A 114,230-nucleotide genomic window follows, 5' to 3' on the forward strand; every position below is an offset into this window, starting at 1 on the left:
CGCGATCGGCGGACATCCACCCGCCCACCGCGTCAACAACCTCTGCGGCGGCGACATCTAGGGGCTCCGCTCGGTCTTCGCGGCCAGCCGCCACACCCGGTCGCGGGAGAAGGGCTGCTCGTAGGGGCGGACACCCAGGGCCCGGCGGATCGCGTTGCCGATCGCCGGGGCCACCGGGTTGTACGGCGACTCGCTCATCGACTTGGCGCCGTAGGGACCGAGGTCGTCGCTGGTCGCGGCGAAGTACACCTCGGTGTCCGGGATGTCGGCCAGCTGCGGGACGCGGTAGGTGCGGAACACCGGGTTCAGCACCTCCCCCTGCTCGCCGATCATGACCTCCTCGTAGAGCGCGCTCCCGATCCCCTGCGCCACACCGCCCTCCACCTGCCCGCGGCACTGCTCGGGGTTCAGCACGGTGCCGGCGTCCGCCGCGTGCACGGACTGCAGGATCCGTACCTCGCCGGTCTCGGTGTTCACCGCGACCCGGACGGCGTGGACGTTGGCGCACAACGACCTCGCCTCCCCGAACTCCGCCCCGGTGCCCGTCAGCGGGCCGATCTCGGCGAAGGGCACGAGGCGGTCCGCCGTCCGCACCCCGTCCCGCTCCAGGGCACCGCCGGGCACGCGCGCGAGGATCTGTGCCCGCAGGTCCAGCGCCGCGCCGTGCACGGCCTTGCCCGCCACCGTCGTCCCGGCGGAGGCGAAGGCCCCCGTGTCGTACTCGACGAGGTCGGTGTCCGAACCGGACAGCACGATCCGGTCCAGTGTGGTCTCCAGCGCGGTGGCCACGAGCTGCGCGTGCACCGTGTGGGTGCCGTTGCCGAACTCCACCGTGCCGACGGCGACGTGGTACCGCCCGTCCGGCGCCAGCGCCACCGAGGTCCGCGCCACGTGTCCGAAGGGCGCCATCGTGGCGATCAGCGCGAGCGCCATGCCCTCGCCGACCCGCCACTGCTCCCCGACGGGTGCCGCCACCCCGTTGCCCCGCGTCACCGCGGCGGCAGCCAGGTCGAGGCACTGGTCCAGCCCGTAGCTGCCCCAGACCAGGTCTGACTCCGGCTCCGCGTGCTGCGCGACGTAGAGCGGCTCCCCGTCCCGCACGACGTTGCGCCTGCGCAGCTCGAACGGGTCGAGCCCCAGCTCCACGGCGAGCTCGTCCATCGCCGACTCGACGCCGAGGATCACCTGCCCCAGCCCGTACCCGCGGAAGGCGCCGGACGGGACGTTGTTCGTGTAGACGACCTCGGCGTCGACGTGCTTGACCGGGCAGCGGTACACGCTGACCGACTCCGCGATGGCGTGGAACAGCACTCCGCGCGAGTGGTTGCCGTACGCGCCGGTGTCCGAGAGGACGTCGACCTTCATCGCGGTGAGCACGCCCTCCGCCGTCGCCCCCAGCGTCACCCCGACCCGCATCGGGTGGCGCACCGAGGTGCGCTGGAACTCGTCGGTCCGGGAGAGCTCGTAGGCGACCGGGCGGCCGGTGCGCAGCACCGCGAGCCCCACCAGGTCCTCCGCGAACATCTCCTGCTTGCCACCGAACCCGCCGCCCACCCGTCCGGCGTGGACGCGGACCCGCTCCTCGGGCAGCTCCAGCAGCCGGGCCAGCTCGGTGCGGGCGAGGAACGGGACCTGGGTGCTCGCCCGGACGACCAGCCGGTCGCCCTCCAGCCACCCGAGCGCGCCGTGCGTCTCCAGCTGCGCGTGGCTGACCCGCGCGGTGCGCCAGGTGCCGGAGACCGTCACCGCGGAGGCGGCCAGCGCCTCGTCCACGGACCCGCCGTGTCCACCATGGACGGCTAGCACGACGTTGCGGTCGGCCTCGTCCACCCGGTCCGCGGGCGTGCGGTCCGGGTGCACCAGCGGCGCCCCGGGCAGCCGGGCCTCCTCCGGGTCGAGCACCGCGGGCAGCACCTCGTAGTCCACGACGATCGCGCGGCACGCCTGCTCCGCCGCCGCGGCCGTCTCCGCGACGACCGCCGCCACCCGCTGCCCGACGTGCCGGACCACGTCGTCGAGCATCCTGGTGTCGTCCGGGTCGTCCTCGCGGTGCTCGTGGCGGCCGGTGGAGTAGCGGGTGTCCGGGGTGTTCTCGTGGGTCAGCACCAGTGCGACGCCCGGCACGGCGCGCGCCGCCGCGGTGTCGATCGAGCGGATGCGGGCGTGCGCGTGCGGCGCGGCCAGCACCTTCAGGTGCAGGCAGCCGGGCACGGCGACGTCGAAGGTGTAGGGCTCGGTGCCGGTCACCACCCGGCGACCCGCCGGCGGGCGCGGCGAGTCCCCGACCCGGCTGCCCGGCTCGGGCGCGCCGACCGTGCCCCGCACCCCCGCCTCGATCGCCTGGCGCACCGAGCGGTACCCGGTGCAGCGGCAGAGGTTGCCCTTCATCCGGCGGGGGAGGTCGGGAAGGTCCTCTTCGGACAGGGTCGAGGCCGTCACGATCATCCCCGCGGTGCAGAACCCGCACTGGAACCCGAAGTTCTCCACGAAGGCCTGCTGCATCGGGTGCAGGTCGTCCGGGGTGCCGAGACCGGAGACGGTGGTGATCGCCGCGTCCTCGGCGCGCTGTGCGGGGTAGAGGCAGGAGTGCACCGGCGTGCCGTCGACCAGCACCGAGCAGGCTCCGCAGTCGCCCGCGTCGCAGCCCTTCTTCACCTCGAAGTGCGCGGCCTCGCGCAGGAAGGTGCGCAGGCACTGCCCCGGGCGGGGCTCGCCCTCGCCTGCGGCGCCGTTGACCGTGTACCTCATGCCAGCTCCACCCTGATCTCCTCGAGCAGCACCGCGCTGACCTGCCGTCGCCAGTCCGCAGAGCCGAGCGGGTCGGTGTAGTAACCGGCGGCCGCGTCGACGTCCGCGCGCAGCTCGGCCGCGGTGGGCAACGCGGGATACCGCAGCACGGTGGGTGCCGCGGTGGCCGCGGTGATCCCGAAGACGGCCTCGCCGGAGGGATCCGCCCGCCCGGTGAGCACCGCCCCCGAGCGGCCGAGGTCGGCGAGCGCGATCTTGCGGAACGCGGTCCGCGCCCGCAGCGCGGGCGCGGGCAGCTCCAGGGCTCGCAGCACCTCGCCGCGGCGCAGCGCGTTCGTGCCGTTGCCGGTGACGAGCTCGGCGACCGGGGTCCGGAACTCGGTCCCGTCCGGCCGCCAGACCAGCGCCACGCCGTCGAGCGCCACGCACAGCGACACCATGCCCGCGGCCGCGAAGGACTGGCAGACGTTGCCGCCGACCGTCGCGACGTTCCAGATCTTGAAGCCGGCCAGCAGGGCGTTCGCGCACTCCGCGGCCAGCGGCGGGCGGTCCGGGTGGGCCAGCAGCTCGGCGATCGTGCAGGTGGCGGCGATGGTCAGACCGTCCGCCGTGCGTTCGACCGGCGTCCAGCCCATGGCGGTGAGGTCGACCAGACCGGTCGTGTCGATCTGCGGCTCCGAGTACAGCCACGTACCGCCGCCGAGAACCCGCTCACCGGGGGCCAACGCCAGGTCCGCGCGGGTGCGGGCCCGGCGGTAGCCGGTGACCGTGTTCAGGTCCATGCGCGCTCCGATCCGGGTGGGCAAAGGGAGTCGAGCAGACCCCGGGGACGGGTGCTCCGGCAATGGCCCGCCACGCCCCTTCATCGGAACGTAACGACGGGTCCTTGCCCGCGGTCGTCCCCACCCGGCATCCTGGGTGAACCACCCGGTTCAACAGGAGGCCCGCAGTGCAGACCCTCGACCTCGGCGCGTTCACCGATCTCGGCGTCCACACCCCCGAGGAGCTGCCCGCCGCGGCCGAGTTCTACCGGCGGTGGGGCTTCGTGGTCCTCCGCGACCTGATCCCGGCCCCCCTGCTGGAGACCATCGAGGCCGAGTGCGTGCTCGCCCAGCGCGGCGTGCTGTCCGGGGCGCTGGCCGGGCGCCACGGCTCCACCAAGTACCTCGACGACGCGGAGAAGGCCGAGGCGTTCGTCAACTACGTCGAGCACGTGGAGGAGCTGGCCCCCGCCGTCGAGACCGCGCTGACCCTGCCCGCCTTGCGCGCCCTCGTCGGGGACCTGCTCGGCGAGGGGTTCTGGCGCAACGTGAACGGCGTCGTCTACCAGGACGCGCGGCCCGGCCGGGAGTCCGGCTACAGCCGGATCGGCTGGCACGCGGACTGGCAGGCCGTGCCGCACCTCGACATCTGGCCCGGCACCGCGTTCACCATCCACGTCGACGGGACCAGCCCGGCCAACGGCTTCCTCCGCGTGGTCCCGGGCAGCCACCTCTGGGCGACCCCGAGCCCGTACGAGAACGTCAACGGCGCCGTGGTGCCCGAGGGCGCGCCCGCCGCGCGCGGCTACACCGACACCCCGGCCCCCTTCCCGATGCCGCTGGGCTTCGAGAAGGTCCGCGGCGAGGTCCCCGTCTACGCCGAGCGGGGGGACGTCATCCTGCACGACGCCTTCCTCTGGCACTCCGCCGCCCGCGCCACGGACGACGGCACGATCCGCCGTCACGTCCGCGGCGGCTGGCAGGGCGGCGACCCGGCCCTGCAGCACACCGAGACCGGGTTCGTGAAGAACGCCGCCCGCTGAAACGCCGGGGAGTGTCCGACGGATCCATGCCGGGGTCGCGGGGTGCCCGCCCGGGCCACGCGGGGACGGCGCGCGGGACGCCGTCGTCCCTGATGGGGGACACGGTCTTCTGCACGAGCCTGGCGGGGGACGAGATCGGCCGCGTCCGCACGTGGGGCACACACCCGGCGCGCCGGGCGGACTACACGCCGGCCAGCCCGTCGGACAACGGCGACCTGCCGCAGACCGATCCTGGTCGGGCACGCGGCCGAGCGCGGCAGCCGGATCCGGTTCGACACGGAGTACCTGGGCCTCGAGCAGGACGCGGACGGGTCCCCGGCACGGTGCGGGACAGGTGGACGACGCGATGGCCACCAAGATCGTCCACGACCTCGTCGGGGACGACACGGTTCCGGGGCTCGGCTCGAACACGTCCATCCAGGACTCCTACAACCTGGCGTGGAAGCCGGCCCTGGTGCCGTCCTCGTCCGGCCGGACGCGCACGTCGGCCGGCGCGCCGACGAGCTCCCCGAGGGCCCGGAGAAGGCGCTCACCACCGCCCTGGCCACCCTGCTGGCGCGGGCATGACGGGTTTCGTCCACACGCCGTCGGCGACGCGCGCCGTGGTCCGGCCGGGAGCCCTCGACGCGGTCGGGGAGGAGATCGCGCCACCGCACCTTCGCCTTCCGGCTCGGCGAGGCTCAGGAGCCGCGGTAGGTCGTGTACGAGTAGGGCGAGAGCAGCAGCGGGACGTGGTAGTGCCCGCGGTCGGGGTCCGCGGTGAAGGCGATCGTGATCTCCGGGTAGAAGGACTCCTGGCCGGTCGCGGCGTGGTAGGCGCCGATCGCGAAGATCGCCGTGTAGGTGCCCGCCGCGAGGGCGCCGGTGTAGAGGTCGCCGACGCGGCCGTCCGCGTCCGTGACACCCGTGTGCGCGGTCCCGTCCGGCGCGGTCAGGGTCACCTCGACGCCGGCGGCGGGCCTGCCGAGCGCGGCGTCGAGGACGTGCGTGCTGATGCCTGCCATGCCCGCACTCTGCCAGTCGAGCGCCGTGTCACACGCCCGTAACCTGCGAGATCGGGTTCACCGGGAGCCGGTAGCGTCGACGGAGTGCTCCTCACGGTGATCAACCCCAACACCACCGAGTCGATGACCGCGTCGATCGGGAAGGCCGCGGCGGCCGTCGCGGCGCCCGGCACCACGATCCGCGCGGTCACCCCCGCGATGGGGCCCGCCTCGATCGAGAGCCACTACGACGAGGCGCTCGCCGTGCCGGGGCTGCTCGCCGAGATCGCCGCCGGGGAGCGCGCTGGCTCCGCGGGGTACGTGATCGCCTGCTTCGGCGACCCCGGCCTGGAGGCGGCCCGCGAGCTGGCTCACGGCCCGGTCGTCGGGATCGCCGAGGCGGCCATGCGGACCGCCTCCTACCTGGGGCGGGGCTTCTCCGTGGTGACCACCCTCGGCCGCACCGCGGGCCGCGCGCACGACCTCGCCGAGCACTACGGCGCCGCCCGGTTCTGCCGCGGCATCCACGCCTGCGAGATCCCCGTGCTGGAGCTCGAGACCGACCCCGCCGCCCGGGAGCGGATCACCGAGGAGTGCAGGCGCGCGATCGCGCAGGACGGCTCCGACGCCGTCGTGCTGGGCTGCGCGGGTATGGCGGACCTCTGCGCGCACATCGCCGGGGCGATCGGGGTGCCCGTGGTGGACGGTGTGGCCGCGGCGACGAAGGCCGTGGAGTCACTCGTCTCGCTCGGCCTGCGGACCGGCGACCGGGGCGAGTTCGCCCGCCCTCCGGCGAAGACCTACACCGGAATACTGGCGGATTTCCAGATCCATTAGCCGCATATATGTCACGCTCGTCTTAACGCCGGGGACGAACTCGTGAAGTGTTCCGATCCCCCTCTGTACAGCTCCGACCAGGATTTACCGTCACCCCATCGGGTCGGAGACAGGCGGAGGGCTGAATGTCGGAATCAGTGGAGGCGGCCCCGGTCGCGACGAGCGGGACACCGGGTGAGATCAAGGCGTCCTACGACGATCGGCTCACGAACGAGGACCTGGCCCCGCTGAAGAAGCAGAGCTGGAAGTCCTACAACTTCTTCGCGTTCTGGATGTCCGACGTGCACAGCGTCGGCGGGTACGTCACCGCGGGCTCGCTGTTCGCACTCGGCCTCGCCGCCTGGCAGGTGCTCATCGCCCTGCTCGTCGGCATCGTCATCGTGTACTACCTGTGCAACCTCGTCGCGCGGCCCAGCCAGGCCACCGGCACCCCGTACCCGGTCATCTGCCGCTCGTCGTTCGGCGTGCTCGGGGCCAACGTGCCCGCGATCATCCGCGGCCTGATCGCGGTGGCCTGGTACGGCATCCAGACCTACCTGGCCTCGCAGTCCCTGGTCGTCGTCATCCTGAAGCTGTGGCCGGGCACGGCGTCGCTGGCGGACGACGCCACCGGGTTCGTCGGGCTCTCCGCCCTCGGCTGGATCGCCTTCCTCGGCATGTGGGTGCTGCAGGCCGTCGTGTTCTGGCGCGGCATGGAGGCGATCCGCAAGTTCATCGACTTCTGCGGCCCGGCCGTCTACGTCGTGATGTTCCTGCTGGCCGGCTACCTGATCATCGAGGCGGGCTGGTCGAACATCGACCTGAACCTGTCCGAGAACCTGGTCAGCGGCTGGGGGGTCGTCCCGATCATGCTCGGCGCCATCGCGCTGGTCGTGTCGTACTTCTCCGGCCCGATGCTGAACTACGGCGACTTCGCCCGCTACGGCCGCTCGTTCTCCGACGTGAAGAAGGGCAACTTCCTCGGCCTGCCGCTCAACTTCATCGTGTTCGCGCTGCTCGTCGTGGTCACCGCGGCGGCCACCGTGCCCGTCTTCGGTGAGCTGATCGACGACCCGGTGGAGACCGTCGCCCGCCTCGACTCGACCTTCGCCGTGGTCCTGGGCGCCCTGACCTTCATGGTCGCCACCATCGGCATCAACATCGTGGCGAACTTCGTCTCGCCCGCCTTCGACTTCTCCAACGTCAACCCGAAGAAGATCAGCTGGCGGATGGGCGGCATGATCGCCGCCGTCGGCTCGGTGCTGATCACGCCGTGGAACCTCTACTCGAGCCCCGAGGTCATCCACTACACGCTGGACACCCTGGGCGCCTTCATCGGCCCGTTGTACGGCGTGCTGATCGCCGACTACTACCTGATCAAGAAGCGGCAGGTGGACGTCGACGCGATGTACACGATGAGCCCGACCGGCCGGTACCACTTCACCAAGGGCTACAACCCGGTCGCGATCGGCGTGACGGCCGTCGGCGCCGTCGTCGCCATGCTCGTCGTGCTGCTCGGCTCGGCGGACGCCGCCGCCTACAGCTGGTTCATCGGTGCGATCATCGCCTTCGTCCTGCACTGGGCGATCTCGCGCAAGGTCACCCCGGCCACCCCGGCCGAGGAGACCGCCACCGCCTGACCCGCGCCACCCCCGTCGCCCCGTGGGCCGAGTTCACGTACTCGACCCACGGGGCGACAGTGATGTAACCCACAGTGGGAACCCCGTCAGCGCCCCACTCTCACCCGACCGGAGGACGAATGGGCATCTCACTCGGCTACAACCAGTACGGCAAGGCGGAGTGCCACATGGTGCACGTCGACCGCTCCACGCCGGTGCACCGGATCACCGACGTGACGGTCACGAGCCAGCTGATCGGCGACTTCGCCGAGACCCACCTGACCGGCTCGAACGCCAAGGTCATCGCCACCGACACGCAGAAGAACACCGTCTACGCACTGGCCCGGCAGCACGGCGTCGCCAACCCGGAGGCGTTCGGGCTCCTCATGGCGCGCTACTTCGTGGACGGGTTCGAGCAGGTCACGGGCTCGCGACAGGAGGTGAACCTGGACCACTGGGAGCGCATCAGCACGTCCGAGGGCGGTCCGCACGACCACGCCTTCACCAAGGCGGGCTCCGAGGTGCGCACCTGTGTCGTGACCAAGCTGGGCGCCGACGAGACGGTGATCTCCGGGCTGACCGGGCTGGTGGTGCTGAAGAGCACCGGAAGCGAGTTCCACGGCTTCCCGGACGTGCCCTACACCTCGCTGGTGGAGACGGACGACCGCATCCTCGCGACGGCGGTCAGCGCCCGCTGGCGCTATGTCGGCACGGACATCGACTGGGACAAGTCCTTCTCCTCCATCCGGCAGACCCTGCTGGACAAGTTCGCGCTCACGCATTCGCTCTCGCTGCAGCAGACGCTCTACACGATGGGCGAGGCCGCCCTGGAGGGCCATCCCGAGGTGGCCGAGATCCGCTTCTCGATGCCGAACAAGCACCACTTCCTCGTCGACCTCGACAAGTGGGGCCTCGATAACCCGAACGAGGTCTGGTATGCCGCCGACCGGCCCTACGGGCTGATCGAGGCGTCCATCGTCCGTGACGACGCGCCGCCCGCGGGCAGTGCCTGGGAAGGCGTGAAGGGCTTCATCTGATGACCGCCGAACCGCAGGAGGAGACCGAGGTCGCCGTCCGCCCGGAGGACGAGAGGGTCCCCGTCGGCAAGGCGTTCTTCTTCGGTCTGCAGCACATCCTGGCCATGTACGCGGGCGTCGTGTCGCCCCCGATCATCATCGCCTCCGCGGCCGGGCTGGCCCCGGCCGACCAGGCCCTGCTCGTGACCGCCGCGCTGTTCGTCTCCGGCCTCGGCACGCTGCTGCAGTCGCTCGGGGTGCCCTACGTCGGGTCGCAGCTGCCGCTGGTGCAGGGCGTGTCCTTCGCCGCCGTCGGCACGATGACGGCGGTGGCCACCGACGAGTCCATCGCGGACCCTGCGGCCCGGATGGCCACGATCTTCGGCGCCGTGATCGTGGCCGGCGTCATCGGTTTCGTCATCGCGCCGCTGTTCGCGAGCCTGGTGCGGTTCTTCCCGCCGATCGTGACCGGGTGCGTCATCACGATCATCGGCATCTCGCTCTTCCCGGTGGCGCTGCGCTGGATCCGCGGCAACCCGATGGTGGGCGGGCAGCCGAACCCGAACTACGGCTCGGGCACCAGCCTCCTGCTGGGCTTCCTCACCCTCGTCGTGACGCTGGCCATCGCCCGGTTCGGCAGGGGCCTGTTCTCCCGGCTCGCGGTCATGCTCGGCCTCGTGGTCGGCACCATCATCGCCACGCTCATGGGCCGGGTGAACTGGGGCGCCGTGGGCACCGGCCCGATCTTCTCGCTGCCGCAGCCCTTCCACTTCGGCGTGCCGCAGTTCGCGATCGGCGTGATCGTCTCCATGACGATCGTCATCCTGGTGATCATGGCGGAGACGACGGCCGACCTGCTCGCCGTCGGCGAGATCCTCGGCACGGACGTCGACCGGAAGCGGATCGCAGCCGGTCTGCGCGCGGACATGGGGGCCACCGCGATCTCGCCGGTGTTCAACGGCATGCCCATCTCGGCCTTCGCGCAGAACGTCGGGATGGTCGCGATCACGGGCATCAGGTCCCGGTTCGTGGTGGCGGCGGGCGGCGGGATCCTCGTGGTCCTCGGCCTGCTCCCGGTGCTCGGCCGGGTCATGAACGCCATCCCGCAGCCCGTGCTCGGTGGCGCCGGGATCGTGCTGTTCGGCTCGGTCGCCGCGGCGGGCATCCGGACGCTGTCCAAGGTGGAGTTCACGAACTCGAACATCCTGATCGTGGCCACGTCCATCGGCGTGGGGCTCATCCCGATCACCGTTCCCGAGGTCTACCTGCACCTCCCGGACTGGCTGGCCACGATCTTCGAGTCCGGCATCTCCGCCTGCGCGATCTTCGCGGTCCTGCTGAACCTGGTCTTCAACCACTTCACGAAGCAGGACGAGCCGGCCCCCGAGCCCCACTGACCGCCGAGATGAACCTCAGTGCTGTTCGATCATGGTCCGAACGACACTGAGGTTCATCTCGGCGCGGGGGTGGGGCGGCGGGCCACCGTGTTCAGCTCGGACAGGGGCGCGCCCGTGTGCTTCTCCACCCAGTCGCCGTCCAGGGCGCCGCAGTCCACACCGCGGAGCAGGAAGCCCGCCAGTGCGACGGCGGTGGCGGGCTCGTCCATGAAGCCCGAGTCGGCCCGCTCGCGATAGTTCCGCAGTCGGCGCGCCGCGGACTCGGCGGAGCCGCGGAAGAAGGTGAACACCGCGGCGAAGCGGCTCGGCAGCTGGGCCGGATGCAGGTCCCAGCCCTGGTAGAAGCCGCGTTCGAGGGAGCGGCGGACCAGCCTGCCGTGCAGCGCCCAGGCCGCCCGCACCTCGTCCGGCCCGCCGACGGGCATGACGTTCGTGGAGCCGTCGGACAGGCGTACGCCGGTACCCGCCGCCGCCACCTGCATCACCGCCTTGGCGTGGTCGGCGACCGGGTGCTCCATGCTCTGGTACTCCGCCGCGACGCCCAGCGAGGCCGAGTAGTCGTAGGTGCCGTAGTGCAGGCCGGTGCAGCGGCCCCCGCCTGCGGCGATCATGCCGGGCAGGGGCGAGGTGCCGTCCAGGGCGAGGACGGACTGCGGCGTCTCCACCTGGATCTCGAAACGCAGCGTCCCCGCGGGGATGCCGCACTCGGCCTCCAGCGACTCCAGCGCCGCGACCAGGCCGGTGACCTGCGCGGTGGCGGTGACCTTGGGCAAGGTGACCACGAACCCGGCGGGGATCCCGCCGAGCAGGCAGAGCTGCTCGATGAACCCGACGAGCGTCCGCACCCCCCGTGCCCGGGTCGCCGCCTCGAAGCTGCGGAAGCGGATCCCGGAGAACGGTGGCGCGGTCCCGGCCGCGATCGCCGCGTGCAGCTCCGCCGCCGCCCGGACCACCTCGGCGCGCTCCTCGGCCTCCGGGCGCAGGCCGTAGCCGTCCTCGAAGTCGATCCGCAGGTCCTCGATCGGCTCCGCGGCCAGCTTGTCCCGCACCCGGTCCCGCAGGTCGGCGGGGGCGCCCCAGATCGCGGTGAGGTCGGAGGCGTACGCGTCGAAGGTCTCCTGGGCCCGCTCCCCCCAGGCCGCTGCGGTGTGCCGGTCGAACCGGTCCGCGGGGACGTAGACCGTGTGCACGGGTTGCCGGCTGCCGGAATCCCCCGGGTACGCGGCGGCCACCTCCGCGTCGACGACGCCGAGCTCCGTGTCGAGGGCGTCGGCCAGGGCGTCGGCGAGGTCGGTCATGCGTCGATCCTCGCCTATGCGGGCTTATGCCGCCTGTGAGCCCGGCCGCTGGTGATAGCGGTCGACGTAGACCTGGCCGGACAGCTCAGCGATCGCGTCCATGATCTCGTCCGTGACGGCGCGGCGGATGGCGGCGGAGCCCTCCAGCCCGTCGTAGCGGGAGAAGTCCAGCGGCTCACCGAAGCGGACCTCGACGGGGGCGAGCCGCGGGAGCTTCTTGCCCACTGGCTGCACCCTGTCCGTGCCGAGCAGGGCCACCGGCACCACGGTCGCGCCGGTGGACAGCGCCAGGGAGGCGACGCCGGTGTGCCCGCGGTGCAACCGCCCGTCCAGCGAGCGGGTGCCCTCCGGGTAGATGCCGAACGCGCCGCCCGCGCGCAGCACGGTGCGGCCCGCGTCCAGCGCCGCGAGGCCCGCCTTGGCGTTGCCCCGGTCGACCGGCACGTACCCGAGCGCGGTGAGGAAGCGGGCCACCAACCGGCCCTTGAGGCTGCGCGCGGTGAAGTACTCGGCCTTGCCGAGGAACGCGACCGGCCGCGGGGTGACCAACGGGATGACCGCCGTGTCGACGGCGGCGCGGTGGTTGGCCGCGAAGATGACCGGACCGGTGGTGGGCACGCGCTGCGCCCCGACGACCCGGGGCCGCCAGATCACGCGGACGAGCGGCGCCAGCACCCACCTGATCAGGAACTGCATGACTGTTCTCATCCTCCCCGCGCGGCGCCCCACATGTGCACGCCCAGTGTCCCGCACCCCGTGTGACGTCGAGATCACCGATGGAGAACGTACTCGGGTCGGGCCGGGGGTGAATCCGCCACGTGAGGGAGTGACCGCGTGTGCAGGCTCGACCGGGACGCGGGCTTCCCGGCCGCCACCGGGCTGCTCGCCGTGAGGGGGAGGCTCCCGTGCACGCGCCGAGCCCGGCGGGCAGGCCGATGATCGACCGCTGGGGTCCGGTGCAGTCACCCTGGCGCTCACCGTCCCCGGGACGATCCACGTCTCCGCGTCGGTGGACCGGCGAGCGGCGCACGCTGGTCCACGATGGACCGAGGACCCCGGGAGAGCCGCACCTGGCCGCGTCGGGCAGCTGGACCGGACTGCCACCCACTCCGCCGGAGTGGGGCCCGTTCGGCCCGCCGCACCGCAGGCGGGCGAGCCTCTGGACCGGCGGGGAGTGGGTGCCGGAGCACCACCGGGCCCGCCCGGACGAGGTCGATCCCGCGCGGCTCTTCGGGAAATGGCTGGACACCTGTGGCAGGGTGGATCACGACATGAGGCACTGACACCACCCCCGCCCGGCCGCGGATCACCCGTCGGGCGTTCGGAGCTCCCTCCCGGTGGTGTCGCATGCCCGCTCCCCTGCTCGCCCATGACCTCGTCCGCACCCTCGGCGGCCGCCGCGTGCTCGACGGCGTGTCCCTCACCGCCGCCCCCGGCCGCCGGGTCGGCCTGATCGGCGAGAACGGCGTGGGCAAGTCGACCCTGCTGCGGCTGCTGGCCGGTGCGGACGAACCGGACGGCGGCACCGTCGTCCGGCCTCCCGACCTGGGGTTCCTGCACCAGGAGCTGCCGTTCGGGCCGACCGTGACCCTCGCCGAGGTGCTCGACGACGCCCTGCGCGAGGCCCGCGCCGACCTCGCCGAGCTGGACCGGCTGGGCGCCCTGATCGCGGACGATCCCGCGCTCCTGGACGCCTACGGTGAACGCCTCGAACGCGCCGAGGAGCACGGCGCGTGGGACGCAGACCGGCGGGCGTCGCTCGTGCTGGAGGGTCTGGGGCTCGGTGACGTCGCCCTCGACCGGACGGTCGGGTCGCTGTCCGGGGGCCAACGCGGGCGGCTGGCGCTCGCCGCGCTGCTGATCCGCCGCCCGGCGGCCCTGCTGCTCGACGAGCCGACCAACCACCTCGACGACGCCGCCGCGGCCTTCCTGGAGGAACAGCTGCGCGGCCTGCCGGGCGTGGTCGTGGTGGCCAGCCACGACCGGGCCTTCCTCGACGCCGTGTGCACGGACGTGATCGACCTCGACCCCGCGGTGGACGGGCCGACCCGCTACGGCGGCGGCTACTCGTCCTATCAGGACGCCAAGCGCGCCGAGCGGGAACGCTGGGAGGAGCGGTTCACCGCCGAGCAGGAGGAGCTGCGCGAGCTGCGGCACTCGGTGCGGGTCACCGCGCACCGCGTCGCGCACGGCCGGGACATGCCGGACCACGACAAGATGGGCTACGGGCGCCGCGGCCAGCGCATCGAGAAGCAGGTGTCCAGCCGGGTCCGCAACGCCGCGCGCCGGCTGGAGGAGCTGGAGCGCGACCAGGTCCGCAAGCCGCCCGCGCCGCTGCGGTTCCAGGCCTCCGCGCTGGCCACGGACGCGGCCGAGGGGCTGCTCGTGTCGCTGCGGTCGGCGCGGGTCCCGGGCCGGCTGGCCCTCGACCGGCTGGACGTCGTCGCCGACGACCGGCTGCTGGTCACCGGGCCCAACGGGGCGGGCAAGTCCACGCTGCTCGCGGTGCTGGCCGGGCGCCTGGAGGCCACCGGCGACGTCCGACGGCGGGGCGGGCTCACCGTGGGGGTGCTCACCCAGGACACCGAGTTCGACCGTCCTGATCGGACGGTGATGCAGACCTGGGAGGCCGCGCTCGGGCCGGACGCGGTGTCCCTCGCCTCGCTCGGCCTGCTCGCCCCGCGGGACCTGGGCACCCGGGTCGGGGACCTGTCCGTCGGGCAGCGGCGGCGGCTCGCACTGGCCCTGCTGATCGCGGATCCGCCCGAGCTCCTGCTGCTGGACGAGCCCACCAACCACCTCTCGCCGCGCCTGTCGGACGAGCTGGAGGAGGCCCTGGGGACCGGCCCCGGCGCCGTCGTGGTGGCCAGCCACGATCGCTGGCTGCGGCGGAGGTGGGCGGGTCGGGAGATGCGGCTGGGCGGCTCGTGACCGACCAGGGGCCGCGCAGCCCCCGGTGATCCACCACTCGGGAGTGGATCGGTCACTGAGCGACCGCTGGCCGCCCGAGGCGTGGATCATGCGGTCGGAGTCGGCACCGCGGCCCGTTCCGGGGCGGGCCCGGTGCGCTTCGCTGCCGCCCTCGCGCAGCCTCGGTGAATGCCGGCAGGGCGGATCCGTCGGTGGGGCTCGGTACGGTGGGTCCGATGTCGCGGCGCACGGACGAGTCGGCGAACCGTCGGGCCTGCGGGCCCGGCGCTCGCGGCCCCGGGGCAACCCCGGGGTGCACGATCTCTGCACCGCACGGCGTCCCGTGCGCGGCCTCCCGTTCCGTCGGGACCGAGGCGCACGGCGGACGAGAGCCCAGGTCGACCGGGCGCCGCGACATCACCCCGACGATCCACGGCCGGGGAGCGGGAGGGTCGGATCACGCTCTCCGTGGACGGACTGTGCGGTTCGGTGGTCGCCGCGGGCGGCCCGTCCGGCGGACGGACGATGATCCACCGACGGGGAGCGGAGCGGTCGAATCCCGACCGCCTTCCGCCCCAGGCGTGGATCATCGGCGCCGGGGGTGGTGTCCGCGGGGCGGCCGAGTCGGAACGCGACTCGTGATCCGCCGCCGAGGAGCGGGGCGGTCGTGCCCCGACCACCTTCCGCCCGACGGGTGGATCACGGCTCGGGGTGGGTGGTGACCGATCCCGAGGTGGTACTGCGGGCGCTCCTCGGGGTGCCGTGGAACGAGGCCGCCCTGGTCCGCGCGGTGGGTACGGTCGTGGGCGACCGCGCGGACGAGGTCGGGGCGCGGCTGCTCGAGCGCTGGCCGGAGGCGCCGCGCGGGACGTACGTCGAGCTGCTCGACGGGATCCGGAGCGTGCTGGCGCGGCGGATCGTGGTCCAGGAACCGCAGCCGGTGTGGCGCTGGCCCGTCCCGCGATGGTCCACCGTGGAGGAACTCGCGCAGGGTCTCGACCTGCGCGCCGGTGAGCCCGAGTGGTTCGCCGACCCCGGGGGGTGGCTGCGCCGCGCGCCCGAGGGCAGGCTGCACCACTACCGCGCGGTGTGGCGAGACGATCGGCTGATCGAGACGCCGGCGCCCCGGCTCGCCGAGCTGCAGCGCCGCATCGGCCGTCGGGTGCTCGACCGGATCCCGGTGCACCCCGCCGCGCACGGGTTCGTCCGTGGCCGGTCGCCGTTCACCCTCGCCGCCGTGCACTCCGGGCGGACGATGGTGGTGCGGGTGGACGTCGAGGGGTTCTTCACCCGGATCGGGCCGGCCCGCGTCGCCGGGCTGTTGCGGGCGGCGGGGTATCCGGCGGCGGTCGCGCAGGTGCTGGCCGGAATGCTCGTCACGAGCACGCCGCGGGCCGTGCTGCGCCGCGCGCCCGGTCCGCCCGGCGAGGCCCGGCGCAGGCTGCTGGACCGACTCGCCCTCCCCCATCTCCCGCAGGGCGCGCCCAGCTCGCCTGCCGTGGCGAACCTGCTCGCGCACACGTTGGACCGGCGGGTGGCGGGGCTCGCCGCGGCCGTCGGGGCGCGGTACGGGCGGTACGCGGACGACCTCGTGCTCTCCGGGGACGATCTCCCGGTGCACGGCCTGGTCCGGCGCGCCGCCGCGATCGCCGCCGACGAGGGCTTCACCCTTCGCCCGGACAAGACGCGGATCATGCCCGCGCACCACCGGCAGCGGGTGACCGGGCTGGTGGTGAACACCAGCCCCGCCGCCTCGCGCCGGGAGTACGACGACCTGCGTGCTCTCCTGCACAACTGTGCCCTGACCGGCCCGGACGCCCAGAACCACGAGACCCACCCGGCCTTCCGCGACCACCTCCTCGGCCGGATCGCGTGGGTGGGCGCGGGCCGACCGGCCCGACAGGCGCGGCTGCGGGAGCTGTTCGACCGCATCCCCTTCTGAGGCGGATGTCCGACCGCCGCGCGGGATCCGCCTCACTCGCGCGTCGGAAGTGTGGGACTCGCGGGCGGGGGTGTCCGACTCGCGGGCGGGGGAGTCGGACTCGCGGTCTCGCGGTGGCGTGGGGTCAGAGTTCGGCGCGGAAGGCGGCTACTGCTTCGCGGCGGGTGAGGCCGGTGGCTTGGAGGAGGTCGATGGCGATCGAACGGAGCTGGGCGATCATGACCTGTTCGGACATGCCGAGGTCGCCCGCGTCGTCGAGGATCGGGGCGTCCGACACCAGCTGCAGGATGGGGGCTCGGGCGGCCTCCCGGTCACCTCCGCGGACCTCCTCGGCCAGCTTGCGGACCGCGGTGGCGAGCAGCGCGACGGCGTCCGGCAGGGCCTCGACCGCGGGTTCGTCGTCCTGCAGAGCGGCGAGGGCGCGGCGGGCGAGCACGCGGGTGTTGCGGAAGGCGTAGTCGACCCGCTCGGCGAGCTCGGAGAAGCGGGTGAGCTCGGCGCGGTGCGGGCGGCGCAGCGGGGCGACGGTCGTGACCTCCCGCCCGGAGCGCAGGGCGGCGCGCAGCTCGTCGACCAGGGGTTGGCTGCGCCGGGCACGGGACAACGCGGCACTGGCGGCCGCCTCGTCCCGCGAGCGCAGCGCGTCCGCCACGCCGAAGAGGACCCCGGCCAGCTCGTCGAGCGCCTGGCGGGCCTGGCGCTGCACCGGCCCCAGGGGGTGCGACGGCAGCAGCGCCACCACCAGCACGCCCACGGTCCCGCCGATCAACGCGTCGACGCAGCGGTCGATCCCGCCGGTGTCCCCGGGCGGGAGCAGGGTCGCGACCAGCACGGCGGAGGCGCCCGCCTGCGCCACGATCAGGGTGCCGCCGTCCGCGAACACGGCCGCGGCGACCGCGAGGGCCACGACCAGCGCGATCTGCCAGACCCCGGTGCCGATCCAGGAGATCAGCAGGTCCCCCACCAGCACGCCGAGGCTCACCCCGACGACCAGCTCACCGGCCCGCCGCAGCCGCGAGCCCAGCGACACCCCGAGGCTGATCACCGCCGCGATCGGGGCGAAGAACGGCCGGGCGTGCCCCACCAGGTCCGCGGCGACGAACCAGGCGATCCCGGCGGCCAGCCCGCACTGCACGATCGGCAGGGCGGACAGGCGGAGCCGTCGCCCGCCCAGCTCCAGCCGGGCGCGGGCGCGCGCGGCGACCGTCACCGGATCAGGAGACCCCGAGCGCGGCCGCGGCGGCCGGGTCGGAGTCGGTGATGAAGCCGCGGAGCCGCTCGACCTCGTCCGTCTCGCCGATCGCGTCCGCCGCGCGGTAGAGCGCCCCGAGCGCGCGCAGCACGCCCTGGTTCGGCTCGTGCGCCCACGGGATCGGGCCGAAGCCCTTCCACCCGTTCTTGCGCAGCAGGTCCAGCCCGCGGTGGTAGCCGGTGCGGGCGTAGGCGTAGGCCGCGACCGTGTGCTTCTCCGCCAGCGCGTTCTCGGCGAGGGTGGCCCAGGCCAGGGACGACGTCGGGTTGGCCGCAGCGACGTCCGCAGGGTCCTCGCCCGCGGCCAGCGCGGCCACGGCGGGATCGACGGGGAGGCGGGTGGGCTCGGGACCCAGCAGGTTGCCGTGGACACTCATGCGGCCATCCTCCCCGTCGGCTCCCGGAGCACGTCAGCCGGCCAGCGACTTGCCCGCGGACTTGAGCGACTCGCAGGCCTCGATGACCCGCTCGGACATCGCGACCTCGGCCTTCTTCATGTAGACGCGCGGGTCGTAGGTCTTCTTGTTGCCGACCTCGCCGTCCACCTTCAGCACGCCGTCGTAGTTCTGGAACATGTGCGCGGCGATCGGCCGGGTGAAGGCGTACTGGGTGTCGGTGTCGACGTTCATCTTCACCACGCCGTAGGTCAGCGCCTCGTGGATCTCCGAGAGCAGCGAGCCCGAGCCGCCGTGGAAGACCAGGTCGAACGGCTTGGCGTCCGCCGCGAGGCCGAGCTTGGCGATCGCGACCTCCTGGCCCTGCTTCAGGATCTCCGGGCGGAGCTTGACGTTGCCCGGCTTGTAGACGCCGTGCACGTTGCCGAAGGTCGCGGCCAGCAGGTACCGGCCCTTCTCCCCGGCGCCGAGGGCCTCGACGGTGCGCTCGTAGTCGCCCGGAGCGGTGTAGAGCTTCTCGTTGATGTCGTGCGCGACGCCGTCCTCCTCGCCGCCGACGACGCCGATCTCCACCTCGAGGATGATCTTCGCCTTGGCCGCCTCGTCCAGCAGCTCGGCCGCGATCTTGAGGTTCTCCTCGAGGTCGACGGCGGACCCGTCCCACATGTGCGACTGGAACAGCGGGTTCCCGCCCTTGGCCACGCGCTCCCGGCTGATCGCGATCAGCGGGCGGACGAAGCCGTCCAGCTTGTCCTTGGGGCAGTGGTCGGTGTGCAGCGCGATGTTGACCGGGTAGGAGTCCGCGACGGCGTGGGCGAACTCGGCCAACGCGACGGACCCGGTGACCATGTTCTTGACCCGGGTGCCCGACAGGAACTCGGCGCCACCCGTCGAGACCTGGACGATGCCGTCGCTGCCCGCCTCCGCGAAACCGCGCAGGGCCGCGTGCAGCGTCTCCGAGCTGGTCACGTTGATGGCCGGGTAGGCGTACTCACCGCTCTTGGCCTTGTCGAGCATCTCGTTGTAGATCTCGGGGGAAGCGATCGGCATTGCGCGCTACTCCTCTTCGGTCCGCCGGGTGTCGCCCGCCAGTATCGCCCACCAGGCGCGACTCGTACGGGGACGTCAGTCACCCTTCACTATCCTGGGCCCGTGGGGGCAGCAGGGGACACCGGCGGGTACGACAGTCCGGCCGAACAGACGGTCGACCGGACGCTGAGCCGGCTGCGGCGGATCGACTCGCGGCCGGACCCCGCCGTCGAGGCCCCGCCCCCGGCGGGCGGCCCGCTCACGCTGGCCGATCTCTACCGGGACCACCGGATGCGGCTGGTCCGGCTGGCCGTGCTGCTGGTGGACGAGCCCGCCACCGCGGAGGACGTCGTCCAGGAGGCCTTCACCGGGCTGCACCGCCACTGGACGGGGCTGCGGGACGAGGCCGCCGCCGTCGGGTACCTGCGCACGGCCGTGGTGAACGGGTCGAGGTCGGTGTTGCGGCGGCGTCGGACCGCGCGCGAGTACGTCGCCCCGCACCAGGTCAACGCCCGGTCCGCCGAGTCGCTGGCGATGCTCTCGGCCGAGCACCAGGCCGTCGTCGACGCGCTGGGGACGCTGCCGCCGCGCCAGCGCGAGGTCCTGGTGCTGCGCTACTACGGCGGGCTCTCCGAGGCGGAGATCGCCGAGGCCGCGGGCATCACCCGCGGCACGGTGAAGTCGACGGCGAGCCGCGCGCTGGACACCGTCGCCCGGGTCATGGCCGAACGCTCCGGCGGCCGGTGAGACGATGACCCCGTGACCCCGGAGGACCAGCTGGCCCAGGCGCTGCGCGCGCAGGCGTCCGCCCGCGGGCGGGAGGCCGCCCTGCACCCCGCGCCGCGTCCCCCGCTCGGTGGTCCCCGCGCGGCGCTGCAGCGGCAGATCGCGCTCGCCCTGGCCGTCGCGCTGCTGGCGGGGGTGCTGTTGGGGGTGGGGATCGCGCTGGTGTCGTTGCTCGCCCCAGGGGTGTTACCCACGGTCGGCTGACGGGAGCCACAGGTCGGCCCGGTACCGTTGACCCCCGTGACGGTCCAGTTGGCTCTCGGTCCCGAATGGCTCAAGCCCGATGTGATCATCGAGTGGCTGGGCCCGTGGGCGCTGCTCGGGCTCGCCGCGATCATCTTCGCGGAGTGCGGGCTCCTGCTGGGCTTCTTCCTGCCCGGTGACTCGCTGCTGTTCACCGCGGGGCTGTTCGTCGCCTCCGGCGCGATCAAGACCCCGCTGTGGCTGGTCTGCCTGATCCTGGTGGCGGCGGCCTTCGTCGGGAACGTGGTGGGCTACTGGATCGGCCGCACCGCCGGACCCGCGATCTTCGACAAACCGAAGAGCAAGGTGTTCAAGCCGGAGCACGTGGCGAAGACACAGGGGTTCTTCGACAAGTACGGCAACCGCGCCATCGTGATGGCCCGCTTCGTGCCCATCGTGCGCACCTTCATCACGGTGATGGCCGGGGTCGGCCGGATGGAGCCGAAGCGGTACTTCACCTACTCGCTGATCGGCGGCGTGGCCTGGGCCGCGGGTGTCACGGTCCTCGGCTACTTCCTCGGCCAGTTCGACGTCGTGAAGAACAACATCGAGCTGATGCTGATCCTGATCGTGCTGATCTCGGTGCTGCCGATCGTCGTCGAGGTCCTCCGGGCACGGAAGCACAAGCCCGCCGCCGAGCACGCCGTCGACCCCGACGCCACCGTGCAGCTGCCGGTGATCCGTCCGGACCAGCGCCCGCCGCACCGGTACTAGTGCACGAGACGCTGCTCGCCTTCGACCCGCTCGGGTCGGCGGGGCCCGCCACGGTCTGGGTGGTGGTGTTGGCGTTCGTGTTCCTGGAGTGCGCCTTCGTGATCGGGCTGTTCCTGCCCGGGGACTCGCTCCTGCTCGCCGCGGGGGTCGTGCTGGCCGCGCACGACCACGAGCTGTCCGCGTGGCTGCTCTCCGGCGTCGCCGTCCTGCTCGCGGTGGCGGGCAACCAGGTCGGGTACCTCGTCGGCCGGTTCACCGGCGCCAGGCTGAAGCTGCGCAAGGGCGGGCGGATCCTCAGCAGGGAGAACCTGGACCGCGCCGGCGTCTTCCTGGACCGCTGGGGCTTCTGGTCGATCGTCGTGGCGCGCTGGGTGCCCTGGGTGCGCACGCTCGCCCCGCTGATCGCGGGCGCCGCACGCATGGACAACCGGAAGTTCGTGCTGGCCAACCTGGTCGGCGCCGTGATCTGGGTGCCCGCGCTCGTCCTGCTCGGCTTCTACGGCGCGGGGCTGCTGGACCGGATCCCGTGGGTGAAGGACGTCGCCGTCGTGGCCTCGGTCGGGTTCTTCGTGGTCGGCACGATCTACGGGGCCGTCCGCTACGTGCAGGAGATCCGCAAGCCGGTGGACGAGGTCGACGCGACGGGCACTAGCTCAGGCGAGCAGCCGCCTCCAGCAGCATCCACGCACTGAGCTGCACGGAGAGGTCGCCCTCCGGCGCCTCGGGGCCCGGCTCGCGGGCGGCCCTGCGCCAGTCGTGGGCGAAGAAGGGGCCGTGCGGGGTGTCCGCGCGGTGCGCCCACACCGCCTCCGCGCTGGCCAGGACCAGGTCGCGGGCATGGGGTAGGTCCGGCACGCGGGCGGCGGCGTCGGCGAGGTAGCGGGCGAGGATGCCGTTGAACAGGCCGCCGTCGCCACCGTCGTCGTAGCCGCCGACGACGCCGTCCGGCTCGGCGAGGTGCCGGGCCGTCGCGACGAGCACCGCCTCCGCACGCTCGCGCCAGCGGCCGTCTCCCGTCCGCTGCGCCAGCTCGACGCAGGCCCCCAGGTACACGCCCTGGCAGTACGTGTAAGTGGTGGTCGCGCGCTGCACGCCGTCCGCTGTCGGCCGGACCCCGTCGATGACCAGCCCGGTGTCGGGGTCGACCAGGGTGTCCGCCAGCCAGTCCGTGATCCCCGCGGCGAGCTCGACCGCCCCGGTGCGGGCCAGCAGGATCGCCGCCGGGCCGTTCGCGGGGGCGTTCTTGAAGTCGTCCCCCCGACGCCAGTGGATCCCGCCGCCGAGGTCTGACGTGTGCCCGGCGCGGAGTCTGGCGGTGATCGCGGCGACCGCGCGGGGACCCGACCGCGTGCGCGGCCCGGCCCGGTGCACGGCGAGCCCGAACCAGGCGATGTCGTCGTAGTAGTCGTTCGTCCAGCGGCCGAGGTTGCGCAGCCGCACGCCGCGGACCATCCCGGCGATGGCGGCGGCCCGGCGCGGGTCGGGGGCGCGGAGCTGGGCGTCGACCAGGCAGTCCAGCAGGTGCGCCTGCCACCAGTAGTGCCACGGGCCGATCAGGGCCCGCGCCCGGGCGCGCGGCGCGCCGGACCGGGGGCTGCGGATCCGGCCGATCCGGGTGGCAGGCACCGCTCCGCCGACGCGGTGCAGGTACCGGCTCCGAACGGCCTCCTCGGCCGCCGCCGCACGAGTTGCCCACAGACTGCTCATCGCGGCCGATGGTGTCAGATTCCTGTCGGTGGTCGCCCCTACCGTCCCCCTCATGAACCCCGACATCCCCTCCCTCCACCGGCGCGAGCAGTACGAGACCTGGCAGCGCGAGACCATCCGTCGGCACGGGTGGGCGCTGCAGGCCGTGCTGGGCGGCGAGGAGGGCCCGCCCTTCGTCCACACCATCGGGCTGACCGGCTTCGACCATCCGGAGCTGATCGTCTTCGCCGTGGGTCAGGCCACCGCGGCCCGGCTGCTCAACCGGCTCGGCGAGTACGTGCGGATCGGGGGGCGGCTCGGGCCGGGGGACACCGTCGGCGTGCCGGACGGGGTGGTCAGCGTGCTGGAGTTCCCCGATCCGGAGCCCTGGCTGCGACAGGCGGACCGGGTCTACCGGGTGCCCGGCGGCGCGCCCGTCGAGGCGCTGCTGGTCGTGCCGGAGGAGGGTTATCGGGCGGCGGAGGGACCGGACGCGGGCTGCGTGCTCTGCGACTGACCGGCCGCCGCCGACCGGATGCGCTGGTGGTCGGCGATGCGGGTGACCGATGCCACTTGCTGAGTTCACGAAAGCAACGCAGACTGGGTTGCGAAGCAGAACTCAGAGGAGAGTGCGATGCGGGACGCGGTGATCGTCGAGGCCGTCCGGACTCCGGTCGGCAAGGGCAAGCCCGGTGGGGCGTACTCCGAGGTGCACCCGGTGGAGCTGCACGCCCATGCCATCCGGAGCGTGGTCGAGCGGGTGCCGGGGCTGCGGCCCCACGAGATCGACGACGTGATCGGCGGCGTCGTCGGGCAGGTCGGGGAGCAGAGCGGCAACACCACCCGGTTCGCGGCGATCACCGCGGGCCTGCCGGAGTCCGTGCCCGGGGTGACCGTCGACCGGCAGTGCGGCAGCAGCCAGCAGGCGCTGTCCTTCGCCGCGCACGGCGTGGTCGCGGGCGAGTACGACATCGTGGTCGCCTCCGGCGTCGAGTCGATGAGCCACGTCCCGATCGGCAGCTCCGCGCTGGTCGACGGCGTGCGCCAGGACGTCGCGGGCCCGGCGATCCCGCGGATCTACCCCGGCGGGCTCATCCCGCAGGGCGTCAGCGCCGAGCTCATCGCGCGGAAGTGGGGGCTCTCCCGCGCACAGCTGGACGAGTTCTCGGCGACCAGCCACCAGCGCGCCGCCGCCGCGTGGGAGCAGGGCTTCTTCGCGGGCCAGGTGGCCCCGCTCAAGGTCACCCGCGCCGACGGCACCGTCGCCCAGCTGGAGCGGGACGAGACGATCCGGCCCGGCACCACCGTCGAGACCCTCGCCGGGCTCCGGCCCGCGTTCGCCGACGGGCGCTGGACCGACCGCTTCGGCGACATCGACTGGAAGATCACCGCGGGCAACTCCTCACCGATCAACGACGGCTCCGCGGCCCTGCTGGTCACCAGCAGCGAGACCGCGGCGCAGCACGGGTGGCGGCCGCGGGCGCGCATCCACACCACCACCGTGGTCGGCGACGACCCGATCCTCATGCTGACCGGCATCATCCCGGCCACGGCGAAGGTGCTGGCCAGGGCGGGCCTGAGCATCGACGACATCGACGCCTTCGAGGTCAACGAGGCGTTCGCACCCGTCGTGCTCGCCTGGATCGCGGAGACCGGCGCCGACCCGGCGAAGGTCAACGTCGACGGCGGCGCGATCGCGATCGGGCACCCGCTCGGCGCCAGCGGCGCCCGGCTGGCCACCACGCTGCTCGGTGTCCTCGAGCGGACCGGCGGCAGCTACGGCCTGCAGACCATGTGCGAGGCGGGCGGGACCGCCAACGCCACGATCATCGAGAGGCTCTGACATGCAGATCGCAGGCAGCGTCGCGCTGGTCACCGGGGCCAACCGCGGGCTGGGCCGCGAGCTCGCCGCACAGCTGCTGGAGCGCGGCGCCAAGACCGTCTACGCCGGCGTCCGGGATCCCGGCTCGGTCGCGGACGCGCGGCTCGTCCCCGTGGCGCTGGACGTCACCGATCCGGCGGTGCTCGCCGAGACCGCCGAGGACCTCCCGGACGTCGACCTGGTGATCAACAACGCCGGGCGGGCGGGGGCGGGCTCACTGCTCACCGCGGACCTCGACGCGGCCCGCGCCGAGTTCGAGACGAACGTGTTCGGGCCGGTCCACGTCCTGCGGGCGTTCGCCCCGGTGCTCGCCCGCAACGGCGGCGGGGCCGTGGTGAACATCCTGTCGGTGCTCTCCTGGCTGGCCGCACCGACCAGCGGGGCGTACGCGGCGTCGAAGGCGGCGGCGTGGTCGTTCACCAACACCGCCCGCGCGGAGCTGCGGGAGACCCAGGTCCTGGGCGTGCACGTGGGGTACATGGACACGGACATGACGGCGGGCATCACCGCACCGAAGCTGTCCGCGGCCGTGGTGGCCGGGCAGATCCTCGACGCGCTGGAGGCGGGCGAGGAGGAGCTGCTGGCGGACGACGTCAGCCGCGCGGTCAAGAGCGCCCTCTCCGGCCCCGTCGGCGGTCTCGTGCCCTGATCACCAGGCTCGTGTCAGGTCGGCGTGCTGCCGGATCCACGTGTGCATCGTGATCCCGGCCGCCACCCCGGCGTTGATCGAGCGGGTGGAGCCGAACTGGGCGATCGAGACGAGCAGGTCGGCGGCCGCGCGCGCCGCGGGCGTGAGGCCGGGGCCCTCCTGGCCGAACAGCAGCACGCAGTCCCGGGGGAGCTCGGCGGCCTCCAGCCGCCGAGAGCCCTCGGTGTTGTCCACGGCCACGATCGCGAGCCCCCGGTCGCGAGCGAACGCGAGCAGCCCGGAGACGGACTCGTGGTGGTGCAGGGACTGGTAGCGGTCGGTCACCATCGCCCCGCGCCGGTTCCACCGCCGCCTGCCCACGATGTGCACGGCCGCGGCGGCGAAGGCGTTGGCCGTGCGGACCACGGTGCCGATGTTGTGGTCGTGTCCGAAGTTCTCGATCGCGACGTGGAAGGGATGGGCCCGCGTCGCGAGGTCGGCGACCACCGCCTCGCGTCGCCAGTAGCGGTAGGCGTCGACGACGTTGCGCCGGTCCCCCTGGTCGAGCAGGTCCGGGTCGTAGCGCGGGTCCGACGGGCGCGGGCCTGCCCACGGCCCCACCCCCACCAGGCCGGGCACCGCCCACTCGGTCGCGCCGGCCTCGTCCTCGCTCACCGATCCAGCCTAGGACCCCGGTCCCAGCCGCCGGACGTCCAGCACCGCGAAGGTCCGGGCGATGTCCTCCAGTCGGCCCACCACGACCAGGCCACCGCGGCGTGACGAGCGCGACGGAGACCAGCCGCGTCGCAGCCCGGTGCCCGCAGCGCGGTCCGTCCCGCGCTGAGCGCACGCAGACGCTGATCATGCCGCGCTGCGAGCACGAAACGTGCGGTCCGGACCTACTCGGGACGGATCCCGTACTGGGTGATCTTGCGGTAGATCGTGGCCCGGCTCATCCCCAGGCTCTTCGCGGCCCGGGTGACCGTGATCCCGGGCTCGGCCAGGACGCGGGCGATCTCGTCCCGCTCCAGGGTCTCGATCCGGGTCAGGGTGCGGCTCGAGCCGCACAGGACCTCGGGGGCGAGGTGCTTGGCGTCGACCACGTCTCCCCTGGTCACCGCGTCGCGGACCACGCGTCGGAGCTGCTCGGCGTTCCCCGGCCAGGCGAAGGTGCGCAGGGCGCGGGCCGCGGCGGGTGTGAACCGCACCTCGCGCCCTCGCGCGGCGCGGCCGAAGTGCTCGGCGAGCGGGAGGACGTCGTCCGGGCGGCGGCGCAGCGGCGGGAGCTCCACCACGACGTCCAGCAGGGTGGCCAGCGGCCGCGGGATCCCCCCGGCGTCCGACGCCGTCACCGCCAGCGAGGCCCCCCGGGCGGCGGTGACGATCGTGGCCAGCTCCGACGCCGCCCACAACGGGAGCGTGTCCGCCCCGCCGACGATCACGCTGGTCCGGTCCTTGGCCAGCTCCGGGGTCCAGAGCGCGAGCCAGGACTCCGCGTCCCGCGGGTCCGGCGGGCGGGCGTTGAGGATCCGGTGGTCGCGGCGAACCAGGCGCAGAGCGGCGGCCAGCAGCGCGGTCTTCCCGACCCCGGCCTCCCCGACCACCCCGACCGTCCGGCCCGCGCGCAGCGCCGCGACGACCTCGGCGAGCGCGGCGCCCCAGGTCTCGCCGAGGTCCGGCGCCGGGGGCGCGTCCCGCGAGGCGGAGAAGACGCGGAAGACCTCACCCTTCGGCGTGGGTCGCGGCTCCGCCCCGCGGCTGCGGGCGAGCATCAGGGTGGACGTGTGGCCCGCGGCCGTCCGGGCCAGGGCGAGCAGCAGGCCGTCCGACTTGTCCGACCAGGTCGTGAGGTTGACGCTGCCGAGCAGCCGCCCGTGGACGGGGTCCATCACCGGCGCGGCGGCACAGGTGTAGCCCCAGAGTCCGGTGCAGTAGTGCTCCTCGCCGCGCACGAGCGAGGGCGCGCGGTCGGCGAGCGCGAGGCCCAGCCCGTTGGTGCCCGCCTCGCGCTCCGAGAACGCGAAACCCGGGGCGAGGTAGGTCTTGTCCAGCGCGCTGACCAGGGACTTCTCGTCGCAGACCCGGCTGAGGACGAGGCCAGCGGCGTCGGTCAGCATCATGCTGACCGGCTCGTTCGACAGGGTGTCCCGCAAGCCGCGGAGCACCTCCTGGCCGCAGTCGTAGAACAGCGAGCCGTCGTCCACGCCGCCGGAGAAGGCGGGGTTCACCGCGTCCAGCGGGATCCCGTAGTCCTCGCTGCGCCGCCAGGACGCGGACAGCCGCGGGGTCGCGGCGACGCTTCGCTGGACCTCCACCTGCGCACCTCCTCGAGCGCTTCACCGGAACCCACTCTGACACAGCGCGGCGTCGCGGCGACCTCGTGCACGTCTCACGATGAGACTCGTCCGGCCCCTTCCGGCGCCCCGCGCTGCCTACCGTCGCGGCTACCGACCGAGAAGGAGAACAACGGTGTACTCGAAGGACGGCCAGGACTACTTCATCGTCGACGCCCACATCGCGCTGTGGGACGCGCGGCCGGAGAACCAGCGCAACATCCACGGCAAGCAGTTCATCGACTGCTTCTACGACTACCACCGCAACCTCAGCCCGGAGTCCGAGGTCTGGCCCTACGAGGAGTACCTCTACCAGGGCGGCGAGCGGCTGATGCACGACCTGTTCGAGGTCGGCCACGTCGACCACGCGATCTTCCAGCCCGCCGCGCTGGGCGAGTTCTACGTCAACGGGTTCGGGCAGACCGAGGAGGCGTCCGCGCTCGCGAAGGCCCACCCGGACAAGCTGACCTACAACCACTGCTGGGACCCGCGCTTCGGCGAGCAGGGGCTGAAGCAGCTGCGCGAGGACGCGAAGCGCTTCGACCTCAAGGGCTGCAAGCTCTACACCGCCGAGTGGCACGGCGACTCCCGCGGCTGGAAGCTCGACGACCCCTGGTCCTACCGCTACCTCGAGGCGGCGCAGGAGCTGGGCATCAAGAACATCCACATCCACAAGGGCCCGACGATCCGCCCGCTGGACCGAGACGCGTTCGACGTCGCGGACGTCGACAAGGTCGCGACCGACTTCACCGAGCTCAACTTCGTGGTCGAGCACTGCGGTCTGCCGAGGCTCGAGGACTTCTGCTGGATCGCCACCCAGGAGCCGAACGTGCACGCCGGGCTCGCGGTCGCGATCCCGTTCATCCACACCCGGCCGAAGTACTTCGCCCAGATCATCGGCGAGCTCCTGTACTGGATCGGCGAGGACCGGATCCAGTTCTCCAGCGACTACGCCCTCTGGACCCCGCGCTGGCTGGTCGAGAGGTTCGTCGACTTCCAGATCCCGGAGGAGCTGGCCGAGTACGCGCCGCTCACCACCGCCCAGAAGCAGAAGATCCTCGGCCTCAACGCCGCCGCGATGTACGACATCCCGGTCCCGCCGCACCTGCAGCTGCCCCGCGAGGAGCCGCAGGCCGTGGCGGTGGCGTGATGACCGTGACCGACGACCGCCGCGCCGTCACCGCGCGCACCGACGAGGCCTGGGCCGCGCTCGACGCCGTCGTGGACCCGGAGCTGGACGAGCCGATCACCGACCTGAAGTTCGTCCGGTCGCTCGACGTCGTCGGGGCCGACGTCGTCGTGCACCTGCGGCTGCCGACCAGTTTCTGCGCGCCGAACTTCGCCTACCTGATGGCGAGCGACGCGAAGGACGTGCTGGTCGCGCTGCCGTGGACCCGGCGGGTCACCGTCGAGCTCGACGACCACCACGACTCGGACCTCATCAACCGCGGGCTGGCCGCGGACGCCGGGTACCGGGGGACCTTCGGCCACGAGGCCGAGGAGGACCTCTCCGCGCTGCGCCTGACCTTCCAGCGCAAGGCGCACACCGCCGCGATGGAACGGGTGCTGACCCGGCTCGTGCGTGCCGGCTCGTCGGTCGCGGACCTCGGTCGGGTCACGATCGGCGACCTGCCGGACGACGACGCCACCCGCGCCCTGTTGCGCAGGCGCGCCGCGATCGGGCTGCGCAACGCCGACGCGCTGCCCGTCTTCGTGAACCACACCGGCAGCTCCCACGCGACGGTGGACCTGCCGCTGCAGCTCCGGCTCGCCCGCTCCACCCGGATCTCGATCGAGGGCAACGCCCACTTCTGCCGTGGCCTGCTGGCCACCCGCTACGACTTGGAGGAACACGTCTCGTGAAGGCCGTGCAGGTGGTCGGGTACCACCGGAACCTGGAGATGACGGACGTCGCGCAGCCGACCGTCGTCGAGCCGTACGACGTGATCGTGAAGATCGGCGGCGCGGGGGTGTGCCGCACCGACCTGCACATCCTCGAGGGGCAGTGGGCGGAGAAGTCGCAGGTCACGCTGCCCTACACGATCGGCCACGAGAACGCGGGCCGGGTCGCGGCGGTCGGGTCCGCGGTCACGAACGTCCGTGAGGGCGACAAAGTCATCGTGCATCCGCTGGTCACGTGCGGGCTGTGCCGCGCCTGCCGCTCCGGTGACGACGTGCACTGCACGCAGTCGCAGTTCCCCGGCATCGACACGAACGGCGGGTACGCCGAGTACCTGCGCACCTCCGCCCGCAGCGTCGTCAAGCTGGACGACGCGCTGGAGCCCGCGGACGTCGCCGCCCTCGCCGACGCCGGACTCACCGCCTACCACGCGGCGGCCAAGGCGGCCCGGCGTCTCGGCCCGCGCGACACCTGCGTGGTGATCGGCGCGGGCGGCCTGGGACACATCGGGATCCAGGTGCTCAGGGCGTCCACGGCGGCGCGGATCGTCGTGCTGGACCGCAACCCGGAGGCGGTGAAGCTGGCCGAGTCCGTCGGCGCGGATCTGGGGATCGTCGCGGACGGCGGGCACGTGGACTCGGTGCTCGCCCTCGGCGGGGCCGAGGTCGTGCTCGACTTCGTGGGCGAGGGCGGCAGCACCGCCGAGGGCCTGGCCATGACGAAGCCTGCCGGGGACTACCACGTCGTCGGGTACGGGGAGAACATCGACGTCCCGACGATCGACCTGATCTCCGCCGAGAAGACCATCGTGGGCAACCTGGTCGGCAGCTACAACGACCTGTGCGACCTGATGGCGATGGCCGCCCGCGGCCTGGTCACCCTCCACACCCAGCGCTACGCCCTGGACGACTTCCAGCAGGCGATCGACGACCTGGACAACGGCCGGGTGCGAGGCAGAGCCATCCTCGTCCCCTGACGTCTGTCCGACTCGCGCGTCAGAAGTGAGGGACTCGCGGGACATGCGCGCGGGGCTCAGGGGAGGCGCTGCCCTGAAACGCACGAACGGCACTTTTGTGCGGTAGGTCCGCACAAAAGTGCCGTTCGTGAGGTTGGGGTCGGGATCAGACGACCGGCGGCGGGGTGGACGCCGCCGTGTGGCCCTCCTCGCGGTTGCCGATCGGGGGAAGCGCCAGCCGGACGGGCGAGTGCGCACGGTGCGCACCCGCCGCGGCCGCGTGGTACTCCTCGAGCTGGGAGAGGAAGTCCGGGTCGGCGTAGATGCGGCCGTCGATCGTGACGCCCTCGCGGCCGGTCAGCACCGCCTCGACGTCCTCACCGGTCAGCGTCTTGTGCGTCTCCAGCGCGTGCGCGATGGCGAGCACCGACGAGCGGTTCTCCTTCAGGATGTCCTCGGCCCGCTCCAGCAGCGTGCCGAGGTGGTCCTCGATGCGGTCGGCGAGCGCCCGCCGGACCACCTCCTCGGGCTTGCCGTCCTTGCCGTCCTTCCCGCGACCGCCGCCGGGCGAACCGACCTCCAGCCGTCGGGACGAGGAGTAGGACGAGACCGTCGAGCCCATGCCCCAGAAGCCCTCCATGAAGGAGGCCACGGTCGTGGCCGACTCCAGGTCGCCGGACACACCGGAGCTGGAGTCGCCGTCGAAGAACATCCGCTCACCTGCGAGCGAGGCCAGCGAGACGAGGATGTCCGCCTCGTACTCCGAGCGCCACCGGGTGAACTGGTCCTCCGGCGGGATGCTCGCGACCATGCCCAGGTAGTCGCTGCCCTTCTCGATCGTCGCGAGGTCGATCTCCATGTGCTCGCGCACCCGGAACGCGACCACGGCGTGGCAGCCCTCGTGCACGGCGACGGCGTGCCGCTCCCGCTCGATGTACTCGACGTCCTCGGGCGGGCCGAGCTCCTTGAGCTGCTTGGCCCGGACGAGGTCCTTGTAGGTGATGACCTCGCGCCCGTCCCGGATCGCGGTGATCAGGGCCTCGTTGACCAGGTCCTTGATCGTGGCGCCGGTGGCGTAGGGCGTGATCGTGGCGAGCTTCTCGAGGTTCTCGTCCGTGATCTCGTGGGGCACCTTGTCCAGGTAGCCCTTGTAGGTCATGATCCGCCCCGCCTTGGACGGGTAGCCGACCCGGTAGATCCGGTCGATGCGGCCCGGCCGCAGCAGCGCCTCGTCCAGCGACTCCGGCATGTTCGTGGCCATCATGACCAGGATCCGGTACTTGGGCGGCGCCTTCGGCCGCATGCCCAGCGCCCGACGGCCCCAGCGGTTCAGCAGGCCGCGGGGCTTCTTCAGCCCGGACAGCTCGGTCAGCAGCGCCTGCAGCGTGCCGCCGCCCCCGCCGCCGCCCTGCATCCCGCCCATCATGAAGCGGCTCCGCGTCTCCTCGGGGGGAGCCTCCGACATGGAGTTGCGGAACAGCAGGGACTGGGTGTCCCGGGAGAGGTACGAGAACCCGTGGCACCCGCTGCCGTGGAAGGGCGGCGGGGTGAACCCGCGCGGCGCCCCGCCGGGGGCGGTGCCCGCCAGCGTGCCGCGGTTGCCCAGGGCGTCCGCCTCGTCGAAGAAGACGATCACGCCGCCGTAGCGCAGCGACAGCTTGCGCAGCTTCCGGAACAGCGACTTGACCTTGAGGATCCCGACGCCCATGAACATGTTGATGAAGGCGCCCGGGTCCACGAAGACGTACGGCTTGCCGGTCTCACCCGCGACGGCCTCGGCCATCAGCGTCTTGCCGGTGCCGGGGGGACCCCAGAGCAGCAGGCCGCCGGGCACGTAGCCGCCCTTGGCCTCGATCTCCTCCGGCTTCTCGAGGAACATGATGTTCTCGCGGATGCGCTGGACCACGTGGTCCTGGCCCCACACGTCCGAGAAGCGGGTCTTGATGTCGTCCGGGTAGTAGGTGTCCACGCCGCCCCGGGAGAGCAGCCAGAACAGCCCGATGAACTGGAACGCGACGAAGAAGAACGCGAAGGCCAGCTGGAAGATGAACGGCAGCGCCTGGTAGATCAGCGCGGGCGCCTGGAAGATCGCGAGGAAGGGCGAGGTGCCCAGCGCCGCGCCCGCCACCAGCGCCACCAGCACGATGAGCGCGGCCCACTTGATCGCCCGCGCGACGCGGAAGCGCGTCCAGTCCGACCACCGCCGCTTGACCATCCGGTCGGTGCCGCCGAAGACCTTCTGCGTCCAGAAGACGTGGTAGCCCGACCACTTCTCGGAGACGAGGAAGTGGATCTGGCGCAGCAGCTCGATCCCGGCCAGCCACAGCAGCCACTGCGAGTCGACGACCTCGATGCGCAGTGCGTCGGAGAAGGTCATCAGGGGGTTGTCCGCCACCTGCGACCAGACGATCACGAAGAACGCGACGGCCAGCAGCAGCAGGATCTTGCCGCGGTCCCACAGCGACATCTTCTTGCGCTTGGGCTCCACCTTCTCCGGTGGCGGCTCGTGGACCTGCGGACCCTCGGGCACCGGGGCGCCGGCGACGTCGGAAACGTCGACAGCACCGTCCTTGATGGTCATGGGCCCTCCCGAACCGTGAACGAGGAGACGACGTCGTCGATCTCCGACTGCCGCTTCTCGAAGCAGTCCACCGAACAGCGTGCGAGCGCCAGGTAGAGCTTGCTCGCGTCGTCGTTGAGATAACCGGTCTGGTCGAAGATCTGCGGCTCACCGTTGTTCACCCGGTACGAGAACACCGAGTGCACGCCGCGGATCCCGTCCCCCGGGGTGAGCACCTCGTCCCCGAGCAGCGTGAAGCCGGTGAGGCCCGACGCGCTGCCGCCGAGCTGCATCGACTGCCGGGCGGACTCCGAGACCGGGTAGATGAAGTCCCGGACGGTGTCCAACGAGATCTGCCCGCGCGACTCCTCCGGGATGGGCTGCACCGTCACCAGGATCGCGGGGGACTCCGCCGACTCGCCGATGATGTGGGTGAGCGACGGCTGGGCCGCGGAGTCGTAAGCCTCGATCCACACCCCCTTGGACGAGTCCGCCGCGGGCTCCACGCCCAGCTGGTTCTTCAGCTCGCCGGGGTCGATCTGCGCCCAGGAGTTCGGCACCTTCAGATAGGTGCGGTCCCCCGAGTTCGTGACGTAGGTCCAGGAGGGGGCGCCACAGCCCGCGACCAGGACCACCGCGAGCGCCACCGCGCCCACCACCGGCCAGCGGAGTACGGGCAGGCGCCACCTCGGGCGCCCCGTACGTCCTGCCATCGAGTCCTCCCCCGCCGTGACTGTTCCGTGACCTTCGAGTATGCGGCACGAAACACCCTCGACACTGCACCGTTCAGGTTGCGACCAGGTTTCCCTCTCCCGAGACGAGGTTTCCCCTTGTCGAAGTGTGACCCTGCCACCTCGCAACGGTCCACCGGTTCGCGGGTGCTCTCGTGCCGGATCCGCCTGTGTGGCGTGCGCCGTGCGGGGCGGGACGTTCGGCGAGCGGCAGCGCCCTGCGACCGTTCGGCCCCGTTGCGTGGCGAACCTGAAGAGGTTGCTCGGCGATCGGAGCAATCTGAGTGGCGTTCAGCCCTATTTCGAGGGCTGAGGCGACCGCTCGTCCCCTCTCGGGCACCGTCGCCCGGCGACACTCTTCAGCTTCCATACCCCGCGAGCGGCGCATCCTTAACGTCCCTCGCCGTGGACAGGACGACGGACAGGGCATCCCATGCGGGCGCCCGCGCAGTGTGGGTGGCGGTGCTGCTCGTGGTGCTCGCGGGGCCCGCCGCCGTGTACCTGTCCACCTCCGCGCCCGCGGGGCTGTGGAAGCAGCTCTCCTCGGTCACCGGACTCGTCGCGCTCTCCGGGCTCGTCTGCACCGCGGCCCTCCCCTCGCGGCTGCGCGGGCTCACCCGGGCGTTCGGCATCGAGACCGTCGTCGGGCTGCACCGCCAGCTCGGCATCCTCTGCGCCGTCCTGATCGCGGCGCACCTGGCCGCCGTGGTCGCGGCGAACCCCGCCCAGGTGGCCCTGCTCATGGTCCCGACGGCCCCCGCGCGGGCCAGGGCCGCCGTCGGCGCCTCCGTCGCGCTGGCGCTGCTGCTCGTGCTCGCGCTCGAGCGCAGGCGGATCAAGGCGCGCTACGAGGTCTGGCGCTGGCTGCACCTGTTCCTCGCGGTGCTCGTGCTCGGCGGCTCCGCCCTGCACGTGCTGTGGCTCAAGCAGATGGTGACCGACGCCGTCATGGGGCCGATCCTGGCCGGGCTGGGCCTGCTCGTCGTGGCGGTGTTCGTGATGCGCTGGTGGGGCCGCTCGGTGCTCGACCGTGGCGGCGAGTTCGTCATCCAGCACGTCCGTGCGGAGAACCCGACCGTCACGACGATGGTGCTCGCCCCCCGCGAGCGCGCCGAGGGCCTGCGGTTCTCCCCCGGGCAGTTCGCCTGGGTGCGGCTGCAGCGCTCGGCGGTGGAGGAGCACCCCTTCACCATCGCCAGCAGCGCGCACGACCCGCTGCACACCGAGTTCACGATCCGCGGCTCCGGCGACTTCGCGTCGTCCGTGCGGGACCTGCGGCCCGGCGAGTCGGTGTGGGTCGACGGCCCCTACGGCTCGTTCACCTGTGACGCCGTCCCCACCGAGGGCCTGGTCCTGATCGCCGCCGGCGTGGGCATCACCCCCATGATGTCCATGCTCCGGACCGCCGCCGACCGGGGCGACCAGCGGCCCCACCGGCTGGTCTACGTCGCCAGGGACACCGGCGACCTGCTGTTCCGCGACGAGCTCGCGATGCTGCGCCGCTACCTCGACCTCGAGGTCACCGAGGTGCTCCGGCGCCCCTCGGCGAGCTGGACCGGGGCGACCGGCGAGATCGACGTCGCGCTGCTGCAGACCGTGCTGGCGACCGTCGACATCGCCCAGCGCCTGGACTACTTCCTCTGCGGGCCGCCGTCGATGGTCGACGACGTGCTCGGCGCCCTGACCGCGATGGGCGTACCCGACGACCACATCCACACCGAACAGTTCGACATGGCCTGATCAGCGCCGATCAGCAGCACGACCCGGTCCGCTCCCCACGTGACCGGGACTCGACCCGCTCCCCACGGGCCGCTCCCCGAAAGGTCCACCCGATGTTCCACCGCATCCCGCGCTCCGTGCGCTGGGCACTGCTCGTCGCCGTCCTGGGCGCACTCACGGTCTCCGTGCTGCAGTCCTGGACCGCGGGCGCCCCCGGCACCGGCGGCTGGCAGCAGACCCAGTGGGGTCCGCTCGGCCCCGCCGACCGCGACCTGCTGATCAAGGTCCGCCAGGCGGGCCTGTGGGAGGCGCCGACCGGTCAGCAGATGGCCCAGCAGGCGACCAACCAGCAGGTCCGCGAGACGGGGCAGCACCTCGCCGAACAGCACGCGGTGCTGGACCAGATCGACCGGGACGTCTCGGACCGCCTCGGCGTGCAGCTGCCCAGCCGCCCGACCGACCAGCAGATCGCCTGGATGAACCAGATCACCAACACCACCGGGTCGGACTACGACCGGGTGGCGGTGCAGATCGTCCGGGAGGCCCACGGGAACGTGCTGCCGGTGATCGCCCAGGTCCGGGTGAGCACCCGCAACGAGCAGGTGCGGCAGTTCGCCGACACCGCGTTCCAGTACGTGACCGGGCACATCGCGATGCTCGAGGCGACCGGCCTCGTCGACTACTCGGCCCTGCCCGACGCGCCGTCGCCCGGCCTGCTCAGTGGCGCCACCACGCCCGCCGACATGATCGTCCCGGCCATCGTGTTCCTGGCCTGCATCGGTGCGGCGGTCGGCCTGGTCGTCACGCTGCGGCGGGGGCGGAGGAAGCCGGGCGGTGCCGTCGCGCCCGCCACCGGCAGCCAGCTCGCGTCGCTGCACGCCGCGCCGGTCGTCACCATCCCGGAGCCCGGGAGGCGACGGCCCTCACTGCCGGTCGGTGGCGCCGCCGCGGTGTCGCAGACCGGGGGGCACCGCCGCCGACGCAGCTCGCGGTCGGCCGCTGGCTCCGCCGCCGCTCCGACGGTCGGCTCCCCGGGCTCCGCCGTCGGGCAGACGGTCGGCGCCTTCCGGACCGACGACTCCGGCGCCTTCCGCTGGGACGACTCCGGCGCGATGCCCTTCCAGCAGCGCCCCCGCACGACCACGGACTCCGGCCGGTACCGGGTCCCGACCTCCGGCGACACGGGCGCCCACCGCGCCACGGGCCGCACCGCCACCGCGGTCAGCGACTCCGGCGGCCACGCCGCCGTCTCCGAGACCGGCCGACGCCGCCGCGTGCGGTCCGGCGCGGACTCCGGCTCCTTCCGCTTCGACGACCTGCTCGGCGACGGCCCCACCGCCCGCGCCGACCGCTCCCCCCACACCCCGACCCGAGGAATGACCCGCTGATGGCTCCCCAGACCGACCTCCGAAGGATCCGGCGCCTGCTGGCGACGACCGCGGCCGCGACCGTCGTCGTGCTGGTGCCGACGGCCTGCGACTACGCGATCGCCTCCGACCGGATCCCCTCCTCGCAGACCCAGCTGGGCCGCGAGGGCCAGCAGGGCCAGGTACGGAACGCGTCGTCCCAGAGCGGGACGCAGGACGCGTCGACCACCGCCCCGACCACCGCGGCGGACGCCCCTGAGCAGACGGGCGGCGCCGAGGGGGAGAAGCAGCAGGCCCCCGCGTCCAGCACCGCGCAGGCCCCCGCCGACGAGGAGAAGGCGGCCGCCCCCACATCCGCCCAGGCCCCGGCGTCGGCAGCCGAGAAGCCCGCCGCCGAGCAGGCGCCGAAGCCGAACAACGGCCTCGACGTGCTCGCCCAGGACTGCTCGAAGTCCGACCTGCCGCCCCACGACGGCTTCCAGAAGGGCGACCGCTGCGTCTCGACGGCGTTCGGCGAGGTCGGCGGGGCGGCCGAGAACCCGTCGCTGCTGATCACCGACGCGCCGCAGGCGGTCTCGGCGGGCCAGGAGTTCACCATGAAGGTGAGCACCCGCAACCTGATCCGCGACCGGTTCCTCGGAGCCGCCGCGGGCGGGTACTACCTGGAGAGCTCGGTGCTGAAGGACGGCATCCAGCGCGGCCACTTCCACACCGCCTGCCGGATGCTCACCACCACCGACGCCGCACCGGACCCCGCCCCGGCCCCGGCCTTCTTCCTCGCGACCCAGGACAACAAGGGTGGCGCGGGCGAGGACACCGTCGAGGTCAAGGTCACCGGGCTCCCGGACAAGGGCCTGGCGCAGTGCGCCGTCTGGGCCGGTGACGGCTCGCACCGCATCCCGATGATGGAGCGGGCCAACCAGACCCCGGCCTTCGACGTCGTCCGGATCAAGGTCGACTAGGGCTCGCGCCGCCCGACCCGGCGTCGACGGCCGGGATGGGGCGGGTGGCTGGGGGGTGCCCCCTAGAGACCTAGGTCGGCGAGGCCGAGGAGCGCGCGGTACGGCGCGCCCTCGGCCTCGATCGCCTCCTTGGCCCCGGTGTCCCGGTCGACGACGGTGACCACGCCGACGACCGTCGCCCCGGCCTCGCGCACCGCGCGGACGGCCTGCAGCACGGAGCCGCCGGTGGTGGAGGTGTCCTCCACGACCAGCACGGACCGGCCCGCGATGTCCGGGCCCTCGATCAACCGCTGCATCCCGTGTTCCTTGGTCGCCTTGCGCACCACGAACGCGTCGACCGGCAGCACCGCGGGGTGGTCCGCCCGCTCGGCCGCGGCGGCGTGCAGGATCGCGTCCGCCACCGGGTCGGCGCCGAGCGTGAGCCCGCCGACCGAGGAGTACGTCCAGTCCGCGGTGAGCGCGCGCAGCAGCCGCCCGATCAGCGGCGCGGCCTCGTGCTGGAGGGTGACCCGGCGCAGGTCGACGTAGTAGTCCGCCTCCTTGCCGGAGGACAGGGTGACCCGGCCGTGGACCACGCCCAGCTCGCGGACGAGCTCGGCGAGGCGCAGCCGGTCGGTGTCGGTGTCGGTGCTCATGTAGTCCTAGCGCTCCCGGTCGAAGGTGGCGACCAGCCTGCGCACGATCCGGCGGGGCAGCATGCCCACGACCGAGGAGATCGCCTTGTACTGCAGGCTGGGTACGGAGACGACCCGGCCACCCGCCAGGTCGGCCAGACAGTCGTCGACGACCCGCGCGGCGTCGAGCCAGAGCGGGCCGGTGCGCGAGCCGGCGTCGATGCCCGCCCGCTCGTGGAACTCGGTGCGCACGAACCCGGGACACAGCGCCAGGGCCTTGACCCCGGTGCCGGTCAGCGACGCGGCGACGCCCTCGGTGAACGCCGTGACCCACGCCTTGTCGGCGGTGTAGGTCGATCCGCTGCCGGGCAGGAACCCGGCCACGCTGGACACGTTGACCACCGACCCGCGGCCCCGGTCCACCATGCCCGGGACGACGGCACGGGTAAGCCGCAGCACGCTGGTCACGTTGAGGTCGTGCTGGCGCTGCAGGTCCTCGATCGAGCTGGTGACGAACGAGCCGGCCTGCCCCATGCCCGCGTTGTTGACCAGTAGGTCCACCGGAGCCACGTCCGGGTCCGCCAGCCGCCGCGCCACCCGGGCGAGCTGCTGGGGGTCGGTCAGGTCGGCGGGCAGGACCTCGACCGAGACCCCGGACTCCCGGTACCGCGCCGCGGCCTCCTCCAGCCGCTCGACGGTGCGGGCGACGAGCACGAGGTCACGACCGTCGGCGGCGAGCCGGTCGGCGAAGGCGGCACCGATGCCTGAGGTCGCTCCGGTGATCAAGGCGGTGGGCACGCGGCCGAGCCTATGCCGTGCGCGGCCGGGGCGGGTGACTCACCGCCGCGGGGCGGGTCAGGCGGGGTGGCGGGAGGAGTCCAGCGCGGACTCGAGGGCCGTCGCGACCTGGGCGAGGTCGGCGAGCAGGTCCTGGGCACGCTCGGGGGTGGTGTCGACCGGGGCCGCGGCGAGCACCCAGGACTCCTCCGCCCAGACCAGCTCGATGTCGTCCCCGACCGCGTCCGAGGCGTCCGCGACGCGCTGGGTGAGCAACGGGCGGATGGCGTCCGCGTCGGAGACGAACGAGTAGCGCTCGCCGACCGGTTCGAGCAGGTCCAGCCCGGCGCCACCGTGCGAGTCCGGCAGCGGGGCGGACGGCAGGCGCAGCTCGACGGCCGCGGGCAGCGGCTCGCGCAGCTCCACCGCCACGACGACCGCGTTCACCCGGCTCTGCTGCTCGTGGTCGAACACGTACCCGGTGCGTCCGCCCTCGGGGGTGGGCACGAGACCGGTGGCGACCGCGCGGGCCAGGCCGGGCCCGCCGTTCTGCACGGTCCCGTAGCGCCAGCGGCTGGGCAGGACGGGATCGGTCTCGTGGAACTCCCAGTCGTGCACGGCGGCCCACCGGCGACGGTCCCGGGCACCCGGTTCGGCCGCACCGCCCGCGCGGCGGTCGGCGAGGATGAGGGCGACGCCCGCGACCAGCGCCACCACCGCGATCAGGAACCACACCCACGACGGGATACCCACCCCGTGACCCTAGCGCCGTCGACGCCCGGGAGCCGGGAGCGCCACGATCACCCGACCGGGCAACACACCGAACGTGACCGACGGCGCGCCGAACGGCGGGCTCAGCCCGGCACGTCGCGGGTGCGGGCGGCGGTGTCCGCCTTGCCCCATTCCACCGCCGCGTCGCGCATCGGCCCGTGCGGCACCCCGTCGGCGGCCCGGGAGCCCGCGGCGGTGACGAGCTCGCGGACCGACGACGCCCGGGTCAGCAGCTCCCGGGCCTCCACCACGAGGTCCGCGAGCAGCCGCTCCACGTGCAGCAGGAGCCTGCCCGCCAGCGCGACCGCCTCGGTGACCACGCCGGCGATCAGCGCAGGCAGCCCCAGGCCGGACGACGCCAGGGTGGCCATGAGCCACCGTGCCGCGGCGCTGAGGAAGTCCGCGATCGCGTCCCGGACCAGTGCCCGAACCGTGGCCACGGCGACGCCGCTGCGCGCGATCCGCGCGGCGACCCCCTCGCACGTGGCCGCGGCGTCCCGCAGCCCGGCGCGGAGTCGGTGCTGCGCGGCGGCGTACTCGCTCGCCGCCGCACCGGACCAGGATGGGGCGGCGTCCAGGTCGGCGGCCTCGGCCCCGAGCAGCACCGCGGTGCGGAGCCAGCCGTCCGCGGCGGCGGTGATCGCCTGCGGATCCCCCGTGAGCGCGTCGAGCGGTTCCCGCAGCCAGTCGACGTGCTCGATCAACCAGCCGAACCCGGCGGACACCCACTCGCCCAGGGGATCGCCGACGAAGTCGACGGCGTCGAGGACGACACCGGCCCCGGTGACCAGGATCGCCCCGGGATCGCCGCCCTGGACTGCCCCGGCCAGGTCCGACGCGCTGGAGAAGACCCCCGCACCCTCGAGGACCCCCGGCCCAGCCATCGACTCAGCCATCGACTCGGCCATCGACTCGGCCATCGACTCAGCCATCGACTTCCCCGGGGCACCTGCGGGACCGCCGCCCCCACGGCCCGCGTCTCATCGCCGACCCACCGCGCCCAGGGCGGTGACGACCGCGGTGTCCGCCGCGCGGTAGTCCGCGGCAGCCTCCCGCAGCGCCGCCGCGGTGCGGCGGAACTCGGCGGAGACCCCGGCGAGGGCCTCGGCGCCCGCTGCCGCGGCGGCGGACGCCCCCGCCGCGAACACCCGCCCGACCAGTCCGAACGCGTCCTCGGCGACCGGATCGGGAGCGGAGTACGCCGCCACCGCGGTCGCGGCGCGCTCGCGGTCGGCCGCGTGGGAGAGGAGCAGGTCGGTGTCCACACCGAACCCGCCCTCGGGAAGGGGCGCGGTCACGACGGCGCCCCGTCCGCGCGGCCGGGCCCGGTCATCGGTCGAGCAACGGGCCGAGGGCCTGCTCGGCCCGGCGGGCGACCTCGGCGGCGGCGTCCGCGGTGGTGGCCACGACCAGTGCGGCGAGGCGCTCGCGGGGCAGGAGGTCGGCGGCGGCACCGAAGGCGAGGTCGCGCAACGCCCCGGTGTGCCCGACCGTGGCCCGCACCGCGCCGTCCGGGCTGGTCGCGGTGGCGCTCAGCGCGCTGATCTCGGCCTGCACCCGCTCCGCCCTGCCGCGCAGGTCGTCCAGCCGGCGGCGGTAGTCGGCGAGCCAGGCCCGCCCGTCGGTCTCCATGCGCCGAAACGTAGGAGGCAGGGGCGAGCCGGGGCCGGTTTCGCAGGAACGGTTCACGATCGCGAACGCCCCCGATGCCGAGAGGAACCCCGGTGTCGTCTCGACCATGATCGAAGGACACCGGGGTTCATCTCGGCGGGAGGGTTACAGGGCGGCGGGGATGCCCTTGCCGACGATCAGGCCGCCGGTGCCGCCCTCGGCCGTCGGGTCCAGGTCCACGCGGACGGTGTCGCCCTCGCGGACCCGGCCGCTCAGCAGCTCCTTGGCGAGCTGGTCGCCGATGCTGCTCTGCACCAGCCTGCGCAGCGGGCGGGCGCCGAAGACCGGGTCGAAGCCGTTCATCGCCAGCCACTCGCGGGCACCGTCGGAGACCTCCAGGACCAGGCGGCGCTTGGCCAGCCTCGTCCGCAGGACGTCCAGCTGGATGTCCACGATGTGCGTGAGCTCCTCGGTGGACAGCGCGTGGAAGACCACGACGTCGTCCAGCCGGTTGAGGAACTCGGGCTTGAAGTGCCCGCGCACCACCGACATGACCGCGTCGCGGCGCTCCCGGTCGTCCAGCCCCGGGTTCGCGATCGCCTGGCTGCCCAGGTTGGAGGTCAGCACCAGGATCGTGTTCCGGAAGTCGACGGTCCGGCCCTGGCCGTCCGTCAGGCGACCGTCGTCCAGCACCTGCAGGAGCGTGTCGAAGACGTCCGGGTGGGCCTTCTCGACCTCGTCGAACAGCACGACCGAGTACGGCCTGCGCCGCACGGCCTCGGTGAGCTGGCCGCCCTGGTCGTAGCCGACGTAGCCGGGAGGGGCACCGACGAGGCGGGCGACGGAGTGCTTCTCCGAGTACTCGCTCATGTCGATGCGGACCATCGCCCGCTCGTCGTCGAACAGGAACCCGGCGAGCGCCTTGGCCAGCTCGGTCTTGCCGACGCCGGTGGGGCCGAGGAAGAGGAACGACCCGGTGGGCCGGTTCTCGTCCGCGATCCCGGCGCGGGCGCGGCGGACGGCGTCCGACACGGCGCGCACGGCCTCGGACTGCCCGACGACGCGCTTGCCCAGCTCCTCCTCCATGCGCAGCAGCTTCGCGGTCTCGCCCTCGAGCATGCGGCCCGCGGGGATGCCGGTCCACGCGCTGACGACGTCCGCGACGTCGTCCGGGCCGACCTCCTCCTTGAGCATGACGTCCTCGTGCTGCTCGACGACGGCGGTCTTCTCGGCGAGCTCCTTCTCCAGCTGCGGGATGCGCCCGTAGCGCAGCTCCGCGGCCCGACCCAGGTCACCGTCCCGCTCGGCGCGCTCCGACTCCCCGCGCAGCTGCTCGAGCTGCTCCTTGAGCTCGCGGGTGCTCTCGATCGCACCCTTCTCGTTCTGCCAGCGGGCGGTCAGCGCGGAGAGCTCCTCGCGCTGCTCGGCCAGCTCGGCGCGCAGGGCGGTGAGGCGGTCCGCGGACGCGGCGTCGGACTCCTTCTCCAGCGCCATCTCCTCGATCTCCAGCCTGCGCACGGAGCGCTCGACCGTGTCGATCTCGACGGGGCGGGAGTCGATCTCCATGCGGAGCCGGGACGCGGCCTCGTCGACCAGGTCGATCGCCTTGTCCGGCAGGAACCGCGCGGTGATGTAGCGGTCCGACAGCGTGGCGGCGGCGACGAGCGCGGCGTCCATGATCCGGACGCCGTGGTGCACCTCGTAGCGCTCCTTGAGCCCGCGCAGGATGCCGACGGTGTCCTCCACCGACGGCTCGCCCACCAGCACCTGCTGGAACCGCCGCTCCAGGGCGGGGTCCTTCTCGATGTGCTGGCGGTACTCGTCCAGCGTGGTGGCACCGACCATGCGCAGCTCGCCGCGAGCGAGCATCGGCTTGATCATGTTGCCGGCGTCCATCGCGCCCTCGCCGGACGCGCCCGCGCCGACGATGGTGTGCAGCTCGTCGATGAAGGTGATGACCTCACCGGCCGAGTCCGTGATCTCCTTCAGGACGGCCTTGAGCCGCTCCTCGAACTCGCCGCGGTACTTCGCGCCCGCGACCATCGAGCCCAGGTCCAGGGCGACGACGCGCTTGCCGCGCAGCGACTCCGGGACGTCCCCGGCCACGATCCGCTGGGCCAGGCCCTCCACGATCGCGGTCTTGCCGACGCCGGGCTCGCCGATCAGCACCGGGTTGTTCTTGGTGCGCCGCGACAGTACCTGCACCACGCGCCGGATCTCGGTGTCCCGCCCGATGACGGGGTCCAGCTTGCCCTCGCGGGCCCGCGCGGTGAGATCCTGGCCGTACTTCTCCAGGGCCTGGTAGGTGCTCTCGGGATCCGGGCTGCTCACCCGGGACGAGCCGCGGACCTTGGCGAAGGCCTCGCGCAGCGCCTCGGGGGTGGCCCCGTGCCGCGTGAGCAGCTGGGCCACCGGCCCGCCCTTGTCGGCCAGGCCGACGAGCAGGTGCTCGGTCGAGACGTACTCGTCCCCCATCTCGGTCGCGAGCTGCTGGGCGGCCGAGATGGCCGCGAGCCCTTCGCGGTTGAGTTGGGGGGCGGCGACGGTCGAGCCCGCCGCGCTGGGCAGCCGGCTGCCGAGCCGGCCCAGCTCGGCCCTGATCTGCGTCGGGTCCGCGCCGACGGCGGACAGCAGCGGCGCGGCGATCCCGTCACCCTGGGCCAGCAAGGCTCCGAGCAGGTGAGTGGGACCGACGTCCGGGTTCCCCGCGAGCGCAGCGGCCTGGACGGCCGCCGAGATCGCCTGCTGGGTCTTGGTGGTGGGGTTGAACGAGTCCACCGATGTTCTCCTCGGATCGTGCGGGTCTCCGGGCCACCCGCCAGGGTAGCCCCATCGCTCTGTCCAACGGCAGGAAACTTGAGTCTGTTCCACTCAAGGGCAAGAATTTTCCGCGGGGGGAGATACTGGACCCGATGACCGATCCGCTGCTCTCCAGCCTGCTCGCCGCCGTCGAGGCGGCACCCGCGGACATCCCGCTCCGGTTGCACGTCGCCGAGCTGCTGCTCGCGCGTGGCCGGGCGCCGGAGGCGCTGCAGCACACCAGCACCGCGCTGTCCCACGCGCCGGGGGACCCCGCGGCGCTGGCCCTGCTGCAGCGGATCACGGCCACGATGGCGGGCCCGCAGAACCCGGACACCAAGCCGCTGCCCGTCGTCAACCCGCCGACGGAGCCGTTCCCCGTGCGCTCGCTGCCCGAGCCCGCGGACGGCGACCCCGCGCGGTTCGACTGGGCGAACGCCGAGCAGCAGGTCGCGGACATCTCGCCCGAGCCCGCGTTCGTCAGCGGGGACCCGGTGACCGAGGAGGTCGACCGGGCGGTGCGCCCGGACGTGCGGCTGGCGGACGTCGGCGGGATGGAGCAGGTCAAGGAGCGCCTCGAGCTGTCCTTCCTCGGCCCGATGCGCAACCCGGAGATGGCCCGGGCCTTCGGCAAGAGCGCAGGCGGCGGGCTGCTGCTCTACGGCCCGCCGGGCTGCGGCAAGACCTTCCTCGCCCGCGCGGTGGCGGGCGAGCTGGGCGCGAGCTTCACCGAGATCGGGATCTCGGACGTCCTCGACATGTGGACGGGCAGCTCCGAGAAGAACCTGGCCGCGATCTTCGCCGCGGCCCGGCGGAAGACCCCGCACGTGCTGTTCTTCGACGAGGTGGACGCGCTGGGCCAGAAGCGCAGCCACCTCACCCACAGCTCGTCGCTGCGGAACACGGTCAACACGCTGCTGGCGGAGATGTCCGGCGAGAACGACGGCCTCTACGTCCTCGGCGCCACCAACCACCCGTGGGACATCGACTCCGCGCTGCGCCGCCCCGGCCGCTTCGACCGGATGCTGCTGGTCCTCCCCCCGGACGAGCCCGCGCGCGCCGCGATCCTGCGCCGGCTGCTGGAGAAGCGGCCCGTCGAGGGGATCGACCTGGGCAAGCTGGTCAAGGCCACCGAGCACTTCTCCGGCGCCGACCTGACCCACCTCTGCGAGACCGCGGCCGAGCGGGCCCTCGCCGACTCGATGCGTTCCGGCCAGGTCCGGCCGCTCACGATGAAGGACCTGCTCGCCGCGCTGAAGGAGATCCAGCCCAGCACCGGGCCGTGGTTCGCCACCGCCCGCAACGTGGCCCTGTTCGCCGACCACGACGGCAGCTACGACGACCTCGCCGCCTACCTGAAGCGGAACCGGCGGCTGTGACTCCGCCGACCTCGCCCTTCGACCTCGCGCTGCGCGCCGAGCAGCTCGGGCAGCTCGGTCGCGTCGAGGACGCCGAACGGGCCGCGCGCGAGGCGCTCGCCCTGGAGCCGGGGGACCCGCGGCTGCTGGGCACGCTGTCGTCGACGATGTTGCTGGCCGAGCGGTACGACGAGGGCCTGGCCGCCGCCGAGGCCGCCTGCGCCGCGGGCCCGCAGCTGGAACGACCGCACCGGCTCCGCGCCCTGCACCTGTCGATGCTCGGCAGGCACGCGGAGGCGGTGGAGGCCGGGTACGCGTCCGTCACGCTGGAGCCGGAGGAGCCCGCCGCCGCGCACGGCTACGCCAAGGTGCTGCAGCGGGCGGGCCGGACCGCGGACGCGGTGCGGGTCGCGCGGCGGGTCGTCGAGCTGGAGCCGGACTCGGCGAGCGCGCACCTGCTGCTCGCGGACTGCGCGAGCGACCTCAGGGACCGGGCCCACCGGGACCTGGCGCGGCAGGAGTACGAGGCCACGCTGCGGATCGACCCGGAGAACGCGGCGGCCCGGCACGACCTCGCCCTGCTCGACGCCCGCACGCGCCGCCCCGCCCAGGCCCTCGCCGGGTTGATCGCGGCCGGGCGGCTCGACCCGACGATGCCCGAGGTGATGCGGACCGTCGTCGTGGTGCTGTGGCAGCTGTCCTGGCGCCTGCGGATGTGGCTGTTCGTGGCGACCCTGTTCACCCTCGGCGCCTCGCTGTCCTCGGCGACGGGGGCGCGGGTCTCCGCCGGGATCGTCCTCGTCCTGACCGCGGCGCTGGTCTGGTGGACCACCCGCGACCTGCCCCGCCAGACCTGGCCGGTGGTGCGCCGGGCGGTCCGCACGGACCGTCCGCTGACGGTCACCTACGCGGCGCTGGCCCTCTGCCTGCTGCTCTACCTCGGCGCGCTGGCCAGCGGGTTCGGGGTCATGGTCACCGGGGTGTGGGTCATCCTGATCGCCCTGGGCTGGCTGGCCCTCGGCGTGCGGGCTTTCCGCCGCTGAGCCCGGTCGGGCCGGCTAGGGGCGCTGCATGCGCTCGACGCGGCCGTGACGACACGGAGGGTCAGCCCGCGCGGAGCTCGATGCTGATCTGCTCGGCGTCCAGGTTCTCCAGGGCGGCGGTGAGCACGGCGGAGGCGAAGGTGCCCTCCGCGCGGGCCGCCACGAGCGCGGCCCGCTGGGCCTCGATCATGTCCAGCATCAGGACCCTGAACTCCGCCGGATCGGGCCGCTGCACCTCCTCCGAGGTGCGTTCGAGGAACGCCGCGACGGTGGGGTTCGCGGAGTGCCGCTCCAGGACCTCGCGACTCGCGGCGCGCATCCGGGACACGAGCTCCTCCCGCTCGGCCGTGAGGTCCTCGGGATCCGGGCGCGCCGGCCGGACCCGACGCACGAACCACGCCAGCGTCCCGCCCTGGAGCAGCAACGACGAGGCGGCGACGAGGAACGCGACGAAGACCAGCAGCGAGCGCAGCGGGGTGTCCTCGGGCAGCGTCTGCGCGGCCGCGAGCGTGACCGCACCGCGCATCCCGGCCCAGACGAGCACCGCACCCTCCCGCGGGCCGATCGGCTCGTCGAGCAGATGGTCGATGTCCGCGATCTTGCGGCGCAACCTGCCGCGGAACCGCGCGACCCGCGCCGGGTCGTCGATCTCGCGGCTGCGACCGCGGAACTCGACGGTGGAGCCGAGCTCCAGCTTCTCGTCCACCCCCTCCAGAGCGGGCCGCAGCGTCTCGCCGCGGCGGGCGAAGCGGCGCTGGACCACGACCAGCGGGGCGGTGAACACCGCGCGCACCACCACGGTGAGCACCAGCGCGAGGGCCGCGAGACCGACCCCGAGCCGGGCGGAGTCGCCGTCGGCGCGCAGGGCGGTCACCACCGTCGTCAGCTCGAGGCCCATGAGCAGGAAGATCGCGCCCTCGAGCACCACCTCCACGGTCCGCCAGTTCTGCCGGTCGGACAGCCGGTGCTGCGGGGAGAGGTACCGGATCGCCCCCTGACCCGTGACCAGCCCCGCGACGACGGCCGCCACCAGCCCGGACCCGTGCAGCTCCTCGGCCGGGATCGCGGCGGCGAACGGGATCGCGTAGGAGACGACCGTGCTCACCGGCGCCTGCCGGATCCGCGAGCGCACCAGCAGCCCGAGCCGCCCGACCGAGAGCCCCACCACCGCGGCGACGACCACGGCGATCGCGAAGTCGGCGAGCACCCCGCCGACCGAGACCGACGCGGCCGTGGCGGCGATGGCCGCACGCAGCACGACGAGCGCGGTGGCGTCGTTGAGCAGACTCTCGCCCTCCAGCACGGTGGTGATCCGGGGCGCGACGCCCACCTTCCGCACGATGGACGTGGCGACGGCGTCGGTGGGGCTGAGGATCGCCCCGAGCGCGAGGGAGGCGGCCAGGCCGAGGTCGGGGACCAGGGCGTGCACCACGAACCCGATCACCACGGTGGACAGCACGACGAGCAGCACCGACAGCCCGCTGATCGCGCCGAGCTCGCGCCGGAAGTCCATCGTGGGCATCGCGACCGCACTGGAGAACAGCAGCGGCGGCAGGATGCCCGCGAGGATCCACTCCGGATCCACCTCGACCGCCGGGACACCGGGCACGAGGCTCACCCCGAGCCCGAGCACCACCAGCACCAGCGGCGTCGCCACCCCGAAGCGGTCCGAGAGTGCGGAGGCCGCCGCGATCGCGAGCAGACCGAGAACCCCGACGATCAGCAGTTCCACGGGGGAACGCTATCGCCCTCGCTACGCCGCCTCGGTGGTGCGCACGGTCAGGACGTGCAGGGTGCGCTCGCCGCGGTAGCCGTCGCGACCGTGCAGGAAGCGGTAGTTGTCCAGGGCGAACAGGTCGCCCGCGTCCAGCCGGAAGCGCGGGGCGAGATCCATCGCGGTGGCGAGGACGTCCGCGTACCGCTCGATCAGCGCCAGCTCGCGGTCCCACTCCGGCGAGCGCGGGACGGGCGCCGCGTAGTCGCTCGCGCGCACGATCCGTCTGCCCCCGCGGGTGTGCTCGACGAACCGGCGGACCAGCGGGGTGGTCGGGACCCCTCGGGCGGGGGTCGTCCACGAGCCGAAGAAGTCGACGTCCGTGCGGACCAGGAAGTCGTGCACCTCCCGCAGCTCCGGCTCCGCGGCCGTGCGCAACGCCTCGACCAGCGCGTACCCGTCGACCAGCACCGAGTCGCCGCCCTCGTCCGCGGCCCGCCCGCACAGCATGAGCAGCCAGTCCTCGTCCGGGTGCCGGAGCCGGACGGCGTGTCCCGCCACGTCGACGACGACGTTCGCCCCGTCCGAGTGCAGACCCAGCGGCGGAGCGTCCGGGCCACCTTGGGGCCGGACGCCGAACAGCTCTCGCAGCGCGCCGCCGAGCGCAGTGGCGGCGGCGTCGACCAGCCGCTCGGGATCGGTCGCGTAGTCGGCCACGAGCGCGGCGCCCGCCGCCGCGAGCCCGGCCCGCAGGTCCGTGACGACCGGAGGAACGACACCCACCCCTCCGAGGGTGTCCTTCCACTCCGGCCGGACCTCGCCGCTCCGCCGTCCGCCTGCGCTCGTGACCGCCATCCGGACCCTCTCTCGCAAGTACTTTGCAACAGCACCCTAGCTGCCGGACCACCGCCGCTCCAGTCGCCGCCCGAGCAGGGTGACCAGCAGCGCCGTCCCGACGACGGCCACCGCGGGCACCAGCACCAGCTGCGGCGCGGCGAACAGGTACTGCCGCCCCTCCGCGAGCATCGCGCCCCACTCGGGGGTCGGCGGCGGCGCGCCGAGCCCCAGGAACGACAGCCCGGCCAGCGAGAGCAGCACGTTCGCGAACCGCAGGCAGGCGTGCGCGGCGAGCGGGCGGATCGCGTTCGGCAGGATGTGGACCAGCGTGATCCGCCCGGGTCCGGCACCCAGCGCGACCGCCCCCTCGACGTACTCGCGGGCACGTTCGCGCAGGGTGAGCTGGTAGGCCAGCCGCGCGAAGGGCGTCCAGCCGGTGAGCAGGACCGCGATCAGCAGGGTGCCCGTGCCGGGCTCGCGCACCGCCGCCACGACCAGGCCGACGATGATCGTGGGGATGGCCACGAGCACGTCGAGCACGCGCTGGAGGGCCTGGCCCGCGACCCCGCCCGCGTAGCCCGCGAGCAGCCCCAACAGGGTCCCGGTCACCGCGCAGAGCAGCGTCGCCCCGAGGGTGAACCAGACCGAGAGCCGGGTGCCGACCACCAGCCGGGCGAGGACGTCCCGACCCAGGTTGTCGGTGCCGAGGGGATGGGCGAGGGACGGCCCGGCGAAGCGGTCGGCCAGGTCCGTTGTCAGGGCGTCGAGTGGGAGGAGGGCGGCGACCACGAACAGGACCACCACCAGGACGGGCGCACGCCTCACGACTCCGCCTCGCTGCGTGCAACCGGATCGAGGGCGAGCTGCAGCAGCTCGGCGCCGATCCCGCCGACCACCGCCACCGCGACGACGGCGAGCAGCCCGGCCTGCAGCATCGGCAGGTCCTGGCCCGACACGGCGTCGTAGAGCAGCCTGCCGAGCCCGGGGATCCCGAAGGACACCTCGACGACCACGGCCCCGCCGAGCAGCCCCGCGAAGAACATCCCGGACAGAGCCGTCACCCCGGTCAGGGCGAGCCGCGCCCCGTGCCGCCAGACCAGCCGCGAGGCGCCTATCCCCTTGGCGAGGGCGACGGCGACATGCGGTCGGCCGAGGGCGTCGAGCGTCTCGGCGCGGGTGAGCTGCGCGGCCAGCGCGGTGGGGAAGGCGGCGAGGGTGAGCACGGGCAGGACGGCCTGCCCGGGGGCGCCCCAGCCCGTCGCCGGGAGCAGGGGGACGGCGATCGCGAGCAGCAGGACCAGCACCGGGGCCAGCACGAACTCCGGCACCGCCACGCCGAGCACGGAGAACCCGGTGACCGCGCGGTCGGCGAGCCCACCCGGGCGGCGCGCGGCCCGGACCCCCAGCGGGATCCCCACGAGCCCCGCGACCAGCAGCGTGAGCGCGGCCAGCACCGCCGAGACCTCGAGCGCGGCGCCGACCCGGGGGGCGACCGCGGTCCGGGTGGCGAAGGAGATCCCGAGGTCACCGGTCAGGGCGTGCCCCAGCCAGCGCAGGAACTGCTCGACCCACGAGCGGTCCAGGCCGAGCTCCGCGCTCACCCGGGCGGCGACCTCCGGATCGGGCTCGGCCTCCGCGACCCGGCCGCGCAGCACCGACCGCACGGTGTCGACGCCGGCGACCCGCGGCAGCAGGAAGATCAGCAGCGCGGCGACGACGAGCGCGCACGGCGCGGCGAGCAAGCGGCGCGCCAGGACACCACCCATCTACGACGTGCGGGTGAGCTCGGGAGTGACGAGCTGCTTGGACAGCGGGTCCACGACGAAGCCCGAGACCCCTCTGGCCACCGCGTTCTCCTGCGAGTGCACCAGCGGCACGCCGACGACGTCGGCGGTCAGCCTGGCGGCGGCGGCGCGGAAGACCTCCTGCCGCCCTGCCGGGTCGCCGGTGGCCGCCAGCGGCCCCAGCAGCGCGTCGAACTCGGGTGAGCAGTACTGGTTGATGTTGTACGAACCCGCGCAGGAGTAGTCGCTGACCAGGGTGGACCCGGCGTCCGGGACGTCGGTGAGGTAGTTGCGGGACAGCAGGAACATGTCGTAGTCCCCCGCCAGCAGCGCGGGCTCCTGCGGGCCGTACTCGCCGATCTGGATCCGTGCGTCGATCCCGACCTCGCGGAGCATCCCCTGCACCGCCGTCGCCAGTGTCGGCAGCTCGGGCCGGTTCGGGTAGGTCTGCAGACGCACGGTGAGCTGCGGGGACCCGGCCTGCGCGAGCAGGGCCCTCGCACCCGGGACGTCCGGTGCGGGCGGCGGCTCCTGACTCCCCCACGCGACCGCGGGCCCGAAGAGCTCGCGCGCAGGCAGCGCCGATCCGGCCAGCGCCTGCTCGGCGAGCGCGGTCCGATCCAGCGCCTTCTCGACGGCCTGCCGGACCCGGAGGTCGGCGAACACGCCCTTCTGGTTCAGCATCAGCGACACGGTGCGCGGCGCGGCCACGGCCTGGTCGTCGTAGCCCGTGCCGGGGCTGAACTCCAGGAGCGCGGACTCCGGCAGCCCCTGGGCGACGTCCACGTCCCCGGCCCGCAGCGCCAGCGCGCGCGCCGCCGGATCGGTGACGTACCGCACGCTGACCCGCGCGAGCTGGGACCGACCGCCCCAGTAGGCGTCGTGGCGCTCGAGGGTCGCCTGCTGGGTGCCGTCGGTGGTGACCAGGCGCATGGGCCCGGTCCCGGTGCCGATCACCGACGGCGGCCCGCCGGTGTAGGCCGAGGGCGCCAGGATCGCGGTGTTCACGCTGCTCAGCCGCAGGGGGAGGATCGGGTCCGGCGTGGTGGTCGTCACGGTGACGGCGTCCAACCCCGCCTCGGCGGCCTGCAGCCCGATGCCACGGATCGCCCGCGGCGGAGCGGAGACCCCCGCGACCCAGGTGAGGGCGTTCACCACGGCTGCGGGGGTGAGCGGGGTGCCGTCGTGGAAGGTGACGCCGGGACGCAGGGTGAACCGCCACGTCGCGCCCCGCTGCTCCCAGGAGGTCGCCAGGCCGGGCTGCGCCGTGCCGTCCGACCCGGCCCTGACCAGCGCCTCGGTGGCGCCGAGCTGGGCGACGACGAAGGCGTCGTCGGTGTCCATCCCGTAGCCGGAGCGGGGGGCGAACTGTGCGGCCAGCCGCAGTTCACCGTCCGCCACGGGGGCACCCGTGGGCGCCGCTCCGCCTCCGCAACCTGCGAGCAGGCCGACGAGGGCCACGGCGGCCAGGAACCGCTTCGGGGTGCGCATCGCAGGCCTCTCGGGGATCGGGATCAGGGCCGCGGATGATCGTGCGTTCATCTGAACGGACTGTCAATGATGTGCGTGGACCTGCATGGATGCCACAGCACAGGCACTGTCACAAGTGAGATGCAGATGCTACTACTAGGCGATTATGCCCGATCCCGCCGCACCGACCGGTCTGCGCCGCCTCGGCGCACTGGCAGGCTTCGGCAGGCTGCCGCCCGTCATGCGCCTGCTGGTCGGCACCCAGCTGGCCTTCAACGTCGGCTTCTACATGGTGCTGCCGTACCTCGCGGTACACCTCATCGACGACCTCGCGCTCGCGGGCGGCACGGTCGGGCTCGTGCTGGGGCTGCGGACGTTCAGCCAGCAGGGGCTGTTCGTGGTCGGGGGCGCCCTGGCGGACCGGTGGGGCGCGAAGCCCGTCGTGCTGACGGGCTGTGTGCTGCGCGTGCTGGGCTTCGTGCTGCTCGGCCTGTCCGACACCCTGGCCGGGGTGGTCGCCGGGGCGCTGCTCACCGGCTTCGCCGCCGCGCTGTTCTCGCCCGCCGTCGAGTCCTCGATCGCCCGCGAGGCGGGCGGGCTGGAGGCGGACGGGGAGATCACGCGAGCGGACGTGTTCGCCATGTTCGCCGTGAGCGGGCAGGTCGGGACGGTCGTCGGGCCGCTGGTGGGCACCGCGCTCCTGCTCGTCGACTTCCGGCTGGCGTGCCTGACCGCCGCAGGCGTGTTCGTGCTGATCCTGCTCGGGCACCTGGTCTGGCTGCCGCGGCGGCCGGGCGCGCACGCCGGGGAACCGGTCCTCGCGGGCTGGCGGGAGGTGATGGCCAACCGCCGGTTCCTCGCCTTCGCGGCGGGCTACTCGGCCTCCCTCCTCTGCTACAACCAGCTCTACCTGGCGCTGCCCGCCGAGCTCTCCCGGGTCGGGTCGCCGGGGGCCCTGGGCTGGCTCTTCGTGGTCGCCTCGGTACTGGTGATCGCGGGCCAGCTGCCGGTGACGCGCTGGGCGCGGCGGTCCGGCGGAGGCGGAGCGGACCATGCGCGCGGCGTCCGTGCGCTCGTCCTCGGCTTCTGTCTGATGGCGCTGGGGTTCGCGGTGGTGGCGGCGGCGCTGCCCGCGGCGGCGCTCTGGCCGTCCGTCGCGTTCGTGGTCCTGCTCACCGCGGGCCAGATGCTGGCGGTCCCGATCGCCCAGGACCTCGTCCCGCGGCTGGCCGGGGAGCGGCGGCTCGGCGCCTACTTCGGGGTGGTCGCCTCGGCGGGCGGGGTGGCGGTGCTGGTGGGCAGCACGGTGGTGGGAGCGCTGCTGGATCCCGCAGTCGCCCCGCCGGTGGTGGCATGGTCGGTGCTCGCCGCCGTGCCCCTGCTCGGTGCCGCGGTGATCGGCCTGCAGGCGCGACGCACCGCGGCCCGACCCGGCGGCCAGGGTCCGGCGTGACGGTCCGGTGGCGCGGCGCAGGTCCGGCGCACGACCGACGGCGCAGATCCGACGGCGCGGGCCGGCGGCACGGTCCGTCGGGCGCGGCACGGTGTCGCGGCGGTAGCGTCGGTCCATGGCCGAGAACGTCGTCGTGATCACCGGGACCGAGCCCGCCGCCGCACTGGCAGCGCTGTCCGCTCTGGACTCGGTGCAGGTGCGGGCCGCGGCGGTGGTGCACCGCTTCGCGGATGGCGAGCTGAGCCTCGACCACGAGACCGGGGACGCGCTGTCGTTCACCGAGAAGCACCCGCGGCTCGGCGCGCTCGTCACGCTCCTGCTCGGGCCGATCGACACCCTGCTGTTCGGCAACCAGCTCGTGTCGCTCTACGGCGCCGCCGCGCAGCAGGCCTGAACGCGCGAACGGCACCCTCTCGGGTGCCGTTCGAGGTCACTTCTCGGGTTTGCGCCGGGGTTGGCGCGGCTGCCAGACCACGACCTGGGCGCCCCGGTCCACCGGGACCAGGTCGCCGCGGCGGTAGCCGCCCTGCATCATCGCCTGCTCGGTCGCCGCGTGGGCGGCGGCGAGCTCCTCGTGCAGCTGGGCCACCCGTTCCTTCAGGTCGTCCACCAGCTGCTCGAGCTCGATGATCCGCTTCACCCCGGCGAGGTTCACGCCCTCCTCCTGGGAGAGCCGCTGCACCTCGCGGAGCAGCGCGATGTCCCGCGCCGAGTAGCGCCTGCCGCCGCCGGGCGACCGGCCGGGGCTCACCAGCCCCAGCCGGTCGTAGCTGCGCAGCGTCTGGGCGTGCAGCCCGGAGAGCTCGGCGGCGATGGAGATGACGAAGACAGGGGTGTCCTGGCTCGCTCCCGGGGGGAGCGGGCCCGTCCCGTCGGTCATCGTGCACCTCCTCCTATCGCGCGAGCAGGTCGGCCCGCGGATCGAAGGACTTCGTCGCGTCCGAGTACGCCTGCAGCGCCTCGGTCGCGGCGTCGTCCAGCCGCTGCGGCACGGCCACCTCGACGGTGACGAGGAGGTCGCCCGCACCCTTCTTCGCCTGCACCCCGCGCCCGCGGACCCGGAAGGTCCGGCCGCTCGCGGTCCCCGCGGGGATCTTGAGCGACACCGTCGAGTCGAGCGTGGGCACCGTCAGCGTCGCACCGGAGACGAGCTCGGGGAAGGTCACGGGAACCTTCAGCGTGAGATCGTTGCCGTTCTTGGCCGATCGGCCGAACAGCCGGTGCGGTGTCACCTTCAGCTTGACGTACAGGTCACCGGCCGGGCCGCCGAAGCGCCCCGGGCCACCCTTGCCCGCCAGCCGGATGCGCTGGCCGTCCTCCACGCCCGCGGGGATGCGGACGGTCAGCGGCCGCGCCTTGGTGCTGACGCCGTCCCCGTGGCACTCGGGGCACGGGTCGTCGACCACGGACCCGGTGCCGCGGCACTCGCGGCAGGGCTCCGACATCGCGAACGCGCCCTCGGAGCGGTTCACGAACCCGGACCCGCCGCACACCCGGCAGGTGTGCGAGCCGGTGCCGGGGCGCGCCCCGCTGCCGTGGCAGGTGTCGCAGGTCCCGGGCGAGGTCACGGTCAGCGTCATGGTGGCGCCGCGGACCGCGTCCTCGAACGGGATGGTCAACGAGCTCTCGACGTCCGAGCCCTGCTGGGCCCGCTGCATGCCGGGGGCGGGCCCGGCGCCGCCCCGGTTGCCGAACAGGCCGCCGAAGAGGTCGCCGAGGCCACCGGCCCCGCCGCCGCCCCCGCGGCCCGCCTGCCCGAACAGGTCGTTCAGGTCGAAGCCCTGGGCGCCGCCCTGGGAGAACCCACCCGGGAAGCCCTGCCCGCCGCCGAAGCCGCCCGGCATCCCGCCGCCCGCGAAGAGCGCGCGGGTCTCGTCGTACTCCTTGCGCTTCGCGGCGTCGCCGAGCACGCCGTAGGCCTCGGAGACGGCCTTGAACCGGGCCTCCGCCTTGGCGTCCCCCGGGTTGGCGTCCGGGTGCAGCTCGCGGGCGAGCTTCCGGTACGCCTTCTTGATCTCCGAGTCCGACGCCGTGGACGAGACGCCCAGCTCACGGTAGAAGTCCTTCTCGATCCAGTCCCGCTGGGTCATCCCGCCTCCTCTCAGTCCTCAGTAGTCGGTGCGGCCGGTGCGTCGGCCTCGGTCTCCGGCGCGGTGTCCGGCCGGTCCGCCACCGTGACCATCGCCGGGCGGAGCACCCGGTCGGCGATCCGGTAACCCTGGCGCAGCACCGCGGTGAGCACGGTGACCGTGGGGCCGGGGGCCTCGGCGGGCTCGTGCTGCACGGCCTCGTGCACGGCCGGCTCGAACAGCTCGCCCTCCACGGCGAAGGACTCGAGACCGAGCCCCCGCGCCACGTTGACGATCTTGTCCGCGACCGACTTGAACGGGCCGGTCAGGTCGCCGTGCTGCTCCGCGCGGGCGATGTCGTCCAACACGGTGAGCAGGTCGGACACGAAGGAGACCTTCGCCCCGATCAGCACGGCCTCCCGGTCCCGGTCCACCCGGCGTCGGTAGTTCGCGTACTCGGCGTTGACCCGCTGGAGGTCGTTCGTGCGCTCCTCGAGCTGCTTCTCGAGGTCCGCGATGCGCGGGTCCTCCAGCTCGATCTCCGGCTCGGCCTCCGGTGTGGGCGGAGCCCCGGGCGGGGCGGTGGCGCCCTGGAAGGCGCCACCCGCCCCGGTGTTCCCGGGGGTCCGGACCTCCCCCGTCAGGGGGTCGATCCGGCGCCGGTCCGTGAAGCGGACCGGCTCCTCCTGCTCCCCCTCCGGGCCCGGCCTGCGGTCGGATCCGTAGGGAGTGCTCACTTGTCCTTCTTCTCCTCGTCGTCGACGATCTCGGCGTCCACCACGTCGTCGTCCGCCTTCTGGCCGTCGTCCGGGGTGGGTCCGGCGTCACCGGCGGGGGCACCCTCGGCGCCCGGCTGCTGGTAGAGCGCCTGGCCGAGCTTCTGCGACTCGGTGGCGAGCTTCTCCATCGAGGACTTGACGGCCTCGGCGTCGGTGCCCTTCAGGGCCTCCTTCACCTCGTCCAGCCCGGAGGTCACGGAGTCCTTGACGTCCGCCGGGACCTTCTCCTCGTTGTCCTTGAGGAACTTCTCGGTCTGGTAGACCAGCGTCTCGGCCTGGTTGCGGACCTCGGCCTCCTCACGACGCTTGGCGTCCTCGGCGGCGTGCGCCTCGGCCTCGGCCATCATGCGGTCGATCTCGTCCTTGCTCAGGGCCGAGCCGCCGGTGATCGTCATGTCCTGGCTCTTGCCGGTGCCCTTGTCGATCGCGGTGACCTTCACGATGCCGTTGGCGTCGATGTCGAAGGAGACCTCGATCTGCGGCACGCCCCGGGGGGCGGGCGGCAGGCCGGTCAGCTCGAACATGCCGAGCTTCTTGTTGTAGGCCGCGATCTCGCGCTCGCCCTGGAAGACCTGGATCTGCACGGACGGCTGGTTGTCGTCCGCCGTCGTGAAGATCTCGCTCTTCTTGGTGGGGATGGTGGTGTTGCGCTCGATGAGCTTGGTCATCACGCCGCCCTTGGTCTCGATGCCGAGGGACAGCGGGGTGACGTCCAGCAGGAGGACGTCCTTGACCTCACCGCGCAGCACACCGGCCTGCAGGGTGGCGCCGACGGCCACGACCTCGTCCGGGTTGACTCCCTTGTTGGGCTCCTTGCCGCCGGTCAGCTCCTTGACGAGCTCGGTGACGGCGGGCATGCGGGTGGAGCCGCCGACCAGCACCACGTGGTCGATGTCGCCGACGGAGATGCCTGCGTCCTTGACCACCTGGTTGAACGGTGCACGGGTGCGGTCCAGCAGGTCCTGGGTGATGCGCTGGAACTCGGCGCGCGACAGGGTCTCGTCCAGGAACAGCGGGTTCTTGTCCGAGTCGACCGTGATGTAGGGCAGGTTGATGGTGGCGTTGTTCGAGCTGGAGAGCTCGATCTTCGCCTTCTCGGCCGCCTCACGCAGACGCTGCCCGGCCATCTTGTCCTTGGTCAGGTCGATGCCCTGGCTGCTCTTGAACTTGTCGACGAGCCAGGTGACGATCCGCTCGTCCCAGTCGTCACCACCGAGGTGGTTGTCGCCGTTGGTGGCCTTGACCTCCACGACGCCGTCGCCGATCTCCAGCAGGGACACGTCGAACGTGCCGCCGCCGAGGTCGAAGACGAGGATCGTCTGCTCGGTCTCGCCCTTGTCCAGGCCGTAGGCCAGCGCCGCCGCGGTGGGCTCGTTCACGATGCGCAGGACGTTGAGGCCCGCGATCTGACCGGCCTCCTTGGTGGCCTGGCGCTGCGCGTCCTCGAAGTACGCGGGGACCGTGATCACCGCGTCGGTGATCTCCTCACCGAGGTAGGACTCGGCGTCCCTCTTGAGCTTCTGCAGCACGCGCGCGGAGATCTCCTGCGTGCTGTAGGTCTTGCCGTCGATGTCCGGGGTCTTCCAGTCGCTGCCGATGTGGCGCTTGACCGAGCGGAAGGTCCGGTCCGAGTTGGTGACGGCCTGGTTCTTCGCGGACTGGCCTACGAGGACCTCGCCGTTGCGTGCGAACGCCACGACGGAGGGGGTGGTGCGCGCGCCCTCCGAGTTGGCGATGACCGTCGGCTCCCCGCCCTCGAGGACGGCGACGACGGAGTTGGTGGTCCCGAGGTCGATGCCGACCGCACGAGCCATGGTTGGTGCCTCCGAAATTCGTGGTGACCGCTCGGTTGAGCGGAACGGGCTCAAGTCTTGCGGTCCAGCCTCGGCCCGTCAACTCGGCCTTGAGCCTGACTCGCTCAACTCTCTGCCCGGTCCAACGGGCGGGCTCCGAAGGTTGTTCCCGCCCGACTCAACTTTCTCCGGCGGCGGTCCACGACCGCACGTGTCGTGCCGTGAGCGCGGTCGATCGCGTGATATCGCGCTGTCTCGATCCAGCGCTAGAGACCCGGATACGGCCCTACAGCGGAGGGGCGGGGCGCGGGGGTGGGACGTCCTCGCCGGGAACCGGCAGCGGATCGACGACGGGGGCGAGCACCCGTTCGGCCTCCCCGGCCACCGCGCCGTCCGCCCTGCGGTACTCGAGGCCGCCCTCGGCGTTCAGGTCCGCGACGTACCCCGCGGCGGCGAGCTGCTGTTCGTCCAGGTCCTGCACCAGCTCCCAGCGCGAGGGCACGACGCGGTAGTCCGGCCAGTCGAGGTGGCCGTAGGCGTCGTGCAGGTCGGCGAGCAGGCCCGCGAAGACCTGCTGCCAGCGCAGCGGCATCGCCTCGGCCAGCGACCGCGGCACCACCAGGTACTCCGGGCCCGCGCCCGGGGCGGGGCGGTCGAGGTAGTCCGCCAGCGGGGTGGTGGAGCGGGGCCTCGGTGCGGGGGCGGGCACGGGCGGGCGGGACACGGCGGGACCTCGATCTCGGGCGGGGCTGTCTGGGGGCGGGGAGGTTCGGGCGGGGAGGCTTCGGGCGGGGCTGTCTCGGGCGGGGCGTCTCACGCGGCGTTGGCGGGGGTACCCGGGCGGGTGGCCAGCGGCACCAGCTCGTCGTAGTCCCAATTTACCGGCTGCACCCGCACGTTCTGCCCGCTGTAGGGCGCCTCGACCATCTGGTCGTTGCCCAGGTAGAGGAAGACGTGGTGGATGGTGCGGGGGTCGGTGCGGTCGTAGGCGTAGAACATCAGGTCGCCGGGCTGCGACTGGCGCACCGGCAGGTGTCCGCCCGCGTTGTACTGGTCCCGCGAGACCCGCGGCAGCTGCACCCCGGCCGCCTCGAAGGCACGCAGCATCAGCCCCGAACAGTCGTAGGTGTTCGGCCCGGTCGCGCCCCAGACGTACGGCTTGCCGACCTCGCCGAGCGCGAACTCGATCGCCGCCCGCGCCACCCCCTCCGGCAGCGACGCGGCGCCCGGGCCGCAGCCCGCCGGGTCCGCGACCCCGCCGACCTGCCCCACCAGGGACGCGGCCAGGTTCTCCCATTTCGCGTAGGCGTTCGGGAACGCGGAGCGCTGGACGGTCTGCGCGGCCACCGTGACGGGCTGCTGCTCCCAGCCCGGGACCTGCAGCAGCCGCTCGTAGAACGTCCGCGAGCTGTACACCGGGTCGGTGACCTGGGCGGGTGATCCCCAGCCCTGCGACGGCCGCTGCTGGAAGAGCCCCAGCGAGTCCCGGTCGCCGTAGTCGATGTTGCGCAGGGTGGACTCCTGCATCGCCGTGGCCAGCGCCACCAGCCACGCCCGCGGCGGGGTGTTCATCTCCCGCCCGACGCCGATGATCACCGAGGCGTTCTGCTTCTGCTCGTCGCTCAGCGTCTCGATCGTCGCACCCGCGGGCTGCCCGGCCGTCGCGCGGCCGACCGCGCCGATGCCGGCGTCGCAGGCCGACATCGTGGGGCCCTGCTGCGTGGTCGTCGGCGCGAACGCCAGGAAGCCGAGCGCCAGGAACACCACCAGCGCCACGCCGATCGCGACGAAGGGCAGCAGGAGGCGCAGCGGCCGGAGCAGGCGCACGGCGTCAGGCCTGGTCGTAGCCGGCGACCCGCCAGCCCGCCTCGGTCTCGACGACGGTGATCGCCAGCGTGACGGCGTCCGTGGGCACCTCGACCGAGATCGACCGCGGCGACACCTCGGTGGGCCGGGCGGGGCCGGTCACGCGGGAGGCGGGGATGTTGGCCGGGTCCACACCGCTCAGGGTGCCGACGTACTCGGCGGTCGTGAAGGGAGTGAGACCGGCGACCCACGTCTGGGTCGTGGTGCCCGCGGGATGGTTCGCCCAGGCCGCGGCCCAGTTCTGCGCGACCTGCACCGCGGCGGGCGGGGCGGCGGACAACGGCAGCGTCGTCGGCGTCAGCGGGGCGACCGGCGGCAACGCGGTGGGGGCGAGCGAGGAGGGGGAGCGTGCGCTCGTCGTCGGGACGGTGCGGCCGCCGGGGGCCGCCACCTGGTCTGCGGACTCCCTGCCGCTCAGCAGCAGGCTGACCAGCAGGGCCAGCGCCGCCACCACGACCGCCGTCACCGCCAGCCGGAGCGGGCTGCGCAACGGCCACGACCACAGGGCCCGGTAGGCGGCCGCGCGCCCGCGCGGGGACCTAATCGGCACGGCCGGACCTCGCGGGGCGGTAGAGCCGGTAGACCGTGGTGCCGTCGACGAGCTCGGGATCCACCGGCCTGACCTCGGCGGACCGGAGCGCGGGCGAGTCCGGGCGGCGGTAGATCACGCGCTCGTCGATCTCCCCGGGGTCGGTGCGGGCCGGGTAGCCGCCGGTGCTCGCGGGCAGGCGCGGGTTCCCGGCCGGGAGCGCCGCCCGGCGTGCCACGGGGATCGAGGCCGTCTCGGGGTGCCTGCGGGGGGTGCGCGCACCCGGACCGGCCTGGGTGACGGTCGCCTGGACGGGCGGCCCGTTGTACCCCGCCTCCGGCCGGACGGCGTCCGCGTCGCCTCCCGCACCGGTGGCCCGCCGCTCGTCCCACCAGCGGCCCTGCCGGGGCTCCGGGTCGGCGCCGCGCATCCGCTGCCAGACCCGCGACATCGGCCCGCCGCTGATCCCGGGCACGATCCCGCCGAACTGGTCGCGGGTCAGCGAGACCATCGACACGAGCCTGCGGAAGGGCCGGGCGACGGCCCACAGCACCACCGTGACCACGCCCGTGACCAGCAGCGCGAGCCAGAGGTCGATGCCGGAACCGGGCCGGAACAGCGAGACCACCAGCAGGGCGTGCAGCCCCGCCAGCGCGCCCACGATCACCGTGTTGACGATCGCCGCGCCCGCCACCCGCAGCAGCGCGGGCAGCACGTCCGGCTTCAGCACGGCGATCACCGCGATCACCGGCGCGGTCATCACCATGAGCCGCAGCAGCAGCATGGCGACCAGCACGAGCACCTTCGACAGCAGCTGGAACAACGCGATGCACACCGCCTGCACCAGCGACAGCACGCCGACCCCGACGCGGCTGCCGGACTCGCCCTGGAAGTAGCTGTACCGGTCCCCGAGCTGCCCGGCGATGGCCTCGAAGTCCGCCTTCTTCTGCTCGGCGAGCTGCGGGGTGTCCTGGCCGGTGGCGACCTCGTCGATCGTGAAGGTCGACGCGCGCAGCAGCGGTCTGCCCTGGTCCGTGGCCTGCGGGACGTCCGGCGAGCCGAAGTTGCCGCGCAGCCAGTTCTGGTAGACGACCTGGTCCACGAGCACCGTGGGCAGGGTGTCCCGGTCGCCGAGGCCCACCTGGGCGAGGAAGCCCTCCTGCATCTGCGTGACGCCGTCGAGCAGCAGGGAGTCCGCGGCGCGCGCCCAGTTGACCGGGGCGAGGTAGGCCGCGGCCGCCAGCACGAGCGCGCCGATGGCCATCGCGCCGCGCTGGGTCTGCCGGGCGAGGTCTCCGCGCATGGCCATGAGCAGCAGCACGACGGCGAGGATCGCCAGCGCGACGCCGATCCATACCAGGAACACCGACTGGTACATGGCCTGCGTGGCCGAGGTGATGACGGCGTCGAGCGGGTCCAGCAGCGCGCCGCCGTCCGCGATCAGGTAGTGCGCCCAGTTCACCCCGCCGACGGCGAACTTGGCCACGTTGAAGGTCTGGTTGCCCAGCCAGGTGTCGGTCGTCGTGGCCGGGTTGAGCACGCCGCCCGCGCAGCCGAGGTCGTAGTTGTGCCAGGTCATGCCCGCGTAGCCGACCTCGCGGTACACGCTGCCCGGCTCGCCGCCGTCGGTCCGCGGCGGGTCGATGGACCCGACCAGCCCCGTCCCCGGCCGGTCCGGCTCGGGCGCCTGCGTGCAGTCGAACGGCTGCGCGACGGCGGGCGAGCCGATCAGCGAGGCGCCGGCCACGATGGCGAGCACGAGCACGAGGGAGGCCGCCCGCGGCCGCCGCGAGGCCGCCGAGAGGAACCTCGGCACTGTTCGATCATGGCCCGGACGACACCGTGGTTCCTCTCGGCCGGGGAGGAAGGGGGCCGGGCGGGGGCGCAGGCCGCGGACCAGGGCCGCGACGATCACGAGCAGCACGGCCAGCAGCCCCAGGGCACCGACCGGGCTGCTCACCGGATCCGCGGGGGTCACCGCCCGCCCTCGCCGGAGGGGGCGGAGGGGGCGGAGGGGGCGCGGTGGCCCGCGGCGCCGTTCCCGCCGTGTCCGTTCGCCGCGTGGTCCTCCAGGTCGCCGGGCTCGATCAGGCCGGACTCCCTGCCGATGGTCGGCTCCGCGAGCTCCGCCTCCTCGTCCAGGTCCGCCCAGCCCTCCTCCAGGTCGTCCAGCAGCTCGAGCTGCTCGTCCGCCGCGGCCTCGCGCTCCGGGTCCACCACGCGCAGGCCGTTGCCCCAGGACGCCTCGCCCGGCCCGACCCGCGTCGCGGCGCCGCTGCGCACGTCCGCGGCGGTGAGGTCGGGCAGATGGGAGGGGTCGGTGTCGTCGTCCAGATCGATTCCGCCCGCGGGCACCACGACCTGCCGCGCCCCGACCGGCCGCGGCTCGTCCGGCGCCCGGCCCGCGTCCCCGCTGGGCAGCGGCACGCCGCGCACGGCGACCCGGTTCGCGTCCGGGTTGGTGTCCAGCGCCTCCCGGACGTGGTCCAGGTGCGGCGCCTCCAGGTCGATCCGGATCTTCTCGACACCGCCGTGCCCGTCCGCGAAGACGAACTGGCGGGGGGTGTCGTCCGGGCGGTCGTCGTGTCGGGGACGGGGGGACAGGGTGCCGAGCATCTGTTCGTAGCCCACACCGGTCGGCACGCGGAGCAGGCGCAGCGCCTCGGTCTGGGCCTCCTCGTCGTCCGTCCGACCGACGAACACGGCGTTGACCAGGGACGCGAACCCGCTGACCCGCAGCAGGTCGCCCGCCAGCTGCGAGGCGAACAGGGCCCGGACGTTGAACTTGCGGGAGTCCCGGGCGAGCCGGTCGATCAGCACCTTGCCCGTGGGGACCTGGGAGAGGAAGTGCGTCTCGTCCAGCGCGACGCCCTTGCGGATGTTGCGGTCCGCGTCGTAGATCGTGCGTTGGGTCAGCCAGGAGGCCAGGTTCAGCAGCTCGACGGCGAGCGCCTCGTTGTCCGTCCACTCCTCGCGCGGGCTGCCGGGCCGCGGCAGCGTCATGCCCTGCATCGTGAGCACGGTCAGGCGGTAGTCGCGGTCCGCGGCCCACGGGTCGTCCCGACTCGTGTCCGGGAAGAGCAGCGCGGCCTGCGGCAGCTCGCGGCGCTCCTCCAGGAAGTCCGCGACGACGCCGGAGTGGTCCTCGCCCTCCCGCTGGTGGCGGCGCAGGGCGTCGATCACCAGGCCGGGATGCCGGTCCGCCGCGCCGCCGACCTCGCGCACCGCGCGGAGCAGCACGATCCGGGTGTGCGGGAGCCGCGCGACGTCGTAGGGCAGCAGGCCGGACAGGACGTCCAGCACCAGACGACGACGGGTGGCCGCGGCCAGCAGCCGTTCGCGGCGCCAGGAGCGCTCGGGGTCGTCGTCGTCCAGGAAGTGCTCGGGCTTGGGCTCGGCGACCACGCGGTACGGGTTGAGGATGCCGGGATCCGCGCGGAGCAGGTTGATGTGGCGGGAGAAGCTCGCGAACTCCGGCAGCCGGGTCAGCTCGGCCAGCGGGCCGGAGGGGTCCAGCACCGTCCAGCGCGCGCCTGCCCGGAGCGTCTTGTAGACGATCAGGCCGGTGAGGAAGGACTTGCCGGAGCCCAGGCCGCCGACCACCGCAGTCAGGCCCGAGGCCCGCCGGACCTCCTGGGCGAGCCACGGGTCCCAGGCCACCGGTCGTCGGGTCGCGGTGCAGGTCTCGCCGAGCATGATCCCGCGCCGGTCGCCGACGGAGGCCGTGGCCGCGGGCACCCCGGCCGCCGCCCAGGTCACGGAGCCGCGGCGGCGGTACGCCGTCGAGGCGAGCTGCTCGCCCGGGATGAACTCGCGGGCGTAGCGGTACTGCGCCTCCGGGTGCTCGATCTGCACCTTGGGCGAGTAGAGGTCCAGCACCTGCTGGGCGCGGGTGATGGCCTCGGACTCGTCCCGGCCCGCGACGGCGATCCGCCACCAGCCGTAGAGCCGGGTGTTCAGCTGGGTGAGCCCACTGGTCAGCTCGTCCTCGACCTCGAGCACCCGGTCGGCCTGGCGGGCCAGCGACATCGGGGGCTCGAGATCGTGGTCGTGGGTGTAGTGCCGGATCTGCGACCGCACCTTGCCCATCTGGCGCTGCAGCTCCCCGGCCACCTCCTCCGGCTTGCGGACGTAGATCCGCGCGGACCACTCCACGGGGAAGGGGAGCCGGTCCGAGTGCTGCATCCACGGGTCGTCGATCTCCGGGATCCGCAGGCCCTCCATCAGCCCGACGGACAGCACCGCGATGTCCCGGGTCACCGCCTCGCCGCGGACCCGGCCGGTCACCTTCACCGTCGGCGCGTAGGGCTCCTGGTGCAGCTCGACGCCGTCGGTGAAGGTCGCGAGGTCCTCCGCCTCCCAGCGGGTGACGCCGACCGGGACGTCCGAGAGGCTGCGCGGGGCGGGCAGCCCGAGTGCGACGGACCGGTGCATCAGCCAGGACATGTCCGCGGCGGTCGCGGGGACACCGTCCAGCCCGGGGCCGCTGACCAGCGCGTCCAGGTGGTTGAGCTCGGACTCCAACGCCGACAGCTCGGCTCGCACGGCAGCGGGCACGACCTTGCCCAGCACCGGAGCGGCCCGCTCGACCCAGCGGTCCAACATACTGCGCCCGGAGACCTCGACGCCGAGGAAGACCTCCTTGTCGCTCATGGACAGGCCCATGAGGTGGCGCTGCTCGCCTTCGAGGAAGGCGTCCCAGCCCAGGGCGCCAGGGACGTCCGGCATCCGGCCCAGCGCGTTCTGGTCGAAGGACTCCGCCCACATGTGCACGGGGTACGGACGCGTGGTCACGCGCAGGTGCAGCCAGCGGCCCTGCAGCTCGCCGAGCTGGGCGGCGATCTGGCGGATCAGGATCTCGCGCTGACCGTCACTGCGGAAGCTCCAGGCCTGCGGGGACAGCCGGTACCAGGCCATGACCTGGGTCCCGGTGCGCGTGACGTGCCCGTCGATGCTGCGCAGTGCGATCGTGGGGCTGAACTTGGGCAGCTTGGTCTCGCCCTGCAGGCCGCGGCCGGTGGGGCGGCGGCCGTCCCGGAAGGGATCGCGGTCCTCACGCGCGGCCACGTCGGCCACCCTTCCCGCGCTCGGCGGCGGTGGCCCACGGGGCGGGCTGGGCGGGCGTGCGGGGGTCGACGCGGCGGGGCGCGGCCTCGGGGCGCGCCACCGGCGTGATGTCCCGCAGGCCCTCGGGCCGGGGGCTCGGCAGCGCGGGCGGGCCGAGCTCCGATCCCGTGTGCGCAGACGCCGTGGCCGCGGACGCCGTGACGCCGGCGGGCCGGGTCCATCCGGGTCGGACCCGGGCTGGTCGGACCTGGTCCGGCCGGGCGGCCCGGTCGAGTCCGGCCTGCTCGATCCCGGCCTCGGCCCGGGGCAGGCGACGAGCACCACCCCGTTGGGCGGGGAGCGTCCGGTGGGTGCGGACGTGGGCGAACCGCACCGGCCCGCCCGAGCCCGTCCGGCGCCGTCGGGGGCCCGTCACCTCGTGCCGGAACAGCTCGGCGACCTGGCCCAGCGGACGCTCGTAGTCGATCCGCTTGCCGAGGAAGCGGGTGGCCACGACCGTGATCACCAGCGCCCAGGCCACCGAGAAGAAGTCCAGGCCGATGCCCACCCGGCGCTGCACGAACATGACCGCGATCATCACGAGCAGCCCGACACCGTACGAGACGTACCGCGCGCGCCACGGGAACGTGGCGCGCGGCGGGCCGAGCCAGACCGAGTCGACCCGGTAGACCTCGTCATCGGTACGGACCAGCACGGGAGTCAGCCCACGATCAGGTTGGCGAGGAACTCACCGACACGAGGGCCGTTGCCGCTCACGGCGATGCCCAGGGCGATCAGGCCGATGAGCAGGCCGATGCTGCGCCGGGCGACGCCGGCGTTGTCGCCGCGCCCGCCGATCCACAGCATGATGATGGCGATGCCCAGGAGGATCAGGGGCACGATGTTCTGCTGGATCCAACCCTGCAGCCCGCCGGTGGTCAGTTGCTGGGCGTACCAGAGGGCGTTCGCCCCTGGTCCGGTCATCGGCTTCTCTCCCACCTGGTCGAGCGGAACACCGCAGACAACACAGGGAGCGCGGGCCGCCAGCCGCCCAGCGTAGCCACGTCATTACCCGCGCGCGGCACCTGTGCGAGCACACACGCGCATGCCCACCGAATGGACGACAGCGTCGCGCCCCACCCGGCCCAGCAGCTGACGCTGTGCAACCGGCCCTCCGCCCGATCCGGGGACACCCCGGAGGCACGTGTTCGCATAGCGCACACTTTTCGGTGATTCCGCTCTCAGTAGGTTCACCTCACACAACGCGTCTACCGGCCACAACGCCGGTGTGCGACTGCCGAACACCTCGTGTGCCACCCCTGTCACAGGGCAGATCGCTCGTTCAGTGCCTTATTCTCCGGCCACGCGACGAGGTCGCGAACCGCAGCGAGGCCGTTCGGAGTGCTACCGACGAGTAACCTAGCCTTCTGCCGGGAGTTCGACGGGGAGGTTCGACCGATGACCTGGGTCCAGTGGGTGCTCGGCCCGATCACGGCGCTGACCGCGGTGGCGGCTGTGGCGTTGGTGTGGCGCACGACCGCGAGCATGATCGCCATCATCCGGCTGGGGCAGCCGGACCCGTCGCGGACGGGGCCCTTCGGGGCGCGCTTCGCGACGATGGCCAAAGAGGTGCTGCTCCACACGCGGATGATGAAGTGGAGCCACGTCGGGGTCTTCCACTGGCTGGTGATGGTCGGCTTCGGCGGGCTGATCCTGGCGCTGGTCGAGGCGTTCGTCGAGGTGTGGAACCCGACCTTCCACCTGCCGATCATCGGCGAGTGGGGCCCCTATTCGCTGTGGGTGGAGATCCTGGGCGTCGGCACCATCGTCGGCATCATCCCGCTGATCATCTACCGGCAGGTGCGCAACCCGCGCAGGCTCGGGCGGGAGTCGCGGTTCTACGGCTCGAACATGGGCCGGGCGTACTTCGTCGAGGCCGTGGTGTTCCTCGAGGGCCTGGGCATCCTGGTGGTGCGCGGCGCGAAGTCGGCGCTGGGCGCGTTCGACGTGCCGACCTGGTCCGCCCCGGTCTCGCTCGCCCTGGGTCAGATCCTCCCGGCGTCGACGGCGCTGGTGTCGGTCTTCGCCGCGGTCAAGGTGCTCTCGGCGATGATCTGGCTGATCGTGATCGCCGCCAAGCCGACCATGGGTGTGGCCTGGCACCGGTTCACCGCGTTCTTCAACATCTACTTCAAGCGCGAGGACGACGGGCGCAAGGCCCTCGGCAACGTCAAGCCGATGACCTCGGGCGGGAAGGTCCTGGACCTGGAGGAGGCCGATCCGGACACCGACGTGTTCGGCGTCGGGAAGGTCGAGGACTTCACCTGGAAGGGCCTGCTGGACTTCACCACTTGCACCGAGTGCGGTCGCTGCCAGTCGCAGTGCCCGGCGTGGAACACCGAGAAGCCGCTCTCGCCGAAGCTGCTGGTCAACGCCCTGCGTGACCACGCCTACGCCAAGGCCCCCTACCTGCTCGCGGGCGGCAGCAAGGACATGACCGGCGATGAGGTCGGCATCACCGGCGAGGGCGCCGAGGCGCGCCTGGCGGCGATCCCGGAGTCCGCCCGCAAGGAGGCCGAGCGCCCGCTGATCGGCGGCGAGGACGTCCTCGGGGTCATCGACCCGGACATCCTGTGGTCCTGCACCAGCTGTGGGGCGTGCGTGGAGCAGTGCCCGGTGGACATCGAGCACGTCGACCACATCATCGACATGCGCCGCTACCAGGTCATGATCGAGACCGAGTTCCCCACGGAGCTGTCCGGTCTGTTCAAGAACCTGGAGAACAAGGGCAACCCCTGGGGGTCGAACCAGAAGGACCGCCTCGCCTGGGCCACCGAGCTGCCCTTCGAGGTCCCGGTGTTCGACGGCGAGCTCTCCGCCGACACCGAGTACGTCTACTGGGTCGGCTGCGCGGGCGCGTTCGACGACAACGCGAAGAAGACCACCAAGGCCACCGCCGAGCTGCTCCACCGCGCCGGGGTGAACTACGTGGTCCTGGGCACCGAGGAGACCTGCACCGGTGACCCGGCACGGCGCGCGGGCAACGAGTTCCTGTTCCAGATGATGGCCCAGCAGACCGCCGAGATGCTCAACGCCGTGTTCGAGGGCCGCGAGCCCGGCACCCGCAAGATCGTCACGACCTGCCCGCACTGCCTGAACTCGCTGTCTCGGGAGTACCCGCAGCTCGACGGGCACTACGAGGTCATCCACCACACCCAGCTGCTCAACAAGCTCGTCCGCACCGGCAAACTCGTGCCCGTCTCGGACCCGGACACCGCCACGCAGGTCACCTACCACGACCCCTGCTACCTCGGCAGGCACAACGAGGTCTACGAGGAGCCCCGCGAGCTGGTCTCCGCGGTCGGGACGCTCACCGAGATGCCCCGCCACGCCGACCGTTCCCTGTGCTGTGGCGCCGGTGGCGCGCGGATGTGGATGGAGGAGCGGATCGGGCAGCGGATCAACATCACCCGCACCACCGAGGCCATCGACACCCTCGGCGCCTCGAACACCGGGACGATCGCCGTCGGCTGCCCGTTCTGCCGCACCATGATCGGCGACGGGCTCACCGCCAAGCAGGCCGAAGGCGTCGGCGAGAACGTGCAGGTCCAGGACGTCGCGCAGATGCTGCTCGCCGCCGTCCAGCGCGGCGACGCGCAGGAGCCGACCGAGTCCACGACGGGCGAGGTCGAGCAGACCACCGACGCCCCGCTGACCGAGAACTCGCCCGCGAGCGCGGCCGACTCCGGCGCGGCGAACGCCGAGACCTCTCCGGAGGCCGCGGCGACGACCGCCGAGCCGGTGACCACCGAGCAGGCCGACCCGGCTCCGGAGTCGACCACCGACGGCCCCGCGGCGGAGCGGTCCGAGGTCACCACCGAGAAGAACGACGAGGCGCTGGCGGCGTCGGCGAAGGACGGCCCGGCCGAGACCGAGGACGGCCCGGCCAAGGACGCCCTGATCAGCGACTCGCCCACCCCCGGCACGGAGGCCCGGCCCGAGATCGACCCGATCACGGGTTCGGCCAACGGCCACACCCCCAAGCCGGAGACCAACGGCCAGGCGCCGTCGGAGAAGTCGACGGGCAAGCCCGACCCGAGCCCCTGAGCCCCCGCGGTGATCATCAGGCCCTGACGCGGGTTCGCTCCCGCGGCAGGGCCTGTTGATCTTTCGTAGGGGTGATCACCGGACCCTCACGCAGGCCCCGGGTGGCTGCCGGCCGGGCGTGTCGCGTCAGGCCGCTGAAGCACAGGGGCGCAGGGCCGTGACCCGCCAGGTCTCGCCGGGGGCCTGCGTACGGATCGCGTCCACCGTGCCGAGCGACGGGAGCGCGGTGCCCCAGATCGAGCCGCAGCCGTCCAGCGTCACGACCGTGCCCGGCGGCTGGGGCTGACCACCCGACGAGCGCGGCGCCGAGGGCTCGGGCGTCCCCGCAGGGACCCTCCCGTGCAGCAGAGCGACGGCCGCCGCACAGCTCGGCGAGCCCGTGGCCTGCAGCAACTGGGCGGTGGGCTGCGGATCGAGGAGCCGGCAGACGGCATCCGCGTCGGCGTCTCGCAGCCCGCGGTCCAGCTTTACCAGCACCAACGCGGGCCGGGATTCCCCCAGCGCCTGCCGCATCTCGTTGCCCGCCTGCTGCGCGACCTGCTCCTCCTGCTGCCGCACCTCGCTCGCGCGGAACTGGTAGCCGACGAACGAGACGACGCAGAGCGCCGCCCCGACCGCGGCGAGCTGCCACCGGGGCAGCCGCAGCAGCCCCGCGACCAGCACACCGATGCTGACGGCCGCCGCCCACGCCCACGGGTTCCCGCTCGTCTCGACGACGAGCCCGGCGAGCAGCGCGATCCCGGCGACGTGCCAGGTCCAGCCCTTGAGCAGCCGGTCCAGCCGCAGCAGGGACAGGAGCACGAGCACGACGAACCCGGCCGCGAGCGGGAGCCACCAGCGGGCCCGGTCGTCCAGCGCGACGAAGACGAACAGCAGCAGCGCCGCGCCGACGATCCCGAGGCCGGTCGCGCCCTTCCAGCTCCGCGGCCGGAACCGGCGCAGCGCGGTGAGCGGGTCGGCGCGGGGGGCGTCGTCGGGCGCGGGGCCCGGGTGAGACGGCTGGTCCGAGGACGCCTCGACCGGCGAGTGCCGCCCGCTGCGCCATGCCTCGACCTCCCCGCCGGGCTCGGCAGGGGATCCGGGTCGCTCGGGCCGCTCCATCGCCCGTCACCCTAGCGAGCGGGGCACCCGGGCGTCGCCCACGGAGACCTCGCGCTCAGAGCCACCCGTGGTCCCGCGCCTGCTCCACCGCCTCCACCCGCGTGGCCACGCCCAGCTTCTGCATCGCCGACGACAGGTAGTTGCGGACCGTGCCGGCGGAGAGGTGGACCTTCGCCGCGATGTCCGCCGCCGTGCCCGCGGGACCCGCGGACTCCACCGCGCGCAGGACGTCCAGCTCGCGGTCCGTCAGCGGGCAGTCCTCCGTGGTCAGCGCCGTCATCGCGAGGTCGGGATCGACGTACCGGCCGCCCCCGTGGACCCGGCGGATGACCTCGGCGAGCTGCGACGCGGGGGCGCTCTTCGTCACGAAACCCGCTGCTCCGGCGGCCAGTGCCCGACGCAGGACGCCGGGCCGGGCGTGCCGGGTGAGGATGATGCAGCGGACCCCGGGTGCGTTGGCCTTCACCCAGTGGGCGACCTCGGCGCCGTCCCGGCCGGGCATCTCGACGTCGAGCACCGCCACGTCCGGGGTGTGCTCGCGGATCACCGCGACGGCCTCGTCCCCGTCGCCCGCCTCGGCGACCACGGTCAGGTCGGACTCCAGTCCGAGCAGCGCCCCGACGGCACCGCGGGTGAGCGACTCGTCGTCCGCGAGGATCAGCCGGATCATCCGAGGGCCCCCTCGGGCTCGACGTTCAGCTCGGCCACCAGGCGGAACCCACCACGCCCGTCCGGCCCGGCCGTCAGCCTGCCCCGCGACTCCTCCAGGTACCGCTCCAGCCCGGCCAGCCCCGTGCCCCCCTCGGACGGACCGCTCGTGACGCCGTCGTTGGTGAGCACCAGGCGGTCCGGGCCGATCTCGATCGCGCAGTGGCTGGGCTGGGCGTGCCGCAGGACGTTGGTCATGCCCTCCCGCAGCACCCGCCCGAGCACGCTGCGGGCCCGCGGCGGCACCACGGTCGCGTCGCCGGTCACCTGCAACACGATGCCCGCCGAGCCCAGCACCGCCCGCGCCCCGGCGAGCTCGACGGCCAGGTCGGTGTCCCGCCCGCTCCGCACCAGCGCCCTGACCTCGGTCAACGACTCGCGGGCCACCCGCTGGACCGCCTCCATCTCCGCACTCGCCCGCTCCGGGTCGGACTCCTGCAACCGCGCCGCCAGCTCGCTTTTGAACGCGACGACCTCCAGGGCGTGGCCGAGGATGTCGTGCAGGTCGTCCGCCAGCCGCAGCCGCTCGCGGGCCGTCGCCAGCTCGGCGGCCGAGCGGCGGGAGTCCTCCAGGTCGGTGACGGCCTTGAGCCACCACAGCCGCTCGACGTCCAGGATCCAGAACGACCCCACGTAGATCGCCGTGATGGCGGCGGATGAGACCGCCTGCGCCACCGGCAGCGGCGTGTCCGCGACGAACCAGCCCGCGGCGTACGCGAGCACGGCGCAGACGACGGTGCCGAGCACCACCCACAACGCGAGGTACCGGCCGCGGAGCCCCGCGACGATGTCGCCGAGCAGGATCCCGGACAGGATCGACCACATCCAGCCCGTCGAGCTCGACGAGACCCCGAACCACACCAGCGCCACCCCGACGACCGCCGCCGCGGCCGCGAACCACGGCGGCGCGATCGTCCCCAGCGCGCGGATGTGCTGCCGGATCCGCCAGAGGTGCAGCCCGACCGCGGCCACGAACAGCACCGCGAGCACCGCGATGGCGCCAGGCGGGTCCCACCCCGGGACCAGCGCGAACGCCGGCGCGAACAGGAACGACAGGGTGGTCCAGATCAGCCCGATCCGGCCGAACCGGCGCGCGGCGCGGACGCGTTTCTCCTCGAGGGTGAGCACCACGTCGACGACGCTAGCCGAGCCCGCGCACACCCCGCCGACCTCGATGACAGCTGTCATGCCAGGCCGTGCGCCTGTCAGCCGCAGTGGTGATGTGCCGTCCTACCGGGGAGGGGGTCCCGACGGGCACCGTGATCGCCATGACGGAGACAGCAGTGCGGACCGAGACGGCGATCGGCGTCCGTGACCTCCGGGTCCGGTACGGCGGTTTCGAGGCCGTGCGAGGGGTGGACCTGGAGGTGCGGCGCGGTGAGGTGTTCGCGCTGCTCGGCACCAACGGGGCGGGCAAGACGACGACCCTGGAGGTGCTGGAGGGGTTCCGTGCGCGCAGCGCGGGGGAGGTGTCGGTGCTCGGGCTCGACCCGGGCCGGGAGCGACACCTGCTGCGTGAGCGGATGGGGATCCAGCTTCAGGAGGGTGGGTTCGTCGACGAGCTCACCGTCGGGGAGACCCTGGAGCTGTGGGGACGGCTCTCCCCGCGGGAGGACCGGGTCGCGCGGTTGCTGGACCGTTTCGACCTGGTCCCCCGGCGCGACGTGCGCGTCTCCGCCCTGTCCGGCGGCGAGAAGCGTCGCCTCGACCTGGCGACGGCGGTGTGGGGCTCCCCCGAGCTCGTCGTGCTCGACGAGCCGACGACCGGGCTCGACCCGGCCGCCCGCCGTCGGACCTGGGACGCCATCCAGGAGCTGCAGGACGGCGGCCGGACGGTCGTGCTGACCACGCACTACCTGGAGGAGGCCGAGGCGCTGGCCGACCGGGTCGCGATCATGCACGAGGGCCGGGTCGCCGTGGCCGGGTCGCTGGCGGAGATCCTGGCCAGCAGGCCGTCGTCGTTCTCCGCGACGCTGCCGGCGGGGGTCGCGCCACCGAGGGGCCTCGACGGGCCGGAGGTCCTCGTCCACACCGACGACCTGCAGCGCGACCTCACCGCATTCCTCGGCTGGGCCGCGGACCGGGGCGTCACGCTGACCGACCTGCGCGCGGCGCCCGCGTCGCTGGCCGACATCTACCTGTCGATCCGCTCGGAGGAGAAGTGATGAACCGCGTCCTCGCCCTCACCCGCAGCGAGCTGCGGCTGATCTTCCGCAACAAGACCGTCCTCATCTCGACGCTCGCCGTCCCGCTCGGGCTCGGCCTGTTCTTCGCGCTGACCGGGTTCGGCGACGGCTCCGGCGCCTCGATCATCGCGATGCAGTTGGCCATGGTCCTCGGCCTGGGCATCTACGTCGCCGCGACCCAGACGCTCGTCGCCCGGCGCCAGAACCTGGTGCTCAAGCGGCTGCGGACCAGCGGAATCTCCGACGCGGGCCTGCTCACCGCCACGATCGCGCCGGTCGTGGTGCTGGCCGTCGTCCAGATGGTGCTGTTCGCCGTGGTCGACGTGGCGTTCGGGCTGCCGGTACCCACGTCGCCGCTGCCCGTCGTCCTGGCCGCGGTCGGCGGGCTCGCCCTGGTGGTGACGGCGGCGCTGGCCACCGCCGTCGTCACGCCGACGGCCGAGCGGGCCCAGATCACGACGCTGCCGCTGTTCTTCGTGATGGTCGGCGGGGCGGTCGTGCTCGCGTTCCTGCCGCTGGAGGGGATCGCGACCGTGGTCAACCTGGTCCCCGGGGCGCCGCTGGGCAGCCTGGCGAACGTGGCCTACGGCGGCAGCGCGTTCTCCCCGGTCCAGGTCGCGTCCCTGGTCGTGTGGCCGGTCCTGTTCGGGCTGCTGGCCAAGCGCCACTTCCGTTGGGACGCGCGGGCCTGATCGGTATCAGCGGGCGCCGTGGGGCGCTCTGCATGATCGAGCTTCGCGGCGCGGGGGCTACTGGGGAGCAGCCCTCGCGTCGCCTTCCTACTGGGTGTCGGCCTGCTGGAAGTTCAGCCAGGCCTTGCTGGGGGTCGGCCCCCGCTGGCCCTGGTACTTGGAGCCGACGCCCTCGCTGCCGTAGGGCCGCTCGGCCGGGCTGGACAACCGGAACAGGCAGAGCTGCCCGATCTTCATCCCCGGCCACAGCGTGATCGGCAGGTTCGCCACGTTCGACAGCTCGAGCGTGATGTGCCCGGTGAAGCCCGGGTCGATGAACCCCGCGGTCGAGTGGGTGAGCAGCCCAAGCCGCCCCAGGCTGGACTTGCCCTCCAGCCTGCCCGCCAGATCGTCCGGCAGGGAGACCCGCTCGAAGGTGCTGCCGAGCACGAACTCACCGGGGTGGAGGACGAAGTTGTCGCCGTCGGACGTCTCGACCGGACTCGTCAGCTCGTCCTGCTGGATCGACGGGTCGATGTGGGTGTAGCGCGAGTTCTGGAAGACCCGGAAGAACCGGTCCAGCCGGACGTCGATGCTCGACGGCTGGAGCATGGCCTCGTCCCACGGGTCCAGCCCGAGACGCCCGGAGTCGATCTCCTTGCGCAGGTCGCGGTCCGAGAGCAGCACGCCGCGGAGCCTATCCGGGGAGGTGGATCGGGGGGTGCGGCGGGGATGCTAGAGTCGCTGGCACGCGCTGCGGATGTAGTTCAATGGTAGAACATCAGCTTCCCAAGCTGAATACGCGGGTTCGATTCCCGTCATCCGCTCTCAGAACAAAGGCCCAGCTCAGACGGTGTCCACACCGGAGCTGGGCCTTCGTCGTTCCCAGATCGACATCGCTAGCGTGCCCGCCACATGTCCTGAGCCGTCCTACGAAGCAGTGGCGACCCGGCCACGTGAGGACACCCGCGACGCCGAGCTTGCCCTTCTCGATCTCCAGCCGCTTGACCAGCTCTTCGCCGCGGAGGTGAGTCTCGGGACCGTCGATCAGGGCGCCGCCCCCGGCGGCGCGGGCCGTCCGGGCATTCGACTCATCGGCAGATACCGGCTGACCACCGCACACCGATGCGCATACCGTCGACTCATGCTGACGACCAGCCGACGCCGGCATTGAGCGATCATGCAGGCGCCCGTCTCACTTCCCGGCTCCGCCTCGACCCCGTGACGAAGAGCCACGCCGACGACCTCTGGCTCGTCCACAGCGACGACGAGGTCTGGCCCTGGTACAGCGCGCACAAGCCGACACGTGGACAGATCGAGCGGCGGGCCGCGCTCATGGACGAGTCCTGGCGTCTCCACGGAGTCCACAAGTGGATCGCCTACCAGCGAGACGACGGCCAGGTCGTAGGGCGTGGCGGACTGTCGCGGACCGCGGCCGACGCGGACTGGGGACAGATCTACGAGTTCCTACCCGACGAGCCCTGGACACGGGAAGCGCACGACGCCCCCTTCCCCTTCACCGCACACGCGAACTGGCTGGAGATCGGCTGGGCCGTCCGCCACGAGTTCCGAGGACTCGGCTATGCCTCGGAGATCGGACGGGCGGGCCTCGCCTTCGCCTTCACCGTCCTGGGCGCCAATGCCGTCGTCTCCTGCACCCTCCGCCACAACGCCCCATCGCGCGCCGTCATGGAGCGCATCGGCATGAGGTATGCCGGGGAGATCAAGAGCCGCGGTTTGATCAATGGAGCCACCCGAGAACAGGACGACGCCCCGTACGTGGTTCACGTGCTGCTCCGCGACGAGTGGCAGGGCGTGCCCGCAACGGGGGCCAGCAGGGGTCAACCACGGGCAACCGAGGCCGCGCAGGGCCGCAGGTCAGGACCGGGGCGGCGCGGGATCACCCCGATTCCCACGCTGACTACGCGGGTTCGATTCCCTTCCTCGCCAGCGTAGTGAGGGCGGCGCGCAGTGGCCGGTACGCCTTCGCCCGTCGCGAGGAGTCCGGCCCTCCATCACCGGACGCGCGGCGTGGTCGGTCCGCCGAGCGCGACGTCGCCGAGCTGCGGTGCGAATGTGTTTGCGCAGCAACGGTCGCGGACGAAGGCCCGGAGGCTCCTGCTCCGCATACTCCCTGGACGGTCATCCCAGCGCGCTCGTCATCGCGGTCTCGGTGAGGCGGAGCAGGCTGTTCGGCGGCAGTCTCGGGTGGCGTTGATCGCACTGCTCGGGAAAGGTGCGACCTGCTGGGTGACGAGGTCCCGCGGTCGGCGGCACCTGCTATCCGGCCCTGCCCACCGTGACGACGATGGTCCGACCGTCGGGATCCGTCAGTCGGCGCTCGCCCTCAGACAGCCGGGCTGTCGCAGGCACGGTCAGCCCGAGCCGCAACCGACCCGTGTGTTGCTCTGCGCTCCCCGGATAGATCTCCAGCACGAGGCCACCCTCCAGCTCCGCGGCGTAGTGCACCGGCCCGGAGCCGTGCTGCTCCCGCACCAGGTCCAGGCCGAGCGCGCCGTAGAAGTCCCGACACTGGTCGAGCCGCTCGGTGTAGATCACGATCAGTCCAGCCGTCACCTTCGCCACGCCACGAGCATGCCGAGCTTCCCGAAGATCGACATCTGATTTGCGGCTTCCGCCCACACCACCACTCGGTAGCCAGGGGGTGGTCTCCTCACGGCGCACCGAGATGGCTACCGAAGCGAGGTCTCCCCTGACATGGCCGAACCCGCGATGAAGCCGCCCGAGCGACCAACCCGGCGGCTCGCCGGAGCCACGGCCGGGCGGGCTCGCCTGTGGCGGTGTCTCGCGGACGAGGTTGTGGAAGGTGCACTCGCCCGCGCCGTTGTCCAGTGTGGTGGGTCCGCCGTCTTTCCAGCGGTGGAGCCCGGCAGTTCCACGGGGAGTGGTCCGTCGGTGTCGACGAGGGACTCGAGGGGACGAGGACCTGGATCTCCCGCCGCGGTCACCGGTTGGGTGGGGGCGGTGCCGGTGAGGCGTTCGACGAGGGTGTCGGTCTTGAGTTGGCCGCGGGTGCGGGTGACCGGCTCGGGGGAGAGCCACGCGACACGACTCGCAGCTGACCCGTCAGTCAGGTGGGGACGGCGGCGAGGCGACTGATCTCGCCCACCACCTCGTCGAACAGCTCGGCGGGGATGGCATGGCCCATGCCGGGGTAGACGACGAAGCGGGCGCCGGGGATGCGGCGGGCCGTGTCGCGGCCGGCCTGCAGGCGGATCAGCGGATCGTCACGGCCGGAGATCACCAGGGTCGGCGCGGTGATCGTCGAGAGGCTCGGGTAGCGGTGGGCACGGCCCGCGGCGAGCTGGCGTTGGGTCGTGGCCTGGTCGCGCGGATGGCGCGCATGGCTGATCCGTGCCGCCTCCCGCGCCCACTCCTCGGGGAACGGGTAGCCGGGTGAGGCGATGGCCCGGTAGATCTCGACGAGCGCGTCGATCTGCTCCTCGTCCGAGTCGCCGGGCCGGATCCGGGCCAGCGTGCGGAAGACCCCCGGCCGCACGTACCGAAGCGTCCGCAGGATGCCGACGTCCACCGGCGCCCCCACCGCGCTGACGAGCGTCCGCACCCGGTCGGGGTGCTCCATCGCCAGCGCCTGGGCGAGGCCCGCGCCCATCGAGCCGCCCATGACGTGGGCGCTGCGCCAGCCGACGGCGTCGAGGACGGCGAGCACGTCGTCCAGCATGTCCCGCGCGGTGTAGGCGGGGGCGACCCCGCCCAGCAGGGCCTTGTACGGCGCGGGGCGCTCGAGCGGCGCGAAGCTCGTGGAGAGGCCGGTGTCCCGGTTGTCGAACCGGACGACCGCGAACCCCGCCTCGACCAGCCGCTCGATGAACGCGTCCGGCCACCAGACCATCTGGAAGTCCAGACCCATGATCAGCAGCAGCGGCTCGCCGTCGCCGCCGAACCGTTCGTAGGCGAGACGCACCTCGCCGTTGGTCGCGTACTCGATCATCGCGGCCTCCTATCTGCGAACAACGTTAACAGATATTCTGTCCCCGATGAACGCCTCTCGACCCGGACCCGCGCGGTCCCTCACGATCCCCGGGATCGCCGCGGCGGCCGTCGCGCTGGCCGATCGGGGTGGGCTGGACGCCGTGACGATGCGGTCGGTCGCCGCGGCGGTCGGGACGAGCGCGCCCGCGCTCTACCGCTACGTCGCCTCGCGCGATGAGCTGCTGGGCCACATGGTCGACCTGGTCAGCGCCGAGCTGCGCCATCCCGAGCCGAGTGGGGACTGGGTGGGCGACCTGCTGGCCGTCACCGAACAGCAGGTCGTCCTGCATCGGGAGCATCGGTGGCTGGGCGCGGCGTCGACGGCCGTGATGGGGCCGCACGTGCTGGACCACCTGGAGTGGGGGATGGCCGTGCTGGCGCCGCTCGGGGCGCCGACCACCGCGGTCATGGAAGCCCTCGCCCTGGCCAACGGCGTCGCCGCGCTGTTCGGGGCGGCCGGGCCCGCAGCGGGGCCGGAGATCTTCCGTAACCTGGACGCGGCCCGTCATCCCGCACTGACCGCCGCACTGGCGAACGCCGCCCCCGGCCCGCCCGCGGACGATCTCCTCCGCCGGGTACTGACCGGGATACTGACCGCCGTGCTGGGCCGGTGAGTCAGCCCGCGAGGATCTGTTCGCGCAGGATGTCGGCGTGCCCGCAGTGGTGGGCGAGCTCGCGTAGCACCTGGAGATGGACCCAACCCACGGTGCGGGGGCCGCCGCGGTGGCCCGTCACGACGGTGTCCAGCGGAAGGTCGGCCACGATCGCCCGGGCCGTGGCACAGGCCTGCCGGTGGGCCGCGGTGAGGCCGGCGACGGTGTCCGCCTCGTCGATGCGGAAGGACTCGTCCGGGCTGCTGACGAGGCCGAGCTCGTGGCGGGGCGTGCCGCCGATGCACTCCTCGAACCACACCCGCTGCATCCACGTGACGTGCTTGAGCAGGCCCAGCAGCGTCGTCGCCGAGGGGACGAGCCTGCGGCGCACCTGCTCCTCGGTGAGGTCCTCCAGCATTCGCTCGATCTTGTCGCGGTACTCCTCGACGAACGCCTCCAGCTGCGCGCGCTCGTCCGCCACCAGTACGTCGAAGGATCTCATCCAGGGGATCGTCGCACGGGCTACGGGACGAGCGCGTCCAGGTCCGGCAGGAGCCGGACGCTCTCCTGCTCGTCCCCCTCGAGGAAGAAGGCGGACTCGTGGTCCTCGCGCACGTGGGTGCGGGTCCGGCCGCCGTGCGGGGACAGGACCGAGCCGAGCCACAGCGCCCCGACACTGTCCGCGCTGATCCCCGGCGCGTAGTCCGGTCCCTGCCTGCCCGTGCACGCCTCGCCCGCACGCACCACCGTCGGTCTCACCATGACGCACGCCCTGGGACGGGCATCGTCTCGCTCCCCGGCACCCGGGTCCAGACGCCGGAGTGTGTCAGCGTCAGTAGACGTCCCGGGCGTAGCGCCCCTCCGTCGTCATGCGCTTGACGTAGGCCGCGGCCTGGTCCGCGGGCAGGCCGCCGTGGGTGGTCACCACGTCCCGCAGCGCGGTGTCGACGTCCTTGGCCATCCGGCTCGCGTCCCCGCACACGTAGAAGTGGGCGCCGGCGTCCAGCCAGCGCCACAGCTCGGCACCGTGCTCGCGCATCCGGTCCTGCACGTAGACCTTGTGCCGCTGGTCGCGGGAGAAGGCCACGTCCAGGCGGGTGAGCGAGCCGTCCGCGCGCATCCGCTCCAGCTCGTCCCGGTAGTAGAAGTCCGTGTCGTGGCGCTGCTCGCCGAAGAACAGCCAATTGCGGCCGCGATGCCCGCGCGCCCGCCGGTCGTCCAGGAACCCCATGAACGGCGCCACGCCGGTCCCGGGCCCCACCATGATCATCGGCGTGTCGGCGTCCGCGGGCGGGCGGAACCGCGGGGCGGGCTTGACGAGCACCTGGGTCGACCGGTCCGCGGCGGCGTCCGCCAGGAAGGTGGAGCAGACCCCGCGCCGCGGCCGCCCGTGCCTGCTGGTGAACCGGACGACCGAGACCGTCAGCGAGATCTCGTCCGGGCTGGTCAGCGGACTGGAGGAGATCGAGTACTGGCGCGGGGCGAGGGTGCCGAGCGAGTCCACCCAGTCCTGGGCGCTCGCGTCCACCCGGAACTCGGCGAGCACGTCCGGCGCCTGCCGGTCCCAGGTCCAGCGGGCGAGGTCGGTGTCGTGGCCGGCGCGCAGCAGCTCCTTCAGCGTGCGGTCGCCGGTCCGCTCGGCGACGAAGGAGAGCAGGCCCGGGGTGATCCGGGCGATGTCCAGCCGGGTGGTCAACGCCTCCGCGAAGGCCATCTCCGTGCCGCGGACGGTGACGGGGTCGTCCGCCTCGCGCCCGGTCAGCTCGAGCCACTCGGCGACCAGCTCGGGATGGTTCACCGGGCTGACAATGAGCGCGTCTCCCGCCTGGTAGCCGAACCCGGTGCCGCGGAAGGTGAAGCGCCGGACCTCCTTCGCGGACCCGGGAAGGCTGAGCAGGGTGGTCTCGCGGAGCAGGGCGTCGACGGCGGTGGGCCGCTTCGGCCTGCTCGCCGCCGGCGCGACGGGTGCGGTGCGGGCGGGCGCGCGGCCCCCCGCCAACACCCCGACCACGGCGTCGATCCACGCCTTCGCGGGCTCCTCGTAGTCCGGGTCGAGGTCCACCCGGTCCAACAGCCGCTCGCCGCCCAGCTCGGCGAGCCGGGCGTCGAGGCGCCTGCCGTGCCCGCAGAACTCGCTGTAGGTCGGGTCGCCGAGGGCCAGGACCGCGAACCGCAGGTCCTCGTAGCCGGGCCGGTCCGCGGCGAGCGCCGACCAGAAGTCGGTGCCGACGTCCGGGGCGTCGCCGTCCCCGAACGTACTCGTCACGACGACGAGATCGACCCCGACCGGCACCTCGTCCGGGCCGAGGTCGGCCATCGAGACCAGCCGCGGGGCACGCCCCGCCTCGCCGAGCCTGCCCGCGAGGGTCTCGGCGATCTCCTCCGCGTTCCCGGTCTGCGAGGCCCAGAGCACGAGCACCGGACGCCCCTGCTCGGCCGGCGCCACGGCGGCGTCGCCTCGGGAGAACGCGCCTGCCAGCATGCCGTTGATCCACGCGGCGGAGTCGGTGTCGAAGGGGGCGCCCGCAGGCAGGGTCGGCACGCCGGGTGCGCCCCGCTCGACGCCGGCGAGGAAGCCCGCGAGATAGGTGCGGGCCGGGCCGGTGAGGACGGGCGGGGTGAGGTCACCGAGGCCGAGACCGGCGGCGAGCGCGGCCGAGGTGTCCGACAGGCGCGCCGGAGTGTCGAGCTCGCGGGCGGTGGTGGGCGACTCGCGGGCAGTGGGGTCGGACTCGCGGGCGGTGGGGTCGGACTCGCCCGGGGCGGGGGCGACGCGCTCCAGGGAGATCGCGCAGGCCTTCAGCTCCGGCTGGTAGGAGACCGGGTCCACGGCGTCGTTCGTGACGGCGTTGACCGCGAGGTACTCGCCGAACAGGTCCGCCCAGTGGAAGGGCGCGAAGCAGACGCCCGGGCGCATCCGGTCCGTGAGCACCGCCGGCAGTACCGCGCGGCCGCGGCGCGAGCTCAGCGCCACCCGGTCGCCGCCCGCGATGCCGAGGGCGGCGGCGTCCGCGGGGTTGATCTCCACGAACGGGCCGGGGTTGAGCTTGTTCAGCTTCCCGACCCTGCCGGTCTTGGTCAGCGTGTGCCACTGGTGCTGGACCCGGCCCGTGGTCAGGACCAGCGGGAAGTCGTCGTCCGGGAGCTCGGCGGCGGGCATGTGCGGCCGCGGGAGGAACTGCGCCTTGCCGCTCGGGGTGGCGAACCCGTCCCGGTAGCGGATCGGGTTGCGGGCCGGGCCGCCGGGCGCGGCGGGCCACTGGACGGGGGTCTCGCGCAGGCGCTCGTACGTCACGCCGCGGACGTCGTACCCGGTGGTGGGGTTGAAGGCGCCCTTGAGCTCCTCGAACACCTCCTCCGCGCTGGAGTAGGTGAAGTGCTCGGCGTAGCCCATCTCGCAGGCGACCCGGGCGATGATCTGCCAGTCCGGCAGGGCCTCCCCGGGCGGGGCGACGGCGGGCTGGAGCAGCGTGAGGTTCCGCTCCGAGTTGATCATGATGCCCTCGAGCTCGGCCCACATGCTCGCCGGCAGCACGACGTCCGCGTACGGGTTGGTCTCGGTGGACTCGTACACGTCCTGCGCGACGACGAACTCGGCCCGCTCCAGGGCCTCGATGACCCGCCCGCGGTTCCCCACGCTCGCCACCGGGTTGGTGCAGACGATCCAGCAGGCCTTGATCTCGCCCTCGGCCATCCGGTCGAACATGGCGATGGTGCCGGTGTCGACGTCCGGCCGGATGGTGCCCTCGGGGATCTTCCACAGCCGCTCGACGAAGGCGCGGTCCGCCTCCGACAGCACGGCCCGCTGGCCGGGCAGGCCGGGCCCCATGTACCCCATCTCGCGGCCGCCCATGGCGTTCGGCTGGCCGGTCAGGGAGAACGGGCCGGACCCCGGCTTGCAGATCGCGCCGGTGGCGAGGTGCAGGTTGACCAGCGAGTTCGTGTTCCAGGTGCCGTGTGTGGACTGGTTGAGCCCCATGGTCCAGCAGCTCATCCAGTTCTCGGCGCCCGCGATCAGCTCGGCCGCGCGGCGCAGGTCGGCTTCCGGGACGCCCGTGATCGACGCGACCGACGCCGGGTCGTAGTCGGCGAGGAACTCCGGCATCGCCTCCCAGCCCTCGGTGCGCGCGGCGATGAACTCCTCGTCCACGTGCGGGAGCAGCAGGTGGAGCAGGCCGTTGAGCAGTGCCAGATCCGTGCCGGGCCGGATCTGGAGGAACAGGTCCGCCTTGTCCGCCGTGGCCGTGCGCCGAGGGTCGACGACGATCAGCGTCGCGCCCTGCTTGACCCGGTCCATCATGCGCAGGAACAGGATCGGGTGGCAGTCCGCCATGTTCGCGCCGGTGACGAGGAAGAGGTCCGCGGTGTCGAAGTCCGCGTACGAGCCGGGTGGGCCGTCCGATCCGAGCGACTGCTTGTAGCCGGTGCCTGCGCTGGCCATGCACAGCCGCGAGTTGGACTCGATCCACTTCGTGCGCCAGAAGCCCTTCGCGAGCTTCGTGGCCAGGTACTGGGCCTCGAGGGTCATCTGGCCGGAGACGTAGAGCGACAGCGCGTCCGGGCCGTGCTCGTCCAGGATCGCGCGCAGCCGCCGCGCGGTGAACGAGATCGCCTGGTCGACGGGGGTGGGACGCGCCTCGGCGCCCCGTTCGGGCCGGGTCAGCGCGGTGCCCAGGCGACCCTCGGCGGTGAGCATCTCGGCGCTGTTGGCGCCCTTCGTGCACAGCCTGCCGAAGTTCGCCGGGTGCTCGGTGTCGCCGCGGAGCTTGACGATCCGGCCGTCGGCGACGTCGAGGACCATCCCGCAGCCGACGCCGCAGTAGGAACAGACGGTTCGCACGCTACCCACGCGGGTGACGGTAGGAAGGGGACGTTGCCCCGGCGTCAGCCCCGTGTCACAGAGCGCTCACACCGGCACCCTCCTCGGTGTGCGCCCAGCGGGCCGCCTGCCGGGCGATGTGCTCCACCGCACCCTCGCCCCACCGCTCGACGGCGGCCGTGCGCTCGGCCGGATCGGCGCCCTGGACCGTCAGGACCAGCCGCGCACCGTGGCCGCTCCCCGCGACCAGCTCGACGCGGACGCGGTCACCCGGTTCCCCCGCGGCGACGTCGAACGCCAGCAGACGCTCGGCCTCGACCGCGGTGACGGTGCCCAGGACGCCCCCGGGCGCCCCGGCGGGCCGGAGCTCCGCACCCGTCGCCGGGGCCTCGGCGCGGCCGAGGAACAGCCGCCACGCGACGTCCGCGGGGCAGGTCAGCTGGCGGTCGAAGGTCGCCGTCCACTGCCCGTCCGCCTCGGTGAGGACCGGCTGGTCCAGGCCGAGCAGCCGGACCAGCTCCTCGTGCCGGTCGATCTCCCGGCTCGGCGCGGGCAGCGGCTCCCCGGCGACGACGGCCGCCAACCCGGCCAGGCACGCACCCCAGCCCGCGGCCAGGCTCGCCCCGAGGGGACGGTCGTCGAACACGTGGGTGAGGACGACGACGGTCTCCGCGCCGGACTCCGACAGCTCGATCCGGATCTCCTCGGCGCCCCAGCGGAACTCGAAGCGGTGGGGCGGCTCGACGGTCGTCACCCGCCCGGTCCCGCCCTCGCCCTCCGCGAACGCCGCGAAGCGCATGGGCCCGCCCGGCCGCAGCTCCAGCTCGACGGGGCTGGGGAACCAGCTGCTCAGGTGCTCCGGCTCGGTGACCGCCCGCCACACCTTCTCGATCGGGTGCGGGTACCGGCGTTCGATCCGGACGCTCGGGCGGCCGCCCGTGGTGCCCAGGGTGTCGGTCATGACGGGTCCTCCGAGTCGTCCGGCATGGCGTCGAGGTGCTCACCCAGGCGGTCCAGCTGCCGCTCCCAGAGCCAGCGGTAGGGCTCCAACCAGTCCGCGACCGCGGCCAGGGGTTCCGGCCGCAGGGCGTACCGGCGGCGCTGCGCCTCGGCGTGGACCTCGACGAACCCGGTGTCCCGCAGGATCTTCAGCTGCTTGGACAGGATCGGCTGCGCCACCCCCAGCTCGCAGGCCAGCTCACCGACCAGCCGGGGGCCTGCGCGCAGGCGGTCCAGGATCTCGCGCCGGAGCGGGAGGGCCAGGACCTCGAACGGGGTGGGCACGCACCCATAGATACCGGAAGCGGTATATACCCGTCAAGGAATTCAGCGGCAGCGGGCGCGCTGCTCCGCGGCCCGCACGGCGAGGCCGTCCAGCACGTCGATGCGCTCGAGCGGCACACCCACCTCGACGAGGAGCTCCCCGTCCGCCGGGGTGACCTGGAAGGCGAAGAAGCTGCAGCAGGCGGTTTCGCGGACCAGCAACTCCCGTAGCTGCGCCTCGGCCGCGGGGGCGAAGCTGAGCAGGAGCCGGTCCGGCGCGATCCGTTCCACCGCCCGGAGCGCGGCGGCGAAGACCTCGTCGAGCTCGGCCGGCCGCAACGACTGCGCGGCGGTGGGGAGCGTGCAGGCGTCGGCGGGGACCCAGCCGAGCTCCAGTGCGGTCATGACCGGTTCAACACCGCCGCGGCGGTCTCACTTCCCCTCCGGCTTCGATCCGACGCAGAAGAGGTTGCCCTCGGGATCGGTCATCGTGGTCCAGTCCACCCACGGCACCTCGCCCACGACCTCCCACTGGCGCTCCGCGCCGAGCCCCTCCAGCCTGCGGACCTCGCTCTCCCGCTCCCCCTCCGGCACGCCGAAGTCCAGGTGGAGGGTGTTGCGGCCGGGTTCCTTGCGGTCCACACGCTGGAAGAACAGCATCACGCCGCCCTCCTCGGGCGGGGACACGAACACGAAGTCCTCGTGCTTCCCGGTGATCGAGCCACCGGTGGCGGCGGCCCAGAACGCGGCGAGCCGCTCGGGATCGAGCGAGTCCACGTTCACGCTGGCGACGGTCAGAGCGGTCATGGTCCGCATGATGCCCACCGGCACCGACAGTTCCGGGCGTTGGAGCACGCGTTGGAGCAGCGTTGCAGCGGCCGGGCGCATCGTCTGTCTCAGCCCGGAGGGACCGGGCGACAGACCCGGGAGGCACCCGAGATGAGCACCACCGACACGATCACCCGCTCCGCCGCCTGGGACGACGACCCCCGCCGGAACACCGGCCCGCGGCACGCCGCCGACGCCGCATGTTCCGACGCCGTCCCGTACCCCGGCCCCGTCGCCCAGCCCCGCGGCCGCAGCTACCGGCTGGAGGACCCGACCCCGACGACGGGGTCCACCGCCGGACGCGCCATCGCGATCACGGTCGGCGCGGTCCTGGCCGCCGTCGGCCTCACCGCCGGGATCATCTACGGGCTGAGCGGGCCGGGGGACGCCACCCCGGCGCCGCAGACCGGCACCAGTGCGGTCACGCCCGCGACGGGCGGGGGGCACGCGGCCACCCCCGCCCACGGCGGCGGCTCCGGCGGGCACGTCACGCCGCCGCCCGCCACGCCGTCCGCCGCGATCGAGACCCTGCAGAAGGAGCTGGGGCAGCTCGACTACTACGAGGGCCCGGTCACCGGCTTCATGAACACCCGGACCACCCAGGCGATCACCTACCTGCAGCGCGACGCCCACCTGCCGCGGACCGGCACGATGGACGCCGCGACCCGGGCCGCGCTCGCCCACATGCTGGTCACCGGCAACAACCAGATGGGCGACTGACCGACGCGGGTCAGGCGGCGGGCAGCGCGCGCAACCAGCGCAGGGCTCGCAGGTCGGCCGTCTCGGCCCGGAGCACCACCTCGTCCACGAGGTCGGCGGGCAGGGACAGCTCGGCGAGCAGCTGGCCGTCCTCCTGGCGGACGTCGATCGCGAACGGCACCCGGGCCGCGAGACCGCGCAGGGTGGCCTCGGCCGACGGGTCGAAGGTGAGCAGCAGCCGCTCCACGCCGATCCGTTCGGTGTCCCGGAGGGACCTCGCGAAGACGACGTCGAGCTCGGCCGGGTCGAAGGCGATGGCGTTCATGCTCGGGGAACGCCGGCTCGGCGCGCGCCGTTCCCCCCGGATCTCAGAGAGCCCTAAGGTCGGCGGGTGCGTCCGATCGACCTCGCCCGGGCCGCGGGGATCTCGACGCAGCAGGTGCGCAACCACGAGGCCGCCGGCCTCCTGCCGCCCACGCCGCGGACCGCGTCCGGGTACCGGACCTACGGACCCGAGCACGTCCGGGCGCTGCTCGCCTACCGCGCGCTCGCGGCCGCGCACGGGATCCCGGTGGCCGCCGAGCTGGTCCGGCACGTGCTCGCGGGGCGGGTCGCCGAGGCGCTGCGCCTGCTCGACGCCTCCCACGCCGACCTCGACGCCCAACGCCGCGAGACCGACGAGCTCGCCGCGGCCCTGGACGCCCTGGCCCGCGCCGTGCCGCGGGCCCCGACCGGGGCGCCGCTGAGCATCGGCGAGCTGGCACGGTCGCTGGGGGTACGGCCCTCCGCGTTGCGGGTGTGGGAGACCGCCGGGCTGCTGGAGCCCGTGCGGGAGCGCGGCGAGCGGCGGTACGGCGCCGTCGACATCCGGGACGCGCGGATCGTGCGGCTGCTGCGCCAGGGTCACTACCCGCTGCCCCGGATCCGCCCGGTCCTCGACGCCCTGCACCGCACCGGTGGCCCCGAGGCGCTGCGCGAGGCGATCGAGGAACGGCGCGCGGCCCACGACCGTCGGGCCCGGGCCATGCTGCACGCCGCGGCGAGGCTGAACGAGATGCTCGACGCCCACGGCGAGGCGCAGGCCCACCGGGCCTGACATCTGTCATCCGTCGATCGTGACGAGCGGTCCGGGGCGCAGCGGCCCGGCGGCGCGAAGGTGGGTCCATGACTGAGAAGACCGCCCCGCCCGAGCTGCGCCGCGTGACCACGTTGCTGCTGGTCAACCTGGGACTCAGCGCGCTGCTCGCCCTGCTGTTCCTGATCTTCCACAGCGTGCTGCTGGACTACCAGGCGGCCCACATCGGCGCGGGGGCCGACCGCGAGGCCCTGAGCATCGGCCTCTGGAGCCGGGTCGGGGGCGTGGTGGTGATCGGCCTGGTCTACGTCGTGCTACTGCGGCGGATCCGGGCCGGTCACCGGCGGGCGTTCGTCCGGGTGCTGATCATCTCGGTGGTCAGCCTGCTCGGGATCGCCTACCTGCTGTCGACGGGCCAGTACCCGGTCTGGGTGGAGGTCGAGCAGGCCGTGCAGGCCGTCGTGCTGGTGGCGTTGCTGTGGGCGGTCACCCGTCCCGCCGTGCGCGCGCACTTCGCAGCGCCGACGGCGCCCTCAGCCGCCACGCCTCCCCGATGAGCTCGGTCAGCCGCTCCCGGTCGATCCGGCGAGGCCCCGCGCCCGTCTCGGGCGGACCGGATCAGCGGACGTGCCTGCGGCGGCGGCGCTGGCCGGGCCGCGGGACCGGCGCCGTCGCCAACACGACGACCCCCACCACCGCCAGCACCAGGCCCGCGCCGAAGGGGATCCACCAGCCCTCCCGGATCCGGTCGCCGAGGAGCACGATCCCGACGAGGCCGGGGGCCAGGACCTCGGTCGTCGCGAACACGGCGGTGACGCTCGCCAGGCTGCCGATGACCAGGGCGCGGGAGTAGGTGGTGATCCCGATGACCCAGAAGACCACGATCAGGTAGGTGGCGGGCTGGGTGGCCAGTCCGACCACGTCGAGGCCGGATCCCGGCGGCACCTGCACGGCCCGCACCGCCAGCGAGGTCCCGCCGAAGCCCAGGCCCGCGATCAGCGACAGCGGCCACGCCGCGGCGAGGCGCCACACCGCGATCGCGGCCACGGCCAGCGCGGCGACCCCGGAGCCGAGCACCAGCACCGCGATCCCGGAGAGGGGCTCCGGGGCCTCGTCCGCGGCGCTGGCCGCGATCGTCGCGAGTCCCAGTACACAGGCCGCCACCGCGAGCCGGTCCCGGATCCGCAGCCGCACCCCGTAGAGCGCCCAGCTCGCGACGGCGGTCAGCGCGATCGCCCCGCCGAGGATCGCCTGCACCGCGAAGACGGGCAGGTTCCGCAGGGCGACGACCGTGCACACCCACGCCAGCGCGTCCACGACCAGGCCGAGCAGGTACAGCGGCCGCAGGGCCAGATGGTGCCGGGACCGGATGTCGTTCGCCGCGGCCGACTGCAACAGCCCGGCGCCGGCGTTGCCGACCATGGCCGCCAGGGCGAACAGCAGCCCGGTCAGCACTCGGGATCACCTCGGGCCACGGCACCACCGTGGCACGGGGTGGGCGATCACGCTCGGGTGCGGTCCCCGTCCCGGGTGTCCAGCTCGGTCCAGGCGCCGGCCTCGCGCGGGGCCGGGACCTCGAAGAAGCCGCTCATCAGACCGCCGGGCACGGCGGGCACCTCGTACCGGGCGGCGCGGGCCTCGGCGAGCCGCCTGCGGGGCCGCTCCGACAGCGTGACCGCGAGGAGCACCAGGGCGGTCGCGAACAGGACCGGGATCCCGACCAGGAGCACCGGCCAGCCGAAACCGAGATACGCGAGGCCCAACGCCGCGATCTCGAGACCGATCACCCATGCTGCCGACCGCGCCACCGCGTGTCCTCCCGTTCACACTCCGGGCGACGCCGCACGCGTCGCTCCCCACCGACTATCGACGGACCCCTCCCGCGCGTCACGGGGCCCCGCGGACCCGAGACGCAACCGAGACCCGGACCGGGTGACGGAGCACGACACGTCCTCCTCGGAGGCTTCGCGCGGGGGTCAGCCGGAGACGCTGCTGGGCGGCACGGACGGGGCTCCGTCGGTGGCGGGGGCACCCCCGCCGGTGCCTGTTCCGGTGCCCGTACCGGTTCCCGTGTCCGTACCGGTGCCGGTGCCGGTGCCCGTGCCGGTACCGGTTCCCGGGCCGGGGGCCGGGTCGCCGGGGGGCGTGCCCGTTCCCGGGGCGGGCTGGTCCGGGACCGGTGCGGGGTTCGCGGGCGGGGACGCCGGTCCGGCGGGTGCCGGGGCGGGAGCCGGGTTCGCGGGCGGGACCACGGGCTTGGCCGGGGTGACCGCGCGGGTGGTCGGACGGGTGGTGCGGGCGCTCTGACCCGGTGTCGTGCCCGACCCCGATCGAGCCGCTCCGCCGGTCGACCCCGGCTCGGCCGCCGGCGGCGGTGCCTCGACGACCGGCGGGGGCGCGGGGATCTCCGTGGTGGTCGTCGCGGCGGGCGGCGAGACGACGGACAGCCCGCCGACACCGCTGGTCACGGCGGGCTCGGCGGAGGGCCACAGCAGCACCGCGCCGAGCACCGCCAGCGCAGCGACGCCGCCGCCGACCCCGACCATCAGGCCTGCCCGGCGCTTCGTGGGAGGCTCGGGGTCGTACTCCCAGTCCGGGGTGGACCCGACCTCGGGGCGCGCGGGGGCGCCGCGGGCCCAGCCGTCGAACGGGCCCGGTCCGGCCTCGGCGGCCTCCGGCCGGGGAATCGTCCGGGTCCCGGAGCCCGACACGGCTGCCGCGCGGGCGGGGCCCGCGGGCCGGTCGAGGGTGGTGGTCGCGGCCGACATGCCCACCAGGGCCGGGATCCCGGCGACGGGGGAGGCGGGGGTGTCCGGGCCGACGGTCACCGGGCAGACGGCCAGGGCCGCGCCCTTCGCGATCGCGTGCGTGGGGTCGGTGTCGACGGTGACCGGGCGGCCGAGCTCCTCGGACACCAGCTGGCCGACCAGCGGGACCCGCGAGGACCCGCCGACCAGCAGCACGGCGTCCAGCGCGGTGGGGGTCAGCCCGGCGGACGCGACCGCGCGGCGCAGCGTCTCCACGGTCTCCTCCACCCGGTCCCGGATGGCCGCGGAGAACTCACTGCGGTGCAGCCGGACGGTCTTCCGGACCCCGGGCAGCAGGACCGGCACACTCGCCTCGGTGTCCGAGGAGAGCGCCTCCTTGGCCTCGGTGCAGTCCCGCCGCAGCCGGGCGACGGCCGCGAGCACCGCGGGATCGGAGTCGTCCAGCTCGTCGAACACCTCCGGCAGACCGGCCAGGACGTGGTCGAACACGACCTGGTCGAAGTCCACGCCACCCAGCCGGTCCAGCCCCTCGGGCCTGCCCTGCAGCGCGAACCGGCCGTGCTCGCCCTTGCGCACCACGGCGGCGTCGAACGTGCCCCCGCCCAGGTCGTAGACGGCGATGGTGGAGCCGGGCGCGAGCCGCTCGCCTGCGGCGTAGTGCAGCGCGGCGGCCTGCGGCTCCGCCAGGAAGGTCACGGTGAGCCCGTGGGACTCCAACGCCTCGGCGAGCAGCTCCATCTTGTGGTCGCCCCACGAGGCCGGGTGGGTCAGCGCGATCCGGTCGGCGGGGCCGCCCTCCTGCGCCGCGACGTGGTCGACGATCCACCGGACCAGCCGGGCGCAGAGCTCCTCGGGGAGGAACGGGCGCCCCCCGACGACGACCGGCGTGGGGTCGCCGAGGCGCCGCTTGAACTCGCGGACCACGCGGTCCGGGTCGGTCACGGCCCGCCGCTCGGCTGCCTCCCCGACGACGATCTCGCCGTCCGGGGCGACGAACAGCACCGACGGCACGTCCGTGCGGCGGTCGGAGAGCGCGACCATCTCGGGCGCCGTCCAGCCCGCCCCCACGGAGCGGCTGACCGCCGCCGCGCTGTAGGTCGTGCCCAGGTCGATCCCGAGCTGGTAGGCCATCGCTCCCCCCGAAGTCCGGCTGCGCCGCCGTCATGTGCAACCACGTGTGCACCTACGGTCATCGCCGCTGGTCCGCGCGGCGTTATCGTCTCCTAGGCCTAGTGGACACGAATGGGTGATACCCCGGGTGGAGCACCCGAAGACCCCCGATCCGGCCGCCCCCCGATCCCCTAATCACCCCATGGGGGATGTCGTCCGATCCCCGATGGCCCCGGGCCCGGGGCCGCCTAGCTTTCGTCTCATCGCCAGGCCGGACGGATCCGGCCGAGCCACCCACACTCTCGGAGACGATCACCATGACGCTGCTCGAGTTCCTCCTCTCCCTCTTCGGCGACGACCAGGCCGACCTGAAGCTCCAGCAGGACTTCGCCAAGGACCCGTACGGCACCCTGAAGGCCGCGGGCCTCGAGGACCTCAGCGCCGCCGACGTGCACGACGCGCTGGTCCTGGTGCAGGACAACCAGACCGTCGACTTCGGCGACTCGGACGTCAGCACCGGCGGCAACACGATCGTCGTCCCGCCTGCGCCCGCCTTCCCGCACCACGAGGCCGCGCACTCGGAGGGCGCCCACCACGCCCCCAGCGCCGTCGAGTACATCCAGACCTACGTGACCAACACCGAGGTCCAGGACGGCGACACGCTGCTGGGCTCGCCGGTCGACCAGGTCATCCACGCCGACGGCGACGTGAACCAGGTCCTCACCTCGACCACCACCGCCGCCACCGGCGACGGCGCGGTGGCCGCGGGCGGCGACATCGACGACTCGACCGTCACCACGGGCGACGGCAACGCGATCGGCGAGGGCAGCCTGGCGGGCGACGGCAACACCGTGGCCTTCGGCTCGGGCGACGCCACCTCGGCCTCGATCTCCGACACCACCGTCTCCGAGGGCGGCGCGCTCTCCATCGGCGGCGCGGCCACCGGCAACCACTACACGGTGAACTCGGGCAACACCACGACGACCACCGTCGACACCACGACGACCACGACGGACTCGTTCAACACCGACACCGACACGTCCTACGAGTACCACCAGGACGACCACTCGGAGACGAACACCAACGTCGGCAACGAGGACCACGTCCTCAGCCACAACACCGTCGACGTCGACGCCTGACGCTCCCCCCACGATCCGGAGACCACTGACATGGACACCCCCACCTCCCTCATCCAGCTGCTGCTGAGCCTGCTGAGCGACCCGAAGGCCGCCGCGGAGTTCCAGGCCGACCCCCAGTCGTTCCTCGCGACCTGCGGCATCACCGCCGTCACCCCCGAGCAGGTGCACGACGCGGCCGTCCTGGTCGCCGACCAGCACGCCCCGAAGCCGCACCACGGCGGCGGCGAGCACCACCACCAGACCCCGCCGCCGCCCGCGCCGGACCACGGCCACGACCACGAGTCGGCCGTGAAGTACCTGCAGACGATCGTCACCAACAACTGGATCGACGACCGCGACACGAACGTCGACAACTCGGTCCACCAGGTCATCCACGCAGGCGGCGACGTCAACCAGACCATCGACAACGACACCGTGGTCGCCTCCGGCGACGGCGCGGTGGCCGCGGGCGACGACATCTCGGACTCGACGGTCACCACCGGCAACGGCAACGCGGTGGGCGACGGCAGCCTCGCGGGCGACGACAACACCGTGGCCTACGGCTCCGGCGACGCGAACAGCGCGACCCTCGACCACGTCACCGTCGACCACGGCGGCGCGCTGGCGGTCGGCGGTGCGGCGTCCGGTGTGGACAGCACGACGGACTCCTACAACGAGGACCACGCCTCCACCACGACGACCACCACGACCGAGGACTCGTTCAACGACACGACGTCCACGGACACGTCGGTCAGCACGGACGACCACTCGACCGACACGGCGGACTCGTACAACCACACCGACCTCGGCAGCCACAACGACGTGGCCGTGGGCTGACCCCTCCGGCCCACGACGGCCCCACCACCCCTCACAGGGGGTGGTGGGGCCGTCGCTGTGGGGAGGGGCAGGATGGACCCGGCCCGGGGGGAGTCCGGCCGGAGAGGGGGCGACGATGGCGGTTCCCGCAGCGTCCGAGCTCGTCGAGCTCGCGCTGACCGCGACCGAGGCCTACGAGCGACCCGATCTCGGGGTCCGGCTGCAGGCGGCGAAGGCGCGGCTGGCGGATCCCAGTGTGCGCGTGCTCGTCGTCGGGGAGTTCAAGCAGGGCAAGTCCAAGCTGGTGAACGCCCTGGTCAACGCCGCGGTGTGCCCCGTGGACGACGACATCGCCACCGCCGTGCCCACCGAGGTGCGGCACGGGCCCGCGGCGTCCGCCGCGCTCGTGCACGACCGCGAGGGCACCGAGGAACGCACCGAGGTCCCCACCGAGCTGCTGGTGGACCACGTCTCCGAGACCGGTGGCGAATCCCGCGACCACCTGCTGCGGGCCGAGGTCACCCTGCCGCGCAGCCTGCTCGCCGGCGGGCTCGTGCTCGTCGACACCCCGGGCGTCGGCGGGCTCGGCTCCGCGCACGGCGCGGCCACCACCGCCGCCCTGCCCACGGCCGACGCGGTGCTGCTCGTGTCCGACGCCGCCCAGGAGTACACGGCCCCCGAGCTGGACTTCCTGCGCACGGCGATGGAGCTGTGCCCCACCGTCGGGGCCGTGGTGACCAAGACCGACCTGTACCCGCACTGGCGGCGGATCGTCGAGCTGGACCAGGCCCACCTGGCCAGGGCCGGGGTGGACGCGGAGATCTTCGCCGTGTCGTCCGAGCTGCGGTTGGCGGGGGCCGCGACCAACGACGCGGAGCTGCTGGCGGAGTCCGGGTTCGCCCCGCTCATCGGGTTCCTGCTGCGCCGGGTCGTGGCCAGGGCTGACGACCTGGACCGCCGCTCGACCAGCCAGGACGTCAAGGCGGTGGCCGAGCAGCTGGCCGCCGGGTTCTCCGCGGAGCTGGCCGGGCTCAAGGACCCCGCGAACGCCGAGGCGCTGGTCACCGAGCTGACCGGGGCCAAGGAGCGCGCGGACGAGCTGCGCCAGCGCTCGGCGCGTTGGCAGATCACGCTCAACGACGGCGTCGCCGACCTGATCTCGGACATCGAGTACGACCTGCGGGACCGGCTGCGCGCGGTGACCCGCGAGGCCGAGCAGCTCCTCGACGACGCCGACCCCAGCACGATCTGGGACCAGTTCGCCGAGTGGCTGCACACCCAGGTCAGCCAGGCCACTTCGGCCAACTACGTGTGGACGGCGCAGCGCGCCCGCTGGCTGGCCGAGCAGGTCGCCGAGCACTTCGCCGAGGGCGCCGACGCGGCCATCCCCGACATCCGGATCGACGGCGGCAGGCTGTCGGGCACCGTCGACCCGCTGGAGAAGCCGGACGGCGAGCGGTTCGGGATGGGCCAGCGGCTGTTCGTCGGGATGCGCGGCGGGTACGGCGGTGTGCTGATGATCGGCCTGGCGACGAGCTTCGTGGGGTTGGCGCTGCTCAACCCCGTGTCGATCGCGGCGGGCCTGCTATTCGGCGGCAAGACCGTCCGGGACGAGCACCGGCGCATCCGCGACCGCCGCCGCGCCGAGGCGAAGACGGCGGTGCGCAGGCACATCGACGAGGTCACCTTCCAGGTCGGCAAGGACTCCCGGGACACCCTGCGCCGCGCCCAGCGCCAGCTCCGCGACCACTTCACGGTGCTCGCCGAGGAGCTGTCGCGGTCGCTGGCCGCGTCGGTCGCCGCGGCGCAGAACGCGGTCGCGACGGCCGCGAGCGACCGGTCCAAGCGGATCGCCGACCTGGAGGCCGAGCTGGGCCGGGTCCGGGCGCTGGGGGCGAAGGCGGACGCGCTGGTGGCGGGTTCATGAGCACGCTCGGGGCGGACGTGCGCGCGCTCCTGCGGCGGGCGGTGACGGTCTACGGGGACGACCCGCAGGCGGTCGGCTGGCTGCAGACCCATCTCGCCCGGTTCGACGAACCATTGCGGGTCGCGTTCGCGGGCAAGGTCAAGGCGGGCAAGTCCACGCTGCTCAACGCCCTGGTCGGCGAGGAGATCGCACCCACGGACGCGGGCGAGTGCACCCGCGTGGTGACCTGGTACCAGGACGCCGCGGCCCCGCGGGTGCGGTTGTTCCCCCGCGCCGGGTCCCCGCGCCCACTCACCCTCGCGCGCAGGCAGGGCGCCCTGCAGCTGGACCTGGGCATGCCCGCGGCGGACGTGGACCGGCTGGTCGTGGACTGGCCGTCGGGGTACCTGCGCGGCACCACGCTGATCGACACCCCCGGCATCGCGTCGCTCACCGCGGACACCGCGGCCCGGGCGGGCGCGTTCCTCACCCCGGAGGACGAGCCCTCGCCCGCGGACGCCGTGGTCTACCTGATGCGCCACCTGCACGGCTCCGACGTGCGGTTCCTCGAGTCCTTCCGGGACACCGACGTCGCGCGGGCCACCCCGGTCACGACCGTGGCGGTGCTGTCGCGGGCGGACGAGATCGGCGTCGGGCGGCTGGACGCGCTGGGCTCGGCCGGGCGGATCGCCCGCCGGTACCGCGCGGACCCGACCCTGCGCGGGCTGTGCCAGACCGTCGTCCCGGTGGCGGGACTGCTCGCCCAGACCGGCCGCACGATGCGCCAGGACGAGCACGCCGCGCTCCTCCGGCTGGCCGCGATGCCCCAGGCCGAGCTGGACCGGCTGCTGCTGTCGGCGGACCGCTTCGGCACCCGGCCCGCCGAGGGTGCGCCGGAGCCCGCGGTGCGGGCGGCGCTGGTGGAGCGGTTCGGGCTGTTCGGGGTCCGGCTGGCCACGGAGCTGATCCGGCGGGGGACGAGCGACCCGTCGGAGCTGTCCCGGGAGCTGGTCCGCCACAGCGGGCTGGACGAGCTGCGGGCGGTGCTGGCCACCCAGTTCGCCGAGCGGCGGGAGCTGCTGAAGTCCCGCTCCGCGCTGCTCGCGCTCGACCGGGTGCTGCAGCGCGACTCGCGGCCCGGTTCGCAGCCGCTGGTCGCGGAACGGGAGCGGATCCTCGCGGGCGCCCACGAGTTCGTCGAGCTGCGGACGCTGTCCGCCCTGCGCGCGGGCACGGTCCGGTTCCCCGCGGACGCCCTGCCCGAGGCCGAGCGGCTACTCGGCGGCGACGGCAGCGCAGCGGCCCTGCGGCTCGGGCTGGACGGGGAGGCTCCGGTCGAGGAGCTGCGCGCGGCCGCGCACGCCGCCGTCGTCCGGTGGCAACGGCGGGCCGAGAGCCCGCTGTCCAGCCGCGCGACGGCGGACGCCGCGCGGGTCGTGGTCCGGTCGGCGGAGGGTCTGGTCGCGCGGCTGTCGGTCAGGTGACGCGACGGAGCAGGGTGAACAGCTCACCGCGGCTCTGCGCGCCCAGGCGCTGGCGCATCCGCGCGACGTGGTGCTCCACGGTCTTCGCGCTGATGAACAGCCGCTCGCCGATCTGCTTGTAGGTCAGGCCCTCCAGGACCAGGGCCGCGACCTCGCGCTCCCGCTCGGAGAGGGTGCCGTCGGTCGGCTCACCCGGTTCGGGTTCGGCCGTCGGGGCGCTCCGGGGCAGGGCCGTCTGCGGCGGGGTCCTCTGCAGCGGGGACTTCTGCGGCGGGGTCTTCTGCGGCGGGGTCTTCTGGGCGGGGGCGTGCAGGGTGCGCGCGCAGGTCAGCAGCGCGCTCATCGCCCGCCGGTCGCCGGTGCGGATGGCGGCCTGCCCGGCCAGCTTGCTGCCGTCCCACGACAGGCCGACGGCGTGCAGCCCGCGCGCGGCGGCCTCGACCCCGACGGGATCGACCCGGCCGTCCATCAGCGCCACCCAGTGCGGCGCGGCGGTGGCCATGGCCTCGGCGAACCGGCTCCCGCCCGCCGCTCCGCGGAGCGCGTCCGCGTGGATCATCGCGGCGTCGCCGTCGTCGGCGAGCATCGCCGCGTGCAGCAGTGCCCAGTGCAGCGGCGCGGACCACAGCGCGGGTGACCCGAGCCGCTGCAGCAGGGCGGCGGCCTCGTCGAGGTGCGGGCGGACCCAGGCGGGCTCGCGCAGCCGGGTCGCCGCGATGGCCAGCTCGCCGAGCGGCTGCAGCACGAACAGGTCCACCGGCTGCCGGACGATCGCCTCCCGCGCCCGCCCCCACAGCGGCAGCAGCGCCGCGAGGTCCCCGTCCCGCCGGGCGATCGCGACGTCCAGGGCGGCGGCGAGCAGCTCGTCCCGGGGTTCGAGCGGGGTGTCGGCGGTGGCGGCGAGGTGCCCGCGCGCGCTCGCGAAGGAGCCGCGGTGCAACGCCATCCACCCCAGCAGCAACCGGTGCCGGACCGCGGCGGCGGGCCCGCCCAGGTCGGTCGCCACCGCGCGGTCGAGCACCGAGCGGGCCACCTCGAGCTCCCCGGTCTGCACCGCGACCAGGGCGGCGAGCGCGGCCGGGGTGTCCGGCAGCAGGGCCGCCCGCGGCGAGGACTCCAGCAGTGACGCGGCGCGGGTGAGTCGGGAGACCGCGCGGGTGGGGGAGCCCAGCACCGAGTCCAGGATCCCTTCCGCCACCAGGTCCTCGGCGCCCGCGAGCAGGGTGGGCGGGCGGAACGGCAGCGTCCGCAGCACCGCCTCGGCGAGGCCGGGTCGGGGGTCGCGGTCGCGCTCGTCCTGGGGGGACGCGTCGGGTCGTGCCGGGTCGCGGGGGCCCGCCACCAGGCGTCGGGCCTCGGCGAGGGCACCCGTCCCGACCAGCGTCGGGACGGCGACGGCGCCGCCCGCGCCGAGCTCGCCGAGCCAGCGGTAGAGATCGGCGCTGCGGGCCAGCAGGCCGCGGTGGGCCAGGACCGCGGCGGCCACCGTGCCCGCCCGGACGGCCTCGTCCAGGTCCACCCGGTCGGCCGCGGAGAGGACCTCGTCGGCGTGGGTCAGCGCGTCGTCCAGCCTGCCCGCGCGCAGGGCCGCCTCGGCCCGCCGGGCGGCGACGTCCAGGGCCGGGGCTCCCGCGGCCACCGCGGCGGCGAGGAAGGGCCCGGCGTCGGCGCCGGTCCGCGCCTGCTCGGCCGCCGCGGCGGTGAAGACCCCGGCGACGCGCGCGCCCGTCGCTCCGGTGTCCAGCAGCCCGCGCGCGACGGTCAGCACGGACCCGCCGCGGTCCAGCTCGATCTCGGCGAGCGCCCGGCGCACCTCGAGCCTGCGGGCCTCCGGGACGTGCCGCAGCACCGCGGCCGTGACCAGCGGCGGCGGACCGCCGCGGGGGGTCAGCGCACCCGCGGACCGGGCCTCGGCCACGAGCTCGTCGACCTCGTCCACACCGGACCCTGCGGCGTCGAGCAGGCCGAGCAGGGGGACGAGGACCTCGGCGTCGAGCGGGGCGCCCAGGGCGACGGCGACGGTCAGGTCGCGGACCCGGGCGTCGAGCGCCCAGAGGCGGTGGGCGAGCTGGTCCAGCAGACCGGTCGGGACCGGCACCCGCGGCGCGACGTCCGCGGTGAGCCGCGCCGTCCCCGCCTTCTCGACCAGCTCGGCGACCATCCGGTCCACCAGCAGCGGGGTCCCCGCGGTGCGGTCGTGCACGTGCTCGGCGAGCGCGGGGGCGGGCCGCGCGCCGAGCAGGGTGGTCAGCCGGGCGGCGACGGCGGCGACGTCCAGCGGGCCGAGCAGCACCGGCGGGCGGGTCTCGGTCAGCACCGCGCCGAGCGCGGCCAGCACGTCGTCGCGCGGCCACGGGCGCCGGGTGACGACGATCCGGGCGCCCGGCTCGGCGGCGCGCTCACGGAGCCGGTCGACCGCGGCGTCGGGGAGCAGGTGCGCGTCGTCGACCAGCAGGGGGAAGGGCGCGTCCGGGTCCGCCGAGGCGGTGGGCCAGATCCGCGCCACGGCTCGCGCGGTGGTGGACTTGCCGGTGCCCGCCGGCCCCACGATGTCCACCAGCAGCGGTCCCTCGGGCTCGGCGGCCAGGGAAGCCAACAGCGGCCCGGCCGCAGGCAGAACGTCCGCAGTGGACCCGCGCATGCCCCCACACCCCCTCCGCGGCCCCCCGACCGCGGAGGTCGAGAGTAGGGCCCACGGGGTGGGCGACGGTCGTCCGCGACGACTCGTCCAACGGCTTGAACCGGAAAGAGTGACGAGCTCGAGATGGCACGTTTCGTGCTCTCCGCGCGGTGAAGGCAGCGCTGAGCGCACGCAATCGCCGATCTCGCCGCGCTCACAGCACGAAACGTGCGGACGAGCAGGGTTCAGCGGGGTGGGCCCTCGGGGTCGACGCTCGTGTCCGCGGGAGCGCCCGCGGTGCCCAGGAGGCGTTGCCAGGCTCGCGCGTCCACCGTGTCCGGGAGCGCCTCCGTGTTCCCCGCGGCCAGGCTGTCGACGGCGCGGTCCGCGTCCGCGCTCTCACCGCGCTGCACGGTGCGGGCCAGGACCGGCCAGGACTCGCCGCCGAGGATGCCGTTGGGGTCCTCCGCGCCGGTCGCGACCTGGAACTCGGTGAGGGCGGCTGCGGTCGCGGGGGTGAAGCGGCCGTCGGTCTTCACCGCGACCCCGGCGTCTCGCAGCAGGTACTGCGCGGCCAGCACCTGTTCGCCGCTGTCCCCCTGGCGGAGCAGTGGCCAGCTCGCCTTCTCGGCCGAGCCCTCGAGCCGCTGGTTCAGCGCGTCCGCGACCTCGGACCGCAGCCGCGGCAGCATGCCGTAGAGCCGGTCGCCCGGGCAGATCGTGTTCTTGAAGTCGCGGTGCCCGTACAGCTCGGTCGGCGCGATCCCGTACTGCGCGCAGATGTACGCGCAGGTCGCCCGCAGCGAGTCCCACAGCGCACCGGGCGGGTCCTGGTCGATGTAGGTGCCCTCGTTCTCGATCCCGACGGCGACGACGTTCTGCCCCGTGCAGTGCGCGCCCTCGACCTGCTGCCGCCCGGCCCGCAGCACCTCCAGCGACCGGTGCCTGCCCTCCAGCACGAACCCGCCGCGGGAGATCGTGAAGTGCTGCCCGGTGTCCAGCCAGCCGCGGGCGTCCATGTGGAAGTTCTGGATCGAGCGCGCCACGCGGTCGGCGGCGGCCCGGTCGGTCTCCGGCACGTTCGCCGACGCCGTGTGGTGCACCAGGATCTTCACCGGCCGCTGGTTCCACACCGGGACGATGTCGCTGTTCGGGCGGGCCCCCCAGCCCGCACAGTCCACGATGTCCGGCCCGCCCTCGAGCGCCGTCGTGCCCGCGGTCCGGCGGCCCGCGTTCGCCGCCGCGTCCCGGCCCGCCCCCGCGCCGGGCCGGGCGAACGCGGTCCCCGCCCCGGCCAGCAACGAGCCCGCCGCGATCCCGCCGATCACGAACCCTCGCCGCGTCACGTCCGGTCGACGCATGGTGGCCCCCCACTCGTCCGGATCACCCGGGCGGATTCACACGAGTCACTTCCGACCCGCACAACCCTCTCGCCACACACGCTCCGTGCACAACATCTGAACCCGATCGAATGAGGTGGTTGCCGAAGTTACCGACGAGTAATATCCTCGTCCTACCGGTGAGTAGGGAAGGAGAACCGCCCATGGGCCACTACAAGAGCAACGTCCGTGACCTCGAGTTCAACCTGTTCGAGGTGTTCTCCGTCCAGGAGAAGCTGGGGCGCGGGGTGTTCGAGGGCGTCGACCTCGACACCGCGAAGGGCATCCTCGCCGAGCTGAACACCCTCTCCACGGGCCCGCTCGCGGAGTCCTTCGTCGACTCCGACCGCAACCCGCCGGTGTTCGATCCGACCACCCACTCGGCCACGCTGCCGCAGGCCTTCAAGGACTCCTACAAGGCCCTGTGGGACGGCGAGTGGTACCGCCTGTCCCTGCCCGTCGAGCTGGGCGGCTTCGGCGTGCCCCCGTCGGTGCAGTGGGCCGCGTCCGAGCTGATCCTCGGCGCCAACCCCGCGCTGTACATGTACATGGCGGGCCCGAACTTCGCCGCGATCGTGCACCAGAACGGCACCCCGGAGCAGCAGCGCTGGGCCGAGATGATGATCGACAAGGGCTGGGGCGCCACGATGGTGCTCACCGAGCCGGACGCCGGGTCGGACGTCGGCGCGGGCCGCACCAAGGCGGTCCTGCAGGAGGACGGGTCCTGGCACCTGGACGGCGTGAAGCGCTTCATCACCTCCGGCGACCAGGACATGACCGAGAACATCATGCACCTGGTGCTCGCCCGCCCCGAGGCACCCGGCGTGGAGCCGCGGCCCGGCACCAAGGGCCTGTCGCTGTTCCTGGTCCCGAAGTTCCACTTCGACTCCGAGACCGGCGCGCTGGGCGAGCGCAACGGCGCCTTCGTCACGAACGTCGAGCACAAGATGGGGCTCAAGGTCTCCACGACCTGCGAGCTGACCTTCGGCGCCCACGGCGTCCCGGCCAAGGGCTGGCTGCTCGGCGAGGTGCACGACGGCATCGCGCAGATGTTCCAGGTCATCGAGTACGCCCGGATGATGGTCGGCACCAAGGCGATCGCCACCCTGTCCACCGGCTACCTCAACGCGCTGGAGTACGCCAAGCAGCGCGTGCAGGGCGCGGACCTGACCCGGCAGACGGACAAGACCGCGCCGCGCGTCACGATCACCCACCACCCGGACGTCCGCCGCTCGCTGATGCTGCAGAAGGCCTACACCGAGGGCCTGCGCGCGCTGTACCTCTACACCGGGACCGTGCAGGACAGCATCCGCGAGGGTGGGGACGCGAAGGCGGAGGCGATCAACGACCTGCTGCTGCCGATCGTCAAGGGCGTGGGGTCGGAGCGGGCCTCGGAGCAGCTGATCCAGTCGCTGCAGACCCTCGGCGGCTCCGGCTTCCTGCAGGACTACCCGATCGAGCAGTACATCCGGGACTCGAAGATCGACTCGCTCTACGAGGGCACCACCGCGATCCAGTCGCTGGACCTGCTCTTCCGCAAGATCGTGCGGAACAACGGCGCCGCGCTGATGACCGTCGCCGGGGAGATCCAGCAGTTCCTGGAGAACGAGACCGGCAACGGCCGCCTCAAGGAGGAGCGCGCGTCCCTCGCCACCGCGCTCGCCGCGGTCCAGGGCATGCTCGGTTCGCTGACCGGCTACCTGGTCGCGTCCCAGCAGGACGCGACCGAGCTCTACAAGGTCGGGCAGCACAGCGTCCGGTTCCTGATGGCTGTCGGCGACCTGCTCATCGGGTGGCTGCTGCTGCGACAGGCGGACGTCGCGCAGACCGCGCTCGCCGGCGAGGTGAGCGCCAAGGACAAGGCCTTCTACGAGGGCAAGGTCGGCGTCGCCCGGTTCTTCGCCCGCGAGGTCCTGCCCCGGCTGACCGCCGACAAGGCGGTCGTCGAGGCGGCGGACAACGCGCTCATGGAGCTGGACGAGGCCTCCTTCTAGGAGCCGACCGCGACCGCGCCCCCGCCCACTCCGGTGAGCGGGGGCGTTTCGCATCGGTCACACCGAGGCGTGGTTCGTCGGGTTCGGACTGTATGGTTGCCATCAACAACGATTGTGTATGGCAACTGAATGAGGGTTCTCCGTGTCCGTCACCCTGCCCGGCACGACGACGCTGCCCGAGGCGCCCACCCGGCGTCCGGGCCGGGCTCTCGTCACCGTCCTGGCGACCGCGGGCATCGTGGTGGCGACGCAGCAGACCCTGGTCATCCCCCTCGTCCCGCAGCTCCCAGCCCTGCTCGGGGTGTCCGCGGCGGACGCCTCCTGGGCCGTCACGGCCACGCTGCTCGCCGGTGCTGTCGCCACACCCACGGTGGGCAGGCTCGCGGACATGTTCGGCAAGCGCCGGATGCTGATGCTCTGCCTGGCCATGGTGACCATCGGGTCCACGGTCGCCGCGCTCAGCACCGGGCTGGGCGGCCTGATCGTGGGTCGCGCGCTGCAGGGGCTCGGGGTCGGCGTCATCCCGCTCGGGATCAGCCTGATGCGCGACCACCTCCCGCTCTCCCGGCTCCCCGGGGCCACGGCGTCGATGAGCGCCTCACTGGGCGTCGGGGGCGCCTTCGGGCTGCCGCTCGCGGCGCTGATCATCGAGCACGTCTCGTGGCACGCGGTCTTCTGGGTGTCGGCGGGGCTGGCCGTGATCGTGGCCGGGCTGGTGCTCCGCTTCGTGCCCGAGTCGCCCGCGCCGGGCGGCCGGTTCGACCTGGTCGGCGCCGTCGTGCTGGCGGCGGCGCTGCTCGCCCTGCTCCTCGGGCTCACCAAGGCGGGCAGCTGGGGCTGGACGGACCCGCTGACCCTCGGCCTGTTCGGCACCGCCGCCGTCCTGCTGCCCGCGTGGGCGGTGTGGGAGCTGAGATCCGCCCATCCGCTGGTGGACCTGCGGATCTCCCGACGCCGACAGGTCCTGCTGACCAACTCCGCGTCGCTGGTGTTCGGGTTCGGCATGCTCACCAGCTCGCTGGTGTTCCCCCAGCTCGTCCAGCTGCCTGCCGCCAGCGGCTACGGGTTCGGCAGGTCGATCCTGGTCGCGGGTCTGGTGCAGGCCCCCGGCGGGCTGGCGATGATGGCCATGTCACCGGTCTCGGCGCGGCTCACCGGTCGGTTCGGCGCACGGGTCACCCTCATGGCCGGAGCCGCGACCGTGGCGCTGGGCTACGCGTTCGGTGCGACGCTGCACTCCGAGATCTGGCACGTCCTGGTCGCCGTGCTCGTGGTGACCTCGGGGATCGGGCTGGCCTACGGCGCGATCCCGTCACTGATCATGGCCGCCGTGCCGCTGGGCCAGACCGCCGCCGCGAACAGCTTCAACAACCTCTCCCGCGCCATCGGCACCTCGACCGCCAGCGCGGCGGTGGGCGTGATCCTCGCCCAGCTGACCATGACCACGGGCGGCCACACCTACCCGGCCGAGTCCGCGTTCACGATCGCCCTCGCGCTCGGGGCGCTGGGCGCGGCCGGTGCCCTGGCCATCGCCTTCTTCCTGCCGCGACACCGCGCCGCCGGCGCTCGTGCGCGGTCGGTGGTGCTCCAGCACCGCTGACCGCGCACCACCGCGGGTCACTGCGCGATGTAGCTCTCGAGCTGCTGGCGTTCGGACTCGAGCATGTCGATGCGGGCCTTGACGAGGTCGCCGATGCTCACGATCCCGGCCAGCCTGCCGTCGACCAGCACCGGGAGATGGCGGACGCGTCGGGTCGTCATGACCCGGGCGAGATCGGCCGCGCTGTCGTTCGGGGTACAGGTGGCGAGGTCCGTCGTCATGATCTCCTCGACGGTCGCGAACAACAGGTCCGCGCCTCGCTCGTGCAGTCTCCGCACGACGTCCCGCTCGGACACCATGCCGATCAGCATCCCGGCCCGCACCACCGGCAGCGCGCCGTAGTTCCCCTGGGCCAGTCTGCCGAGCAGATCACCCACCGTGGCCTCCGGTTCCACCGTCGCCACGGTGTCGCCCTTGCTGCGCAGCACGTCCGCGATCCGCATACCGACTCCCCGATCGTCGACTACGTTGTCGCCGTCGAGAGTAAGCAGCGTGACCCCGGTCACGCCATGGCTGGATCAGCCACAGACCACGATGGGGGAGGGGTTGTAGCGGACGGTGCGCGTCTTGCGGGTGACCTCACCGGTCTCGATGTTGCGCATCACCCGGGTGTCGGTGGCGGTGAAGCCCGGCGCACCCTTGCTCGCCGTGCACCCCGGACCCGCGGGCAGGTTGATCGTCTGCGGGTCCGTCGGGTTGGTGCGCGGGCCGGGCTCCGACGTGACCTCGTAGCGCTTGGTGCCGAACATCTTGACCGTGAGGCTCGACGGCGTCCAGAAGGTCTGGATGAGCACGCCGGTGGGGCCGTCGTTGCGGAACTTGAGGTCGATGATGTCGTCGAACACCGTGGCCTCGCGGGCGGCCGGGTAGCGGCTGATGTAGAAGCTGTGCTCCTTGTGCTCCACGTCCACCATGCCCGCGAAGTACGCGGCGTTGTACAGCGTGGTCGCGACCTGTGAGACGCCGCCGCCGATGCCGCGCGCCGAGTGCCCGTTCTCGATGATCCCGGCCTCGACGTAGCCGTTCGCCGCGTTCCGTGGGTTGGTCAGCGCGTTGAGGCTGAAGGTCTCGCCCGGCCCGACGATCGTGCCGTTGACCTGCTCGGCCGCCCGCTTGATGTTCCGCCCGGAGTCCGCGGCGAAGCCACCGGTGGTGAAGGTGCTGATCTCACCGGTGATGCCCAGCGCGCCCAGCTGCTCGGTCGTCAGCTTGGCGGGCTGGTCGGCGTAGACGGCGGTCAGCGTGCGCGGGCCCGGCGCGGTCAGCACCGGCACCAGGCCCTGGAAGGTCTTGTCGTAGTCGACGCCGCGGCCGTCCTGCGAGGGGACGACGACGGGGGCGCCGGAGGAGAAGTCCAGCGACGCGTCCCGGCCGGGCTTCTCGGAGGAGGCCAGCTGCGGGGTCGCGACCTCCTTCAGCGCCTCGTTGTTGACCTCCGGGACCAGCGTGGGGTTGGCCGCGGCGTCCGCGCGGAAGGTCAGTGCCGTGGCGATGTCCGCCGGGGCCAGGGTCGCCGTGGCGCCCTCGCCCTGGATCGTCACCGGCGCCGAGACGGCCGGCGTGGCGACGGACCGCAGGGCCTGCTGGACGTCCTCGTCGGTCGTGATCGTGGGCTGCGGGATCAGCGGCAGCGCGACGGGCGCGCCCGCGGCCCAGTCCCGCTCCAGCACGTCGGCCGCGGCCTGCAGGTCCAGCTGCTGGCCGGGGACGGGCGGGACGGCGACGGGCGTGGTGCCCTCGAACTTGACCGTGCCCTCCACCGGAGGCTTGTCGACGACCGGCTTGACCTGCTCCAGCGCCGTGAGCACCGAGCGCTCGTCCGCGGTGTTGACCACGCCGACCTCCCGCTCGGTGAAGAACGAGGTGATCCGGGTGATCGGGTTCAGCGGCTGCTCGCCCGCCTGGTCGACGGTCGCCCGGTAGTCGACGACCAGGCCCGCGGTCCGCGGGTCGATCTGGCTCTGCACCTCACCGGCCGTGACCTGCACGGGCCGGGTCGCGCGGGGCTCGATCTCGGCCCGGAGCCGCTCGGTGGCCGCGGCCTTGGACAGCCCGCCGAGCTGCATCCCGGCCACGGTGACGCCCCGCGGGACATTGCCGGTGGAGAGCACGAGGTCGGCGACGTAGAGCACGGCGAGCAGCGCGACGACGCCCGCGACGATCAGCAGTGGCCGTCGCCTCCCCCGCTTCCCGCCCTCCGACCCGGACGGGTCGGCCGGGCGCTGCGGGGGGACGGGCGGGACGGCGCCCCGGGTGACGGGGATCTGCTCCGTCGGGGGGTCGGCGGGGCCGCCGAGGCGGTCGGTGGGCTGGTCGGGGGCGGCGGCCTGCGCCGCGGCCGCGCGCGGGATCACCTGGGTGTCCTCGGCGGACCAGGCGCCCGCGTCGTGGACGACCGTGGGCTCGTCGCCCACCGGGGCCTCGGTGGTGGCCGTGCCGAGGGCCGGCGTGCCGGTGGCACCGGCGGCCTCCCCGGACGGCGCGCTCTCGTCCGCGGTGGGGGCCTCGGCCGCGGTGGTGGCGTCCTCGGCGCCGGACGCGCCCGGCTCGGCAGGCTCCGGCGGGGCCGGCGGGGCCGGTGAGACGGAGGTGGTCGGGGCGTCCGCCGCGGCGGGGCTCTCGTCCCCCTCCCGCGCCTGCGGCGCGACGGGCTCGTCCGCCGCGGGCGGGGCGGTGGCGGGCGGAGTGGTGGCGGGCGGAGTGGTGGCGGGCGGAGTGGTGGCGGGCGGAGTGGTGGCGGGCTCGTCCGCCGCGGGCGGGGCGGTGGCGGGCGGGGCGGTGGCGGGCGGGGCGGTGGCGGGCGGGGCGGTGGCGGTCGGGGCCTCGGCCGGCGCCGCGGTGTCGGTCGCGGAGACCGAGCGCGGTGTCGGAGAGGGCTTCGCCGGGGCACCGGAGGCGGGCATCGCCGTGGTCGCCTCGACGTCCGGGGGAGTCGCGGTGTCCGTGGCGGGCGCGCCGTTCGACCCCGACTCGGACACCGGCCGCGCGGTCTCGGCGGGTTCGGGTGCCACGGCGGGCGCGAAGAGCGCGTCCCCCCGGGGGCTGTCCGTGCGTCGGGCCGAGCCGTCGGTCACCGTGGCGCCCGATCCCTCCGGGCGTCGCTCGTCGACCTCGCCGGGCGTGTGCTGCCGCTCGGGCATGTAGCCGTGTTCCTTCCCCACTGTCCCCACCGCTGTCCGCCGTCCCCCCGGACGACTAGAGGTACAACCCGGTCCCGTGGTCCGGCCCCGCCGTGGCGACCGCGTGCAGGTCCCGCTCACGCATGACGAGGTAGGTCGCTCCCTGGACCTCGACCTCGTACTGGTCGTCCGGGGCGAACAGGACCCGGTCGCCGGGCTTCACGCTGCGGACGTGCTGGCCGGTCCCGCAGACCTCACCCCACACGAGCCGCTTCGCGACCTGGGCCGTCGCCGGGATGACGATCCCGGACGAGCTCCGCCGTTCGCCGCCGTCCTCGACGATCTTGATCATGACGCGGTCGTGCAGCATCTGGATCTCGAACTTCGGGTCCGGCACCCGGAGGATGCTACGGGCTGCGGGTCGACGGTCACCCGGCGGTGTCGGCCCGCGTACGCCTCGGAAAGAGAGAGCCCCGCGGAGCTGCCAGGTCGGGGGTCCGACAGCGCCGCGGGGCTACACCAGGATTCGCCCGACCCTCACCCCGCGTTACAACCCGGTCGAGGAATCCGGCTGTTCACCCGGACGGAGCATCAGGTGGAGGTCAACAGGTATCTCCCGAAGTGCGGCACGGTGAACGCGATCTGGCCCCGCTGCGCGGAGAAGACCAGCCCCTTCTTCAGCAGACTGTCCCGAGCGGGGGACAGCGAGGAGGGCTTGCGCCCGAGGTGGTGCGCCAACGAGGAGGTCACGACGGGCTCGTCCCCGCCCTCCGCGACCTCGGCCATCGCGCGCAGGTACTCGCGCTCGGCGGGGGTGGCCCGCTCGAACCGCGACCCGAAGAACCCCACGGCGAGCTCGGCCTCGGCCTCGGGCGCCGCCAGCGCGACGTCCTCGCCCCGGATCGGGTTCGTCGGCGCGGCGTCCCAGGAGGCCTTCCCGTAGGCCTGGACGAAGTACGGGTAGCCGCCCGAGCGCTCGTAGAGCTGCTCGAGGGCGTCCTCGGCGAACTGGGCGTCCTCGCGCTCGGCCGGGGCGATCAGGGCGAAGTCCGCGTCCTTGCGATCCAGCTTGTCGATCCGCGCGTACTTGAACAGCCGCTCCGAGTAGGACTTCGACGCCGAGAGCACGGCGGGCAGGTGCGGCAGGCCCGCGCCGACCACGACCAGTGGCATCCGGGACTGCGAGAGCTCGTGGCAGGCCGCGCAGAGGGCGGAGACGTCGTCCGGGCGCAGGTCCTGCATCTCGTCGATCAGGATGGCGATGCCGGTGGCGACCTCGCTCGCCAGCTCTGCGACCTCGGTGAACAGCTCCACCAGGTCGATCTCGATGTCCCCGGAGTCCGCCCGCCCGTTCTTCACGGGCACGTCGATGCCGGGCTGCCAGCGCTCCCGCAGCCGCGCGCCGTCGGGCGACGCGCGCAGGGCGAAGGCCTTGAGCACGCCGAGCACCTCGTCGACGCGCTCCTGCCGCGGGTGCTGCACGGCCAGGTCCCGGATCGCGCGGTGCAGGGCCGCGGCGAGGGGGCGGCGCAGGTCCGCGTCCGGGCGGGCCTCGATCTTCCCGGACCCCCAGCCCGCCCGGACGGCCATCGAGCGCAGCTCCCCGAGCATCACCGTCTTCCCGACTCCACGCAGCCCGGTCAGCACCAGGCTCCGCTCCGGCCGCCCCCGCGCGACCCGCTCGAGCACGATCTCGAACGCGTCGATCTCGCGATCCCGCCCCGCCAGCTCGGGTGGCCGCTGACCTGCGCCGGGGGCGAACGGATTGCGCACCGGATCCATGCATCGCACGGTATCGCCGAGTCTCGCCGCAACCGTAGATTTCGCTATCGACCCCTAGCGCGTGTCGCGCCGCCGAACCTGCGCCTGCAGGGTCAGGCTCGGCGCAGGGCGGCGTCGGCCACGCAGTAGAGGCCGAAGGCGCCGAAGCCCAGGGCCACCACGACCAGCAGCGACATCCCGAGGGGGGTGTCGCCGAGGGCGTGCAGGGCGGCGTCGAGCCCACCGGCCCGTTCGGGGTCCGCCGCGACCGCCGCCGTCACCACCAGCACCCCGACGACGGCCAGCGCGAGCGCCCGCGCCAGGTGCCCCACCGCCCCGACGATCTCGATGCCGCGCCGCGTGGACGCCGACACCCGGCGCAGGTCCAGGTCGCCCATGAACGTCCGTCGCACGCCGGTGTAGGTCATCATCACCGCGACGACGCCGATCCCCAGCCCGCCGGCCAGCACCAGCAGCCGACCCGCGGGCAGCGCCAGCACGTCGGCGACGAGGTCCCGGGCGCCGCGGTCGCCCGAGCTGCCGCCGGTGCGCAGGAACACCACGGTGACCGCGGCCAGGCCGAGCATCGCGATCGCCTTCGACACCGCGCCCACCCGCTTGCGCACCCGCTCGCCGCCGGACACCCAGCGGAAGCCGAGCCACGCCGCCGTCAGCTGCCAGACGGCGAAGGCCACCAGCCCCAGCGCGACGACGACCAGCCCGACGGCCCCCGCCCCCGTCGCGGCGATCTCCGCGACGGCGCCCTGGGCGTCCGCCGGGCCCTCCGGGAGGCCGACCGCGATCCGCACCGCGAGCCACGCGAGGACCAGGTGGACCAGGCCGTACGCCAGCAGCCCGATCCGGCCGAGGGTGTCGACGGCGGCACCGGGGGCGTCCGACCGGCCCTCGCGGACGGACCGGCGGAGGCGCCGCAGGGGAGTGGGCACGGACGCACCGTAACGATCGGGGTGTATCTCGCCGTCTCGGAGGGATCCGATACTCCCGGATACGCCCCGATCTGGAACTCTCGTCACGTGAGCGAGATCGTGACCGAGGGCAGCGGATGGGTCGAGCGGACGGCCGACCGAGCGGATCTGACCGTGGTGTTCGAAGCGCGCGGCAGGCGCCGGGCCGCGGCGGTGGAGGCGTTGGGCGCGCAGGTCGCGCGGGGTGAGAAGGGGCTGGGCCTGACGGGTGTCGAGGTCCTGTCCCGACGGGTGTCCGTGCACACGGAGTACCGCTCCGGGAAGCCGCAGGGCTGCCGGGCCGCGGAGTTCGTCCAGGTACGGGTGCATGATCTCGACGTCCTGGAGGAGGCGATGTCGCTACTCCTCGGGGCCGAGCCCGCCTCGTTCCAGGGCCCGAACTGGTCGTTGGCCGAGCCCGAGGCCATCGCCGCGCAGGCCCAGGAGAAGGCGGTGGCGGACGCCCGGCGCCGCGCGGAGGGCTACGCCGCCGCGCTCGGCGGCAGGCTCGGCTCCCTGGTCAGGCTGAGTGAGGCGGACGAGCGCGGGGGCGCGGTGCCCATGATGGCCATGCGGGCGCGGGGGATGGCCGAGGGCGGACCGGACGTCGGCGACCTCGGCCTGGACCCCGAACCGGTACGCGTGACCGCCCGTTGCACCACCACGTGGACGTTGATCTCGGACTGATCTCGGCTTTTCGGCGCACATTCGTCGTTCTGAAGAGTGAATCGTCGTCTACGACTGGCATTGTTTCGCGGTGTCCCCCGACACTCGTTTGGAGTAGTCACTGACTGCGATAAGGGGGACACCGTGAGTTCTCGAACCGGAAGGCACCGCCTGACGCGCCGCAGCCGTCAGGAACTGCGTCTGCGCCCGAGCCGACGGCGCCGCGGCGGGATCCGGGCGACCGCCCGAGCCCTGCTCTCCGTGGCCACCGGCCTACTGCTCACCGGCGGCGGCGCCGCGATCCTGCACAACACCGACGGCTCACCGGTGACGGTGGCCTTCATCGGCGAGGACTGAGCCGACTAGCGCTCCTCGACGACGGTCCCCTCGATGACGAGGGGAGCACCGGTCCGGCCCGGCTGCGGGTCGGGCTCGACCACCTCGGCGTCCACGATCGGGCCCTCGCTGCGGATCCGCGCGGTCCGCAGCAACGGGTTCTGCTCCTCCGCCGAGCGCACGAGGCGCCTGCGCACGAGCGCCCGCGTGGGCGGCAGCAGGAGCAGCAGCCCGAGCAGGTCGGTGACCAGGCCCGGGACGAACAGCAACAGGCCGCCCGCGGCGACCAGCATCCCGTCCGTGACCTCCGCCGTGGCGACCCGACGGCTGCGTGCGGCCTCGGCGACCGCCCGTGCGGCACGGATGCCCTCGTGCATGGCCAGCATCAGGCCCAGCACGGAGCCCGCGAGCAGGATCAGGACGGTCCACCCGAACCCGATCCACGAGCCCAGCGCGACCACGGCGACGACTTCGACGACCAGGTACAGGAGCACGAACGGCATACCCCTCCAACGGACGGGACCGCCGTTTTGCTCCCGGCTCACCAGAGCATCGCGGTGGCGGGGTCCTCCAGCAGCGCGCCGATGTCCGCCAGGAAGCGGGAGCCCTGCTCCCCGTCCACCAGGCGGTGGTCGAACGACAGCGCCAGCCGGCACACCGTCCGCACCGCGAGCTCCCCGTCCACCACCCACGGCGCCTGCTTGATGGAGCCGACGGCCAGGATCGCCGCCTCGCCCGGGTTCAGGATCGGCGTGCCCGTGTCCACGCCGAACACACCGACGTTGGTGATCGTGATCGTGCCGCCCGCCAGGTCCGCGGGTGAGGTCTTCCCCGCCCGCGCGGTCTCGGTGAGAGTGGCCAGCGCCGCGGCGAGTCCGCGCAGGTCCAGGGTGTCCGCGTCCCGGATCTTCGGCACGAGCAGCCCGCGCGGGGTGGCCGCGGCGATGCCGAGCTGCACCCGGTCGTAGTAGACGATCTCACCGGCGGGCTCGTCCCAGCTCGCGTTGACGGCCGGGGTGCGGCGGGCGGCCAGGCAGACCGCCTTCGCGACGAAGGCGAGCGGCGTCAGCTTGACGTCCGCGTACGCACGGGACCCCTTCAACCGGTCCCGCAACGCCATGGTCTCCGTGACGTCCACGGTGAGGAACTCGGTGACGTGCGGCGCGGTGAAGGCGGACTGCACCATCGCCGCCGCGGTGGCCTTGCGGACCCCGCGGATCTGTTCCCGCCGCTCACCCCCGACGCCCGTGGCCGTCCGGGGCACCTCGACCGGCGGCGCCTCCGGCAGTGACTCCTCGGGCAGTGCGGCGGGGGGTGCGGCGGGGGGTGCGGCAGGGGTGGCCGCGGCCGTGTGCACGTCCTCGCGCGTGATCACCCCACCCGGCCCCGAGCCCGTCACCGCCCGCAGGTCCACCCCGAGGTCCTTGGCCAGCTTGCGCACCGGGGGCTTCGCGAGCGGCACCAGCGAGCCGCCCGCTGCGGGCCCCGGACGCGGCGCCTCGACGGGGGCCACCTCCGCGCTCGCCTGCACGGCGGCCTGCGCGCCCGCGGGCGCCGCGGCGGCGGGCCGAGCAGCGGCGGTGGTCGGCGCGGCGGACTGAGCAGCGGGCGCGCCGCCCCCACGCCCGTGCCGCGGCCGGCGGGTGGCCGCGCCGGGGGCGGCGAGATAGCCGACGAGGGTGGCGATCCGCCCGTCCGCGCCGGCCTCGCCGATCTTCGCGCCCCCGTCCTCAGTGGGCGCAGCGGGCGCAGCGGGTGCAGCGGGGGTGGGCTCGGCGGCGGGCGCGGAGGTGCCGGTCTCGATCGAGATGATCGGCGTGCCCACCGCGACCGTCTCGCCGGGCTCGACCAGCAGCGAGCCCACCGTCCCCGCGTACGGCGACGGCAGCTCCACCACCGCCTTGGCGGTCTCGATCTCCAGCAGGATCTGGTTCACCGTGACCGTGTCCCCGGGCGCGACCTGCCAGGCGACGATCTCGGCCTCGGTGAGCCCCTCACCCACATCCGGGAGGGCGAACAACTCGCTCATGATCAGTACTCCAGCACGCGGTCGACGCCGTCGAGCACGCGGTCGAGGTCCGGCAGGAAGTGCTCCTCCAGCCGCGACGGCGGGTAGGGGGTGTCGAAGCCGGTCACCCGCAGCACCGGAGCCTCCAGGGAGTGGAAGCACGCCTCCTGCACCCGCGCGGCGACCTCGGAGGTCACCGACGACTCGGGCGGGGCCTCGGACACCACGACCAACCGCCCGGTCCGACGCACCGAGTCGAACACCGGACCGAGGTCCAGTGGGGACAGCGAGCGCAGGTCGATCACCTCGAGCGAGCGCCCCTCCGACTCGGCGGCCGAGGCGGCGTCCAGACAGGTCTTCACGAGCGGCCCGTAGCAGGCGACCGTCACGTCGGTCCCGGCCCGGACGACCCGCGAGGCGTACAGCGGCGCCGGAGCCGAGTCGCCCACGGTGCCCTTCTCCCAGTACCGCCGCTTCGGCTCGAAGAAGATCACCGGATCGTCCGAGGCGACGGCCTGACGGATCATCC

Annotated in this window: 104 protein-coding genes and 1 tRNA gene (1 of these 105 running past the window's edge); 42 read left to right on the forward strand and 63 right to left on the reverse strand. The window is 73.4% G+C overall.

The window, feature by feature from the left end:
- Positions 1-57: 57 nt before the first annotated feature.
- Together ABD993_RS07405 and ABD993_RS07410 are read right to left on the reverse strand one after the other, a co-directional pair.
- Positions 58-2,748 carry a molybdopterin-dependent oxidoreductase gene (locus ABD993_RS07405; RefSeq protein ID WP_345414052.1) on the reverse strand — a complete coding sequence of 897 codons (2,691 nt, stop codon included), beginning with the start codon at positions 2,746-2,748 and terminating at the stop codon, positions 58-60.
- Positions 2,745-3,530, reverse strand: a complete 786-nt coding sequence (locus ABD993_RS07410) for an FAD binding domain-containing protein (RefSeq protein ID WP_345414054.1) — start codon at positions 3,528-3,530, stop codon at positions 2,745-2,747. Before ABD993_RS07410 ends, ABD993_RS07405 begins: the two co-directional genes overlap by 4 nt.
- 167 nt (positions 3,531-3,697) lie before the next feature.
- Between ABD993_RS07410 and ABD993_RS07415 the strand changes: the two genes are divergently transcribed.
- Positions 3,698-4,552 (forward strand): phytanoyl-CoA dioxygenase family protein, encoded by an 855-nt coding sequence (locus ABD993_RS07415; RefSeq protein ID WP_345414056.1) that lies wholly within the window; start codon positions 3,698-3,700, stop codon positions 4,550-4,552.
- A gap of 438 nt (positions 4,553-4,990) precedes the next feature.
- The gene (locus tag ABD993_RS07420) at positions 4,991-5,119 is read left to right on the forward strand and encodes an aromatic-ring hydroxylase C-terminal domain-containing protein (RefSeq protein ID WP_345414058.1); all 129 of its coding nucleotides are present in this window, start codon (positions 4,991-4,993) and stop codon (positions 5,117-5,119) included.
- 113 nt (positions 5,120-5,232) lie between these two features.
- On the opposite strand, the gene uraH is transcribed toward ABD993_RS07420, so the two are convergent.
- Complete coding sequence (gene uraH, locus ABD993_RS07425) at positions 5,233-5,556, reverse strand: hydroxyisourate hydrolase (protein ID WP_345414060.1); 324 nt, start codon at positions 5,554-5,556, stop codon at positions 5,233-5,235.
- 84 nt (positions 5,557-5,640) lie between these two features.
- On the opposite strand from uraH, the gene ABD993_RS07430 reads away from it, so the two are divergent.
- The 4 genes from ABD993_RS07430 to ABD993_RS07445 all read left to right on the forward strand — a co-directional run bounded on the left by ABD993_RS07430 (position 5,641) and on the right by ABD993_RS07445 (position 10,383).
- On the forward strand, positions 5,641-6,372 hold the full coding sequence (locus ABD993_RS07430; RefSeq protein ID WP_345414062.1) for an aspartate/glutamate racemase family protein: 732 nt from the start codon (positions 5,641-5,643) through the stop codon (positions 6,370-6,372).
- A 125-nt stretch (positions 6,373-6,497) separates the two neighbouring features.
- On the forward strand, positions 6,498-7,991 hold the full coding sequence (locus ABD993_RS07435; RefSeq protein WP_345414064.1) for an NCS1 family nucleobase:cation symporter-1: 1,494 nt from the start codon (positions 6,498-6,500) through the stop codon (positions 7,989-7,991).
- Positions 7,992-8,110: 119 nt separating this feature from the next.
- A complete protein-coding gene (pucL, locus tag ABD993_RS07440; protein WP_345414066.1) occupies positions 8,111-9,007 on the forward strand; it encodes a factor-independent urate hydroxylase in 897 nt (298 codons plus the stop codon).
- Complete coding sequence (locus tag ABD993_RS07445) at positions 9,007-10,383, forward strand: nucleobase:cation symporter-2 family protein (protein ID WP_345414068.1); 1,377 nt, start codon at positions 9,007-9,009, stop codon at positions 10,381-10,383. Before pucL ends, ABD993_RS07445 begins: the two co-directional genes overlap by 1 nt.
- A 53-nt stretch (positions 10,384-10,436) precedes the next feature.
- Here ABD993_RS07445 and ABD993_RS07450 read toward each other — a convergent pair whose 3' ends face one another.
- Together ABD993_RS07450 and ABD993_RS07455 are read right to left on the reverse strand one after the other, a co-directional pair.
- Positions 10,437-11,681 carry a DUF6986 family protein gene (locus ABD993_RS07450; RefSeq protein ID WP_345414070.1) on the reverse strand — a complete coding sequence of 415 codons (1,245 nt, stop codon included), beginning with the start codon at positions 11,679-11,681 and terminating at the stop codon, positions 10,437-10,439.
- A 24-nt stretch (positions 11,682-11,705) separates the two neighbouring features.
- A complete protein-coding gene (locus ABD993_RS07455) occupies positions 11,706-12,377 on the reverse strand; it encodes a lysophospholipid acyltransferase family protein (RefSeq protein WP_345414072.1) in 672 nt (223 codons plus the stop codon).
- A gap of 651 nt (positions 12,378-13,028) precedes the next feature.
- Here ABD993_RS07455 and ABD993_RS07460 point away from each other — a divergent pair.
- Together ABD993_RS07460 and ABD993_RS07465 are read left to right on the forward strand one after the other, a co-directional pair.
- Positions 13,029-14,612, forward strand: a complete 1,584-nt coding sequence (locus ABD993_RS07460; protein ID WP_345414074.1) for an ABC-F family ATP-binding cassette domain-containing protein — start codon at positions 13,029-13,031, stop codon at positions 14,610-14,612.
- A 697-nt stretch (positions 14,613-15,309) separates the two neighbouring features.
- On the forward strand, positions 15,310-16,533 hold the full coding sequence (locus ABD993_RS07465) for a reverse transcriptase family protein (protein ID WP_345414076.1): 1,224 nt from the start codon (positions 15,310-15,312) through the stop codon (positions 16,531-16,533).
- 124 nt (positions 16,534-16,657) lie between these two features.
- Here the strand turns inward: ABD993_RS07465 and ABD993_RS07470 are convergent, their stop codons facing one another.
- Genes ABD993_RS07470 through fbaA form a run of 3 tightly spaced genes read right to left on the reverse strand, consistent with a single transcriptional unit; the run spans position 16,658 to position 19,229 of the window.
- A complete protein-coding gene (locus ABD993_RS07470; RefSeq protein ID WP_345414078.1) occupies positions 16,658-17,743 on the reverse strand; it encodes an FUSC family protein in 1,086 nt (361 codons plus the stop codon).
- A 4-nt stretch (positions 17,744-17,747) separates the two neighbouring features.
- Entirely contained in the window at positions 17,748-18,161 is a 414-nt protein-coding gene (locus ABD993_RS07475; RefSeq protein ID WP_345414080.1) for a DUF3151 domain-containing protein, read from the reverse strand.
- Between the two features lie 33 nt (positions 18,162-18,194).
- Complete coding sequence (gene fbaA, locus ABD993_RS07480; RefSeq protein WP_345414082.1) at positions 18,195-19,229, reverse strand: class II fructose-bisphosphate aldolase; 1,035 nt, start codon at positions 19,227-19,229, stop codon at positions 18,195-18,197.
- A 102-nt stretch (positions 19,230-19,331) separates the two neighbouring features.
- On the opposite strand from fbaA, the gene ABD993_RS07485 reads away from it, so the two are divergent.
- The 4 genes from ABD993_RS07485 to ABD993_RS07500 are packed head-to-tail and all read left to right on the forward strand — an operon-like array spanning position 19,332 to position 21,643.
- On the forward strand, positions 19,332-19,955 hold the full coding sequence (locus ABD993_RS07485) for an RNA polymerase sigma factor (RefSeq protein ID WP_345414084.1): 624 nt from the start codon (positions 19,332-19,334) through the stop codon (positions 19,953-19,955).
- 12 nt (positions 19,956-19,967) lie between these two features.
- Positions 19,968-20,198: a hypothetical protein gene (locus ABD993_RS07490; RefSeq protein WP_345414086.1), complete on the forward strand. Its 231-nt coding sequence runs from the start codon at positions 19,968-19,970 to the stop codon at positions 20,196-20,198.
- A gap of 27 nt (positions 20,199-20,225) precedes the next feature.
- Positions 20,226-20,951 carry a DedA family protein gene (locus ABD993_RS07495; RefSeq protein ID WP_425568912.1) on the forward strand — a complete coding sequence of 242 codons (726 nt, stop codon included), beginning with the start codon at positions 20,226-20,228 and terminating at the stop codon, positions 20,949-20,951.
- Complete coding sequence (locus ABD993_RS07500) at positions 20,951-21,643, forward strand: DedA family protein (RefSeq protein ID WP_345414089.1); 693 nt, start codon at positions 20,951-20,953, stop codon at positions 21,641-21,643. Before ABD993_RS07495 ends, ABD993_RS07500 begins: the two co-directional genes overlap by 1 nt.
- Here ABD993_RS07500 and ABD993_RS07505 read toward each other — a convergent pair.
- On the reverse strand, positions 21,600-22,658 hold the full coding sequence (locus ABD993_RS07505) for a glycoside hydrolase family 76 protein (RefSeq protein ID WP_345414090.1): 1,059 nt from the start codon (positions 22,656-22,658) through the stop codon (positions 21,600-21,602). The genes ABD993_RS07500 and ABD993_RS07505 overlap by 44 nt on opposite strands.
- Before the next feature lie 52 nt (positions 22,659-22,710).
- Here ABD993_RS07505 and ABD993_RS07510 point away from each other — a divergent pair, with 52 nt between their 5' ends.
- The 3 genes from ABD993_RS07510 to ABD993_RS07520 all read left to right on the forward strand — a co-directional run bounded on the left by ABD993_RS07510 (position 22,711) and on the right by ABD993_RS07520 (position 25,168).
- Positions 22,711-23,154: a DUF4262 domain-containing protein gene (locus ABD993_RS07510; RefSeq protein WP_345414092.1), complete on the forward strand. Its 444-nt coding sequence runs from the start codon at positions 22,711-22,713 to the stop codon at positions 23,152-23,154.
- 117 nt (positions 23,155-23,271) lie between these two features.
- A complete protein-coding gene (locus tag ABD993_RS07515; RefSeq protein WP_345414093.1) occupies positions 23,272-24,480 on the forward strand; it encodes a thiolase family protein in 1,209 nt (402 codons plus the stop codon).
- A 1-nt stretch (position 24,481) separates the two neighbouring features.
- Positions 24,482-25,168: an SDR family oxidoreductase gene (locus ABD993_RS07520; RefSeq protein WP_345414095.1), complete on the forward strand. Its 687-nt coding sequence runs from the start codon at positions 24,482-24,484 to the stop codon at positions 25,166-25,168.
- Here the strand turns inward: ABD993_RS07520 and ABD993_RS07525 are convergent, their stop codons facing one another.
- Entirely contained in the window at positions 25,169-25,822 is a 654-nt protein-coding gene (locus ABD993_RS07525; RefSeq protein WP_345414097.1) for a TrmH family RNA methyltransferase, read from the reverse strand.
- A gap of 224 nt (positions 25,823-26,046) precedes the next feature.
- On the reverse strand, positions 26,047-27,462 hold the full coding sequence (locus tag ABD993_RS07530) for an AAA-type ATPase lid domain-containing protein (protein ID WP_345414099.1): 1,416 nt from the start codon (positions 27,460-27,462) through the stop codon (positions 26,047-26,049).
- 154 nt (positions 27,463-27,616) lie between these two features.
- Here ABD993_RS07530 and ABD993_RS07535 point away from each other — a divergent pair, with 154 nt between their 5' ends.
- Genes ABD993_RS07535 through ABD993_RS07545 form a run of 3 tightly spaced genes read left to right on the forward strand, consistent with a single transcriptional unit; the run spans position 27,617 to position 30,356 of the window.
- Positions 27,617-28,630 (forward strand): amidohydrolase family protein, encoded by a 1,014-nt coding sequence (locus ABD993_RS07535; RefSeq protein ID WP_345414101.1) that lies wholly within the window; start codon positions 27,617-27,619, stop codon positions 28,628-28,630.
- On the forward strand, positions 28,630-29,343 hold the full coding sequence (locus tag ABD993_RS07540; RefSeq protein WP_345414103.1) for an iron-sulfur cluster assembly protein: 714 nt from the start codon (positions 28,630-28,632) through the stop codon (positions 29,341-29,343). The genes ABD993_RS07535 and ABD993_RS07540 overlap by 1 nt, the downstream gene beginning before the upstream one ends.
- Positions 29,340-30,356 carry an NAD(P)-dependent alcohol dehydrogenase gene (locus ABD993_RS07545; RefSeq protein ID WP_345414105.1) on the forward strand — a complete coding sequence of 339 codons (1,017 nt, stop codon included), beginning with the start codon at positions 29,340-29,342 and terminating at the stop codon, positions 30,354-30,356. Before ABD993_RS07540 ends, ABD993_RS07545 begins: the two co-directional genes overlap by 4 nt.
- A 145-nt stretch (positions 30,357-30,501) precedes the next feature.
- On the opposite strand, the gene ABD993_RS07550 is transcribed toward ABD993_RS07545, so the two are convergent.
- Both ABD993_RS07550 and ABD993_RS07555 read right to left on the reverse strand, forming a co-directional pair.
- Positions 30,502-32,916: an AAA family ATPase gene (locus ABD993_RS07550; protein WP_345414107.1), complete on the reverse strand. Its 2,415-nt coding sequence runs from the start codon at positions 32,914-32,916 to the stop codon at positions 30,502-30,504.
- Positions 32,913-33,608 (reverse strand): hypothetical protein, encoded by a 696-nt coding sequence (locus ABD993_RS07555; protein WP_345414109.1) that lies wholly within the window; start codon positions 33,606-33,608, stop codon positions 32,913-32,915. Before ABD993_RS07555 ends, ABD993_RS07550 begins: the two co-directional genes overlap by 4 nt.
- A 423-nt stretch (positions 33,609-34,031) precedes the next feature.
- Between ABD993_RS07555 and ABD993_RS07560 the strand changes: the two genes are divergently transcribed.
- The 3 genes from ABD993_RS07560 to ABD993_RS07570 all read left to right on the forward strand — a co-directional run bounded on the left by ABD993_RS07560 (position 34,032) and on the right by ABD993_RS07570 (position 37,674).
- Positions 34,032-35,366: a ferredoxin reductase family protein gene (locus ABD993_RS07560; RefSeq protein WP_345414111.1), complete on the forward strand. Its 1,335-nt coding sequence runs from the start codon at positions 34,032-34,034 to the stop codon at positions 35,364-35,366.
- A gap of 92 nt (positions 35,367-35,458) precedes the next feature.
- Positions 35,459-36,733: a DUF4142 domain-containing protein gene (locus ABD993_RS07565; RefSeq protein WP_345414113.1), complete on the forward strand. Its 1,275-nt coding sequence runs from the start codon at positions 35,459-35,461 to the stop codon at positions 36,731-36,733.
- Positions 36,733-37,674, forward strand: a complete 942-nt coding sequence (locus ABD993_RS07570; protein WP_345414116.1) for a hypothetical protein — start codon at positions 36,733-36,735, stop codon at positions 37,672-37,674. The genes ABD993_RS07565 and ABD993_RS07570 overlap by 1 nt, the downstream gene beginning before the upstream one ends.
- Positions 37,675-37,736: 62 nt before the next feature.
- Here ABD993_RS07570 and pyrE read toward each other — a convergent pair whose 3' ends face one another.
- From pyrE to clpB, 7 genes are all read right to left on the reverse strand, one after another.
- Positions 37,737-38,309 carry an orotate phosphoribosyltransferase gene (pyrE, locus tag ABD993_RS07575; protein ID WP_345414118.1) on the reverse strand — a complete coding sequence of 191 codons (573 nt, stop codon included), beginning with the start codon at positions 38,307-38,309 and terminating at the stop codon, positions 37,737-37,739.
- Between the two features lie 6 nt (positions 38,310-38,315).
- A complete protein-coding gene (locus ABD993_RS07580; protein WP_345414120.1) occupies positions 38,316-39,086 on the reverse strand; it encodes an SDR family NAD(P)-dependent oxidoreductase in 771 nt (256 codons plus the stop codon).
- A 57-nt stretch (positions 39,087-39,143) separates the two neighbouring features.
- Complete coding sequence (locus ABD993_RS07585; protein WP_345414122.1) at positions 39,144-39,818, reverse strand: type III secretion system chaperone family protein; 675 nt, start codon at positions 39,816-39,818, stop codon at positions 39,144-39,146.
- Between the two features lie 101 nt (positions 39,819-39,919).
- Complete coding sequence (locus tag ABD993_RS07590) at positions 39,920-40,768, reverse strand: hypothetical protein (RefSeq protein WP_345414124.1); 849 nt, start codon at positions 40,766-40,768, stop codon at positions 39,920-39,922.
- 48 nt (positions 40,769-40,816) lie between these two features.
- Positions 40,817-41,134, reverse strand: a complete 318-nt coding sequence (locus ABD993_RS07595; RefSeq protein ID WP_345414126.1) for a hypothetical protein — start codon at positions 41,132-41,134, stop codon at positions 40,817-40,819.
- 31 nt (positions 41,135-41,165) lie between these two features.
- Positions 41,166-41,468 (reverse strand): YbaB/EbfC family nucleoid-associated protein, encoded by a 303-nt coding sequence (locus ABD993_RS07600; protein WP_345414128.1) that lies wholly within the window; start codon positions 41,466-41,468, stop codon positions 41,166-41,168.
- A gap of 144 nt (positions 41,469-41,612) precedes the next feature.
- Positions 41,613-44,225: an ATP-dependent chaperone ClpB gene (clpB, locus tag ABD993_RS07605; protein ID WP_345414130.1), complete on the reverse strand. Its 2,613-nt coding sequence runs from the start codon at positions 44,223-44,225 to the stop codon at positions 41,613-41,615.
- 134 nt (positions 44,226-44,359) lie between these two features.
- Here clpB and ABD993_RS07610 point away from each other — a divergent pair, with 134 nt between their 5' ends.
- Together ABD993_RS07610 and ABD993_RS07615 are read left to right on the forward strand one after the other, a co-directional pair.
- Positions 44,360-45,625, forward strand: a complete 1,266-nt coding sequence (locus ABD993_RS07610) for an AAA family ATPase (RefSeq protein WP_345414132.1) — start codon at positions 44,360-44,362, stop codon at positions 45,623-45,625.
- Entirely contained in the window at positions 45,622-46,647 is a 1,026-nt protein-coding gene (locus ABD993_RS07615) for a tetratricopeptide repeat protein (RefSeq protein ID WP_345414134.1), read from the forward strand. The genes ABD993_RS07610 and ABD993_RS07615 overlap by 4 nt, the downstream gene beginning before the upstream one ends.
- 61 nt (positions 46,648-46,708) lie before the next feature.
- On the opposite strand, the gene ABD993_RS07620 is transcribed toward ABD993_RS07615, so the two are convergent.
- From ABD993_RS07620 to ABD993_RS07640, 5 genes are all read right to left on the reverse strand, one after another.
- Positions 46,709-48,379: a cation:proton antiporter gene (locus tag ABD993_RS07620; protein WP_345414136.1), complete on the reverse strand. Its 1,671-nt coding sequence runs from the start codon at positions 48,377-48,379 to the stop codon at positions 46,709-46,711.
- Positions 48,380-48,400: 21 nt separating this feature from the next.
- Positions 48,401-49,144 (reverse strand): TauD/TfdA family dioxygenase, encoded by a 744-nt coding sequence (locus tag ABD993_RS07625; protein ID WP_345414138.1) that lies wholly within the window; start codon positions 49,142-49,144, stop codon positions 48,401-48,403.
- A 108-nt stretch (positions 49,145-49,252) separates the two neighbouring features.
- Positions 49,253-50,023: an ABC transporter permease gene (locus ABD993_RS07630; RefSeq protein ID WP_345414140.1), complete on the reverse strand. Its 771-nt coding sequence runs from the start codon at positions 50,021-50,023 to the stop codon at positions 49,253-49,255.
- Positions 50,020-50,964, reverse strand: coding sequence for an ABC transporter permease (locus tag ABD993_RS07635; protein ID WP_345414142.1), 945 nt, complete (start codon positions 50,962-50,964; stop codon positions 50,020-50,022). Before ABD993_RS07635 ends, ABD993_RS07630 begins: the two co-directional genes overlap by 4 nt.
- Positions 50,965-52,524 carry an ABC transporter substrate-binding protein gene (locus tag ABD993_RS07640; protein ID WP_345414144.1) on the reverse strand — a complete coding sequence of 520 codons (1,560 nt, stop codon included), beginning with the start codon at positions 52,522-52,524 and terminating at the stop codon, positions 50,965-50,967. It lies immediately after the preceding gene.
- A 94-nt stretch (positions 52,525-52,618) separates the two neighbouring features.
- Here ABD993_RS07640 and ABD993_RS07645 point away from each other — a divergent pair, with 94 nt between their 5' ends.
- Together ABD993_RS07645 and ABD993_RS07650 are read left to right on the forward strand one after the other, a co-directional pair.
- On the forward strand, positions 52,619-53,905 hold the full coding sequence (locus ABD993_RS07645; protein WP_345414146.1) for an MDR family MFS transporter: 1,287 nt from the start codon (positions 52,619-52,621) through the stop codon (positions 53,903-53,905).
- 115 nt (positions 53,906-54,020) lie between these two features.
- A complete protein-coding gene (locus ABD993_RS07650) occupies positions 54,021-54,299 on the forward strand; it encodes a hypothetical protein (protein WP_345414148.1) in 279 nt (92 codons plus the stop codon).
- Between the two features lie 36 nt (positions 54,300-54,335).
- On the opposite strand, the gene ABD993_RS07655 is transcribed toward ABD993_RS07650, so the two are convergent.
- From ABD993_RS07655 to ABD993_RS07705, 11 genes are all read right to left on the reverse strand, one after another.
- Positions 54,336-54,785, reverse strand: coding sequence for a heat shock protein transcriptional repressor HspR (locus ABD993_RS07655; RefSeq protein ID WP_345414150.1), 450 nt, complete (start codon positions 54,783-54,785; stop codon positions 54,336-54,338).
- A gap of 13 nt (positions 54,786-54,798) precedes the next feature.
- The gene (locus tag ABD993_RS07660; RefSeq protein ID WP_345414152.1) at positions 54,799-55,995 is read right to left on the reverse strand and encodes a DnaJ C-terminal domain-containing protein; all 1,197 of its coding nucleotides are present in this window, start codon (positions 55,993-55,995) and stop codon (positions 54,799-54,801) included.
- Between the two features lie 11 nt (positions 55,996-56,006).
- A complete protein-coding gene (grpE, locus tag ABD993_RS07665; RefSeq protein ID WP_345414154.1) occupies positions 56,007-56,711 on the reverse strand; it encodes a nucleotide exchange factor GrpE in 705 nt (234 codons plus the stop codon).
- A complete protein-coding gene (dnaK, locus tag ABD993_RS07670; protein ID WP_345414156.1) occupies positions 56,708-58,567 on the reverse strand; it encodes a molecular chaperone DnaK in 1,860 nt (619 codons plus the stop codon). Before dnaK ends, grpE begins: the two co-directional genes overlap by 4 nt.
- 265 nt (positions 58,568-58,832) lie before the next feature.
- Positions 58,833-59,270 carry a hypothetical protein gene (locus tag ABD993_RS07675; protein WP_345414158.1) on the reverse strand — a complete coding sequence of 146 codons (438 nt, stop codon included), beginning with the start codon at positions 59,268-59,270 and terminating at the stop codon, positions 58,833-58,835.
- 89 nt (positions 59,271-59,359) lie between these two features.
- Positions 59,360-60,373, reverse strand: a complete 1,014-nt coding sequence (locus ABD993_RS07680; protein WP_345414160.1) for a C40 family peptidase — start codon at positions 60,371-60,373, stop codon at positions 59,360-59,362.
- A 4-nt stretch (positions 60,374-60,377) separates the two neighbouring features.
- Complete coding sequence (locus tag ABD993_RS07685; RefSeq protein WP_345414162.1) at positions 60,378-60,962, reverse strand: hypothetical protein; 585 nt, start codon at positions 60,960-60,962, stop codon at positions 60,378-60,380.
- Entirely contained in the window at positions 60,952-62,901 is a 1,950-nt protein-coding gene (locus tag ABD993_RS07690) for a hypothetical protein (protein WP_345414164.1), read from the reverse strand. Before ABD993_RS07690 ends, ABD993_RS07685 begins: the two co-directional genes overlap by 11 nt.
- Before the next feature lie 14 nt (positions 62,902-62,915).
- Positions 62,916-66,008 carry an ATP-binding protein gene (locus ABD993_RS07695; RefSeq protein ID WP_425568913.1) on the reverse strand — a complete coding sequence of 1,031 codons (3,093 nt, stop codon included), beginning with the start codon at positions 66,006-66,008 and terminating at the stop codon, positions 62,916-62,918.
- The gene (locus ABD993_RS07700) at positions 65,995-66,702 is read right to left on the reverse strand and encodes a hypothetical protein (protein WP_345414166.1); all 708 of its coding nucleotides are present in this window, start codon (positions 66,700-66,702) and stop codon (positions 65,995-65,997) included. Before ABD993_RS07700 ends, ABD993_RS07695 begins: the two co-directional genes overlap by 14 nt.
- 5 nt (positions 66,703-66,707) lie before the next feature.
- The gene (locus ABD993_RS07705; RefSeq protein WP_345414168.1) at positions 66,708-66,971 is read right to left on the reverse strand and encodes a hypothetical protein; all 264 of its coding nucleotides are present in this window, start codon (positions 66,969-66,971) and stop codon (positions 66,708-66,710) included.
- A gap of 474 nt (positions 66,972-67,445) precedes the next feature.
- Between ABD993_RS07705 and ABD993_RS07710 the strand changes: the two genes are divergently transcribed.
- Positions 67,446-70,094, forward strand: coding sequence for a heterodisulfide reductase-related iron-sulfur binding cluster (locus ABD993_RS07710; RefSeq protein WP_345414170.1), 2,649 nt, complete (start codon positions 67,446-67,448; stop codon positions 70,092-70,094).
- A gap of 126 nt (positions 70,095-70,220) precedes the next feature.
- Here ABD993_RS07710 and ABD993_RS07715 read toward each other — a convergent pair whose 3' ends face one another.
- The 3 genes from ABD993_RS07715 to ABD993_RS07725 are packed head-to-tail and all read right to left on the reverse strand — an operon-like array spanning position 70,221 to position 73,091.
- Positions 70,221-71,195: a hypothetical protein gene (locus ABD993_RS07715; RefSeq protein WP_345414172.1), complete on the reverse strand. Its 975-nt coding sequence runs from the start codon at positions 71,193-71,195 to the stop codon at positions 70,221-70,223.
- A 55-nt stretch (positions 71,196-71,250) separates the two neighbouring features.
- Positions 71,251-71,865, reverse strand: coding sequence for a response regulator transcription factor (locus tag ABD993_RS07720; protein WP_345414174.1), 615 nt, complete (start codon positions 71,863-71,865; stop codon positions 71,251-71,253).
- A complete protein-coding gene (locus tag ABD993_RS07725) occupies positions 71,862-73,091 on the reverse strand; it encodes a sensor histidine kinase (RefSeq protein WP_345414176.1) in 1,230 nt (409 codons plus the stop codon). The genes ABD993_RS07720 and ABD993_RS07725 overlap by 4 nt, the downstream gene beginning before the upstream one ends.
- Before the next feature lie 80 nt (positions 73,092-73,171).
- Here ABD993_RS07725 and ABD993_RS07730 point away from each other — a divergent pair, with 80 nt between their 5' ends.
- Both ABD993_RS07730 and ABD993_RS07735 read left to right on the forward strand, forming a co-directional pair.
- A complete protein-coding gene (locus ABD993_RS07730; protein ID WP_345414178.1) occupies positions 73,172-74,068 on the forward strand; it encodes an ABC transporter ATP-binding protein in 897 nt (298 codons plus the stop codon).
- Positions 74,068-74,781, forward strand: coding sequence for an ABC transporter permease (locus ABD993_RS07735; protein ID WP_345414180.1), 714 nt, complete (start codon positions 74,068-74,070; stop codon positions 74,779-74,781). The genes ABD993_RS07730 and ABD993_RS07735 overlap by 1 nt, the downstream gene beginning before the upstream one ends.
- Positions 74,782-74,868: 87 nt before the next feature.
- Here ABD993_RS07735 and dcd read toward each other — a convergent pair whose 3' ends face one another.
- On the reverse strand, positions 74,869-75,447 hold the full coding sequence (dcd, locus tag ABD993_RS07740; protein ID WP_345414181.1) for a dCTP deaminase: 579 nt from the start codon (positions 75,445-75,447) through the stop codon (positions 74,869-74,871).
- A 69-nt stretch (positions 75,448-75,516) separates the two neighbouring features.
- On the opposite strand from dcd, the gene ABD993_RS07745 reads away from it, so the two are divergent.
- Both ABD993_RS07745 and ABD993_RS07750 read left to right on the forward strand, forming a co-directional pair.
- Positions 75,517-75,587 (forward strand) — tRNA-Gly (locus ABD993_RS07745).
- 298 nt (positions 75,588-75,885) lie between these two features.
- Positions 75,886-76,716: a GNAT family N-acetyltransferase gene (locus tag ABD993_RS07750; protein ID WP_345414182.1), complete on the forward strand. Its 831-nt coding sequence runs from the start codon at positions 75,886-75,888 to the stop codon at positions 76,714-76,716.
- Between the two features lie 324 nt (positions 76,717-77,040).
- On the opposite strand, the gene ABD993_RS07755 is transcribed toward ABD993_RS07750, so the two are convergent.
- Positions 77,041-77,346, reverse strand: coding sequence for a VOC family protein (locus tag ABD993_RS07755; protein ID WP_345414183.1), 306 nt, complete (start codon positions 77,344-77,346; stop codon positions 77,041-77,043).
- Positions 77,347-77,851: 505 nt separating this feature from the next.
- On the reverse strand, positions 77,852-78,733 hold the full coding sequence (locus tag ABD993_RS07760) for an alpha/beta fold hydrolase (protein ID WP_345414185.1): 882 nt from the start codon (positions 78,731-78,733) through the stop codon (positions 77,852-77,854).
- A 46-nt stretch (positions 78,734-78,779) separates the two neighbouring features.
- Here ABD993_RS07760 and ABD993_RS07765 point away from each other — a divergent pair, with 46 nt between their 5' ends.
- Positions 78,780-79,388, forward strand: a complete 609-nt coding sequence (locus tag ABD993_RS07765) for a TetR/AcrR family transcriptional regulator (protein WP_345414187.1) — start codon at positions 78,780-78,782, stop codon at positions 79,386-79,388.
- 1 nt (position 79,389) lies between these two features.
- Here ABD993_RS07765 and ABD993_RS07770 read toward each other — a convergent pair whose 3' ends face one another.
- From ABD993_RS07770 to ABD993_RS07800, 7 genes are all read right to left on the reverse strand, one after another.
- Positions 79,390-79,869 (reverse strand): DinB family protein, encoded by a 480-nt coding sequence (locus ABD993_RS07770; RefSeq protein ID WP_345414189.1) that lies wholly within the window; start codon positions 79,867-79,869, stop codon positions 79,390-79,392.
- Between the two features lie 20 nt (positions 79,870-79,889).
- Positions 79,890-80,129, reverse strand: coding sequence for a hypothetical protein (locus ABD993_RS07775; RefSeq protein WP_345414191.1), 240 nt, complete (start codon positions 80,127-80,129; stop codon positions 79,890-79,892).
- 70 nt (positions 80,130-80,199) lie between these two features.
- Positions 80,200-84,216 (reverse strand): bifunctional nitrate reductase/sulfite reductase flavoprotein subunit alpha, encoded by a 4,017-nt coding sequence (locus tag ABD993_RS07780; RefSeq protein WP_345414192.1) that lies wholly within the window; start codon positions 84,214-84,216, stop codon positions 80,200-80,202.
- A gap of 46 nt (positions 84,217-84,262) precedes the next feature.
- Positions 84,263-85,147, reverse strand: a complete 885-nt coding sequence (locus tag ABD993_RS07785) for an SRPBCC family protein (RefSeq protein WP_345414194.1) — start codon at positions 85,145-85,147, stop codon at positions 84,263-84,265.
- A complete protein-coding gene (locus ABD993_RS07790) occupies positions 85,144-85,470 on the reverse strand; it encodes an ArsR/SmtB family transcription factor (RefSeq protein ID WP_345414196.1) in 327 nt (108 codons plus the stop codon). The genes ABD993_RS07785 and ABD993_RS07790 overlap by 4 nt, the downstream gene beginning before the upstream one ends.
- A gap of 42 nt (positions 85,471-85,512) precedes the next feature.
- Entirely contained in the window at positions 85,513-85,854 is a 342-nt protein-coding gene (locus ABD993_RS07795; RefSeq protein WP_345414198.1) for a hypothetical protein, read from the reverse strand.
- Positions 85,855-85,881: 27 nt separating this feature from the next.
- On the reverse strand, positions 85,882-86,256 hold the full coding sequence (locus ABD993_RS07800) for a VOC family protein (protein ID WP_345414200.1): 375 nt from the start codon (positions 86,254-86,256) through the stop codon (positions 85,882-85,884).
- Positions 86,257-86,388: 132 nt separating this feature from the next.
- Here ABD993_RS07800 and ABD993_RS07805 point away from each other — a divergent pair, with 132 nt between their 5' ends.
- The gene (locus ABD993_RS07805) at positions 86,389-86,997 is read left to right on the forward strand and encodes a peptidoglycan-binding domain-containing protein (protein WP_345414202.1); all 609 of its coding nucleotides are present in this window, start codon (positions 86,389-86,391) and stop codon (positions 86,995-86,997) included.
- A gap of 10 nt (positions 86,998-87,007) precedes the next feature.
- On the opposite strand, the gene ABD993_RS07810 is transcribed toward ABD993_RS07805, so the two are convergent.
- A complete protein-coding gene (locus ABD993_RS07810) occupies positions 87,008-87,301 on the reverse strand; it encodes a hypothetical protein (RefSeq protein ID WP_345414204.1) in 294 nt (97 codons plus the stop codon).
- 66 nt (positions 87,302-87,367) lie between these two features.
- Between ABD993_RS07810 and ABD993_RS07815 the strand changes: the two genes are divergently transcribed.
- Both ABD993_RS07815 and ABD993_RS07820 read left to right on the forward strand, forming a co-directional pair.
- Entirely contained in the window at positions 87,368-88,072 is a 705-nt protein-coding gene (locus ABD993_RS07815; RefSeq protein WP_345414206.1) for a MerR family transcriptional regulator, read from the forward strand.
- 68 nt (positions 88,073-88,140) lie between these two features.
- Positions 88,141-88,608 carry a hypothetical protein gene (locus tag ABD993_RS07820; protein ID WP_345414208.1) on the forward strand — a complete coding sequence of 156 codons (468 nt, stop codon included), beginning with the start codon at positions 88,141-88,143 and terminating at the stop codon, positions 88,606-88,608.
- A 61-nt stretch (positions 88,609-88,669) separates the two neighbouring features.
- On the opposite strand, the gene ABD993_RS07825 is transcribed toward ABD993_RS07820, so the two are convergent.
- From ABD993_RS07825 to ABD993_RS07835, 3 genes are all read right to left on the reverse strand, one after another.
- On the reverse strand, positions 88,670-89,506 hold the full coding sequence (locus tag ABD993_RS07825; RefSeq protein WP_345414210.1) for a hypothetical protein: 837 nt from the start codon (positions 89,504-89,506) through the stop codon (positions 88,670-88,672).
- Positions 89,507-89,553: 47 nt separating this feature from the next.
- Positions 89,554-89,859 carry a hypothetical protein gene (locus ABD993_RS07830; RefSeq protein ID WP_345414212.1) on the reverse strand — a complete coding sequence of 102 codons (306 nt, stop codon included), beginning with the start codon at positions 89,857-89,859 and terminating at the stop codon, positions 89,554-89,556.
- Positions 89,860-90,027: 168 nt separating this feature from the next.
- Entirely contained in the window at positions 90,028-91,950 is a 1,923-nt protein-coding gene (locus ABD993_RS07835; RefSeq protein ID WP_345414214.1) for an Hsp70 family protein, read from the reverse strand.
- A 296-nt stretch (positions 91,951-92,246) separates the two neighbouring features.
- Here ABD993_RS07835 and ABD993_RS07840 point away from each other — a divergent pair, with 296 nt between their 5' ends.
- From ABD993_RS07840 to ABD993_RS07855, 4 genes are all read left to right on the forward strand, one after another.
- Positions 92,247-93,068, forward strand: a complete 822-nt coding sequence (locus ABD993_RS07840) for an IniB N-terminal domain-containing protein (protein ID WP_345414216.1) — start codon at positions 92,247-92,249, stop codon at positions 93,066-93,068.
- Positions 93,069-93,098: 30 nt separating this feature from the next.
- Complete coding sequence (locus ABD993_RS07845; RefSeq protein ID WP_345414218.1) at positions 93,099-93,884, forward strand: IniB N-terminal domain-containing protein; 786 nt, start codon at positions 93,099-93,101, stop codon at positions 93,882-93,884.
- 115 nt (positions 93,885-93,999) lie between these two features.
- Positions 94,000-95,790 (forward strand): dynamin family protein, encoded by a 1,791-nt coding sequence (locus ABD993_RS07850; RefSeq protein ID WP_345414220.1) that lies wholly within the window; start codon positions 94,000-94,002, stop codon positions 95,788-95,790.
- Positions 95,787-97,253 (forward strand): dynamin family protein, encoded by a 1,467-nt coding sequence (locus ABD993_RS07855; RefSeq protein WP_345414222.1) that lies wholly within the window; start codon positions 95,787-95,789, stop codon positions 97,251-97,253. The genes ABD993_RS07850 and ABD993_RS07855 overlap by 4 nt, the downstream gene beginning before the upstream one ends.
- On the opposite strand, the gene ABD993_RS07860 is transcribed toward ABD993_RS07855, so the two are convergent.
- Positions 97,246-99,894, reverse strand: a complete 2,649-nt coding sequence (locus ABD993_RS07860; RefSeq protein WP_345414224.1) for a LuxR C-terminal-related transcriptional regulator — start codon at positions 99,892-99,894, stop codon at positions 97,246-97,248. The genes ABD993_RS07855 and ABD993_RS07860 overlap by 8 nt on opposite strands.
- Positions 99,895-100,118: 224 nt before the next feature.
- Positions 100,119-101,219, reverse strand: coding sequence for a peptidoglycan recognition protein family protein (locus ABD993_RS07865; protein ID WP_345414226.1), 1,101 nt, complete (start codon positions 101,217-101,219; stop codon positions 100,119-100,121).
- 197 nt (positions 101,220-101,416) lie between these two features.
- On the opposite strand from ABD993_RS07865, the gene ABD993_RS07870 reads away from it, so the two are divergent.
- Positions 101,417-103,246, forward strand: coding sequence for an acyl-CoA dehydrogenase (locus ABD993_RS07870; protein WP_345414228.1), 1,830 nt, complete (start codon positions 101,417-101,419; stop codon positions 103,244-103,246).
- Positions 103,247-103,388: 142 nt separating this feature from the next.
- Positions 103,389-104,846: an MFS transporter gene (locus ABD993_RS07875; protein WP_345414230.1), complete on the forward strand. Its 1,458-nt coding sequence runs from the start codon at positions 103,389-103,391 to the stop codon at positions 104,844-104,846.
- A 17-nt stretch (positions 104,847-104,863) separates the two neighbouring features.
- Here ABD993_RS07875 and ABD993_RS07880 read toward each other — a convergent pair whose 3' ends face one another.
- The 5 genes from ABD993_RS07880 to ABD993_RS07900 all read right to left on the reverse strand — a co-directional run bounded on the left by ABD993_RS07880 (position 104,864) and on the right by ABD993_RS07900 (position 110,673).
- A complete protein-coding gene (locus ABD993_RS07880) occupies positions 104,864-105,289 on the reverse strand; it encodes a CBS domain-containing protein (protein WP_345414232.1) in 426 nt (141 codons plus the stop codon).
- A 75-nt stretch (positions 105,290-105,364) separates the two neighbouring features.
- Entirely contained in the window at positions 105,365-108,007 is a 2,643-nt protein-coding gene (locus ABD993_RS07885) for a VanW family protein (protein WP_345414234.1), read from the reverse strand.
- Between the two features lie 34 nt (positions 108,008-108,041).
- Positions 108,042-108,362, reverse strand: a complete 321-nt coding sequence (locus ABD993_RS07890; protein ID WP_345414236.1) for a GroES family chaperonin — start codon at positions 108,360-108,362, stop codon at positions 108,042-108,044.
- Positions 108,363-108,556: 194 nt separating this feature from the next.
- Positions 108,557-109,747, reverse strand: coding sequence for an AAA family ATPase (locus ABD993_RS07895; protein WP_345414238.1), 1,191 nt, complete (start codon positions 109,745-109,747; stop codon positions 108,557-108,559).
- 92 nt (positions 109,748-109,839) lie between these two features.
- On the reverse strand, positions 109,840-110,673 hold the full coding sequence (locus ABD993_RS07900; RefSeq protein WP_345414239.1) for a DUF1206 domain-containing protein: 834 nt from the start codon (positions 110,671-110,673) through the stop codon (positions 109,840-109,842).
- Positions 110,674-110,760: 87 nt separating this feature from the next.
- Here ABD993_RS07900 and ABD993_RS07905 point away from each other — a divergent pair, with 87 nt between their 5' ends.
- Positions 110,761-111,378, forward strand: a complete 618-nt coding sequence (locus ABD993_RS07905) for an SIMPL domain-containing protein (RefSeq protein WP_345414241.1) — start codon at positions 110,761-110,763, stop codon at positions 111,376-111,378.
- A 123-nt stretch (positions 111,379-111,501) separates the two neighbouring features.
- The gene (locus tag ABD993_RS07910) at positions 111,502-111,714 is read left to right on the forward strand and encodes a hypothetical protein (RefSeq protein WP_345414243.1); all 213 of its coding nucleotides are present in this window, start codon (positions 111,502-111,504) and stop codon (positions 111,712-111,714) included.
- A 5-nt stretch (positions 111,715-111,719) separates the two neighbouring features.
- Here ABD993_RS07910 and ABD993_RS07915 read toward each other — a convergent pair whose 3' ends face one another.
- The 3 genes in view from ABD993_RS07915 to ABD993_RS07925 are tightly spaced (at most 38 nt apart) and all read right to left on the reverse strand, a layout consistent with a single transcriptional unit that may run on beyond the window.
- Positions 111,720-112,196 carry an FxsA family protein gene (locus ABD993_RS07915; protein ID WP_345414245.1) on the reverse strand — a complete coding sequence of 159 codons (477 nt, stop codon included), beginning with the start codon at positions 112,194-112,196 and terminating at the stop codon, positions 111,720-111,722.
- 38 nt (positions 112,197-112,234) lie between these two features.
- Entirely contained in the window at positions 112,235-113,722 is a 1,488-nt protein-coding gene (locus tag ABD993_RS07920) for a dihydrolipoamide acetyltransferase family protein (protein WP_345414247.1), read from the reverse strand.
- A 2-nt stretch (positions 113,723-113,724) separates the two neighbouring features.
- Positions 113,725-114,230: the 3' portion of an alpha-ketoacid dehydrogenase subunit beta gene (locus tag ABD993_RS07925; RefSeq protein ID WP_345414249.1), read on the reverse strand. The gene runs 466 nt beyond the window's last position; only the last 506 of its 972 coding nucleotides appear in the window; its start codon lies beyond the right edge, outside the window; its stop codon occupies positions 113,725-113,727.

This window comes from Pseudonocardia xishanensis (assembly GCF_039541715.1).
Classification (GTDB): Bacteria; Actinomycetota; Actinomycetes; order Mycobacteriales; family Pseudonocardiaceae; genus Pseudonocardia; species Pseudonocardia xishanensis.

Excerpts from the sequence above, each read along its gene's own strand:
- ABD993_RS07805 (WP_345414202.1), top strand. The coding sequence starts at position 86,389 with ATGAGCACCACCGACACGATCACCCGCTCCGCCGCCTGGGACGACGAC.
- ABD993_RS07540 (WP_345414103.1), top strand. The coding sequence starts at position 28,630 with ATGACCGTGACCGACGACCGCCGCGCCGTCACCGCGCGCACCGACGAG.
- ABD993_RS07520 (WP_345414095.1), top strand. The coding sequence starts at position 24,482 with ATGCAGATCGCAGGCAGCGTCGCGCTGGTCACCGGGGCCAACCGCGGG.
- uraH (WP_345414060.1), bottom strand. The coding sequence starts at position 5,556 with ATGGCAGGCATCAGCACGCACGTCCTCGACGCCGCGCTCGGCAGGCCC.
- ABD993_RS07915 (WP_345414245.1), bottom strand. The coding sequence starts at position 112,196 with ATGCCGTTCGTGCTCCTGTACCTGGTCGTCGAAGTCGTCGCCGTGGTC.
- ABD993_RS07515 (WP_345414093.1), top strand. The coding sequence starts at position 23,272 with ATGCGGGACGCGGTGATCGTCGAGGCCGTCCGGACTCCGGTCGGCAAG.
- ABD993_RS07710 (WP_345414170.1), top strand. The coding sequence starts at position 67,446 with ATGACCTGGGTCCAGTGGGTGCTCGGCCCGATCACGGCGCTGACCGCG.
- ABD993_RS07445 (WP_345414068.1), top strand. The coding sequence starts at position 9,007 with ATGACCGCCGAACCGCAGGAGGAGACCGAGGTCGCCGTCCGCCCGGAG.
- ABD993_RS07845 (WP_345414218.1), top strand. The coding sequence starts at position 93,099 with ATGGACACCCCCACCTCCCTCATCCAGCTGCTGCTGAGCCTGCTGAGC.
- ABD993_RS07775 (WP_345414191.1), bottom strand. The coding sequence starts at position 80,129 with ATGGTGAGACCGACGGTGGTGCGTGCGGGCGAGGCGTGCACGGGCAGG.
- ABD993_RS07880 (WP_345414232.1), bottom strand. The coding sequence starts at position 105,289 with ATGCGGATCGCGGACGTGCTGCGCAGCAAGGGCGACACCGTGGCGACG.
- ABD993_RS07785 (WP_345414194.1), bottom strand. The coding sequence starts at position 85,147 with ATGACCGACACCCTGGGCACCACGGGCGGCCGCCCGAGCGTCCGGATC.
- ABD993_RS07410 (WP_345414054.1), bottom strand. The coding sequence starts at position 3,530 with ATGGACCTGAACACGGTCACCGGCTACCGCCGGGCCCGCACCCGCGCG.
- dnaK (WP_345414156.1), bottom strand. The coding sequence starts at position 58,567 with ATGGCTCGTGCGGTCGGCATCGACCTCGGGACCACCAACTCCGTCGTC.
- ABD993_RS07760 (WP_345414185.1), bottom strand. The coding sequence starts at position 78,733 with ATGATCGAGTACGCGACCAACGGCGAGGTGCGTCTCGCCTACGAACGG.
- ABD993_RS07870 (WP_345414228.1), top strand. The coding sequence starts at position 101,417 with ATGGGCCACTACAAGAGCAACGTCCGTGACCTCGAGTTCAACCTGTTC.
- pucL (WP_345414066.1), top strand. The coding sequence starts at position 8,111 with ATGGGCATCTCACTCGGCTACAACCAGTACGGCAAGGCGGAGTGCCAC.
- ABD993_RS07770 (WP_345414189.1), bottom strand. The coding sequence starts at position 79,869 with ATGAGATCCTTCGACGTACTGGTGGCGGACGAGCGCGCGCAGCTGGAG.
- ABD993_RS07820 (WP_345414208.1), top strand. The coding sequence starts at position 88,141 with ATGACTGAGAAGACCGCCCCGCCCGAGCTGCGCCGCGTGACCACGTTG.
- ABD993_RS07505 (WP_345414090.1), bottom strand. The coding sequence starts at position 22,658 with ATGAGCAGTCTGTGGGCAACTCGTGCGGCGGCGGCCGAGGAGGCCGTT.
- ABD993_RS07920 (WP_345414247.1), bottom strand. The coding sequence starts at position 113,722 with ATGAGCGAGTTGTTCGCCCTCCCGGATGTGGGTGAGGGGCTCACCGAG.
- ABD993_RS07640 (WP_345414144.1), bottom strand. The coding sequence starts at position 52,524 with ATGAACGCACGATCATCCGCGGCCCTGATCCCGATCCCCGAGAGGCCT.
- ABD993_RS07795 (WP_345414198.1), bottom strand. The coding sequence starts at position 85,854 with ATGACCGCACTGGAGCTCGGCTGGGTCCCCGCCGACGCCTGCACGCTC.
- ABD993_RS07735 (WP_345414180.1), top strand. The coding sequence starts at position 74,068 with ATGAACCGCGTCCTCGCCCTCACCCGCAGCGAGCTGCGGCTGATCTTC.
- ABD993_RS07800 (WP_345414200.1), bottom strand. The coding sequence starts at position 86,256 with ATGACCGCTCTGACCGTCGCCAGCGTGAACGTGGACTCGCTCGATCCC.
- ABD993_RS07510 (WP_345414092.1), top strand. The coding sequence starts at position 22,711 with ATGAACCCCGACATCCCCTCCCTCCACCGGCGCGAGCAGTACGAGACC.
- ABD993_RS07860 (WP_345414224.1), bottom strand. The coding sequence starts at position 99,894 with ATGCGCGGGTCCACTGCGGACGTTCTGCCTGCGGCCGGGCCGCTGTTG.
- ABD993_RS07730 (WP_345414178.1), top strand. The coding sequence starts at position 73,172 with ATGACGGAGACAGCAGTGCGGACCGAGACGGCGATCGGCGTCCGTGAC.
- ABD993_RS07565 (WP_345414113.1), top strand. The coding sequence starts at position 35,459 with ATGTTCCACCGCATCCCGCGCTCCGTGCGCTGGGCACTGCTCGTCGCC.
- pyrE (WP_345414118.1), bottom strand. The coding sequence starts at position 38,309 with ATGAGCACCGACACCGACACCGACCGGCTGCGCCTCGCCGAGCTCGTC.
- ABD993_RS07750 (WP_345414182.1), top strand. The coding sequence starts at position 75,886 with ATGCGCATACCGTCGACTCATGCTGACGACCAGCCGACGCCGGCATTG.
- ABD993_RS07645 (WP_345414146.1), top strand. The coding sequence starts at position 52,619 with ATGCCCGATCCCGCCGCACCGACCGGTCTGCGCCGCCTCGGCGCACTG.
- ABD993_RS07405 (WP_345414052.1), bottom strand. The coding sequence starts at position 2,748 with ATGAGGTACACGGTCAACGGCGCCGCAGGCGAGGGCGAGCCCCGCCCG.
- ABD993_RS07840 (WP_345414216.1), top strand. The coding sequence starts at position 92,247 with ATGACGCTGCTCGAGTTCCTCCTCTCCCTCTTCGGCGACGACCAGGCC.
- ABD993_RS07435 (WP_345414064.1), top strand. The coding sequence starts at position 6,498 with ATGTCGGAATCAGTGGAGGCGGCCCCGGTCGCGACGAGCGGGACACCG.
- fbaA (WP_345414082.1), bottom strand. The coding sequence starts at position 19,229 with ATGCCGATCGCTTCCCCCGAGATCTACAACGAGATGCTCGACAAGGCC.
- ABD993_RS07610 (WP_345414132.1), top strand. The coding sequence starts at position 44,360 with ATGACCGATCCGCTGCTCTCCAGCCTGCTCGCCGCCGTCGAGGCGGCA.
- ABD993_RS07895 (WP_345414238.1), bottom strand. The coding sequence starts at position 109,747 with ATGGATCCGGTGCGCAATCCGTTCGCCCCCGGCGCAGGTCAGCGGCCA.
- ABD993_RS07725 (WP_345414176.1), bottom strand. The coding sequence starts at position 73,091 with ATGACAGCTGTCATCGAGGTCGGCGGGGTGTGCGCGGGCTCGGCTAGC.
- ABD993_RS07715 (WP_345414172.1), bottom strand. The coding sequence starts at position 71,195 with ATGGAGCGGCCCGAGCGACCCGGATCCCCTGCCGAGCCCGGCGGGGAG.
- ABD993_RS07590 (WP_345414124.1), bottom strand. The coding sequence starts at position 40,768 with ATGGCTGAGTCGATGGCCGAGTCGATGGCCGAGTCGATGGCTGAGTCG.
- ABD993_RS07835 (WP_345414214.1), bottom strand. The coding sequence starts at position 91,950 with ATGGCCTACCAGCTCGGGATCGACCTGGGCACGACCTACAGCGCGGCG.
- ABD993_RS07720 (WP_345414174.1), bottom strand. The coding sequence starts at position 71,865 with ATGATCCGGCTGATCCTCGCGGACGACGAGTCGCTCACCCGCGGTGCC.
- ABD993_RS07855 (WP_345414222.1), top strand. The coding sequence starts at position 95,787 with ATGAGCACGCTCGGGGCGGACGTGCGCGCGCTCCTGCGGCGGGCGGTG.
- ABD993_RS07455 (WP_345414072.1), bottom strand. The coding sequence starts at position 12,377 with ATGCAGTTCCTGATCAGGTGGGTGCTGGCGCCGCTCGTCCGCGTGATC.
- ABD993_RS07635 (WP_345414142.1), bottom strand. The coding sequence starts at position 50,964 with ATGGGTGGTGTCCTGGCGCGCCGCTTGCTCGCCGCGCCGTGCGCGCTC.
- ABD993_RS07600 (WP_345414128.1), bottom strand. The coding sequence starts at position 41,468 with ATGGAGACCGACGGGCGGGCCTGGCTCGCCGACTACCGCCGCCGGCTG.
- ABD993_RS07555 (WP_345414109.1), bottom strand. The coding sequence starts at position 33,608 with ATGGCAGGACGTACGGGGCGCCCGAGGTGGCGCCTGCCCGTACTCCGC.
- ABD993_RS07650 (WP_345414148.1), top strand. The coding sequence starts at position 54,021 with ATGGCCGAGAACGTCGTCGTGATCACCGGGACCGAGCCCGCCGCCGCA.
- ABD993_RS07705 (WP_345414168.1), bottom strand. The coding sequence starts at position 66,971 with ATGACCGGACCAGGGGCGAACGCCCTCTGGTACGCCCAGCAACTGACC.
- ABD993_RS07460 (WP_345414074.1), top strand. The coding sequence starts at position 13,029 with ATGCCCGCTCCCCTGCTCGCCCATGACCTCGTCCGCACCCTCGGCGGC.
- ABD993_RS07810 (WP_345414204.1), bottom strand. The coding sequence starts at position 87,301 with ATGAACGCCATCGCCTTCGACCCGGCCGAGCTCGACGTCGTCTTCGCG.
- ABD993_RS07450 (WP_345414070.1), bottom strand. The coding sequence starts at position 11,681 with ATGACCGACCTCGCCGACGCCCTGGCCGACGCCCTCGACACGGAGCTC.
- ABD993_RS07765 (WP_345414187.1), top strand. The coding sequence starts at position 78,780 with ATGAACGCCTCTCGACCCGGACCCGCGCGGTCCCTCACGATCCCCGGG.
- ABD993_RS07475 (WP_345414080.1), bottom strand. The coding sequence starts at position 18,161 with ATGAGTGTCCACGGCAACCTGCTGGGTCCCGAGCCCACCCGCCTCCCC.
- ABD993_RS07655 (WP_345414150.1), bottom strand. The coding sequence starts at position 54,785 with ATGACCGACGGGACGGGCCCGCTCCCCCCGGGAGCGAGCCAGGACACC.
- ABD993_RS07570 (WP_345414116.1), top strand. The coding sequence starts at position 36,733 with ATGGCTCCCCAGACCGACCTCCGAAGGATCCGGCGCCTGCTGGCGACG.
- ABD993_RS07850 (WP_345414220.1), top strand. The coding sequence starts at position 94,000 with ATGGCGGTTCCCGCAGCGTCCGAGCTCGTCGAGCTCGCGCTGACCGCG.
- ABD993_RS07660 (WP_345414152.1), bottom strand. The coding sequence starts at position 55,995 with ATGACCCAGCGGGACTGGATCGAGAAGGACTTCTACCGTGAGCTGGGC.
- ABD993_RS07550 (WP_345414107.1), bottom strand. The coding sequence starts at position 32,916 with ATGACCATCAAGGACGGTGCTGTCGACGTTTCCGACGTCGCCGGCGCC.